This is a genomic window from Paenibacillus xerothermodurans (assembly GCF_002220865.2).
GTDB classification, from domain to species: Bacteria; Bacillota; Bacilli; order Paenibacillales; family NBRC-103111; genus Paenibacillus_S; species Paenibacillus_S xerothermodurans.
The window spans coordinates 1-105961 of record NZ_NHRJ02000011.1 but is presented as its reverse complement, the minus strand read 5'-3'; the positions used below and the strand labels follow the sequence as shown (position 1 = coordinate 105961).

General features: G+C 52.4%; 89 protein-coding genes, 1 pseudogene and 1 other annotated feature. Of the genes and pseudogenes, 8 read left to right on the top strand and 82 right to left on the bottom strand.

Annotated features, from left to right (window positions below; genetic code table 11):
- The 6 genes from CBW46_RS21525 to CBW46_RS15910 form a co-directional block, all read right to left on the bottom strand.
- A partial coding sequence (locus CBW46_RS21525) for a LysM peptidoglycan-binding domain-containing protein (protein WP_207802301.1) occupies positions 1–1556 on the bottom strand: 1556 nt, incomplete at its 3' end.
- Positions 1557–1943: 387 nt separating this feature from the next.
- Positions 1944–2825, bottom strand: a complete 882-nt coding sequence (pheA, locus tag CBW46_RS15930; RefSeq protein ID WP_089200988.1) for a prephenate dehydratase — start codon at positions 2823–2825, stop codon at positions 1944–1946.
- Positions 2822–3796, bottom strand: coding sequence for a homoserine kinase (gene thrB, locus CBW46_RS15925; RefSeq protein WP_089200987.1), 975 nt, complete (start codon positions 3794–3796; stop codon positions 2822–2824). The genes pheA and thrB overlap by 4 nt, the downstream gene beginning before the upstream one ends.
- A gap of 138 nt (positions 3797–3934) precedes the next feature.
- Positions 3935–4996: a threonine synthase gene (gene thrC / locus CBW46_RS15920; protein WP_089200986.1), complete on the bottom strand. Its 1062-nt coding sequence runs from the start codon at positions 4994–4996 to the stop codon at positions 3935–3937.
- A 7-nt stretch (positions 4997–5003) separates the two neighbouring features.
- Positions 5004–6290, bottom strand: a complete 1287-nt coding sequence (locus tag CBW46_RS15915; protein WP_089200985.1) for a homoserine dehydrogenase — start codon at positions 6288–6290, stop codon at positions 5004–5006.
- Positions 6291–6468: 178 nt separating this feature from the next.
- A complete protein-coding gene (locus CBW46_RS15910) occupies positions 6469–6942 on the bottom strand; it encodes an ACT domain-containing protein (RefSeq protein WP_243633345.1) in 474 nt (157 codons plus the stop codon).
- 247 nt (positions 6943–7189) lie between these two features.
- Between CBW46_RS15910 and CBW46_RS15905 the strand changes: the two genes are divergently transcribed.
- Positions 7190–7699 carry an NUDIX domain-containing protein gene (locus CBW46_RS15905; protein WP_089200983.1) on the top strand — a complete coding sequence of 170 codons (510 nt, stop codon included), beginning with the start codon at positions 7190–7192 and terminating at the stop codon, positions 7697–7699.
- 159 nt (positions 7700–7858) lie between these two features.
- Here the strand turns inward: CBW46_RS15905 and obgE are convergent, their stop codons facing one another.
- From obgE to CBW46_RS15785, 23 genes are all read right to left on the bottom strand, one after another.
- Positions 7859–9160, bottom strand: coding sequence for a GTPase ObgE (obgE, locus tag CBW46_RS15900; RefSeq protein WP_089200982.1), 1302 nt, complete (start codon positions 9158–9160; stop codon positions 7859–7861).
- Entirely contained in the window at positions 9151–9816 is a 666-nt protein-coding gene (locus tag CBW46_RS15895; RefSeq protein WP_165842346.1) for a Spo0B domain-containing protein, read from the bottom strand. Before CBW46_RS15895 ends, obgE begins: the two co-directional genes overlap by 10 nt.
- 133 nt (positions 9817–9949) lie before the next feature.
- The gene (rpmA, locus tag CBW46_RS15890; protein ID WP_089200980.1) at positions 9950–10261 is read right to left on the bottom strand and encodes a 50S ribosomal protein L27; all 312 of its coding nucleotides are present in this window, start codon (positions 10259–10261) and stop codon (positions 9950–9952) included.
- A gap of 14 nt (positions 10262–10275) precedes the next feature.
- On the bottom strand, positions 10276–10614 hold the full coding sequence (locus CBW46_RS15885) for a ribosomal-processing cysteine protease Prp (protein WP_089200979.1): 339 nt from the start codon (positions 10612–10614) through the stop codon (positions 10276–10278).
- An 8-nt stretch (positions 10615–10622) separates the two neighbouring features.
- Entirely contained in the window at positions 10623–10934 is a 312-nt protein-coding gene (gene rplU / locus CBW46_RS15880; RefSeq protein ID WP_089200978.1) for a 50S ribosomal protein L21, read from the bottom strand.
- A gap of 13 nt (positions 10935–10947) precedes the next feature.
- Positions 10948–11033 (bottom strand) — a sequence feature (ribosomal protein L21 leader region).
- Positions 11034–11085: 52 nt separating this feature from the next.
- Positions 11086–12327, bottom strand: coding sequence for an Rne/Rng family ribonuclease (locus CBW46_RS15875; RefSeq protein ID WP_089200977.1), 1242 nt, complete (start codon positions 12325–12327; stop codon positions 11086–11088).
- A 21-nt stretch (positions 12328–12348) separates the two neighbouring features.
- A complete protein-coding gene (locus CBW46_RS15870; RefSeq protein WP_243633344.1) occupies positions 12349–13233 on the bottom strand; it encodes a M50 family metallopeptidase in 885 nt (294 codons plus the stop codon).
- A complete protein-coding gene (locus CBW46_RS15865; RefSeq protein WP_089200975.1) occupies positions 13226–14119 on the bottom strand; it encodes a peptidoglycan DD-metalloendopeptidase family protein in 894 nt (297 codons plus the stop codon). Before CBW46_RS15865 ends, CBW46_RS15870 begins: the two co-directional genes overlap by 8 nt.
- A 359-nt stretch (positions 14120–14478) precedes the next feature.
- Positions 14479–15624, bottom strand: coding sequence for an FtsW/RodA/SpoVE family cell cycle protein (locus CBW46_RS15860; protein ID WP_089200974.1), 1146 nt, complete (start codon positions 15622–15624; stop codon positions 14479–14481).
- Between the two features lie 7 nt (positions 15625–15631).
- On the bottom strand, positions 15632–16426 hold the full coding sequence (minD, locus tag CBW46_RS15855; protein ID WP_089200973.1) for a septum site-determining protein MinD: 795 nt from the start codon (positions 16424–16426) through the stop codon (positions 15632–15634).
- 18 nt (positions 16427–16444) lie between these two features.
- Positions 16445–17095 carry a septum site-determining protein MinC gene (minC, locus tag CBW46_RS15850; protein ID WP_089200972.1) on the bottom strand — a complete coding sequence of 217 codons (651 nt, stop codon included), beginning with the start codon at positions 17093–17095 and terminating at the stop codon, positions 16445–16447.
- A 69-nt stretch (positions 17096–17164) separates the two neighbouring features.
- A complete protein-coding gene (mreD, locus tag CBW46_RS15845) occupies positions 17165–17692 on the bottom strand; it encodes a rod shape-determining protein MreD (protein WP_089200971.1) in 528 nt (175 codons plus the stop codon).
- A gap of 1 nt (position 17693) precedes the next feature.
- Positions 17694–18557, bottom strand: a complete 864-nt coding sequence (gene mreC / locus CBW46_RS15840) for a rod shape-determining protein MreC (protein ID WP_089200970.1) — start codon at positions 18555–18557, stop codon at positions 17694–17696.
- 33 nt (positions 18558–18590) lie between these two features.
- Complete coding sequence (locus CBW46_RS15835; protein WP_089200969.1) at positions 18591–19625, bottom strand: rod shape-determining protein; 1035 nt, start codon at positions 19623–19625, stop codon at positions 18591–18593.
- Positions 19626–19735: 110 nt separating this feature from the next.
- Positions 19736–20425 (bottom strand): RadC family protein, encoded by a 690-nt coding sequence (radC, locus tag CBW46_RS15830; RefSeq protein WP_089200968.1) that lies wholly within the window; start codon positions 20423–20425, stop codon positions 19736–19738.
- A gap of 57 nt (positions 20426–20482) precedes the next feature.
- Positions 20483–21088 (bottom strand): Maf family protein, encoded by a 606-nt coding sequence (locus CBW46_RS15825; RefSeq protein ID WP_089200967.1) that lies wholly within the window; start codon positions 21086–21088, stop codon positions 20483–20485.
- Positions 21089–21148: 60 nt separating this feature from the next.
- Positions 21149–21391 carry a DUF4321 domain-containing protein gene (locus tag CBW46_RS15820; protein WP_089200966.1) on the bottom strand — a complete coding sequence of 81 codons (243 nt, stop codon included), beginning with the start codon at positions 21389–21391 and terminating at the stop codon, positions 21149–21151.
- Positions 21392–21722: 331 nt separating this feature from the next.
- The gene (locus tag CBW46_RS15815) at positions 21723–23117 is read right to left on the bottom strand and encodes an SPOR domain-containing protein (protein ID WP_089200965.1); all 1395 of its coding nucleotides are present in this window, start codon (positions 23115–23117) and stop codon (positions 21723–21725) included.
- Between the two features lie 157 nt (positions 23118–23274).
- A complete protein-coding gene (gene murC, locus CBW46_RS15810; RefSeq protein WP_089200964.1) occupies positions 23275–24660 on the bottom strand; it encodes a UDP-N-acetylmuramate--L-alanine ligase in 1386 nt (461 codons plus the stop codon).
- 7 nt (positions 24661–24667) lie between these two features.
- A complete protein-coding gene (locus CBW46_RS15805) occupies positions 24668–26056 on the bottom strand; it encodes a bifunctional folylpolyglutamate synthase/dihydrofolate synthase (protein WP_424446567.1) in 1389 nt (462 codons plus the stop codon).
- Positions 26053–28710, bottom strand: coding sequence for a valine--tRNA ligase (locus tag CBW46_RS15800; RefSeq protein WP_089200962.1), 2658 nt, complete (start codon positions 28708–28710; stop codon positions 26053–26055). The genes CBW46_RS15805 and CBW46_RS15800 overlap by 4 nt, the downstream gene beginning before the upstream one ends.
- Before the next feature lie 646 nt (positions 28711–29356).
- The gene (locus tag CBW46_RS15795; protein ID WP_243633343.1) at positions 29357–31075 is read right to left on the bottom strand and encodes a LysM peptidoglycan-binding domain-containing protein; all 1719 of its coding nucleotides are present in this window, start codon (positions 31073–31075) and stop codon (positions 29357–29359) included.
- A gap of 100 nt (positions 31076–31175) precedes the next feature.
- On the bottom strand, positions 31176–32054 hold the full coding sequence (locus CBW46_RS15785) for an RluA family pseudouridine synthase (RefSeq protein ID WP_089200961.1): 879 nt from the start codon (positions 32052–32054) through the stop codon (positions 31176–31178).
- A gap of 343 nt (positions 32055–32397) precedes the next feature.
- On the opposite strand from CBW46_RS15785, the gene CBW46_RS15780 reads away from it, so the two are divergent.
- On the top strand, positions 32398–34002 hold the full coding sequence (locus CBW46_RS15780; protein WP_243633342.1) for a phosphodiester glycosidase family protein: 1605 nt from the start codon (positions 32398–32400) through the stop codon (positions 34000–34002).
- A 185-nt stretch (positions 34003–34187) separates the two neighbouring features.
- Here the strand turns inward: CBW46_RS15780 and hemL are convergent, their stop codons facing one another.
- From hemL to lonB, 15 genes are all read right to left on the bottom strand, one after another.
- Positions 34188–35489: a glutamate-1-semialdehyde 2,1-aminomutase gene (hemL, locus tag CBW46_RS15775; RefSeq protein ID WP_089200960.1), complete on the bottom strand. Its 1302-nt coding sequence runs from the start codon at positions 35487–35489 to the stop codon at positions 34188–34190.
- Positions 35490–35608: 119 nt separating this feature from the next.
- Entirely contained in the window at positions 35609–36541 is a 933-nt protein-coding gene (gene hemH, locus CBW46_RS15770) for a ferrochelatase (RefSeq protein WP_089200959.1), read from the bottom strand.
- Positions 36542–36547: 6 nt separating this feature from the next.
- Positions 36548–37606 carry a uroporphyrinogen decarboxylase gene (hemE, locus tag CBW46_RS15765; protein WP_089200958.1) on the bottom strand — a complete coding sequence of 353 codons (1059 nt, stop codon included), beginning with the start codon at positions 37604–37606 and terminating at the stop codon, positions 36548–36550.
- 196 nt (positions 37607–37802) lie between these two features.
- The gene (gene hemB, locus CBW46_RS15760; RefSeq protein ID WP_089200957.1) at positions 37803–38801 is read right to left on the bottom strand and encodes a porphobilinogen synthase; all 999 of its coding nucleotides are present in this window, start codon (positions 38799–38801) and stop codon (positions 37803–37805) included.
- A 20-nt stretch (positions 38802–38821) separates the two neighbouring features.
- Positions 38822–40378: a uroporphyrinogen-III C-methyltransferase gene (cobA, locus tag CBW46_RS15755; RefSeq protein WP_089200956.1), complete on the bottom strand. Its 1557-nt coding sequence runs from the start codon at positions 40376–40378 to the stop codon at positions 38822–38824.
- A gap of 5 nt (positions 40379–40383) precedes the next feature.
- Entirely contained in the window at positions 40384–41322 is a 939-nt protein-coding gene (gene hemC, locus CBW46_RS15750; protein WP_089200955.1) for a hydroxymethylbilane synthase, read from the bottom strand.
- Positions 41323–41358: 36 nt separating this feature from the next.
- Positions 41359–42087 (bottom strand): precorrin-2 dehydrogenase/sirohydrochlorin ferrochelatase family protein, encoded by a 729-nt coding sequence (locus CBW46_RS15745; RefSeq protein ID WP_089200954.1) that lies wholly within the window; start codon positions 42085–42087, stop codon positions 41359–41361.
- Between the two features lie 47 nt (positions 42088–42134).
- Positions 42135–42959 carry a cytochrome C assembly family protein gene (locus CBW46_RS15740; protein ID WP_089200953.1) on the bottom strand — a complete coding sequence of 275 codons (825 nt, stop codon included), beginning with the start codon at positions 42957–42959 and terminating at the stop codon, positions 42135–42137.
- Between the two features lie 21 nt (positions 42960–42980).
- Entirely contained in the window at positions 42981–44375 is a 1395-nt protein-coding gene (gene hemA / locus CBW46_RS15735) for a glutamyl-tRNA reductase (protein WP_089200952.1), read from the bottom strand.
- A 222-nt stretch (positions 44376–44597) separates the two neighbouring features.
- On the bottom strand, positions 44598–45122 hold the full coding sequence (locus tag CBW46_RS15730) for an S-adenosylmethionine decarboxylase (protein ID WP_089200951.1): 525 nt from the start codon (positions 45120–45122) through the stop codon (positions 44598–44600).
- A gap of 133 nt (positions 45123–45255) precedes the next feature.
- Entirely contained in the window at positions 45256–45657 is a 402-nt protein-coding gene (gene speD, locus CBW46_RS15725) for an adenosylmethionine decarboxylase (protein ID WP_089200950.1), read from the bottom strand.
- A gap of 344 nt (positions 45658–46001) precedes the next feature.
- The gene (locus CBW46_RS15720; protein WP_165842345.1) at positions 46002–46589 is read right to left on the bottom strand and encodes a non-ribosomal peptide synthetase module; all 588 of its coding nucleotides are present in this window, start codon (positions 46587–46589) and stop codon (positions 46002–46004) included.
- A gap of 423 nt (positions 46590–47012) precedes the next feature.
- Entirely contained in the window at positions 47013–47651 is a 639-nt protein-coding gene (gene yihA / locus CBW46_RS15715) for a ribosome biogenesis GTP-binding protein YihA/YsxC (protein WP_089200949.1), read from the bottom strand.
- Between the two features lie 41 nt (positions 47652–47692).
- Positions 47693–50026: an endopeptidase La gene (gene lon / locus CBW46_RS15710; protein ID WP_089200948.1), complete on the bottom strand. Its 2334-nt coding sequence runs from the start codon at positions 50024–50026 to the stop codon at positions 47693–47695.
- A 181-nt stretch (positions 50027–50207) separates the two neighbouring features.
- Positions 50208–51917, bottom strand: coding sequence for an ATP-dependent protease LonB (gene lonB / locus CBW46_RS15705; protein WP_089200947.1), 1710 nt, complete (start codon positions 51915–51917; stop codon positions 50208–50210).
- 154 nt (positions 51918–52071) lie between these two features.
- On the opposite strand from lonB, the gene CBW46_RS15700 reads away from it, so the two are divergent.
- Complete coding sequence (locus CBW46_RS15700) at positions 52072–52782, top strand: N-acetylmuramoyl-L-alanine amidase family protein (protein ID WP_165842344.1); 711 nt, start codon at positions 52072–52074, stop codon at positions 52780–52782.
- Between the two features lie 7 nt (positions 52783–52789).
- On the opposite strand, the gene CBW46_RS15695 is transcribed toward CBW46_RS15700, so the two are convergent.
- The 7 genes from CBW46_RS15695 to CBW46_RS15665 all read right to left on the bottom strand — a co-directional run bounded on the left by CBW46_RS15695 (position 52790) and on the right by CBW46_RS15665 (position 59949).
- Positions 52790–53563, bottom strand: coding sequence for a divergent polysaccharide deacetylase family protein (locus tag CBW46_RS15695; protein ID WP_243633341.1), 774 nt, complete (start codon positions 53561–53563; stop codon positions 52790–52792).
- Between the two features lie 117 nt (positions 53564–53680).
- Positions 53681–54802 carry a flavodoxin-dependent (E)-4-hydroxy-3-methylbut-2-enyl-diphosphate synthase gene (gene ispG / locus CBW46_RS15690; protein WP_089200992.1) on the bottom strand — a complete coding sequence of 374 codons (1122 nt, stop codon included), beginning with the start codon at positions 54800–54802 and terminating at the stop codon, positions 53681–53683.
- A 128-nt stretch (positions 54803–54930) separates the two neighbouring features.
- Entirely contained in the window at positions 54931–56199 is a 1269-nt protein-coding gene (clpX, locus tag CBW46_RS15685) for an ATP-dependent protease ATP-binding subunit ClpX (RefSeq protein ID WP_089200945.1), read from the bottom strand.
- Positions 56200–56211: 12 nt separating this feature from the next.
- Complete coding sequence (clpP, locus tag CBW46_RS15680) at positions 56212–56805, bottom strand: ATP-dependent Clp endopeptidase proteolytic subunit ClpP (RefSeq protein WP_089200991.1); 594 nt, start codon at positions 56803–56805, stop codon at positions 56212–56214.
- Positions 56806–57084: 279 nt separating this feature from the next.
- A complete protein-coding gene (gene tig / locus CBW46_RS15675; RefSeq protein ID WP_089200944.1) occupies positions 57085–58368 on the bottom strand; it encodes a trigger factor in 1284 nt (427 codons plus the stop codon).
- 142 nt (positions 58369–58510) lie between these two features.
- Positions 58511–59428 carry a hypothetical protein gene (locus CBW46_RS15670; RefSeq protein WP_089200943.1) on the bottom strand — a complete coding sequence of 306 codons (918 nt, stop codon included), beginning with the start codon at positions 59426–59428 and terminating at the stop codon, positions 58511–58513.
- 173 nt (positions 59429–59601) lie between these two features.
- A complete protein-coding gene (locus CBW46_RS15665; protein WP_089200942.1) occupies positions 59602–59949 on the bottom strand; it encodes a hypothetical protein in 348 nt (115 codons plus the stop codon).
- A 584-nt stretch (positions 59950–60533) separates the two neighbouring features.
- Here CBW46_RS15665 and asnB point away from each other — a divergent pair.
- Positions 60534–62378 (top strand): asparagine synthase (glutamine-hydrolyzing), encoded by a 1845-nt coding sequence (asnB, locus tag CBW46_RS15660; RefSeq protein WP_089200941.1) that lies wholly within the window; start codon positions 60534–60536, stop codon positions 62376–62378.
- Positions 62379–62438: 60 nt separating this feature from the next.
- Here the strand turns inward: asnB and CBW46_RS15655 are convergent, their stop codons facing one another.
- The 3 genes from CBW46_RS15655 to CBW46_RS15645 form a co-directional block, all read right to left on the bottom strand.
- Positions 62439–63068, bottom strand: coding sequence for an XTP/dITP diphosphatase (locus tag CBW46_RS15655; RefSeq protein WP_089200940.1), 630 nt, complete (start codon positions 63066–63068; stop codon positions 62439–62441).
- The gene (rph, locus tag CBW46_RS15650; protein WP_089200939.1) at positions 63049–63813 is read right to left on the bottom strand and encodes a ribonuclease PH; all 765 of its coding nucleotides are present in this window, start codon (positions 63811–63813) and stop codon (positions 63049–63051) included. Before rph ends, CBW46_RS15655 begins: the two co-directional genes overlap by 20 nt.
- Before the next feature lie 291 nt (positions 63814–64104).
- Positions 64105–65151 (bottom strand): GerMN domain-containing protein, encoded by a 1047-nt coding sequence (locus tag CBW46_RS15645; protein ID WP_089200938.1) that lies wholly within the window; start codon positions 65149–65151, stop codon positions 64105–64107.
- Between the two features lie 264 nt (positions 65152–65415).
- Between CBW46_RS15645 and CBW46_RS15640 the strand changes: the two genes are divergently transcribed.
- Positions 65416–66300 carry a sensor domain-containing protein gene (locus CBW46_RS15640; protein ID WP_089200937.1) on the top strand — a complete coding sequence of 295 codons (885 nt, stop codon included), beginning with the start codon at positions 65416–65418 and terminating at the stop codon, positions 66298–66300.
- Positions 66301–66362: 62 nt separating this feature from the next.
- A complete protein-coding gene (locus CBW46_RS15635; RefSeq protein WP_089200936.1) occupies positions 66363–66914 on the top strand; it encodes a phosphatidylglycerophosphatase A family protein in 552 nt (183 codons plus the stop codon).
- A gap of 271 nt (positions 66915–67185) precedes the next feature.
- On the opposite strand, the gene CBW46_RS15630 is transcribed toward CBW46_RS15635, so the two are convergent.
- On the bottom strand, positions 67186–68166 hold the full coding sequence (locus CBW46_RS15630) for an MBL fold metallo-hydrolase (protein ID WP_089200935.1): 981 nt from the start codon (positions 68164–68166) through the stop codon (positions 67186–67188).
- A 6-nt stretch (positions 68167–68172) separates the two neighbouring features.
- Positions 68173–68913: a class I SAM-dependent methyltransferase gene (locus CBW46_RS15625; RefSeq protein ID WP_089200934.1), complete on the bottom strand. Its 741-nt coding sequence runs from the start codon at positions 68911–68913 to the stop codon at positions 68173–68175.
- A 315-nt stretch (positions 68914–69228) separates the two neighbouring features.
- Here CBW46_RS15625 and CBW46_RS15620 point away from each other — a divergent pair, with 315 nt between their 5' ends.
- On the top strand, positions 69229–70461 hold the full coding sequence (locus CBW46_RS15620) for an ROK family protein (protein WP_243633340.1): 1233 nt from the start codon (positions 69229–69231) through the stop codon (positions 70459–70461).
- A gap of 106 nt (positions 70462–70567) precedes the next feature.
- On the opposite strand, the gene CBW46_RS15615 is transcribed toward CBW46_RS15620, so the two are convergent.
- The 25 genes and pseudogenes from CBW46_RS15615 to CBW46_RS15495 form a co-directional block, all read right to left on the bottom strand.
- On the bottom strand, positions 70568–71740 hold the full coding sequence (locus CBW46_RS15615) for a DNA sulfur modification protein DndB (RefSeq protein ID WP_089200933.1): 1173 nt from the start codon (positions 71738–71740) through the stop codon (positions 70568–70570).
- Positions 71740–72918, bottom strand: coding sequence for a DNA sulfur modification protein DndB (locus tag CBW46_RS15610; protein ID WP_089200932.1), 1179 nt, complete (start codon positions 72916–72918; stop codon positions 71740–71742). The genes CBW46_RS15615 and CBW46_RS15610 overlap by 1 nt, the downstream gene beginning before the upstream one ends.
- A gap of 235 nt (positions 72919–73153) precedes the next feature.
- Positions 73154–73366: a protein YhfH gene (yhfH, locus tag CBW46_RS15605; protein ID WP_089200931.1), complete on the bottom strand. Its 213-nt coding sequence runs from the start codon at positions 73364–73366 to the stop codon at positions 73154–73156.
- Positions 73367–73455: 89 nt separating this feature from the next.
- Positions 73456–74148 carry a TraX family protein gene (locus CBW46_RS15600; protein ID WP_089200930.1) on the bottom strand — a complete coding sequence of 231 codons (693 nt, stop codon included), beginning with the start codon at positions 74146–74148 and terminating at the stop codon, positions 73456–73458.
- Between the two features lie 20 nt (positions 74149–74168).
- Complete coding sequence (locus CBW46_RS15595) at positions 74169–74789, bottom strand: YitT family protein (RefSeq protein ID WP_165842343.1); 621 nt, start codon at positions 74787–74789, stop codon at positions 74169–74171.
- Positions 74790–74811: 22 nt separating this feature from the next.
- Positions 74812–75138, bottom strand: a complete 327-nt coding sequence (locus tag CBW46_RS15590) for an AzlD domain-containing protein (protein WP_089200928.1) — start codon at positions 75136–75138, stop codon at positions 74812–74814.
- On the bottom strand, positions 75129–75860 hold the full coding sequence (locus tag CBW46_RS15585) for an AzlC family ABC transporter permease (RefSeq protein WP_089200927.1): 732 nt from the start codon (positions 75858–75860) through the stop codon (positions 75129–75131). The genes CBW46_RS15590 and CBW46_RS15585 overlap by 10 nt, the downstream gene beginning before the upstream one ends.
- A gap of 494 nt (positions 75861–76354) precedes the next feature.
- The gene (locus tag CBW46_RS15580) at positions 76355–76579 is read right to left on the bottom strand and encodes a helix-turn-helix domain-containing protein (protein ID WP_089200926.1); all 225 of its coding nucleotides are present in this window, start codon (positions 76577–76579) and stop codon (positions 76355–76357) included.
- 365 nt (positions 76580–76944) lie between these two features.
- Positions 76945–77595 carry a YcnI family copper-binding membrane protein gene (locus CBW46_RS15575; protein ID WP_089200925.1) on the bottom strand — a complete coding sequence of 217 codons (651 nt, stop codon included), beginning with the start codon at positions 77593–77595 and terminating at the stop codon, positions 76945–76947.
- A gap of 86 nt (positions 77596–77681) precedes the next feature.
- Positions 77682–78359, bottom strand: coding sequence for a response regulator (locus CBW46_RS15570; protein ID WP_089200924.1), 678 nt, complete (start codon positions 78357–78359; stop codon positions 77682–77684).
- 4 nt (positions 78360–78363) lie between these two features.
- Positions 78364–79173, bottom strand: coding sequence for a sensor histidine kinase (locus CBW46_RS15565; RefSeq protein WP_089200923.1), 810 nt, complete (start codon positions 79171–79173; stop codon positions 78364–78366).
- A 285-nt stretch (positions 79174–79458) separates the two neighbouring features.
- On the bottom strand, positions 79459–85740 hold the full coding sequence (locus CBW46_RS15560; RefSeq protein ID WP_165842342.1) for a CARDB domain-containing protein: 6282 nt from the start codon (positions 85738–85740) through the stop codon (positions 79459–79461).
- Between the two features lie 96 nt (positions 85741–85836).
- Entirely contained in the window at positions 85837–87054 is a 1218-nt protein-coding gene (locus tag CBW46_RS15555) for an S-layer homology domain-containing protein (protein WP_089200921.1), read from the bottom strand.
- Positions 87055–87661: 607 nt separating this feature from the next.
- Positions 87662–89179 carry a glycosyltransferase family 2 protein gene (locus tag CBW46_RS15550; protein ID WP_133254002.1) on the bottom strand — a complete coding sequence of 506 codons (1518 nt, stop codon included), beginning with the start codon at positions 89177–89179 and terminating at the stop codon, positions 87662–87664.
- Between the two features lie 5 nt (positions 89180–89184).
- Complete coding sequence (locus CBW46_RS15545) at positions 89185–89958, bottom strand: glycosyltransferase (RefSeq protein ID WP_089200919.1); 774 nt, start codon at positions 89956–89958, stop codon at positions 89185–89187.
- Between the two features lie 211 nt (positions 89959–90169).
- Complete coding sequence (locus tag CBW46_RS15540) at positions 90170–90631, bottom strand: dTDP-4-dehydrorhamnose 3,5-epimerase family protein (RefSeq protein ID WP_089200918.1); 462 nt, start codon at positions 90629–90631, stop codon at positions 90170–90172.
- 34 nt (positions 90632–90665) lie between these two features.
- Positions 90666–91514: a dTDP-4-dehydrorhamnose reductase gene (gene rfbD, locus CBW46_RS15535; protein WP_089200917.1), complete on the bottom strand. Its 849-nt coding sequence runs from the start codon at positions 91512–91514 to the stop codon at positions 90666–90668.
- Between the two features lie 233 nt (positions 91515–91747).
- A pseudogene (rfbB, locus tag CBW46_RS15530) lies at positions 91748–92719 on the bottom strand (dTDP-glucose 4,6-dehydratase); the annotation flags it as partial.
- A complete protein-coding gene (locus CBW46_RS15525; protein ID WP_089200915.1) occupies positions 92716–93438 on the bottom strand; it encodes a sugar phosphate nucleotidyltransferase in 723 nt (240 codons plus the stop codon). The gene CBW46_RS15525 and the pseudogene rfbB, both read right to left, overlap by 4 nt.
- A gap of 192 nt (positions 93439–93630) precedes the next feature.
- Complete coding sequence (locus CBW46_RS15520; RefSeq protein ID WP_133254001.1) at positions 93631–94095, bottom strand: MarR family winged helix-turn-helix transcriptional regulator; 465 nt, start codon at positions 94093–94095, stop codon at positions 93631–93633.
- 186 nt (positions 94096–94281) lie between these two features.
- A complete protein-coding gene (locus CBW46_RS15515; RefSeq protein WP_089200989.1) occupies positions 94282–95880 on the bottom strand; it encodes an MDR family MFS transporter in 1599 nt (532 codons plus the stop codon).
- Positions 95881–96198: 318 nt separating this feature from the next.
- The gene (locus CBW46_RS15510; RefSeq protein ID WP_089200913.1) at positions 96199–97518 is read right to left on the bottom strand and encodes an efflux RND transporter periplasmic adaptor subunit; all 1320 of its coding nucleotides are present in this window, start codon (positions 97516–97518) and stop codon (positions 96199–96201) included.
- A gap of 14 nt (positions 97519–97532) precedes the next feature.
- Positions 97533–98189 (bottom strand): HlyD family secretion protein, encoded by a 657-nt coding sequence (locus CBW46_RS15505; RefSeq protein ID WP_089200912.1) that lies wholly within the window; start codon positions 98187–98189, stop codon positions 97533–97535.
- Positions 98186–98626: a MarR family winged helix-turn-helix transcriptional regulator gene (locus tag CBW46_RS15500; RefSeq protein WP_089200911.1), complete on the bottom strand. Its 441-nt coding sequence runs from the start codon at positions 98624–98626 to the stop codon at positions 98186–98188. The genes CBW46_RS15505 and CBW46_RS15500 overlap by 4 nt, the downstream gene beginning before the upstream one ends.
- Before the next feature lie 348 nt (positions 98627–98974).
- The gene (locus tag CBW46_RS15495) at positions 98975–104476 is read right to left on the bottom strand and encodes a WIAG-tail domain (protein ID WP_089200910.1); all 5502 of its coding nucleotides are present in this window, start codon (positions 104474–104476) and stop codon (positions 98975–98977) included.
- A gap of 355 nt (positions 104477–104831) precedes the next feature.
- On the opposite strand from CBW46_RS15495, the gene CBW46_RS15485 reads away from it, so the two are divergent.
- The gene (locus CBW46_RS15485; RefSeq protein WP_089200908.1) at positions 104832–105764 is read left to right on the top strand and encodes a manganese-dependent inorganic pyrophosphatase; all 933 of its coding nucleotides are present in this window, start codon (positions 104832–104834) and stop codon (positions 105762–105764) included.
- Between the two features lie 93 nt (positions 105765–105857).
- On the opposite strand, the gene CBW46_RS22345 is transcribed toward CBW46_RS15485, so the two are convergent.
- Entirely contained in the window at positions 105858–105950 is a 93-nt protein-coding gene (locus CBW46_RS22345) for an IS3 family transposase (protein ID WP_424446577.1), read from the bottom strand.
- Between the last annotated feature and the right edge of the window lie 11 nt (positions 105951–105961).

The window sequence follows — 105961 nt, the reverse complement described above, 5'->3', positions numbered from 1 at the left end:
TTCGGCGCCCCGACGTTCGCACCGAGCTGTTGATACTCCATTGGCGCTCCCATGTTCGGTGCTGCAAACGGCTCGTAACCTATCGGCACACCGACATTGGCCGCACCAAGCTGCTGGTTCTCCATGGACGCTCCTACGTTCGGCGCCCCAACGTTGGCTGCTCCGAACTGTTGGTATTCCATTGGCGGGGCCACATTTGGTGCTCCCACGTTAGCCACGCCGACCGGCCAGTGACCCATCGGTGCTCCCACGTTCGCTACTCCGAAAGGCTCGTAACCCATCGGGGTTCCCGCGTTTGCCGCGGCAAACGGCTGGTAGCTCATCGGCGGACCGGCATTTGCCAGCCCAAAAGGCTCGTAACCAATTGGCGCACCTACGTTTGCCGCTGCAAATGGCGCATAGCCCATCGGGGCAGCCATATCGAACATTCCATATGGTTGCAGCCCTTCGTCTATGTTCGGTGCTCCAAACAACTGGTAACCAGCCGGGCCACCCATGTTAGGCACTGTGAACGGCTGGTAGTTGGGGTGCGCGTCATGCAGTGCTGCGTATGGAGCATAATCCATTGCACCCATCTGCGAATAGTCTGCGAGCGCTGCACCGTGCCCCGGGATGCCGTCATAAGCTACCCCTGAGTGCTGAGACTCTTCTCCGATAGCTTGATCGTGTATCGGCGATTGCTGCGATTTTATTTTGACATTCTCGTGTTCTGTCTTTGACTTGTGAAACTGAACTTTAACGCCCTCATGTGCTACATTGGGTGGCGCCAAATGCACCGCACCTCCTTGATTTGCCGCGGGTTCCTCAGTGTTCACCGCTGCTCCGTCAACGGCGTCCTCTGCTGCCTCGTCGTTTGCCTCTTCAGCCTCTGCGGACTCCTCGGCTTCTTCTGTTTCCTCAGCCTCTTCAGCCTCTTCAGCCTCTTCAGCCTCTTCGGCCTCTTCCGCTTCTTCAGGTTCTTTGTTCTTCTCGGCTTCTTCTGTCTCCTTGACCTCCTCGGACTCCTCAGCCGCGTTGTCATCGGCCTCTGCCGCCTGTTCGGACTCCTCAGCCGCTTTGTCGTCTTCCTTTGCCGGCTGCTTGGATTCTTCTGCCGCTAGGACCGGTTCGGCGTTCTCTGATACCACGGCTGCTGCAGCTTCGACTGCGCCGTCGTCGGTCAGCGGTTCGGCGTTTGCTTGCAGGGCCTGCGCGTCGATGTAACCCTGCTGCTCATGCGGCGACTTCAGCTTAGGGATGTATACCGTTTCGCCTGTCATCAGCACATTGGGATTTTTTAACTGAGGATTGGCTTCGATCATTTGCTGCAGCGGCACGTTCCACGCTTTCCCCAGCTTCCATAGCGTATCACCTTGAGTGACAATGTGTTTGTAAGCATAATCGCTTGGGGGCTGCAGCTGTTTCGGCGCTTTGGGGATTTTGACTTTCACTCCGACATCAATCGCGTTGGGCTCGGTGATATGCGGGTTGCCAGCGATTAACGCGTCGAGATCGACTTGATACTTCTTGGCTATTAAATCTAGCGTATCGCCTTTCTTCACCATATGAATCTTCACGGCACTTACCTCCTTAAAGTTTTTCGGACCGACCTGTACTCGAATGTCAGCAAAAAAGTCGGTTGCATCTCCATGGATCGTACGCTTCGTGTGCATTGCAAGGGAACCGCCCGCAACGCGTGCAATCAGCGCGCCCGGACTGAGATTCCTCGTTACACATGCCGAAACAAAATGACACTACAGTCTATGCAGCTAGGTAGGCATTTGACCATGTTTTTGCAAAAAAATACATACAATCCCACGCCGCACTGGCGCAGCACATGAGTTGGGACGACAAAAAAAGCAGGAACAGAGCGGCCTAGCCGGCGCACGGTTTCCTGCTTTTAGTTAATCTATATCGTATATTCGTATTTATGAGCGATCCAATCATCGAATTACCGCAACTTATCACGGCTGACTCCACGCAGGTTGATACTCATACGCGGGATAACTCCCGAGCACGCGCACTTGACAGCCGATCGCTTCAATCTCTTGTAAGGCGGCAGGCAGTAATATCGAATCCATCGATGCTTGGATATCAATAAAAAAGTAATAAGTGCCTAATTTTTTCTTGGTGGGTCTCGATTCGATCTTGGATAAGTTGATGCGCCGCCAAGCGAACGCTGACAACAGCTGGTGCAGCGCTCCTGGATAATCCTCAGGCAAGGTAACCAGTATGGTAGTTTTGTCAGCACTCACTTCCCGGTTAGGCAATTGCATTGGCTCCCGGCCAACTAGCACAAACCTGGTGAAGTTGTTCTCATGGTCCTGCACGCCCTGGGCCCAAGTGTGCAGACCGTACATCGCTCCCGCGGACAACGGGGACAATGCAGCGACATCGGGTCGGCCGAGCTGTTTGACCAATCGTGCCGCTTCCCCGTTGCTGCCCACTTGCTCAAGCTCCACATGCGGTAGATAGTCATGTAGAAATTGTCTGCATTGCGTCAACGTGACGCTGTGAGATACCACTTTGGTCAAGCTCGCGCAGTCGACTGCAAGAGATCCCTCCGATTCCCGAATGCCATGCAAGCTAATGGAGATAGGATACACCCACTCGGCCTGAATCGGTAGTTCCATCTCATTTGCAAGCCAGTCCAAATGGAGTCTGACCGAGCCGTCGAATGTGTTTTCAATCGGAATAACTCCGTAGTCCGCTTCACCGTTCACCGTGGACATAAACACATCATCGATCATCTTGCAATTGAGATATTGAAATTGTGCCGTGCCGAGAAAATGATGCGCCGATTCCTCCGTAAAAGTGCCCGGCCCCAAAAGCGCTATTCGCTTCATGCACGGACCTCTCCTTTGATATTTTCGAATAGTGTACACTGTGGATCGAAATGTGTCATCAACTCTACCCCACTGCTCGACGGCTTAAGCCATAGCATTGTTGCCTCAATCTGCTCACGGCGCAGCGTCTCGCGCAGAAATCGCTCCAGCTCGGCCTTCCGGCCGCTGCCGCGTTCCACAAGCGCAAGCATGGTCGGGCCTGCGCCACTTAAGGCGACCCCGAGCGCGCCATGCTCCGTCGCCTCGTCGAGGATCGTGCTGAGCCCCGGCACGAGCGGAGCTCGGTAAGGCTGATGCAGCGCATCCTTCATCGCGCGCGGCAGCATGTCAAGCCGTCCCGTACAAAGGGCGGCTACCAGTACGGACGAATGCCCCACGTTGAAGACGGCATTCTCCAGGCTTTGCTCGCGCGGCAGGACATTCCGCGCCTTCTCCGTGGACAGCTGGAAGTGGGGGATCGCCACGAGCACTTCCAGCCTGTCGTCGGGCTCGACGCGGACATACTCCGCGCGATTACCGTCCCAGAAGGCGACGACCAGTCCGCCGAACAGTGATGCACCGACATTGTCGGGGTGCTGCTCAAGCGACGTCGCCATTTGAAACAGCGAGTCATCGGACAAAGGGCTGCCGATGAGAGCGTTCGCCGCGGCGAGTGCGCCAACGATCGCCGCCGCACTGCTGCCCAGCCCGCGCGTCAGCGGAATGTCGCTGTACATGGAGATTTCAAGCTCCGGCACTGCCACCCCGGCCTTGTCAAAGACCATCTGTGCGACTTCATATATGAGATTGGATTTATCAGTCGGAATCCCATCCATTTGTTCGCCGAACAAATGAATCTTCGTTGTATCGGTGACACCCATTTCAATCCACGCGTACAGGTTCAGCGCCATCCCGAGCGTGTCAAAACCAGGACCCAGATTGGCCGTACTTGCCGGCACTTTAACGCAAACTTTGTTAGTGCGAGTTTCCATCCCTCGTATGACTCCTTTAAGAGCAGCAAGCGCAGGATGACTCCCTGCGCTCCTTTGCTCCACTAAATATTTACTCCCGTCATAAGCCGAAAATGACCCCTTGCGTCTCGTCTTGCCACTACTGGGACATTTTTATCGTTAACCCTGCAGCCTCTGAATCGCATCCATAACGGCAGCTTCCGAATCCTTAACCACCATGGGCTCCGCCTTCACGCTTTTGATAGCGATGTTCGGATCCTTCAGACCGTGACCTGTGAGCACGCAGACGACAGTTTGTCCTTTTTCAAAATGGCCTTCCTTCTTCAGCTTCATCACACCCGCGATGGATGCCGCCGACGCAGGCTCTGCAAATATACCTTCGCGGGAAGCGATCGTCTTGTAAGCATGCAGGATTTGCTCATCGGTGACATAATTAATTTGCCCGCCGGAGTCCTGCGCGGCCGCAACGGCCCCTTTCCAAGTGGCGGGGTTACCGATCCGGATCGCTGTCGCCACCGTTTCCGGCTCGGCAATCGGTTCGCCACGCACGATCGCTGCGGAGCCTTCCGCCTCAAAACCGATCATTTTAGGCAGTGTCAAGGCTTTACCGGCCGCATGGTATTCCTTAAATCCTTTCCAGTACGCTGTAATGTTACCGGCATTGCCTACGGGAATCGCCAGATAATCCGGAGCTTTACCTAACTGGTCAACCACTTCGAACGCAGCGGTCTTCTGTCCTTCAATCCTAAATGGATTGACGGAGTTAACCAGCGTTATAGGGTGCTTCGCGGTAATCTCGCGCACAATTTCCAACGCGCGGTCGAAGTTGCCTTCAATCGCAATCACCTTCGCGCCGTAAATGATCGCCTGAGCGAGCTTGCCGAGCGCGATATTGTTGTTCGGTATCAATACGATACAGTTGAGTCCGCCCCGCGCAGCGTAGGCTGCTGCCGCTGCGGAAGTGTTGCCTGTCGAAGCGCACATAATCGTGCGGCTGCCTTCCTCCATCGCTTTCGCCACAGCCATAACCATGCCCCGGTCTTTGAAAGAACCCGTCGGATTCAGTCCTTCATACTTGAAATAAATATCCAGATCCAGTTCGTTGGACAGATTTTCCGCATGAATCAGCGGCGTGTTGCCCTCCTGCAGCGTCAGCATCGGCGTGTTCGCGTTCACAGGTAAATATTGTTTGTAAGTATGCAATAGACCCATATATCTCATAATAAGACTAAACCTCCACTCGGTATACGCTCTTAATCGCTTGGACAACGTCCATCGCTTCAAACTGCTGCAATACTTTGTTCATCGACGCCTGGTTGGCATCATGAGTGATAATGATAATTTCGGCACTTGGATTGGCGTCGTTGGGATGCTGCAGCAGCGATTCCAAGCTTACTTCGTGCTCTGCGAATACCTGCGTGATTTGCGCAAGCACTCCCGCTTTATCCTGCACATGCAGTAGGATGAAATGCTTCGCCCTGATTTGATCATCGGTCTTCAACTTCTTTTCCCGATATGGAGCGATGCCTCGCTGCCCGTTAATGCCGAGCGTCAAGTTGCGGACAACCGCGACCAAATCCGCGACGATTGAAGTCGCTGTGGGCATTTCACCCGCGCCGGGACCGTAAAACATCGTTTCACCCACCGCTTCACCATACACATACACCGCGTTGTAGACGCCGTTAACGGAAGCCAGCGGATGTGATTTTTTCACCATCGTGGGCTGCACGCTGATGCTGATCGCTTCATCATTACGCTCGGCAATTCCGAGCAGCTTGACTTCATAGCCCAACTGCTTCCCGTAGGCGATATCTGCCTTGGATACCTGGCTGATGCCGCGCACTTTAACATCGCTCAGTGCGACGTTAGCATGGAAACCGAGTGTGCCCAAAATAGTCATCTTACGGGCGGCGTCAAAGCCTTCCACGTCCGAAGTCGGATCGGACTCCGCATAGCCAAGCTGCTGGGCCTCTTTTAGCACGTCGGCGTAAGCGGCGCCCTCCTGGCTCATCTTGGACAGTATATAGTTTGTGGTGCCGTTTATAATGCCCATAATTTTGGTAATGCGGTCGGACGAGAAACCTTCCACCAACGTACGGATAATCGGAATGCCCCCGGCGACGCTCGCTTCATAGAAAACATCGCAGCCCTTTTCTGCCGCTCTCGACAAAATCTCCCTGCCATGCAGTGCCATCAAATCTTTGTTTGCGGTGACGACATGCTTACCGCGGTCCAACGCTTCAAGTATATATTGTTTGGCCGGCTCCACGCCGCCCATCACTTCAACGACGATGTCGATATCCGGGTTAGAGATGACGTCTTCCGGACTGTCCGTTAGCTTCTGAGCAGTAAGAGCAATATTTCTGGCCTTACTCTTATCCTGCACTAAAACTTTTGCAATTTCAATCTCCGCTCCTGTCTGGCTCACCAGGTCCTGCTGATGTCCCTCAATGATTCGAACCACCCCGGTACCAACTGTGCCAAGGCCCAGTAATCCCACTTTAATTGGCTTCATATGGTTTCCCCCTCCATGTGGTGCTTTCTATATTTTCACTTGTTCTCAGTCTCCCAGCGAGAGTCTGAGCCGCAAGCTTTCTCCCTGACTAACTGCACGGGCCTCGTCAAATCCAGCAATGCCCAACTGCTCCCGGTGCCTTCTCCATACTCCAGGAAGTAGAGCTGAGGTCCGTCCATTATCCCTGAGCAACCAAAGCTGCTCGGCTCACACCGTCCTGCTCACGTAAACGTTCCAGCAGAGCAGCAACACTATCGTCCATTCTGGAGGTTTCCACCGAGATCACAACGTTCGCTACACCCTGCAGCGGTATTGTTTGGTGGATTGTGAGCACGTTACCCTCGAGGCCCGCGATCATGGCGAGCACCCTGGATAGAATGCCCGAGCGGTGCTGCAAATCCATCGAGATCGTAACAATACGCTCCCGGTCCAGCTTGCTCAGCGAGAAAATACCTTCCTTGTATTTATAAAAAGCGCTGCGGCTCAAACCAACCTGCTCTACCGCATCAAAGATGGTTTTCACCTCGCCCCGGGCAAGCAGTTCCTTTGCCTGAACCGTTTTTAGCAGCGCTTCAGGCAATATATCTTCACGTACCAAGTAATAGTTTTCGTGCTCGTTGGGAATGAGTTCCGGTGATTTTTTCTCCAGCACGGCTTCAGTCCTTTCTACAAAGACGAATGTTTCTGCATAGTGGACATTATATCGGAAGCCAGGCGATTCGGCAATAGACATTTTTACGATGATGATTAAGAAGCGTCCCGCCGTGAAGCAGCAATAACCGCTGAGAAAGCATAACCGTAGCCAAGTACAACACTCCGTGCTAAAGTTAAACTGCTGGCCTGGTGCGAGCGATTCTCGTCAACCATGCACACTGGCACACCGAGGGGGAGAATGCACTGTGATCCGGACCCGTATGATCGCAACCGCCATGCTTTTTAACGGCAATGACATGTTGATGATGAAGAGATCGCCTAGACGGACGTTAAGTCCAGGCATGTGGGCAGCCGTGGGCGGGCACTTAGAGCCGCACGAACTAAATGATCCTCGCAGCGCCTGTCTGCGTGAAATATATGAAGAAACGGGATGGCGGGAGGAGGAGATCATTGACCTGAAGCTGCAGTACATATTAATCCGGTTAAATCAGCAGGAAATCCGGCAGCAGTTTGTATACACGGCTGCCGCGGCGCGCCGCGATGTCGTGCAAACCGCTGAGGGCGTGCTGCATTGGATACCCAAGACGGAAGTGTTCCAGCGACAAATCCCTTTTATTTTTCATTCTTTGCTGAAGCATTACTTCCAACATGGGCCTTCGTCGTGTGTTTGGGTTGGCACGGCTGGTTTCAGTGATGAATTGCACCTTCGGCCCGCAGTCCATTGGACGGCCCTGATCGATCCCGGTGTGCTGTAGCTCGTGCACCGCATAGATCAGATTCGCACCCTTCTCATCTGTAAGCACCGAAATGACAAAATCGCGCAGCGAGCATGGAGGTCAGAATGGCAGCATATGAAAAAACACCAGTCTCATCTCTCCGATGTGAGCTGGTGCTGTTTGTATTTGTTGTGCCGGTTATTCCTGTTCCACGAACTCGAATTCAAAATCTCCGATGCGAACCGGCTGACCGTCCTTCGCTCCACGTTCGCGAAGCGCTGCGTCTATTCCTTTTTTACGCAATATCCTCGCAAAGCGCGTAACCGATTCCTGCGTGCTGAAGTTGGTGCGTTTGATAAGTTTCTCGATGCTTGGGCTCTCCACCACAAACGTCTCATTTTCACGCCGGATGGTGAAGTCATCGTCATCCTCAGCTTCCAGCTTGTACACCTTGCGTTCGGCTACATCCGCTAATTCCTCGACTACAGGTGCATCAGGTATGGTGTCAAGCAAATCCATCACCTTGTACATCAGAGTCTGCACTCCATCCCGGGTAGCCGCAGAAACAGGTATTACCACAAGGGTCGGATTCACTTCCGCCAACCGCTGAGTGAAAGCCGCGATATTATCAACCGCTTCCGGCAGATCCATCTTATTCGCGACTACGATCTGCGGCCGCTCTTCCAGCTTAGCGTTGTACAGCTTCAATTCATCGTTAATTTTCACCCAATCGTCGAAGGGATCCCGACCTTCGGTGCCCGCCATATCCACCACATGCACGATAACCCGGGTACGTTCGATGTGACGCAAAAACTCATGTCCCAGTCCGACACCCTCATGTGCGCCCTCGATTAGTCCCGGCAAATCAGCCATCACGAAGCTGCGTCCGTCTCCTACGTCGACGACACCCAGGTTAGGTGTCAACGTGGTGAAATGATAAGCACCGATTTTCGGCTGTGCTGCGGAAACCACCGACAACAGCGTAGACTTGCCGACACTCGGAAAGCCGACCAAGCCGACATCGGCCATCACCTTCAACTCCAGCACAAGCCATCGCTCTACCCCTTCTTCGCCATTCTCCGCAATTTCAGGAGCGGGATTGTTGGGTGTCGCGAATCGGATATTACCCCGTCCGCCGCGTCCGCCTTTTGCCACCACCACTTGCTGTCCGTGCCGGGTCAAGTCCGCGAGTATCTCGTGGGTGTCATCGTCGATAACGACGGTGCCCGGTGGGACGCTAACGATCATATTATCCGCGTTCGCCCCATGTTGGCTCTTATTGCGGCCTTTTTCTCCACGCTGTGCCTTAAAATGCTTCTGGTAACGAAAGTCCATCAGTGTGCGCAAGCCTTCATCCACTCGGAAAATGACGTCGCCGCCTTTTCCTCCGTCACCGCCTGCCGGACCTCCCTCAGGCACATACTTCTCGCGGCGAAAGGCTACCAAACCGTCACCGCCGTCGCCGCCTTTTACATAAATTTTAGCTTTGTCTACAAACATGAATTCACCTCTTCACGGAAGTACGGGACCTCAACGTGCATAGCCGCATGCCCGCCCTCCAATCGCTCAATTCTCCATATCTCCGCTGATGTGTGCCTTTGTTTGACGTTCTCCAGTTCGGCCAATAACCGCTTCACCGCAATTTCCCCTGCATAGCGCACGTTCAGCTGTAAACAATCGGATTTCTGCGCGAGCTGCAGTGCCAGCTTCTGTTCACCGTCCGCGTAGAGCTGGGCGTTGCGCTTAAAGGCTTCGATCAAACCGATGCACATGCTGCTAAAGTCCGCCACATCCAAGGGCAGTTCATTTAGACGAATTTCCTCGCTCATGTCGACTTCGAAGAGCAGATCTTTCACCTCTGCTTGAACAGAGAGCAAGTAAACGATTAGCTCTGGAACGCCCAGTTTCGCAACGTTGCTCTCCCGTCGGACCTTTTCTTTTATTTTCTCCATCAGCGATTCCAATTTATCATATTTTTTTAATTTCACGTATCCAAACAAAACTTGGATGTCGTTCATCCAGTCATGCCGATAGTGATTGAACAAGCTGATTAGGCGGAGATTGGGATCCACTCCGGATTGTTCGTCAGCGGCACTGTGTCCTCGGTCATCTCGCTGTGCGGCTGGTTCTTCGCTATATAAGCGGTCTGTGCCCATAATCAACCTCTCCGTTCCGTCAAGTCCTGACTCCATCAGTATAACATTGTGCATCCATTATCGCTATTTGGGGCACCTGGTAGATGCAAAAAACCCCGGCGACACTAGTCGCCGGGGTTATCGTCGTTGACTATTAAACTTCTACTGTCGCAGCCACAGGAGCTGCGTCCACTGGGTAGACGCTAACTTTCTTGCGATCACGACCAAGACGCTCGAACTTCACAACGCCTTCGATCTTAGCGAACAGTGTATCATCGCAACCGATGCCTACGTTGTTGCCCGGATGAATTTTGGTACCGCGTTGACGAACCAAAATTCCGCCTGCCGTTACGATTTGTCCGTCCGCACGCTTCGCGCCCAGACGCTTACCAATACTGTCACGACCGTTCTTCGTGGAACCTACACCCTTCTTGGATGCGAACAACTGCAGATTCAATTGTAGCATGATGTCTACCTCCTTTATGATTTTTTTGTTTTGTTGTGTATTGCTATATATTCACCGTACGATTGTTCAATTGAGTGGAGCATGACGGTCATAGCGTTCAACAACAGTTGAACCTTCTCGTTCAATACTTGGTCCAGGTTATCGGGTATCCGAACATCAAGCATCCCATGCTTGGTGTCAACTTGCAATGTTATCCCCAATAGAGCCTCAACCGCATTAACGGTGCCGACAGTCACTGCTGAAACACCGGCGCAGACAATGTCCTTGCCAGGCTCGTCATACAATGCATGACCCTTTACCCGAAATGACTCTAGCGAGCCATCCGATGTGCGATTGATTGTTACTCGTATCATCCTACACCTTACGCCTGAATCTTGTCAATTACAACTTTTGTATAAGGTTGACGGTGGCCTTGCTTACGGCTGTAATTCTTCTTCGCTTTGTATTTATAAACGATGATCTTGCTACCTTTGCCGTGCTTCTCCACTTTTCCGGATACCACAGCGCCAGCCACTACTGGAGCGCCAAGCTTCAAACCGGACTCATTGGATACAGCCAATACTTTATCAAAAGTGACGGCATCGCCTTCACCAGCGTTCAGTTTCTCAATGTAAAGAACATCGCCTTCCTGAACCTTGTATTGTTTACCACCTGTTTCAATAATTGCGTACATTTCGTTGCACCTCCTCATGTCTCAGACTCGCCTTAGCCAGGTGACTCGCCCGTTCCGAGCGCGTACTTGTGAACCCGCTTCGTGCGGTTACAGCATGTTCACCAGCAACATACTTGAACATTCTAACACAGCCGCCACAGCATTGCAATGCCTATTTCAACCAAACCCAGCCGTTGCCGTCGCAGGCGCTGCATCGCGTGACATGAAGCTTTTGCTTGCCATCTTTGACCTTTTTGCGTGTAAGTTCCACGAGCCCAAGCTTCGTCCAGCCTACCACAACAGCCTTGGTTCGGTCTTTTTTTGTTTCTTCGACCAGCACCTCGAGCACTCGCTGTCGATTCGCTGCGAGCTCCATATCGATGAAATCAATCACGATCAGCCCCCCGATATCGCGGAGTCTTAGTAGTCTCGCGATATCTTTCGCCGCGGCGAGGTTGGTGTCGCAGGCGGTCTGTTCCAGATCGACGCTGCCGGTATATTTCCCGGTATTCACGTCAAATACGGTAAGCGCCTCGGTGTAATCTACGATAAGATAGCCTCCGTTATCCAACCAAACCTTGCGCTTAAAGCCGCTCTGAAGCTGTTCGTCCACATGATAGGACGCAAATAAAGAGCACCCTCTATTGTCAAAGAGCTTCACGCGCTCACTGAGCTTTGGCGCCGACAGCTGCACCATCGACAACAGTGTCGCGTAAGCTTCCTTCTCATCGACCCATAGCTGATCTACGTTGTCCTGAAAGCCGTCCCGGACCCAACGCGTGAGCAGCCCATAATCCGTGTACACCTTGCGCGGCAGCTTGCCTGGCTGATCAACCAACGAGCGCACGGCCGCCCAACGCTCGCGCAGTTCTTCCAAGTCGGCTGCGAGCAAGTCTTCGCTCACTCCCTCCGCAGCAGTGCGCGCTATGAAGCCTTCTCCTGGCAGCAGCCTGCGTTCGGCAACCTGTTTGAGTCTGCTGCGCTCCGACTCGTTTTCGATTTTTCTGGATACCCCCACGTAATCCGCATTCGGCATGTAAACACCCCAACGCCCCGGTATGGAATGATGGGTCGTCACACGCGCACCTTTGCTGCCCGAAGGCTCCTTGACAACTTGAACCAACAGAGTTTGTCCGGCCTGAATTAAATCCGTTATCGGTGGCTTATGTTTTGGTTGTTTGTCCATATGTGCAGGCAGTATGTCATCAATATATAGAAATGCGTTTTTATCGAGTCCGATATCCAAAAATGCCGCTTGCATCCCCTGGAGCACGGTCATTACGCGCCCGAGATACATGTTTCCCGCCAACTGCTCCGCTCCTCGCGCCTCGCTGTCGTACTCCACCAGCTTACCGTTTTCCAACACAGCCACTTCTATGCGCTGTTGTCCGCATTGCACCAGGATTTGCTTCATATTTTCCACCTCGGTCTCATTTTACATGAAAAGCTCGGAAATCGCACATCCCCGCCTGGATTCTGTGAAATAGGAAAGCAGCAAAGGTTTCTCAGGCAGTACGATGCGTATCATTCCGCGCTCATCCAATACATACACGAGATGGTACTTGTCCCGCACAAATAAACGGACGATGTCAGACACTTTCATCCGGCCGTTAACAATAATAGGCTGGGCCAAAGTGCCTTTATCAATAAGCGGGGCGACAGCGGTGTCACGATTGATCAGGAACCGCATGAAATGATATGTCAAGTTTTTGTGCGAGTACCAATTGGAATACAGTAAAAACAGACCGATGATCAGCAGATTCATCTGTATGCCGCCGCGCAGCACATGCAGAAGTGAAAGAATGATCAACAAGCAGCTGCATACCAAGCTCAATGCGGAGCTCAGCGCTATGGCACGGTAGTACGGCTGCCAGAGAGTGAGGCATGACTGCAAAATTTTTCCTCCGTCCAACGGCAGTATCGGCAGTAAATTGAACAACGCAATAAGCATATTGGCCTCTATAAAATAGGTGGCCCAGTCGTGGGAGATGACGCCCGCCCATTTGAGCACGTATGCCGCTAGTATCATCCAAACGTTCTGCAATGGTCCTGCGAGAGCCACGATAATTTCCTGTTTGACGGGCACGCTGCCCAGCTCATCCACCACGGCCACACCGCCGAAGGGCAGCAACTGCACCTCCTTCACACGCCAGCCGTAATTTTTAGCAGCCATTACATGACCGATTTCATGGACGAGCACGATCGCGAAAAGAGTAGCGGTTTCAATGAAATAGCCGGCTATAATTGAGAGCAGCATCACGATGGAAAAGAGCGGGTGAAAACGATAATATGTGCCGAACCACCGGTTCCAGTTAGTCAAAATTCACCACATCCGCGGGGTTGATAAATGTGTTATCTTTCGATACCGCGAAGTACACATAGCCCGTTTGTTGCGAGCTGTCTTGTGACACGGAGCCTAGGGTCTCCCCTCCTTTGATCCAATCGTTAACGCTGACGCGGCCTTTCTCAATCCAGCCGTACACCGATTGGACACCATCAGTGTGACGCACTATGACGGTAAATCCCGTATCCTCCTTGGCGCCGGCGTATACTACCAGTCCAGTATCCATGGCGCTCACCGTTGCGTCTGCTTTCGTCTCGACCGTCACTCCCAGCGTGCCCGGCTCGAACGGCGCGATTACCTTTCCTCTAACGGGGGCAAAATAATGCTTAGAATCCGCTGTAACCTTCTGCGCCTCCTGCTGATTAACCGGGTTCAGCGCTGGCAGCAGTGTGGGCGCACCTCCGAACTGTCGCTCATACCACGCGGCCACCGGGCGAAAATCAAACGACTCGTTCAGCGTTGCAGTCACGAATGCTTTACCTTTGTTAGCCAATGGATGATCAGATTGAAACATAGCCCATATCAAGGCAAATAGCACACAGCTGATAAACAGCTTGATGCGGATGCTACTTTTCGTCGGTATGAAGCTTTGCTCGTGATCCTGATCTTCATAATGTGTGGAATGCCGGGCCATCTCACGGTTCCATTTTAGTCGCCAGAGGTGCTCCGGGTCATTCCACGGTTCATCATCCGAACCATGTGAGGCCGGCTCCTGTGTTCGGGGTCGGGCGGGTGCGTCCGGGAGATTCGGACTATGGTTCTCTCTATTAGCAGGAGGCATGACATGCTCGCCATTACCGAATTGGCTCAGGTGGCGAATGCGCTCCATACGCCGTTGCCGCAACTTGTCTCTTTTTTCCACGGAAGGGCTCCTCCTCGAGCTCGGATCAACTTCATCACTATCCTATGAGCCTGTACATCCAAATATAACTTGCTCACACGGTAAAACGAGCGGCGGGCACGGCGTACCGGGGCCATGCTGCATCAGCGGAGAAGGCGCAATGTGATTTGAGCACAGTGGGAGGTTCATAACCGGATCGGTTTACATACGCAAAAAAGAGCCACATACAGTGACTCTTCATTTTCTTATTATCAGATGCAAAAAAAGCACCCTGCGAAAGGTGCCTTCCAGATGATCCGCCGGTTGGCGTGTGCGTGGTTTTTCACTTGTTCACTGGTGAGAGACCTCACTAAAAAATGCCTGGTTGAGAGATGCTGCTGTCAAAACGTCACTTGTTGTTCCTGGTGGACGCGAATACTCATGACCAAGCCGATACTCATCATGTTAATCAGCAATGAAGTACCGCCGTAGCTAATGAATGGCAGCGTGATACCAGTCAGTGGCATAATTCCGATAAGCATTCCGACATTCTCGAAGACCTGAAACACAAACATGGATACAATGCCGACAATGATGTACGAGCCTGCTTTATCATGACATTGAATTGAGATCAGAATCATCCTGTAGATCAGTACAAAATAGAGCAGCAGCAGGATGGATGATCCAACGAAGCCGAACTCTTCCGCTAGTACCACGAACACCGAGTCTGAGTACGCATATGGGATAAAGCTGCGATGCACTGACGTCCCTTTTAAATATTTTTCTCCGGTAAGACCGCCGGAACCGATAGCCTTAATGGAGTTTTCCACCTGATACCGTTGGTTCTTGTCGGCACTTTCGGGATCAATGAACGTGTCGATCCTTGCCACCCAGTGTGCTTTCTCCCGGTCGGAAAAATATTTTTCAATCGGTTCATGATAATGCGTAAACACATACAGAATCACAGCCAGACCGGCTATGGCTATCAATAGTCCAATCAGAAAATGCGTGTACTTCATATTGCCGATCCACAGCATGCCAATGAGAATGACGATAAAAATAATGGCGTTTCCCAAATCAGGCTGGATGAGCACCATGACAAACGGGACTAGCACGATGGTTCCAACCGGCAGCACATCCGTGGTGAACAGAAGCGGCTCCCCCTGCCGTTTCGCCAGAAAAGCCGCGACCACGATAATAAGTATCAGCTTCATTAATTCCGCTGGCTGAAACTGCAGCCCTCCGGGCAGCTGGAACCAACTTTTCGCCCCATTGATGTCCATGCCGAACAGATATACCGTGACCAGAAGTACCAAACCCGTGATATAGAAATAAGGTGCAATTTTGACCAGCGCGCGGTAATCGAGAAATGTCACACCGAGAAACGCGAGAATAGCAATCAGATAAATCAGGATAGTCTTGTTTAAATCAAACTGGATGTTCATGTCGCCCAAGGTCGCGCTGTACACCAACAGCGTGCTGATTACCATAAAGAGCAACAATATCGCAACGATGAGAAAATCGATTTTTTTAAATTTGTGCAGCAAAGCCGAATCATCCTATCCCGATAAACTTCTTCAATTTGCGAAGCATGCCCGGTTTTTCCTCCATCGGCATTAGCGGCACAGTGTCTCCCAGCATTCGCCGGGCTATGTTGCGGTACGCAATCGCAGCACGAGAGTTGGGATTCATCACGGTCGGTTCGCCCATGTTAGCCGCCTTAATAACGTATTCGTCGTCCGGCACAATGCCAAGAAGGTCGATGGCGAGCACGGAACAGATTTCATCGATATCAAGCATCTCCCCATGTTTAACCATATTTGCACGAATCCGATTGATGATAAGCTTCGGCGATTCAATCCGGGCGCCCTCCAGCAGCCCGATAATACGGTCAGCGTCCCGCACGGCAGCGTTCTCTGGAGTCGTGACGACGATAGCCTTGTCGGCGCCGGCGATGGCGTTTTTGAAGCCCTGCTCGATCCCTGCGGGACAGTCGATAATAACGAAATCGAATTCCTTTTTTAAATCAAGCACAATCTGCCGAATGGCGTCTGGAGACACCGCGTCCTTGTCCTTGGTCTGCGCGGCAGGGAGCATATACAGCTCGTCAAACCGTTTATCTTTGACCAGCGCCTGAGGCAGACGGCAGCGACCTTCGGCCACATCTATCAAATCGTATATGATGCGATTTTCCAGCCCCATCACGACATCCAGATTGCGAAGCCCGATATCGGTGTCGACCATGCAAACCTTTTTCCCCTGTAACGCAAGAGCCGTGCCGATATTGGCTGAAGTGGTCGTTTTCCCCACGCCGCCTTTTCCCGAAGTAATAACTATGGCTTCTCCCATGTTTTCAACTCCTCCGCATTACTGCTGTAAATCAAGTTTGTGCATGTGATGTATCTTGTCGATTTCCATCCTGCCGTCCTTAATGTAAGCAAACTCCATAAATGCCTCATTGATTCCCCACTCATCGGGAGGACGGCTGATGATGGTTGCGATGCGCAGCTGCGTCGGCCTGAAGTGTGATGCGGCAACGATGGCTTTCTCGTCGCCGTCCGCCCCGGCATGTGCCATACCGCGCAGAGAGCCCAAAATATAAATACTGCCCGAGCTGATGATCTGGCCGCCAGGGTTAACATCGCCAAGGAACATGATATTGCCTTCCTTGACCAAGGTCTGGCCTGACCGGACCATGCCTTTCACCAGCTTAATGTCGGCCATATCCGATGCGAGAGCCGAAGGAACTACCGTTTGCGACTCTATCGATTGAATCAGCAGGTTCCCCTTTTGCCCTATGATGTCCCGGATCATATCCTTTTGCTCGTCCGTCGCAATTCGGGACCCGAGTTTGACGTACACGTGAATAATCGGACCGGTGAGTATTTTCTGGTGAGTTCTCTCCAGCTTGTGCTTTAGTTCATGAATAACCTGCGCAAACTCGCAGGTGTCATCCAACAGGAAGACAAGTCCGTCTTTAACCCCTTTGATTGTAACATGATGCCTTACCGCCGCCATAGACGTTTAACCCCCCAGTCTATACATTTCGGCTTTTTCCCGATCAACTCCTGCTTTCCGCTTGAAAATTTAATTGTCTAACGTCGGCCGACTGCTTTGCAGACTTTCAAACAATTTGCGTACCGGAACATACACGAGCAGAGCGAATAAAAGATTTATCAGCATGCTGGGAAGCATTTGGTGGAAGAAGGACCATTGGAGGCTCAGATGTTTGACTTGGAATAACCGGTAAAGTCCGTAAATAATAAAATCAAAAAATAAATTTCCGAATGCAATGACCATCATGCTGACCGCAATATTGGAATAAAGCCGGCGGTGCGTCAGTCCTGCCAAATAACCAGCCAACCCCATAGCGAAGGATATCGGTCCAAGCATTGGAGAATAATAAAGTACATCCTGTAAAAGTCCAAAAACCAACCCATAGATCAAAGCAACATGTCGGTTAACGTACAAGCCTATGTACAACACGATAACCAGAACAACATGCGGTGCCACATACACTTTGGATTGCCACACCCCGGGTATGATCCACTGAAATATAGTGCCCTCAAGTATGAATAGTCCTGTCAGTATCAACCACAGCCAATTGCGCCTCACGTTATCCCCCCTGGTCCGGAGTGATCACGACAAAGACCTCGCGTAGATGATCAAACGGCGCGAACGGTTCAACCACCGCTTCCAGTGAAATACCGAAATTGCCCGGCCCTACCGAGACCACCTTGCCCACTTCGATGCCCTTAGGGAAAACCTGACCGAGACCGGAGGTCATGACAATGTCTCCCGGCTGCATTGTATCGTTGGGATAAATCTTCGTCATGATCAGCTTTTCAGTTGGCAAGTCATAACGCTCAAGGATGCCAAAGGACTCGTTCTCTTTACCCTTGATGGTAACTGAGATGGCCTTGGATTCGTTGGAGGTGTCATCCACGCCTTTCAGCAGCTGCACAATGGAATAAAAAGGGGTCACCTGAGTAACGCGTCCGACCAGACCCTCAACGGACATAACGGCCATGTTGGGCTTAACCCCGTCCTTCTCCCCCAAGTTTATACGGATGGTGTTATTCAACATGTCAGGATTGACGGCAACAACCTGTGCAATCCGAAAGGTGTAATTATTCGCCTGCTTCTGCCGCTCTGTGAAACCGAGAGCTTCCTGCAGCCGTATGTTTTCCTGTTCGAGATCGTTCAGCCTTGTAGTATCCCTGGCGTACTTGGTCAAGGTCTGTTTGAGTACCTTATTTTCTTCGAAGATCGTTCTCAATTGTCCGATGTCCTCAAAGAAACCCGCTATGTAGCCAGCGGGCTTATAAAATAATCCTTGTGTCCATGATACTGTGTCTGTGATGAAGCGTTCAGGCCACGACATTCGTTCCCTGTTCCCGAGCGTCAAACCCATAAGAGCGATAAAACAAATGAAGCCAAGCAGCAAAATGAGCAGCCTTTTATTCCCGAATAGTTTCAAAAGCAACCACCTTCTAATCTCTGCCGCAAGAATCTAGCGTCTGGATTTACTCGTAGGTCCGGATTTCGTTTTGAATAAATGAATGTTTTCTAGAGCCCGGCCGGTGCCGATAGCAACACAATCCAGTGCATTCTCCGCTACGATAACGGGCATGCCCGTCTCTCTCATCAGCAGTTTGTCTAGGTTACGCAGCAGGCCGCCGCCGCCCGTCAGCACAATCCCACGGTCCATTATATCTGCGGACAGCTCCGGAGGGCATTTTTCCAGAGTAACCTTCACTGCATCTACGATACTGTTGACAGTGTCTGTCAATGCCTCTGTGATTTCTTCAGAAGTGATAGACATCGTCTTCGGCAGGCCCGTTACCAGATCGCGGCCGCGAATCTCGAATCGTATTGCCGGATCCATAAGCAGCGCTGATCCGATTTCCATTTTGATGTGTTCTGCAGTACGCTCACCAATCATCAGGTTATATGTACGCTTGATGTATTGGGAGATCGCTTCATCCATTTCATCTCCCGCCACACGAATCGAACGGCTGGTTACAATGCCGCCCAACGATATCACAGCGACCTCGGTGGTGCCTCCGCCGATATCGACGACCATGCTGCCTGTCGGCTCCCAAACCGGCAAATCCGCACCAATGGCGGCCGCGAACGGCTCTTCTATGGTGAAGGCGTCACGGGCTCCCGCCTGCCGGGTAGCATCCTCGACAGCGCGCTTCTCCACTGCGGTGATGCCGGACGGTACGCAGACCATCACATTGGGATGACGTTGGAATAGCATACGTTGTTTCTGTGCTTGTCGAATAAAATATTTGATCATCGTCGAAGTCGTGTCGAAATCTGCGATCACACCGTCTTTCATTGGACGTATCGCGCGTATGTTGCCAGGAGTACGGCCGATCATTTTCTTAGCTGCGTCTCCCACGGCTTCAATGGATTTGGTGTCTGTGCGCAGCGCTACAACGGAAGGCTCCCGCACCACGATACCTTTACCTTTAACATAAACTAATGTGTTCGCTGTGCCCAGGTCAATCCCCAAGTCTTTTGTTAAACCACCGAACATGGATGGTACTCCCTTCCTGATGGAGGCTCCTGTCAAACAAACGTCATGCCTTGTACCCGGTACCTCGAAACATGTCGAATTTTGAACCAGCTTCCTTAGTTTCTATTATATTACATCAAGCCTTGCTCCTTCAAACTTACAAATGTCTGATCTCCGATAACGATGTGGTCGAGCACATCGATACCCACTATATCGCCTGCTGACACAAGCCTTTGCGTGATTTGGACATCTTCGGAGCTTGGGGTCGGATCACCGCTGGGATGATTATGTACACAAATAATTGAGGCGCTGCTACGTTTGATCGCTGCCCTGAATACTTCGCGGGGGTGAACAATCGAGGCGTTCAAGCTGCCCATAGAGAGCGTTTCTTGGCCGATCACGTGATTTTTGGTATTTAAAAATAAACATACGAAATGCTCTTTCTGCAGATAACGCAGCTCTTCCATCATCAAATCGGCTGCATCCTTCGGACTTCGTATGGTGACCGTTTCTTGCATCGCCGTGCGTGCCAGGCGGCGTCCCAATTCTATACCGGCTTGAATTTGAAGGCCTTTGGCCTGTCCGATGCCTCTGATCTCGGTCAACTGCTGCAAGCTCATGTCGACAAGACTGCGGAGTCCTCCCGAATGCCCCAGCATGCGCTGTGCGAGATGGACCGCCGATTCCTGATACGTGCCGGTACGCAGCAAAATAGCCAGCAGTTCCGCGTTGCTTAATGCTTGAGCCCCATACTGCATCATGCGTTCTCTAGGTCGGTCTTCGTTTGGGACATCGCGCAATGTCGGATTGTGCGATTCCATCCATTCCCCTCTTTCATTCAAAATGTGTGTGAGTTCACATTATAGCATGATACTGGCTCAAAGAACAGACATTCCAAGACGTTCTAGCAAGTCGCTCAAGAGTGCCATCGGCAGCCCCACAACCGTGAAATAGTCGCCTTCAATGCGCTCCACCATCGTCGCTCCGATCCCTTGAATCGCGTAGGATCCCGCTTTATCCATGGGCTCCCCTGTCTCCACATAGCGCTCGATCTGCCTGTCCGTCAAAGGCTTCATAAACACACTGGTAGCACGGTGGTCCACCAGATGGGTGCCGGACGACAGATCGATGCACGCGACACCGGTGAACACTTGGTGAGCCCGGCCTTGCAAGGCGTACAGCATTGACACAGCGTCTGCCTTATGCTTCGGCTTACCCAGCACCTGCCCATCCAGCGCGACGATGGTGTCGGATCCGATCACTATCGCTTCCCGCGGCTGCACACTTCTATACATTTCGCATACGGCCGACGCTTTTCGACTTGACAGCTGTTCCACTATTTCCCATGGTTCGAGCCCGGTAGCCGTATCTTCATTGACATCGCTGACACGTATTTCAAAGGGAAGCTGCAGTGTTCGAATTAGCTCCTGCCTGCGTGGGGAGGAGGAGGCCAAAACAAGCTTTTTTTCAACATTCATAGACATACATTGACTCCTTGTCACGGTATAAGTATAAGATCTGTCACGCGTACGCTGCTGTGTACGTTACAATTTGCGATACGCCCAAAATGCTGCGACTAGTCCAATAATACTGATTAAGTTAAGGTTTAAGTGGAAATCCAAATCATACTTGATCACGAGCAGATCCGCCTTTGGCTGCCACACAAGCGGTACGGATTTCGTCAAGAACGCCAAAGCGGGAACCGAAGCCAATGATTGACCGGCCAACGAGCCGGCTGCCAATCCTATGATGAGCAATAATACCAAAGTAAATGTATTCTTTTTCACGCCGCTGCTTTCCTCTTTCAATAATATGTATGATAGCTATAACAGCCAAGAGTTGATGAGCAAGGTTAATTATATCATATATTTGTCGAAATCTGCCTGGTAGATATGAGTCAAATCTGGCACCGTCCACTGCTTGAGATGGGTTGCAGCGATGGGGCAGCCGCCGCTTGCATATCACCTGCAAAAAACACCGAATCGGCAGCATGATGCTGAACCGTTCGGCGTTGCGTGCGATGCATTCCCGGGGCTAATCGGCGGCTGCGGTGTTGCGTGCGATGCATTCCCGGGGCTAATCGGCGTTTGCGGCGTTGCGTGCGATGCATGCACGGGGCTAATCGGCGGCTACGGCGTTGCGCAGCTCTTTTTGCGCCAACACGTACTGCATGAGTGCACCCTGTGTTTGCCACATATATGAGGTCGCGGGTGTTTTGCGATATTCGTCCAACGAACGCAGCGCGGTGCTCATCGCGCTCCCCATCTTTTGCACAGCGGCGCGCGCGTCCTCTGCCAAGCCTTCATTCGCGGCCGCCGTCAAGTCGAGCCACGATTGGTGTGCCGTTTTCGCAGTCTGCAGTGTGCTGGCGTTGATCGCGCTGGCTTTTTCTTCGTTCAGATGAGTGAGTGTAAGCGGGGCAATCAATTGTAACAGCTTGTCGCCCTCTGCGAGATAAGACGGTAATGCTTCAGATGGCTTGCCGCTCCATTTTATTTTGCTTAGCGCAGGGAGTTCCACGTTTTTGATAATGACATCCACCTGATTTTGTTCAAACTGCTTGGCTAATCCGGCTGCATCATCCCGGCTCATTGCAATGCCTGAGTAAACCGGATATTTGTCCCCCGTATCCTTCACTGCGGGAACACCCTTCTGCTTCAGATCTGCTAACGCGCTGTCCGCGGCTTGGGAGGTGCTGAACACGCCGCTTTGCAAAAAGGAATACGTCTTGCCCGGCACTGTCACTGCCGTTACCTCAGCGGCGGAGGATGCTTTGGCCGGGGCCATAGCAGACACCGCTGCAGAGTTCGCTCCAGGAGCCGCGGTGGAATTCGTCTGACCGCCCTGTGCAGTGGCAGCAGCAGTGCCGCTTCCGCCGGACACCGCGGCCGGTTGAGTCTGCGCGTGCTGCTGAGTATTGCCGGCATTAGGGTCGTTTTCATCGGTAAACATCGAAAGGACGAAAAAACCGAAAGCGACCCCGGTCACCACCGCGCCGGCGACGGAAGCAGCGACTTTCAGCCATGAACCAGAGGGCGGACGTGACATATACACGGTTTCCTCCGGCTCGTACCAATGGGGATCGGGTGCATTCCCGCGGATTTCTTTCCGGTCAATCGTATCCATATAATTTTTTCTCTCTAGATACCCAGTTTCCGCATCAAATGCAGTAGAGGAAGACTCACGTATCAACTTTTCTACTCGCTGCGTTTCGATGTCGAAGGAGCTTTGCCAGCCACCGAAATCATGCGTGTATTGGTTTAATGTCTGGCCGTCGATGAGCGTATCGGATACTTTTGCCGCCGCGGCTTGGGGAATGTCCGGCAGCGCTTCTTCTTGCACTGTGGTGAGCGTCTCTGGCGTGGGATTGCCGGCGCTTTCTATGACTTGGTATTCCTCGCTCCGCAGCGGGATTACATTATGGTGAGGTGTGGAAGATGTCTCTTTTATTTCACGCTTGGCATTGTGGTTGCGGCCGTGGTCGAATCGGAAGGTCATCTTTGCTTTGTTCATTTCTACTTTTCTCCCCTTTTGTCCAATTTCATATTACTAGACTATGAGAGTGAAAAATGAAATAGAACAAGTGCAGCACGAAAAAACACCCCAAAACAACATCGGACCTGCGCGATGGATTTTGGGGTGCTATGTCGCTCTCAGTGCTTTTTCTCACTTACTTGGTATCTGCACGATGAATTAATTCACGGGCCAACCCGTCCGCCGCCTTCCATATGTCGCCGGCGCCCATGGTCAACACCAAATCACCGCTTTTCACATGGTCGAGCAAAAAGGATTGAACTTCCTCTTTGCTCGGCATATAGCTAACATTCGTATTGCTATTTTGGCGTATCAATTCAACTAATCTCGCAGAGCTGATACCCTCGATTTGCTTCTCCCCCGCTGGGGAATAGATGTCGGTGATAATCACCTGATCCGCTTCGGAAAAAGCACGGCTGAACTGCTCAAACAAAAAGTAGGTTCGCGTGTAACGCTGCGGTTGGAATACCGCAGTGATCTTCTTTCCTGTCGCCTTAGCGGCGCTTATCGTCGCTTCAATCTCCGTCGGATGATGCGCGTAATCGTCGATGACCAGAATGTCATCCACCTCACCGAGCACTTGAAAGCGCCGTTTGGCACCACGGAAATCAGTGATCGCGCGTGCCACCTGCTCGAACGTAAGCCCCGCCTCCATACATGCGATCAGCGTCGCTAGCGCATTGTATACGTTATGTTTCCCCGGCACCGACAGCTGGATCGTCCCAAGAATGGCACCGCGACGTTCCACGTCAAAACGCACCTTCCGGTCGCCCAGTTTAACACTGCGGGCTATAAAATCGGCATCGGTTTCTATGCCGTAAGTAATCACTTCGCTCTGAATCTGCGGCAGCATTTGACGTAAGTGCGTATCGTCCTTGCAGATTACCGCTTTGCCGTCCGCTCTAACCTGGCTTAAAAATTGAGCGTATGCCTTCTTCAAGTTCTCAAAATCACCATTGTAATTTTCCAGATGATCCGCTTCAATGTTGTTCACCAGCGCAACGAGCGGGTGATATTGCAGAAAGGAACCATCGCTTTCATCGGCTTCAGCCACAACCCAATCACCTTTGCCGGCTTTTGCATTGCTGCCGACATTCATGATTTCTCCGCCAATAATAAACGTTGGATCCTGACCACACACTTCCAGGACGAGAGCGATCATGGATGACGTAGTGGTTTTACCGTGCGCGCCTGCGACAGCGATCCCCTTTTTTGCGTTCATCAAACGCGCCAGCATTTGTGAACGGTGCAGAATCGGAATCTGCATTTCCTCAGCAGCGACCATCTCCACATTATCCTTAGACAACGCGGTTGAGTAAACCACCACATCGGCGCCTTTTACATGATCCGCTTCGTGCCCAATATATACTTTAGCCCCTTTGGCAGCAAGCTTCTCCGTGAGCTCCTGCCCAGCCAGGTCGGACCCCGAAACTTCATATCCCATTTCAAGCATAACTTTGGCGATAGCACTCATACCATACCCGCCGATGCCGATAAAATGGATGTGCTCAGATGTATTCACGCCGCTCTCACCAGCCTTTTTCAGAATCGGTTTGATGTAGAATCCAGGATCTTACATCCCCTATCAAATATAATGTGCCGGAAACGACAGCCAGGTCGTCCTGTGCCGTTTTCTTTCTTACCAGCTCAACAGCTGCTTTCCAGCTAGGTTCTACGATGATTTCCACTTCAGAACGGCCCATCTCTCGTAAGAGCATTCCGGCTAAATCGGCGAGGCTAGCAGCGTCTTCTTTCTTATGCCAATCCGGCTCCGTAAGAATAAGGGTATCCACCAATGGTAGTATATGCCGCAAATAACCGGAATGATTCTTTGTCGAGAGCATTCCCATCACAAAATGTAATTTTTGGTACCGGTAAGTTTCCCGCAGAGCCTGGGCTAAGGCGGCTCCGCCTTCGGGATTATGCGCTCCATCGATCAAAATGCGCGGTTCCCGTGAGATCATTTCCAACCGTCCAGCCCATTGGGTAGCTTTCATTGCCTCAAACAGCACATCGTCTTCGACGATCAGCGCGTAATATTGCCGTAGAAGCTCTATAGCCATCAACGCAACCGCGGCATTTTGAAGCTGATGCTCGCCGTTCATCGATACTGCCACTCCCGTAATTGCCCGGAACGGGCCTGTAAAGTCAATCACCTGGTGATTCTCACCCGATGAGATGCGCTTGTAATGGAACTGCCTGTCCAATAGATACAATGTGCTCTGTTTGGACTTGGCCGTCTGTTGTACTACCTCTATTACGCCGGGCTGAGCTACCGCCGACACCACCGGGACACCCGGCTTGATGATAGCCGCTTTTTCGGCCGCCACCTTCTCCAGGGTGTCTCCGAGTACCTCCATATGATCATGACCGACGTTCGTAATAATCGTTAGAATAGGACTTACAATGTTGGTGGAATCCAGCCTGCCGCCGAGCCCCGTTTCCCACACGACGAAATCCGGGTAGACCACATGAGCGAAATACTCGATTGCCAACGCCGTCGATACCTCGAACATCGTCGGCTGACCCAACTCTGATGCGGCAATTTCGTCCACCAACGGCTTGAGGCGATTGACCACACGCAGAAGATCGTCTTCCGCGATATTCTCACCGTTGAATCGGATGCGGTCGGTATATTTCTCAATATACGGTGACGTGAACGTGCCGACGTCATACCCGCTTTGCTTGAGAACCTGGGTCAGATATGCGCAAACAGAGCCTTTGCCGTTTGTGCCGGCAACATGAATGAATTTGAGACGGCGCTCCGGATGGTCCAGCATTTCCATGAGCTTTTCCATGCGTTTCAGCCCAGGTCTAATGCCAAATTTGGCTAAATTAACGATCCAGTGCACGGCTTGAGCCGCAGTGGAAAATGCCGGTGCGGCGCTAGAAATATTTGCTTCGGCCATTGAACTCATCCTTTCAACTCTGCCAGACGCGCAATCACTTTATCCCGTTTATCCGCATAATCGGCGAGTTTGACTTTCTCTTCCTCAATGACCCTGGCTGGCGCCTTTGCGACAAACCCTTCATTGCGCAGCTTCTTCTCAATCCGTTCGACTTCGCCATGCAGTGTCTGCAGTTCCTTTTCCAGCCGGTTTAATTCCTGCGTGATATCAATCAAGCCCGCCAGCGGCAAATAGAGCTCCGCACCGGTGACGATGCCGGTCATTGCTTTGTCCGGGGTTTCCACGTTCAAGCCCACAGCAAGCACAGATGTGTTGCAAAAGCGCTGAATATACTCTTCGTTGCGATTCAGGATTGTGAGGGTGTCATCGCCGGACGGTTTGATGAGAAGTTCAATTTTTTTGCTCATTGGCACGTTGACCTCTGCCCGTATGTTACGCACAGTGCGGATGATGTCCATCAACAATTCCATCTCTCGCACGGCGTCTGCTGCTTCCCAGCGAGCTTCATGGACAGGCCACGCCGCCAATGTGATGGTCTCTCCTTCATGCGGCAGATGCTGCCATATTTCCTCGGAAATAAATGGCATAAATGGATGAATCAAGCGCTGGGTGCGATCCAGCACATAGGCGAGCACTGACTTAGTGGTCTTCTTCGCCTGCTCATCGTCACCGTATAACGACAGCTTGCTAAATTCGATATACCAGTCACACAGATCATCCCAGATAAAGTTATACAGCAGCCGTCCTGTCTCGCCGAACTCATAAGCGTCCATCAACCGGGTGACGTCACGCACAGTCTCATTCAAACGGTGCAGTATCCAACGGTCGGCTGTTTTCAACGGACCGCTCAAGTCGATATCTTCCACTGTAAAGTCGCCCAGGTTCATCAAGGCGAAGCGGGAAGCGTTCCATATTTTGTTGGCAAAATTACGTGCCTGCTCTACCTTCTCCCAGCGGAAGCGCAGATCTTGTCCGGGCGTCGAGCTCGTGGAAAGCATAAAACGCATCGCATCCGCTCCGTACTTCTCGATGACTTCGAGCGGATCCACGCCATTGCCGAGCGATTTGGACATCTTGCGCCCTTCAGCGTCACGTACCAGCCCGTGGATAAGTACATCTTTGAACGGAATCTCACCGGTAAATTCCAGGGCGGTGAAGATCATCCGCGCCACCCAAAAATAAATGATGTCATAGCCCGTCACGAGCAGACTGGTAGGATAGAACCGCTTCATATCGTCTGTGTTCTCAGGCCAACCCAATGTGGAAAAAGGCCACAATCCTGAACTGAACCAGGTATCCAGTACGTCCTCATCCTGTGTGAGATTCGTGCTGCCGCACTTGCTGCATTGCTCGACTTCCTCGCGGGCTACATGCACCTCACCGCACTCCTGGCAGTGCCACGCAGGTATCCGGTGACCCCACCATAACTGACGCGATATACACCAGTCACGCACGTTCTCGATCCAGTGCAGATAAATTTTCTCAAACCGGTCCGGAATAAACTGTGTTCCGTTGCCGGATTTTTGCGCTTCAATCGCACGCTCGGCTAGCGGCTTCATGCGGACGAACCATTGAGTAGACAAATAAGGCTCAATTACCGCGCCACTGCGCTCGCTGTGGCCTACTTGATGCACATGGTCTTCAATTTTCTGCAGCACGCCGAGCTCTTTCATGTCGGCCACGATCTGTTTGCGGCAGTCGAAGCGATCCAATCCGTTGTATTTGCCGGCATTCGCATTCATCGTGCCCGTTTCATCCATCACCAGAATCTGCGGCAGATCATGGCGTTGACCTACCTCAAAGTCGTTCGGATCGTGAGCAGGGGTGATCTTCACGGCCCCGCTTCCGAATTCTTTCTCAACGTATTCGTCAGCGACGATCGGAATTTCCCGGCCGATGATCGGCAGCACCAGGGTCTTACCGATCAGATGCTTATAGCGATCATCGTCCGGATGCACTGCAACCGCCGTGTCGCCCAGCATCGTCTCTGGACGTGTAGTGGCAACTACGATGTGTTCGCTGCTATCTTTAACGGGATATTTCAAATGGTACAGATGTCCCTGCACCTCTTTGTATTCAACTTCAATATCAGACAGTGCCGTGCGGGCAGCAGGATCCCAGTTAATGATATAATTGCCCCGATAGATGAGCCCCTTCTCATACAGCTTCACGAACACTTCACGGACTGCCTTGGACAACCCTTCATCCAAAGTAAAACGTTCACGCGAGTAATCTAGCGACAAGCCCATTTTCGCCCATTGCGAATGGATGGATTCCAGATAACGATCCTTCCATTCCCATACTTTTTCGACAAACTTCTCACGACCCAAGGTATGACGGCTTATGCCTTCTTCCCGCAGCCTTTGTTCAACTCTCGTTTGCGTCGCGATTCCGGCGTGGTCTGAGCCCGGCAGCCAAAGCGTGTCGTACCCTTGCATCCTTTTTGTGCGGATCATTATATCTTGGAGGGTACAGTCTAGCGCGTGGCCGATGTGAAGCATGCCTGTAACATTCGGCGGCGGTATGACTATGGTGTACGCTTCAGCATCAGCGCGCTGTCCGGCCGAGAAATATTCGCCCTTCAGCCAATAATCGTACCACTTACGCTCTGCTTCCTTCGGGTCGTAGGTGGTGGGCATTTGCGTCGTTTTTGCTTCTTCCATTATACGTTCCTCCATTTATCGTTGCTTTTAGTGTAATCGCGACTGAAATTTCATCGCGGGTTATCGCAAAGCTGAGCGCGGGTCTCACCACTGCATTAACACAGACTTTTGCTCCGCTTACATCTTCTTCCAAATATCGTATAAACAACAAAAATCCTTCCGCCTCAAAGGACGAAAGGATAGACTTCCGTGGTACCACCTTTATTCCGCACCGGCTCGTCACATCCAACCTGATACGGCTGGTGCTAAGATGACGTGAAACGAGAGCCCTGCGGCACTTCGACAGATAACGGCTGTGGCCGGCAATGTCTAGATGCCTCAACGCATCCGCCATACTCCGTTGAAAAGCGGGGTGGCGGCTTTGTTCCAGGCATGTGAACATTGCAACTCCAGGGCGACTTCGGCGAGTTACATCCAACAGAACCTCTCAGCGCTGCAGTTCCGCTCTCTTGTGGGTTGGCTGCCTACTATTCCCTCTCCAAGTTATTCAACCTTTTCATTATTCCTATGATAAACAACATTAACCCTAGAGTCAATACGGATTACGCCCATGAGCGTGTTATGTCCTATTATTACCAAAACGCACCCTAATCAAACCCGCTGCCAGGCTGATTTAGGGTGCCAAGTATGAGCATTAATCGAAGTGTCACTGTGGGATGTACACAATTTGGCCCGCGATCACGTCGTTGTCCCCGAGCCGGTTCAACAGTGCGATTTCGCGTGGATTGAGATCATATCGCTTCGCGATTGATTCCAGGGTCTCTTCCTTTTGTACGATGCACAGCCTGATGCGGCGGAACTCGTTCTGCTCTTTGTTCGAACTGAGCAGCAGCTTTTTCCATTCCAGCTTTTCGCCCTTTCCAGGCGGTTGAGCATCGGCAGGCGCTTGCGCCTCAGGCTCTTTTGCCTCTGTGTGGACGCTGTGCTGGCTCTGCAGCAGAGAGGTAAATCCGGCGGAACCAACAGCCGAGTCGTTTTCCGGCTGCTTGCCGGCAAAAGCAATTTTCAGATCTTTCTTGTGGTCCGGCTGGATGGTGGCGGGTTCCGAGGTCTCCGCGTTCACCGGCACCGCTGCAGTGTCGGCAAATGCCTCGGCCTGTGGATTCGCCGGCTCCGGCTCGACTATGTCCGCATTGGCCTGCTGAACGTCAGTCGTCTGATCTTCACTGTCGGTCGACTGGGTAGCAAAGCTCCCCTGGGCCGGCTCTTCCGGTCGATCATTGTCCGGCCTGTCGACACTCTGCACGGCACCACTGGGGGTATCCTCTGCCTCCTCAGCGTGGACACTTTTCTTTTGATCGCTCACGGTTTTCTCTGACCGTATATCGCCGGCCTCTGCCTGCTCACGTCGTAACTGTGCAGATGCAACGTCATGTTGGGCAGCAGGAAGTTGTTCTGGCACCGACGCACTGGCTGCCAAGCGGGTGTCGGGTATGGAACTGGCCGGCAGAGACTCCGGCTCCTCCGCTTTCGGTGCAGCTGTCGGCGCAGAAGCGATTTCGGATGCGGCTGGATTGGACGCGGTGTCAGGCTCGGCTTCCGCTGCTGTGGATACAACTGTTGTATCCGATGCGGATGGTATTGGCACGGACCAAGTCTGGACGGCCGATACTTTGGCATCAGATGCTGTTTCCTGAACTGTCGGTGCCGATAGGGACTCGGGTTCGGGCTCCGATCTAGGCACAGATGTTACTTCTGACTGAGATGGTTGCAATGTGTGCTGCTCCTGTGTCACAGTCTTCTGCGCAGCAGTCTCTGTCGGTGGGGCAGGCACCGGTTTCACGTTTGCCAATTCAGCCTTCGCCAGCGTCTGCTCCGCTTGTCCAAAGCTGACATTGGCGCTCGGATCGTCGTTCGCGTTGTGCATTTGTGCTGCAGTCAGGGGTGCCTCGCTGTCAGCAGCGTCAGGGGTTCGCCGGTTAGCGTGTGCCGGCTGCGGCGCTTCATGCACAAACACAACCTCGTCTTCCATCTCAGCCCATTGCTCAGAGGCGCCGAAGTTGACTACCTCCAGTCCGTGCAGAGACAACACACCCGTTATGTTCAAACTGCGCGCAGATAACAAGTCAACATCAAAATTTTCGATTTCCACCGCGATGTCTTCAACCCGATGTACCCTGTTCATGGGGAGCGTTATTTCAACCGGAATGAGATGCTCCAATGTCCGGTGCATTATATCCTGCTCGTCTAGGTATGTGCCTGTTAATAGCAGATTGCCTCTCAGCAAAGCCTGCTCGCCCTGCGGTAACACTTGGATATGCGGCATGAGCTCCAATTCTTCCAGCTCCTTAATGCCAGCGACTCCGTCTGACAAATGCACTCGTTCATAAATATCAAAACGTAATCCACCTTGCTGCTCCGCCAATGTCATGTCCTCCCTCCACAAACTATGCTAAAAAACCGAATCAGTCGGATGATCAGTTTCGCCGTCTATAATTTATATGGTTTGTGGGGAAGCAGCATGACTATATTTTTTGCAGCGCTGTATACAACTGCAACATATCTGCCGGCCAAGGCGCACCAACCTCTTCCCGGCGTCCGGTCAACGGATGAGCAAACGACAGCTTTTCACCGTGCAGTGCTTGCCTTGTGAACCGATCGAGTGCTCCTCCATACAAGGCATCGCCCACGATTGGATGGCCTATATGGCTCAGATGGACGCGGATTTGGTGTGTCCTTCCCGTCTCCAGCCGCAGCCGCATCAGTGCGGCATCCTTAAGGTGCTCCACCACTTCGTAGTGTGTCACGGCATGTTCCCCGCTCTGCGAAGCCCGGCGCCGTGATGCATGATGACGGTCTCTTCCGATCGGCGCATCGATGATACCCGACTGTACAGCCGGATGGCCCTCTACCAGAGCCACATACGTACGTTCTATACTTTTGCTCCGCATCGCCTCATCCAGCACAAGCTGTGACCATTCGTGCTTTGCATAGAGCACAGGTCCGGTCGTATTCTCATCGAGCCGATGAATGTGGCGCACTTTGCAGTGCTGGCCTGTAACTGCATAGTATGAAGCCACCGCATCCGCCAACGTGCTCTTCCCGCACCGGTCTTGTTGACCGTCCCCGTGCACCTTCATCGACGCCGGCTTGTTTGCAACGAGGCAAAAATCATCCTCAAAAAGCACTTCTAGCGGATACCAGTCCGTCATATCTTGTAGGGATTCATTTGGGAACAGACGGAGCCTGGCACGTGTACCTTTCATCGCTAGACCGCCGGAATTCTTCAACTTCGACAAATAACCGTCGGAGATATGAATGTATTTCTTCAATTCTTGCGCCGACTCCAATGTTTCAGGCAGTACGAGCTCCAGCCATTCACCTTTTTTTTGCCACGACAGCATCTATTTCCGCTCCTTTTTGTAATAGCACAGACCATATCACACTATGCCGGCCAGACACAGGACAAAAGGCAAACATAACCACCGCCATTTCCAATGTAGTACCATACAACGTGTATCGATTCACAACGTCTTACTCCACTTCTAGTCGACCGGGCCGCTGCAAAAGACGCGCGTTAAGTTTCTTCATTTTAACAAAAACCGCATTGGACCTCAAAAAAGCTGAATTTATAGCACTTTCCAATGCTTGCTAATCTATTAAACCAATAGATTCTATGGTAAAATAAACAAGATTTGGCTGAAATATCCGCTGCAGTTGACACTAAAAGCCCAGGAGTGAAATATATTGAGCACTGCTTTACAATTATTCAATACAGCCAGTCAACACCTTCGGTACTGGAGCTGGCTAAAACGGTCATTATTGCTCGCAGCTGTTCTTGGCTTCATGGCCTCCAGCTTCTTGTTCATGACGCCGCCGGGCACGGACATTCGTCTTTGGCTGGCCCACTCTGTGATTATCACTCAGCACCGCGAATGGGCATGGATTTTTGTAGGAGCTGCACAGCGCGATGAATTGGTGCGCAAAATGCATTTAGAAGTGGAAGAAAACGCACAAGAAAAACAAGACATGGGACTTATCACACACAAGCAGCACGAGCGCGAGCGCTCAATTGACGAGCTCATTAAGGTAGAGGATATTTCCGGCAAGCTGTGGAAAGGCAAAAAGATGTATGTCTTCGATCCGACGTCGATCCGCGTCATGACGCCATCGAAGCCCGGTGAGGGCGAGAGAATCACCTCCATGGTCAAACGCACGGGCGCTGTTGCCGGTGTAAACGGAGGCGGCTTCGGTGACCCGGAAGGACTCGGAAACGGTTTCGCGGCGCTGGGTGCGATCATCTCGGGTGGAGAAATCATCTTCACTGACCAGGACGGCAGCATTAAGCAACACATTGTAGGCTTCACCAAGGACGGCACTTTGGTTATAGGGAAGTATGATATGTTCGAACTGAGAGACATGGGCATCTCCGAAGCCGCTTCCTTTTATCCTCGTGTAATCGCTAATGGGAAACCGCTGCCGATCACCGACCCGAGCCGCGCTCCACGCACCGCGGTGGGACAAAAGGCCGATGGAACTGTCATCTTCATCATCATCGACGGACGGCAAGCGCATAGCGTTGGCGCGACACTCAAAGAAGTACAGACCCTCTTTCTGCAAGAGGGCGCTGTGAATGCAGGCTTTTTGGACGGAGGCGCCTCTTCAGAAATGGTCGTTGGCGGTGAACTGATTACAAAGCCTTCCAGCCGCTATGGCGAGCGCCGCCTGCCTTCAGCTTTCCTTGTGTACGATCGCCCAGAAGAAGTGAGAGCTCTTCGGGTATGGGACGGAATAGACAAAATTGATGCCGGTGGCGCGCATGACCATCCTGAGTTTTTGCAGGAGCAAGCTGAAAAGAAGACGAAGCAAAAAAACAATCCGACGACACCAGGCAAGCGGGAAACAACCGCGCCCGATGGGCCGGCTGTGCCTTCCACCGGCAGCTCCGCAACGAAGCCGGCGGTGACGAATAAGTCATCTGCTGAAACTAACAAGAAGGAATCGACCGCACCTAAGACAGTGCCGACAGATGCAAGCGAAGAGAAATCGTCTACCGATGCAGCCACCCAGGCACCCAGCGGCAGCAAAACGGTGCCGGCCAAGCCTGACGGTGATGACACAACGCAAAACAACGACATGAAAGCGAACACCAAACCGAACGCACCTCTGCCCGGCGCGCCGTCTACCAGCAGCGCCAACATACAAGATGGCGGCTCTCCAACGAGCGGCGGCAGCACCGTGCAAATGCGGGACACCTCCACGCCTGCCGCGCCAAAGCAAGCCGCGCCGCTAACGCCTGGCACACCAGCTGCGCCTACTGTGCCCGCAGCACCTGGGAGTGTCGGAAACTAACCAACTTTTGTACGGCAGCCAATCCCACCAGCTAGTGCCGAGAAACGGGGAACGGACGTTGCCTGAACCTCACCGCATTCATCCGCGCAGCCAGCGGCAATGGAGAAGCCAGGATTGTTTGCGATCATTCCAATGGTGCGAACGACAAAACGCCTCTCCGCAATGGGAGGGGCGTCTGGTTACATTTATAGTTGCTTTAGTGCTTGATGATGCGCATCAATCGTTGATTCGATGTCTTCGTCAGTATGGGCAGTTGACACGAACATGCCTTCAAATTGCGATGGCGCCACGCTTACGCCTGCATCAAGCATGGCTGCAAAATAACGGTTGAACCGCTGCAGATCAGCTGTTTTGGCGGTATCATAATTGACCACCCGCTGATCCGTGAAGAACGGACAAATCATCGAACCAACTCTGTTAATCGTTGAGGCTACACCCAACTCGCGTGCATTGGCCTCGAAGCCCTCTTGTAACCGGGCGGATTTCCGCTCCAGCTCCTCGTACACGCCCGGCATACCCAACAGCCGCAAAGTAGTGTAGCCGGCCGCCATAGCCAGCGGATTGCCGGACAATGTTCCGGCTTGATAAATCGGACCGCTTGGCGCAATCATTTCCATGATCTCCCGTTTGCCACCGTATGCGCCGACCGGTAGACCGCCACCAATGATTTTACCGAGACAGGTGAGGTCCGGCGTAATTCCATATAACCCCTGCGCACTATGCAAACCAACTCGGAAGCCTGTCATCACTTCATCGAAAATGAGCAAGCTGCCGTAACGGCTCGTCAGATCGCGCAATCCTTGCAAAAAGCCCGGTTGAGGCGGAACTACGCCCATATTGCCGGCCACCGGCTCCACAATGACTGCGGCGATTTCTTCACCGAACCGCTCGAAAGCCAGCCCGATTGACTCTAAATCGTTATAAGGTACCGTAATGGTATTAGCAGCAACACCTTCAGGAACACCTGGGCTGTCAGGAAGCCCTAACGTTGCAACACCCGAGCCGGCTTTAATCAGAAGCGAGTCGGCATGACCATGGTAACAACCTTCGAATTTTACAATCTTTGAGCGTTTCGTATAGCCCCTGGCCAACCTCAAAGCGCTCATCGTCGCCTCCGTGCCTGAGTTGACCATGCGAACCATCTCGATAGATGGCACTCGATCAATGACGAGACGAGCCATTTCGGTCTCAAGCTCAGTTGGCGCCCCGAAGCTCGTCCCCAGCTCAGCAGTCTCCTTAAGCTGCTCTATAATTTCTGGATGGGAGTGCCCTACAATGAGCGGCCCCCAGGAGCCAACGTAATCGATAAACTCATTACCATCGATATCGTATACCTTGGAGCCGACGGCCTTCTCTATGAATAACGGCGTTAATCCGACCGACTTAAACGCGCGTACCGGACTGTTAACACCTCCGGGAATAAGCTGCTTTGCCTCTTGAAACGCTTGCGCAGAGCGCGCATCCTTCCGTGTTCCTCTTTTTGTCATCTGAATCCCCCCTTGTACTTCCGTTGCGAATTGCGGCCTGCTCACCGCTTGCCGTGATTCAATCATCGGCGCACTTTATTGCAGTCTACTAAGCAGGCTTAGTTATTTGCCGAATCACATCATTTGCCGTCAACCAAAGCATATACCTCGTCACTCAATGTTGCCATATACAATGGATCCGTATTGAGAGAAGGCGTACGCTCCAGATGAATCCCAAGCTCACGTGCCGTTTTTTTCGCCTCGATATCAAGGTCATACAACACTTCAAGATGATCTGATACGAAACCGATCGGACACACTAACACATTTTTCACATGCTCTTCTTTGCTCACCGTGCGCAGCAAGTCCAAAATGTCCGGGCCTAACCACGGCGTCCCTGTTTGTCCTGCACTTTGCCAACCAAACTGCCAGTTAGTGACTCCGGTTTGCCCTGCAATTGCTCGTGACGTTTCCATAAGCTGGTCCGGATACGGATCACCCATCTCCCGTATTTTTTCCGGCAGACTGTGGGCTGTGAACAGCACTCGAATTTCATCTTTCGGCGTGTCGCCAAACCTGGCGAGTGTGTCGGTTACCCGCTCGGACAACGCCTGTATCAAACGTGGATGCAAATGATAGCTTGTGACAAACTTGATAGGCAAGCCAAGCTCAGCCGCTTTCGCCTCTGCCCGTTTAATATAGCCGCCGATGCTCATTACTGAATAATGAGGTGCCAATACAATGCCTACGGCCTCTTTAACGCCATCCTTTACCATCTGTTCCACGCCATCCTCGATAAAAGGAGCTGCGTGCTTCAACCCCTGATAACAGGAGAAAGCCAGCTCCGGATGGTCCGCGTTTAAGCGGTCCTCTAACGCTTTTACCTGCTTGTCGGTATTTTCTTTCAGAGGAAAGACACCGCCCACGATCGCCTCGTAACGATCTGTCAGATCTTTTAGCTGTTCAGCTGTAGGTGGATTTCCCCGCCGGATATGGGTATAGTAGGCCTCTACTTGCTCTAAGCTTTCCGGACTTCCGTAGGACATCACCAAGACGCCAATTCTGCGCTTCATGTTGTATCACCCTTTCTGACTCGTTTTAGCTAGCGCAACTCTGGAATAGGAATGAATGAATTCCGTCAGCTCGCGCAGTTTTTCAAGAGAAGCCTCGGGAAATAGTCCATGTCCCAAATTGAATATATAGCCGGGCTGTTGGATGCCCTCGTCGATAATAGATTTGGCCTGCTCCTGGATTACCTGCATGGGTGCGGTTAGCACATAGGGATCGAGATTGCCCTGAACTGCGTAGTTCGGACCTACCCTTCTGCGGCCTTCTGCGATGGACACACGCCAGTCGAGCCCTATCACGTCCGCATCAATGTCACCTAAGAGCGGCAGCAATTCTCCGGAACTCACGCCCGGAAAGTATATTTTAGGCTGCTCCAGAGCCTTAAGTTCAGCGAAAATGCGCTTCACGGTCGGCAGCACATACCGCTTAAAATCATTCGGCGACAAAGCGCCTACCCAGCTGTCAAACAATTGCACCGCTTTTGCCCCGGCCGCAATATGAGCTTTCAAATAGGTAATCACCATGTCGCCGAGCTTATCCATCAGTTTGAACCAGATGCCTGGTTCGCTGTACATTAGCGTTTTGGTACGGATGTAGCTTTTACTTGGTTTTCCTTCAATCAAGTAGCTCGCTATGGTGAATGGAGCGCCGGCGAACGTAATTAACGGAACCTTGAGCTCGCCTGAGAGGATTTCGATTGTTTTGATAATGTGTGACAGGTCCTTGTCTACCTGAATCGGGCGCAGTGTCTCAACGTCCGCAGCAGATTGGATAGGATTGTGGATCACGGGCCCTATGTTTTTGACAATATCAAAATCAATACCGATAGAAGCGACCGGGTTCATAATATCCGAGTATAAAATAGCCGCATCCACGCCCAGCTTCTTCACCGGCATCATCGTGACTTCCGCTGCGAGCTCAGGCTGCTGACAAATTTCAAGCAGACTGTATTTCTCCTTAATTTTACGATAATCCGGATCGTAACGCCCCGCCTGCCGCATATACCAAACAGGCAGCGCGTCGACGGGCTCCCGCTTGCACGCTTTAATAAACGTATCGTTATAATTCATCCGTATTCCTCATTTCCGTAAACTTCCTCTTGTCTAATCATATTATGCCCTATTTGGGAACCGCTAACAACCGGAACCCCCTATAGATTCCGACAAAAGTATGACAAGAACCGGGTCCGCAGATATAGCAAAACCTAGCACAATGCGCGCTAGGTCAGAGTCTCTAGAAAGTGCCTAAATGGAGCTGACAGAGGCTTCAACGCTCCTCGCGCAGCCATGCGGCTACGTCCTTGGCGAAATAAGTGATTATCAGGTCTGCGCCTGCGCGCTTAAAACCTATCATAGTTTCCATGACGATCGCGCGCTCATCGATCCAGCCCTTCATCGCCGCAGCCTTGACCATAGAATACTCGGCACTCACATTGTAAGCCACCAGCGGTAAATCAAACTGATCGCGCAGGGTGCGGATCATGTCCATGTATGCTAAAGCAGGCTTTACCATCAAGAAATCCGCGCCTTCGGCCACATCGGATTCCGCTTCGCGCAACGCCTCACGAGCGTTGGCCGGGTCCATCTGGTACGTTTTACGGTCGCCGTACTGCGGGGCGGAATGCGCTGCATCGCGGAACGGACCGTAGTAGGCGGAAGCATATTTCACCGAATAGGACATGATAGGCACCTGCTCGAAGCCAGCCTCATCCAGACCGTGCCGGATCGCGTCGACAAAGCCGTCCATCATGTTGGAAGGTGCAATGATATCCGCGCCCGCCTCAGCTTGGGATACTGCCGTTTGCACAAGCAGCTCCAAGGAGGCATCGTTGATCACTTCCGCGCGCTGCGTTTTCTCATCGAGGTGAACCACGCCGCAATGGCCGTGGTCTGTAAACTGGCAAAGGCAGGTGTCAGCTATGACCAGCAGATCCGGATAGAGCTCCTTCACGCGGCGGGTAGCCTGTTGAACGATGCCGTTCGGGTCATAAGCCGAGCTGCCATGGGCATCCTTACGCTCAGGCACGCCGAACAACAGCACGGCTTGAATACCTAGAGCGACGACTTCGTGAATTTCTTCGTCCAAGCGGTCCATTGACCAATGGTACACGCCGGGCATAGAAGGGATCTCTTCCTTGATATTCGTGCCGTGGGTAACGAAAATAGGATAGATTAGATCATTTACCGTGATATTTGTCTCTCTCACCAAGCTGCGCAGTGCGTTGGAACCGCGCAATCTCCGATTGCGAACGATTGGAAAACTCATACGACTCCCCTCCATGTTGGTTATATATTGTAAAAGCGATCATTGCTGTGCTTGATATATAAGCTTTTTACCAGTGCATTCACGGTGGCCTCATCCGGCATGAAATCGACGGACAATCCCGCGTCTGTTGCAGTTCGAGCCGTCATAGGCCCAATGCATGCAATCTGACAAGGTTTGAGAAGGTCTAAAGCATCATCTGCCCCAAGCTCTGTCAGAGCGCGCAGCAGATTGGTTACTGTGGATGAGCTGGTAAAAGTAATAATATGAATGGCTCTTTGCCGCAGCAGCTCGATTACATCCGCTCCCCCGCTTGTCTCCAAAACCGTCTCATACACATCCACTTCCGTGACTTCCAGCCCCATCTGCCGAAGCTTGGCAGGCAAATATTCCTTGGCTATATCCGCGGTTGGCAGCAGTGCCCGCTGCCCCGGCTTTAGTTCTGCCTGAATCGCAGCCAGCAGCTCATCGCCTTGAAATTTCGCAGGCAGTGCTTCTGCAAATATACCATACCGTTCAAGGGCTTCTGAAGTTTTCGGGCCAACCGCCGCCACGCGGGCGCCGGCAAGACCACGCACATCGATCCGGTGGTGGCGAAGCTGGTGAAAGAAATGCTCCACGCCATTCACACTCGTGAATAGTACCCAGTTATAATCTGCTAGATGGCGGAGTGCGGCAGCCAATGCCTCTTTGGCGTCTGGCTTGGATGGAGGCTGTATCCGAATGACCGGAAACTCTACAGCTTCGCCGCCCAAGTCCTCGATTTGGTTCACAAGTTCACTTGCCTGACTACGGGCACGCGTAACGAGAATACGTCGGCCGAACAGTGGCTTTTTCTCGAACCAAGCAAGCTTTTCACGCAGCCGTACGACATCGCCTACGATGATCACCGCAGGAGACTGGAAGTTGGCTGCTTTCACTTTTGCCACAATGTTGATGAGAGTGCCCGTGAGAGTCTCCTGCTCCATCCATGTACCCCAACGGATTAGAGCCACCGGTGTGGTTGGCAGCTTGCCGCCGTCGATCAACCTATTGCAGATGAATTCCAAGTTGGCTACGCCCATTAGAAAAATGAGTGTTCCCGACGCCTGCGACAAGTTCTCCCAGTTCACATTGCTATACGTCTTATTCTGATATTCATGCCCCGTGACGATGGAGAATGAGGAGGTAAAGTCCCGATGTGTGACAGGAATGCCCGCGTAAGCCGGCACTGCGATGGCAGAAGTAATACCCGGCACAATTTCGAACCGGATGCCATGTTCCGCCAAAAGCTCCGCTTCCTCACCCACGCGTCCGAATACGCTCGGGTCGCCCCCTTTTAACCGGGTGACGGTTTTTCCTTGTAAAGCTAAATCAACAAGCAGTTGGTTAATTTCCTCCTGCTTAAGCATATGTTTATCCGGCAGCTTGCCGACAAAAATTTTCTCCGCGCCCGGCTTCATATGTTTTAGAAGCCGCGGACTTGCCAAACGATCGTATACGACCACATCGGCCCGTTCGACAGCCTGAAGCCCACGAATTGTAATCAGCTTCGGATCGCCTGGCCCGGCCCCTACGAGATATACGACGCCTTTGTCCACAATCCTCAACCCCTCACCTTGGCCAGAATGTCCGCGGCGCCCTGCGCAATCAGTACGTCCGCTAACTCCTGGCCGAGCTTGATCGGATCAGTTCCGATCATCGTTTCCTTGAGCATGCGCTCGCCGTCCGGCGAGCCAACCATGCCCGTCAACGTGATCGTGGCGTTCGCGCCTTTGCCGGCTATTGTGGCGTAGGCTCCGATCGGCACCTGGCAGCCGCCGTTGAGTCTGCCAAGGAAGCTGCGCTCCGCCGCGACAGCCAAGGTCGTCGGCGCGTCGCTGTAGTGCTTGAGCAGCTCAAGCACGAAATCATCGCCGCCCCTGCATTCGACGCAGAGCGCACCCTGCCCTACGGCAGGAAGGCAGACCTCGGGCGGCAAATAAGCGCTGATGCGATCCTCCCAGCCAATCCGCCGCAGACCGGCGGCGGCCAGCAGTATCGCATCGAAGCCTTCGGATTCGAGCTTCTTCAGCCTCGAATCAATATTTCCTCGCATCGACTCAATCCGCAGGTCGGGGCGGTGGTGCTGCAGCTGGCATGAACGCCGCAAGCTGCTCGTGCCCACCTTCGCCCCGGGAGGCAGCTCGTCGATGCCGGCGGCACCGCGCGTGATGAGGCAATCCCGCGGATCTTCACGCAGCGGCACCGCACCGATAACAAGCCCTTCCGGCAGTTCCCAGGGCATGTCCTTCATGCTGTGTACGGCCAGATCAATCTCTCCATCGAGCAATGCCTGCTCGATCTCCTTCACGAATAAGCCTTTGCCGCCTACCTTGGACAAAGTAACGTCCAAAATGCGGTCTCCTTTGGTCACAATTTTTCTCAGTTCGAATTCGCATGCAATGCCATGCTTCCGACACAGCTCGCGCAAGTGATCAACCACTTGGCCTGTCTGTGTGAGCGCTAGCGCACTCTGTCTCGTTCCCACTACAATCTTACGCATGCCATCCTCCCTTTCCCCGGTGTATGTAAATTGCTCTCATGTCTCACCGTTTTCGTCTGCCATTTCTCTTAGCCAAACTCCCAGCCGCTCTATTCCGCTTACAGTGGGATCAACCTTTATCCGCTCTATCATCTGTCCCTTGATGAAGCTATCCAACCGTCCTGACCGAATCCAATCAAGCAGCTGCCACTCCAGCATCGCTTTGAACATTTGCTGGCGATAAGCGGCCTCGCGCACGCTCGATTGTATCTGTACACGGAGCTCTTGCAGCAGATCCAGATACTCCTCATATTCAGCGCCGAACGTGCGCTCCAATTCCTCCCGCACCCGCTTGGCAACGAGAGGGCTGGCACCACCCGTCGAAACGGCAATGACCAGCTTGCCCCTGCGCACCACGGCAGGTACGATAAAACCACTATGCAGCGGATCATCGGCCACACTAACCAGCTTACCCATCCCCTGCGCTTCCAAACGGACCGCCGAATTCACCGGCGCTTGATCAGTTGCGGCAAAAACCAGCAGGGCATTCTCCAATTGCGTCATGCCAGGCTCATAACTCTGGCGAACTAGCGAGACCAGCCCGTCACGGCTCCATTGCTCCAGCCGTGGCGTCCACGCCCGGCTGATCACGGTCACCGCCGCACCTGCATCTATCAATGCCTCCGCTTTACGCTCGGCCACGAGACCGCCGCCGATAATGACACACGGCTGTCCCGCCAAATCGAGCATCAGCGGATAGTAGTTTTTGTGTGTCCGTTCTATCAATTCCGCCCCTCCTCTAACATACTAGCTGCGAAAATTCACAGAACAGATCAGGACCATTGATGGAACGTAGAGTAAAAATTGGCGAACACCACATTCAATGCCATGATGAAAAATGCGGCCAGATTCCACATCGCCAATTTATTTCCCGGTGTATGCAACACGAGCCGTTGAAACAAATAGAAGATATAAACTAAAAGGACGAACCAAGAGTTAATCACTTTAGGATCGAAGAATAACGCCATATCTCCCTCCAGCGCGATCCACACAATCCCCAATGAGATTCCAAGGAGCAACAGCGGTGCTCCCAGAATGACCGAAACATATGCATAGTGATCCGTTTTATCCAAGCTGGGCAGCCGCTGCATCAGCTTCGACCACTTTTTCTCCTTCAGCTGGCGGTGCAAAAACAAGTACATCCCTGAAAAAACAGCTGCAACGGCAAACGCCGTGTATCCTGCGATTGACAGGCTTACATGTATAAACAATAATTCATCATTAATCTTCCATGAAGCGAGCGTCGGCGATACATTAGGATTGCTGAAAAAATTCAGCGCCAACACAGCAAATCCTATAACATTCACAAGAAACACAAACAGTTCAATCCGAAAAAACCGGTTTACGATCAGAGACACCGTTACGAGTAACCATGATAACATAAATAGTGTCTCAAACAGTGAATAGGCCGCCGTGCGGTTGTGCACCACCAGGTTGTAGATTAAATAAGCGGTTTGCAAAACCCATACAAAAGAAAGTAACCCTGCGCCCATCCGTTTTGCACTTCGATTCGGTCCGATAAAGTCCGAGAAGTAAAACAGGAGGCTCAGGGCGTATATATATAGTATAACATCATACAGCCAGCTTTTCGTAACCATTGACCAAGGCACCTCTTCCGATTACGATTTGGCCAAGGCATCGGCAGGATTCAATGTAACGTTTGTGATCAAATCTTCCTTCCAACGAACCTCAGTACTGCCTGCTTCCATCTGCCGCGCGGCTTGCTCCGCACGCTCCTGCTCCGCCAATTGCTCCTCAAGCGCAAATATTTTGGTGAAATACTCCAAAGCCTGATCGCCATGCTGCTCGGCTGCCATTTCTTTGATCCGGTTCACCGGGTCACGAAGCATCTGATTCACAATGCTTTTAGTTAGCTTGCGAATCACCTTCAGCTCACGCTCATCCAAATCCGGCAGCTTCTTCATCAAGCTGTCCATAGTTTCTGCATGAATAGCGTTAGCCTTCTTCTGTAAGGCTTGAATCACGGGACTGACACCCAAAGTCTTCGTCCATTGCTCGAACGCCTGTATCTCTGCGGAGATCATTTCTTCAATCAGTGCGGCTGCTTTACGCCGTTCCTGCAAATGATTGTCAACGATCGTCTGCAGATTATCGATATCATACAAAAACACGTTCGGCAGCTCGCCGATAGCCGGATCCAAATCACGCGGCACCGCAATATCGATCATGAACAAAGGTCTGGACCGTCGTTTTTGCAGTGCATCGGCGACCTGCTCACGCGATAGGACCAAGCCTGCGGAACCGGTGGAGCTGATGACAATGTCGACTTCCTCCAGGTAATCCAGCAGCTTGTCCATGGCACAGGCCACCCCGTGAAACTTTCCGGCCAGCTCCTGTGCACGGCTGAGCGTTCTGTTCACCACGATAACTTTATCCGCTCCGTTGGAGTACAAATGCTTAACCGTCAACTCACTCATCTTGCCCGCGCCTATGATCATCACTTTTTTATGATCATAGCTTCCGAAAATTCGTTTACCAAGCTCTACAGCAGCGTAACTGACGGATACGGGATTCCCCCCGATACCGGTCTCCGTGTGAGCCCGTTTTGCCATGGTTACCGCCTGCTTGAACAGCGTGTTCAGAATAACACCGGTTGTTTTAGTCTGCTGGGCTAACTCCAATGCATCCTTGACCTGGCCCAGAATCTGCGTTTCGCCAATGACCATGGAATCGAGTCCGCTCGCTACATGGAAAAGGTGATCGATAGCTCTCTCATTCTCATAAATATATAAATGCTTGCTAAACTGCTCCCGCGGTACGCCAAACCAATTCTCGATATACCCGCGCAGATAGTTGTCGCAGAGATTTTCACGATCCACCACTACATACAATTCCGTGCGGTTGCAGGTGCCTACTATGACACATTCCATTACGCTCTTTGTCTCTTTCAGTTTAATCAAAGCTTGTGTCAAATCCTGCTCCGCAAATGTAAACTTTTCACGGATTGCAACCGGGGCCGTGCGATAATTCAAGCCCGCTACAACAATATGCATAGATAATCACCTGCCCCCCGCAACATTTCTCGAATTATTATAGCATACAATTACAAGCTGACCGACAAACTTTTTGTATAAACTGTGAATGCGCAGCTGAGCAAAAAGCTGGCTGTCCAGGAAATACCTAGACACTTGTTTATTCTAAACCGCAGGCCGCTACATTATACTGTGACACGCGCGCGCGCCTGAGTAACCGCTGCTTTTGCCATACCGCTTACCTTATTGCAAAAGCTTTTTGCGGAGCAGATCCGCTACCGCTTTATCCGTCTTTGCGAGCTTCTCATTCTGTGAGGCCACGATTTGATTTCGCGGGGACATGAGCTTACGGTACGCTTCATACAGCTCAGCATAGTGGTGCCGAACCTCCGCCAGTGTCTGTGCTTCCTCTGCTTTTAGCGGCCTCTGTCCGCCAATCTGCAGTCGCACAACATACTGCATCAGCTGTGACAGACCCCGCAGCGGTGCCACCTCTTCTTCACCATATGCGAGAACCAGGTGTTCATGTGTGAAATTAGCCGTGTAAATCGCCTGCCGCAGCGCATCCAAGCGGCCAGTGTCCTGCGCTTTGTCCATGTCGTGCAAAAAACTGCCCAGCATCTCCATTTGAAACAGAGAAACCTGATACAACAGCTTTCCCGCGTCCTCCTTATGGGACGGCTGATTGAGCATGCCGTAAATCTGATACGCCGGCCAGCCAAGCAGAAAGAGAATAAGTATATAAGTGAAAAATTTAGCCTTTTTCATTGTCTGTTGTGCGCCCCCGTTCCTACCCGACAATGACATCCAAGCTCCACTTCAATAGTCTATGGGGACGCAAGATAACAAATAACCACGGATAGCTCCGTGGTTATCATTCTTTATCCAAAGATACTTTAATTTATTTCGTGAACTGTACTTGTTTAATTTCCGGTGTCTCCACAACAAGTTCACCCATGCCGCGGACAAGCTTCTTCGCGTGCGTCGTCTCAGGTTTCAGCACGGAAACCATATAGTCGATAGCCAACTGCGGATCAACTGTTTCACCGCAAGTGTAACAATCTAATGCAGCGAAACCTTTCTCAGGATAAGTATGAATGGAGAGATGACTTTCCGACAATAATACGAGAACTGTTGCACCTTGTGGTTCAAATTGTTTGGATTGCACCGACATTACGGTGGCCCCACATGCTTCAGCAGCTTCTACCATTTGGGCTTGTAACCATTCTGCATTGTTGAGAAGATCAAAGTCGACCCCCCAAGTATCTACAGCAACGTGTCTTCCGAAAGTTGAGTATTCCATCCTTCGGTTCCCCCTTCCTAGGAATAAAATGTTTGAAAAATTTCATCCGCTAGGACCTACGTCATTCACTTCCCGAGGGAATAATCTCTCGCAACATTCAATGTCCTGAGTGAATCCTGGTTCCTATTTTGTTTTCAACGAGAATAAAAATAACATCTATTGCCCAGAAATGCAATACTTTTTTGAAAAGTTTGCTGTTTAATCTCACCGCAGTTCACACAATGTCTAAGATATGCCAATGAAGTGAATCGGTGCAATCGACGATGCGGAACAAAAAAAAGCAAAAACAAATCTTCCGTCCCTCATTGGAGGCCGGAAGACTGCACGTAAGTCTGATTATATTGTCAAGCTTCGAGTACGAACAGGTGATGTGTAAGCTCTGCCAGACGGCGATCGATGTGTTCGCGCACGGCGGTCTCATCAATAGCATTTCGCAGGTCAAGCATGCTGTTAATTTGAAACTTCACTCGGCTAATTTCTTGTTCCACTTCATCCTTGCGGAATAACTGTTCAAGTTCGCCCATTGTATCCTTATATGCATAGATGATTTTCTGTTGGCTGTTCCTAAGTTCCATAATTTTCACGACAGTGCCCCGCTCGTATTCATACACCATTGTGTAAGTCTCATAATGGCGGTGGACGATGGCACTGCCCTTGAACGCAGCAACGGCTTTTCGCATCAGGTTAACCAAATTTCTGTTCGTTATCCGGCATGTTCCCCGGCAGACATAGGCGCCAGACTGGCGTTCAAACGAGAGAACAATCTCTTGGCCTGCATCATCGAGTAAAACTACTTCTTGGTTTCCGTTTTCCAATATTCTGACCCTCATTGAAGCCTGATGGTCGACAAACATCTGAATAAACATGGCCATCTCGGCTTCCGTCAGCTGTAGGCAGGTTTTGACATATTCAGTCGCTAACCTAATTGCCATAAAAATCCCTCGATTCTTTAATTTCGGACCTTGAAGCCTTAACACTATATTAATTCGCTCTATACATTATACTACATAAATATTTAATAGTCCTGCCGTCTTTTCATTGAATTCCGTTGAATTTCTGAAAAATCTGCTTTTTCTCAGCGGGATTTCAAATTATCATTTGAATCCCTCTGATTACCTTGCGAAGTTCTGCGCTTCCCTGCCTAACGTAAAAACATCGCACAGGCTTTTGCACCCAGACTGTACGGCTAAGAGAACCTTATGAGCTGCAGACGCAAACTCCCGCTCTTACAGTGGAATTACCTTTTTTGACTGCTTTCGAATCAGGGTGCTGTGTTTTTGTGTCGATGCCGTTCCGCCACCAACACAAAAAGCCATATGGCAAGAGCCATACAGCTTTATTTAATGTTGCCCGCGTTAACTCGGTGCAGACGATGCATCTTCTTTCTCGGCATCATCCGGTCCGCCGTCCGGTAGGATTTGGCGTTCGACCAATTGCCACAGCTCGTCCTTGCCCACGCCTAACTCGGATGAAAAAAGCACAAGCGGTTCATGCTTCTCCATGCCTAATGTTTCACGGACGATTTTCACGTGCTTCTGCCACTGGCCCTTCGTGATTTTGTCAGCCTTCGTTGTGACAACACACGTCGGGATATCATGATGCTTCAACCAATCATACATCGCTTGGTCGTCTTTGGTCGGAGGATGCCGCAGGTCAATAATGAGAAGCACCAGCTTTAAGTATTCGCGAGTTGTCAGGTACTCTTCGATAAACTTGCCCCACACCTCTCGTTTTGCTTTTGATACCTGGGCGTATCCATAGCCCGGCAAATCAACGAAATATAAGTCCGAATTAATTTTATAATAATTTAGTTGTTGGGTTTTTCCCGGCTTAGAACTGGTTCTCGCCAGATTTTTCCGCTGTATCATGCGATTGATCAGCGAGGATTTCCCCACATTGGAACGCCCTGCCAGAGCAATTTCCGGCAAGGCGTCTTGAGGGTACTGACTCGGACCAACCGCGCTGATGATAAATTCAGCCTGATTGACCTTCATTGTAGCTTCAACTCTCTCTGTATGGGAGGTGTTATATCAATTTAAACTTCTACCGGCTCGACGAAGGCATGCTGCAGCACTTCATCCATATGCGTGACCGGTATAAAGGTGAGGTCTGTGCGCACCGTGTCCGGTATGTCCTCAAGGTCTTTGACGTTGTCATGCGGGATAATCACCTTGCGTATGCCTGCCCGATGTGCGGCCAAGCTTTTCTCTTTCAAGCCACCGATCGGAAGCACGCGGCCGCGCAGTGTAATCTCGCCAGTCATAGCAACCTCGCGGGACACCGGCATGTTCGTCAGTGCCGATATTAACGCGGTCGCCATCGTGATCCCTGCGGATGGTCCATCCTTCGGAATGGCACCTTCAGGTATATGAATGTGAACATCCACCTTCTCATGGAAATCGGCTGCAATGCCCAGCTGCTCCACTCGGGAACGCGTATAACTGAAGGCGGCTTGCGCCGATTCCTTCATCACGTCGCCCAGTTTGCCTGTCAGAGTGAGCTTTCCGTTGCCCGGCATTACCGTGACTTCTATCACTAGCGTATCTCCGCCCACTTCTGTCCACGCCAGCCCCGTCACGGCTCCGACCTGATCAAACTCTTCCGCCATGCCGTAACGGAACTTCGCTGGTCCGAGGAAATCCTTCACATTTTCTTCGCGGACATGCACGATGTTGGTTTCCCCCGATACAATCCGCTTCGCAGCCTTACGGCAGACGGCTGACACCTGTTGTTCCAAATTACGCACGCCTGCTTCCCGGGTATATTCCCGTACGATCCGCATCAGCGCAGCCTCTTCAATCACCAGCTGGCCGTCCTCGAGCCCATGCTCCTTTTGCTGCCTAGGCAGCAGGTAGTTTCGCGCGATGTGGAGTTTCTCGATCTCCGTGTAACCCGGTATATATAGTACTTCCATCCGGTCCAACAGCGGGCGGGGAATATTATGAATCGCGTTGGCCGTAGTAATGAACATCACATGGGACAGGTCAAAGGGTACCTCGATATAGTGATCGCTGAACGTGTTGTTTTGCTCAGGGTCGAGCACTTCCAGCAGCGCGGATGCCGGATCGCCCCGAAAGTCCATCGCCATCTTATCGATTTCATCGAGCAGCATTACCGGATTGGTCGTGCCGGCATTCTTCATCCCTTGGATAATTCGTCCCGGCATAGCTCCTACGTACGTGCGGCGGTGTCCCCGGATCTCAGCTTCGTCACGCACGCCGCCGAGGGAAATGCGAATGAATTGCCGTCCCAGAGAACGGGCGATAGAACGGGCGATAGATGTTTTACCGACGCCCGGAGGCCCTGCCAGACAGAGAATCGGTCCTTTCATCTTTTTGACCAGCTGCTGCACAGCCAGGTATTCCAGTACACGCTCTTTCGGCTTCTCCAAGCCGTAGTGGTCTTCTTCCAGAATAGCCTCGGCACGTGTGATATCCAAATCGTCATCGGTGTAATTGGACCAAGGCAGACCGAGCAGCCAATCTATATAATTGCGAATTACGCCGCCCTCGGCAGAGGTTGCCGGCATTTTCTCCAACCGGTCGATCTCTTTTTCAATCTTTTCCTTTACCTTGTCAGGCACGTCCGAATTAGCCAGCTGCGAACGCAGCTCTTCGACTTCTCCGGCCCGGCCTTCTTTGTCCCCCAGCTCTTTCTGAATCGCCTTCATTTGCTCGCGAAGGTAGTACTCCTTCTGGGTTTTTTCCATTTGCTTCTTCACACGCTGACTGATTTTACGTTCGAGCTCCAGCACTTCCCGCTCATTATTTAAAATGGAGAGCAGCTTTTCCAACCGCGCCTTTACGTCTACGGTTTCCAAAATCTCCTGTTTATCGTTTATCTTAAGGGATAAATGGCTGCAAATGACGTCGGCCAATCGACCTGGCTCGTCGATATCTGAAACTGCCGCTAACGTCTCCGGAGTGACCTTTTTGGACAAACTAATGTAATGCTCAAACTGGTTGAGCACGGTGCGCATTAACGCATCTATCTCAGGGTCTGTAGTCTCCTGCTCGGGCAGCTCTTTCGCCTGGACTTCATAATATTCTTCATTGTTCAAAAATTCTGTGATTTCCGCACGTACGACACCCTCTACGAGCACACGGATCGTTCCGTTTGGCAGCTTTAGCATTTGCCTCACCTTGGCAATGGTTCCTATGCGATATATATCTTCCGTGGTCGGCTCTTCAATATTCACTTCGGATTGCGAGCATAGCAGTATCATGCTGTCCTCTACCATGGACTTCTCCAGTGCTTTCACCGACTTCTCTCTGCCTACGTCCAAATGCAGCACCATACTCGGGTAAACGAGGAGTCCGCGCAGTGGAAGTAACGGCAACCGGCGCGTCTTCATTTTGATCGGTCCCATCCTGGAGCACCTCCTAGCTGGCTTAGCAAAGTGTTTCTTTGCACAGCGTCAGCTGATTTTCGCAAAACATTATTTAAATGATAATTTACATTTTAACAAAATTAATTTCAAAACACCAATCGGTGCCGCGCGTGCGCGCCCGGGAAAACAGCCATGCACGATCAGCACCTGTGTTTCTTAATTAGGCATCCAAGCTGTCGGCGTGGAGCACAGTGACCGTGGCTGTAGGCACCGACTCCGGCTGTGCGGCAGAGATTTCCGGCAGCTCCGACAGTTGAACGCCGAGAGCATGAAACAAAACCTCTTCGACCGATTCCACAGCGATCACTTCGACATCACTCAATCCGCTGAAGATCTCCTGCCAGTTTTCCTTAGGTATGATGATCTTGGTCGCTCCCGCCTGAACCGCCGCCTCAACTTTGGCAACGACGCCGCCGACCGGCTTGACTTTGCCGTGAATACCTATTTCCCCGGTCATCGCTATATGGTTGTCAACAGGGATTTGCTTGATCGCCGAAGCAATCGCGACAGCCATTGATACACCTGCTGACGGACCGTCAATTGGGGTACCGCCGGGAAAATTGATATGCAGGTCATAATTGTAAGGATTCATGCCCAACCGCCGAAGCACGGTCAGCACATTCTCGACAGAGCCCCGTGCCATGCTTTTGCGGCGAATGGTCCGGGCGCCCCCGCCCATCTCTTCCTCATCCACCACGCCGGTGATGTTGAACTTTCCCGTATTCGGCTGCAACACGGGAATTGCTGTCACTTCGATTTCAAGCAGTGTGCCCAGATTCGGACCGTACACAGCCAAGCCGTTAACAAAACCAATTTCCGGTTTCGTGCCAATTTTACGCTCAGGTCTCGGTGGAATTTGCGAGCTGTTCACAACCCACTCAACATCCGATACTGCCAGTTCTCTTCGGCCGTCGGTTAGCGCCATGCCCGCGGCGAGTTGGATGATGTTAACCGCCTCGCGTCCGTTTGTTGCATGTTTTTTGACGACCTCGAGAGCCGCAGGATTGTCGGGAAAATCTATCTTTTTCATCGCGTTCCGGGCAATTTGTTCGATCTCGTCCGGCAGAAGCGGCCGGAAAAAGATTTCCATGCAGCGCGACCGGATGGCCGGCGGCAATTCTGAGGGATTTCGCGTAGTGGCACCGACTAAGCGAAAGTCAGCCGGCAGGCCATTTTGGAAAATGTCGTGAATATAACTGGGGATATTCGTGTCCTCCGAGTTATAATATGCACTTTCCAGAAATACCTTACGATCTTCCAACACCTTCAATAATTTATTCATTTGGTGAGGATGCAATTCACCGATCTCATCTATGAACAAGATACCACCGTGTGCTTTTGTGACGGCCCCTGGTTTGGGCTGCGGAATTCCTGCAACGCCCATTGCCCCCGCTCCCTGATATATCGGATCGTGCACGGAACCAATTAACGGATCGGCGATGCCGCGCTCATCGAAGCGGGCTGTGGTGGCGTCTATTTCCGTGAATTTAGCGTCATGCTTGAACGGGGAATCGGCGTGCTTCTTCGCTTCTTCCAATACAACCCGCGCCGCCGCGGTTTTACCGACCCCAGGGGGGCCATATATGATGACATGCTGCGGGTTGGAGCCGCACAGCGCTGCTTTTAATGCACGTAAGCCTTCTTTTTGTCCAACGATGTCTGTTATGGCGCTAGGCCTTGTCTTCTCGGCAAGAGGCTTGTTCAAACTGATGGAGCGAAGCTTGCGCAGCTTCTCCATTTCCTTTTTCGACTCTTTATCCACGGCCGTCCGATTGGATTGCTGATTTCGCAGCAAGTTCCAAAAATACAAACCGATTACGATAGCGAAAAACAACTGAATCACCATCAAAATCACGCTTATATTGTTCATGATAAACCTCCTGAGCGTTTTGTTCCTGTAAGGATACTTGGTAGTATTCCCCTCGCGAGATAGGGTTAATCGCAGCTGAGAAAGTTTTCAACGAGGAATGAGATTATTGGGCGGGAGTACCCTATCGGTAAACACTTATCTGAGGAGGTGCAACATGCGGCGAGTTCTGATCGTGTATTCTGTTATAGTGCTCAGTGTCATATTCCCGCTCACAACCGCTGTTACGAACTATTCGGAACGCGCGGTTTCTGGAGGGACAGCAGCCGTCAGAAGTCCCTTTTTCAGCAATGTGGATGTGTTAATTGACGTAGGCCACGGCGGTGTCGATTGTGGTACGCGCTACGGTGAGCTGTATGAGAAAGACATTAACCTGAAAATGTCGAAGCTCACCTACACTCTAATGCGTGAGAAGGGACTCCGAGTGCTGTGCAACAGGATAAATGATTATGCGCTCAGTGGAGAGAACTCGTGGCTTCGCAGCCACTCCCGCCACAGAAAAGATTTGGCTCAGCGCAGTCATCTAGCGAATGATCTAGGTCCCAAAGCCGTCATTAGCATCCATGTGAACTGGGCCAAACATTCGCGCGCGCGCGGGCCTATCATTCTGCATCAAAAAAACCAGCAAAGCCGACGGTTGGCCGAATGTTTGCAAGCCTCGTTAAATAAGCTGTACGGTACGTCCAACAAGGCTAAGCTGGGCAAATCCTATCATATGCTGAGGCACGTTCGACCTCCCTCTGTGATCATTGAGATGGGTTTTATCACCAATCCTGCCGACCGCGAGCAAATGACACAGCCGGAAAAACAACGGGAGTTGGCTGAAGCTATCGTCGCGGGGGTGCAAGCCTACCTGGGGCAAGCCTGACCCCTCCCTACTTGGCCAATTCCGATACCGGGGTAAATCGCGCTGCTTGCTGCAAATCCGGAATCAACTGTCGGAGTACGGCGGCAGTGTTTTTCCCCGGAGGGCCGACGTGACCTATGACCACCGTCTCATCATGTTTGGAGAGATGTTTTTTTACCTTAGCCGCTTGCTTTGCGATATGCCTCCGAGAATAGATTGAGTCCATGAAAATGTGGTTTTCCGCGGTTCTTACACCTAGTTCTTTCGCTACGGACTCGACCACACTTTTCGCCGTTGTTCGACTGTCCAAATAAACAAGGTTCTTCTCTTTGCAGACCTGCAGAATCACGCGCATTACCCGTTCGTCCGCAGTCACTTTGGAGCCCATATGGTTGTTCATGCCTACCGCGTAAGGCACGTCCTCGACAGCCGCCATAACCCGACGGCGGATTTCCTCGTCCGACAGATCCGTGGTTATTGCTCCCGGCCCAAGCCAGCTTTTCTTACCCCTGACGGGTTCCATCGGCATATGCACTAGCACTTCATGGCCAAGCCGGTGGGCCCACTCCGCATCACGGCGCGTTGTTGGCAAAAACGGCATAACTGCGGCCGTGAAAGGGGCGGGGAGCTCCATCATCTCCTTGCTGCCAAGCATGTCATTGCCAAAATCATCGATGACGATCGTGACACTTTTGCGAGGCGCAACGTCCGGCTCCGCCGCGGCCGGTATAACCCACAGGCTCACTAGAGCTGCGCTTGCCACAGCCAATATTACCAGCCGTTGTCGTTTGAAGTGCCTCACTTCACCATTCCTCCTTTTTTGTTGTTATTTGTTTCCCGCGGCTATGATATACATGAGCAAATAAAAAAGAGCAGCGTTTCCCCGCAATCGAGAAACCTGCTCTTAGTTAACTGCTATTTATTTGGTTACGGCTGCTGCAGCATGCTGCTTTCTGCCGGGAATTTCTCCCGTACGCTCGTAGTGTTCTACTATAACATCAATTTCCTTCTTCAGCTCGGACAACAGTGCGGCCTCCGGCACTTTGCGGATCATCTCTCCGTACCTAAACAGCATACCTTCCCCGCGAGCGCCCGCTATGCCGATGTCGGCCTCCCTCGCTTCGCCAGGCCCATTCACGGCGCAGCCTAACACAGATACCTTAATCGGCACTTTGATCTTCGAGATATACTCTTCCACCTCGTTGGCGATGGAGAACAAATCGATGTCTAACCGGCCGCAAGTTGGGCATGACACCAATGTTGCAGCATTGCTGATGAGGCCGAATGTTTTCAGCAGCTCACGGGCAACTTTGATTTCTTCCACCGGATCGGCACTTAAGGAAATGCGCAGCGTGGAGCCAATGCCCATATTCAGCAGAGCACCGATGCCGGCTGCGCTTTTCACCGTGCCGGAAAACAAGGTGCCGGCTTCCGTGATACCAAGGTGTAACGGGTAGTGAAACGCCTCCGCTGCCTTAGTATAGGCAGCAATCGCCATCGGAACGTCGGACGCCTTCAGAGAAACGATGATGTCCGTAAAATCCAGCTCTTCCAAAATGTTGATGTGGTACAAGGCACTCTCGACCATCGCATCGGCCGTCGGGTAACCGTACTTTTCCAGCAAATGATTTTCTAGGGAACCAGCGTTCACGCCTATGCGAATGGGAATGCCGCGTTCCTTACACGCATTGACCACGGCCTCGACCTTTTCGCGGCGTCCGATGTTGCCCGGGTTGATGCGCACTTTGTCGATGCCGTTCTCTATGGCTTGTAGCGCCAACCGATGATCAAAATGAATGTCCGCAACGAGAGGGATTTTGATCTGCCGTTTAATGTCTTTTATAGCTTCCGCCGCTTCTTTGTTATTCACGGTTACGCGGACAAGTTGACAGCCCGCCTCTTCAAGACGGTGGATTTCCGCGACGGTTGCCTTCACGTCGGCAGTTTTGGTGGTGCACATGCTCTGCATGATCACTTCGTTGCTGCCGCCGATAGTTAAATCGCCGACTCTGACCGGTCTGGTTTCCGTTCTGTGAAACATAATTTCCTTCTCTCCCATGATACCAAACATCCTCCGCTCCGTCATAAAGCAAACGGTGCCTTTATAACGGATTGGAGGTTGCTATGGTTTGATGTGAGAGCGCTGAAGTCAGGTCATGCCCGACTTACTTAGGCACTCTCTTCTTTTTTCTTCACAGATTTCTCTTTGTTGGACGATGTGATTTCGGGCGATACTTTCGCTTGTACCGCATCCTGGGTCACCACACAGCTGGCGTTCTCCGTAGTGGAAGGAGCTTCATACATGACATCCAGCATGATGCTTTCGATGATGGCTCTGAGGCCGCGCGCACCGGTGTTACGCTTAATGGCTTCGCGAGCGATTTCCTCCAGCGCTTCCGTGTGGAAGTCGAGTGTCACGTTGTCCATCTCCAGCAGCTTTTGGTACTGCTTGACGAGAGCGTTTTTCGGCTCTGTCAGGATGCGCACCAATGCCGGCTCATCCAAAGGCTCCAAGGTTGAAATGACAGGTAGACGGCCTACAAACTCAGGAATCAGTCCGAATCTGAGCAGATCCTCAGGCAGCACCATCGACAGGTACTCGCCCGGCTTCAAATCGGCTTTGAAACCGTCGGTACCGAAACCGATGACTTTTTTACCGATTCTACGCTTGATGATTTGTTCCAAACCATCGAACGCACCGCCACAGATGAATAGGATGTTCGTTGTATCAATCTGGATAAATTCTTGATGCGGGTGCTTGCGTCCGCCTTGCGGAGGCACGGAGGCAACAGTTCCTTCCAGAATTTTCAGCAACGCCTGCTGCACGCCTTCACCCGACACATCGCGGGTAATCGAAGGATTCTCTGATTTGCGCGCCACTTTATCGATCTCGTCGATGTAAATGATGCCTCGTTCGGCTTTCTCCACATCATAATCAGCCGCCTGAATCAGCTTCAGCAAAATATTTTCAACGTCCTCGCCCACGTAGCCCGCTTCCGTTAAAGAAGTAGCATCCGCGATCGCGAAAGGAACATTTAAAATTTTAGCCAATGTTTGTGCCAGCAGCGTTTTACCGCTTCCGGTTGGACCTAGCAGGACAATGTTACTCTTCTGCAGCTCCACATCTTCGATTTTGCTCTGTTGGCTGTTAATACGTTTGTAATGGTTGTATACGGCAACCGACAAAGACTTCTTCGCTTGTTCCTGACCGATGACATACTGATCCAGGATCGTACGGATTTCTTTCGGCTTCGGCACGTCCTTGAGATCAAGCTCTTCTTCGTGGCCCAGCTCTTCCTCCACGATTTCCGTACAAAGCTCTATGCATTCATCACAAATGTACACTCCGGGTCCGGCAACCAGCTTACGCACTTGCTCTTGCGATTTGCCGCAGAAGGAACATTTGAGTTGACCTTTTTCATCGTTAAATTTAAACATGGGATCACTCCTTTATCCATTCAATTCATTACGAGTGATAACCGCATCAATAAGCCCGTATTCTTTGGCTTCTTCCGCACTCATAAAGTTGTCGCGGTCCGTGTCACGCTCGATTTTGTCAAGCGGCTGACCAGTACGGTCCACGTAGATTTGATTCAGCTTCTGTTTTGTCTTGGCAATCCAGTCAGCATGGATTTTGATATCCGACGCTTGCCCTCTGACACCGCCGAGCGGCTGATGGATCATTACCTCGCTGTTCGGCAGTGCATACCGTTTGCCCTTGGCTCCTGCAGTCAACAGCAAAGAACCCATGCTTGCCGCCATACCCACACAGATGGTGGATACGTCAGGCTTAATAAACTGCATTGTATCGTATATACCCAATCCGGCAGTCACTGAACCGCCTGGGGAATTGATGTATAGATGAATGTCCTTCTCTGGATCCTGCGCGGACAAAAACAGGAGCTGCGCAATAACGAGGTTGGCAACGTCATCGTCAATGCCAGTGCCGATGAAAATAATTCTGTCCTTCAACAGGCGGGAATAAATGTCGTATGAGCGCTCCCCGCGGCCTTCCTGCTCAACAACCATAGGTATCAGACCCATTGTTCCAACCCCTTTGCTATAAAATTGTACTACAAATTCCATTGTATCATTTTTCACGTCTAAAGTCATTTTCATCCGTGCATATCATCACCTCTTAAGGAGGTCATCGCCAGAAATCCGCGGCGAGCGGTGGAGCCACCACGCCCCTGTGCCGGCTGTCCCCGCAGAAAAAGTGCACTGTGGATGTAAGTTATGTACTTTGATCAAACATTATGTGTGGCATTGCTGTTTTTAACTATAGAGAAGGGCACGTATACGAACACGTGCCCTTGCACTATATTACTTGCTCTTCTCAAGCAAGAAGTCGACCGTTTTCTTAATCACAAGATCATGCTTCAAATCTTCCAAATTACCATTTGCGCTTAGAATTGCGCGAAGCTCTTCAGCAGGGCGCTGGAATTGCTTGGACATGTTCTCCAACTCGGCCGCCACTTCTTCTTCGGAAGCTTCGATCTCCTCAGCTTTTGCGATAGCTTCAAGAACAAGATTGTTGCGAACGCGTTTTTCGGCATCGCCGCGCATTTGTTCTTTGAGCGCATCATCGCTCTGACCGGTGAATTGGTAGTACATCTCAAGGTTCATGCCCTGAGCTCGCAAGCGATTCTCAAATTCGCTTACCATTTGAGTTGTTTCATTGTTGATCATCACGTCAGGGATTTCAACTGTGGCCGCCGCAGCCGCCTTTTCCACAACTTCTGTCTCTCTGTTGCGCTGAAGCTCGGCGTCTTTGCGCTGCTGCAGGTTTTTCTGCAAGTCGCTTTTAAACTCTTCCAACGTATCGAATTCACTCACGTCTTTCGCAAATTCATCGTCCAAAGCAGGCAGGTTCTTGCGCTTAATCTCGTGGAGTTTAACTTTGAACAGGGCTTCCTTGCCTTTCAATTCTTCGGAATGATAGTCTTCAGGGAAAGTAACATTAACATCCTTCTCTTCGCCCTTGTTCAATCCTACCAATTGCTCTTCGAAGCCGGGAATGAAGCTGCCGGAACCGAGCTCGATGGAATACTTTTCAGCTTTACCGCCCTCGAAAGCTTCGCCGTTCACGAATCCTTCGAAATCGATGGAAACGACATCGCCCTTCTCAGCTGCACCTTCCTCAACAGGAACCAGCTCTGCGTGGCGCTGTTGCAGTCTTTCGAGCTCCGCGTTGATTTCTTCTTCCGTCACCGCAGCGTCCTTGGCTTCCAGCTTGAGGCCTTTGTACTTGCCAAGCTCAACTTCAGGCTTAACCACAACCTTAGCCTTGAACTTAAGAGCCTCTCCCTTTGCGAACTGCTCAACGTCAACCTCAGGACGATCTACAGGGAAGATACCGGTTTCTTGCACAGCATCGCCATATGCCTCCGGTACCACAATGTCGAGTGCGTCTTGGTAAAGGCTTTCCACGCCGAATTTAGATTCAAAAATGGAACGCGGCACTTTCCCTTTGCGGAAGCCCGGTACGTTAACTTTTTGGACGACCTTTTTGAATGCTTTGTCCAACGCTTCGGCTACTTTCTCAGCTTCCACTTCAACTTCAAGAACGCCAACGTTCTTCTCTATTTTTTCCCAGCTTGCTTTCATTTTATGCTTTCCCCTCCAAAAATTATCCATCACTTTTTTCACGACCGACGATGTGCCAGGCACAGTTTGTCCCATATCGCCATTATAACCATTCTATTATAACATAACCTATTACGTTTTCAAGTAAAGCTGCGGGAATTATTCACCGTCTCGGGCTGGGTGAAAATGTCGCAGCGACGAAGGATTGCATCACCCGGTAGGCCTGTTCCCATTGAAACATCAAGTCATTCGTGATCCCGTACCGATCTAATATTTCGTCCTTGTTGCCATCCTCGAACACCTTCTCTAGGAGGACAAAATGAAAAGCCGCCGCCCATACGTCCACACACTCACGTTCCTGGCGCAAAATTTGACGATACTGCGCGGTTCCATACAAATAAGCCAAAAACTCGTTCCAAGTCTCTTGAGCGAAATATGCTAATGCCGGCTGGTCCATTTGGCTGATATCTTGCACTCGTTCGATGATTTCGCTGATCGGGGCAGGAAAATCTTCAAAGCTGGATGGCGTCTCCTCCACATCGACAACAATGGTTTCCCCATTCTTGGTCAGCTCCAGCTGCCCCGTCATTCCACGCAGCTTCAAGGTTTGCAGCACTTTATATTGAATCAGAGGATGCCGTTCATCGGCTGTCACCCATTCGGTGAGTCTCTGATTTATTCCCGGATGTTCTAAAAAGGCGAGCTGATCCAGCGCCAACAGCAGGTTGTCGACGCTCTGCGGATATTGCTGCAGCGAGTCCAACAGCCGCTCCGCATAGCCGCTGTTATCCCGTTCTTTGTCAGCCATGCGCTGACGCAGCAGCTCGGCCTCGCTCAGTTCCTCATCCTCGAGTTCAGCCATTGGCAGCGTTTCTTCAGGAAACATCGTCTTCAACCACTGAAGCAGCGCGCGCCATTCTTCATGAATGCGTTCATCCTGATTATGGCAGGTGAGCAGAAAATCAAGCATTCGTATCGCTTCCCTATAGCGTTCCGTTTCCAGCATCCGCGTCAATTCAAATTGATAGTACTCGACGGTCTTAGGAAAAAGAATGACATTCTCGTTGATCTTGTCGGACAAAAAGAGACCTCCTCCCCGTGACTTGTTCTTCGACAGCAGTGTACCCGATTCCAACTTCGAAAGCAAAAATGCGGACTGTCCCTGCCGTCATAAACATTCCGCGAATGCCAACGAACAGGCATAAAAAAAGAGCGGAGGGACAATCCCCCCGCTGCTGCCAAGAAAGCTGCCGTTTAGTTAGTGATTTTCATCGCAGCTTGCAGTAATTTAGCTTTAATATTAGGATCTTGATCGATGAATGCATACATTTTGTCGACGGCTTCTTTGTTCTGCAGATAATCTTTTTCGCTCTGAATGGCTTCATGCGACCACTGCAGCAGGGCTTTCTCCGCAGCACCCAAATCATTCAGCGCATTATGTAGGTCGGTGGCTTCAATAAGCTCTTCAATTTTTTCCTGGGTCACCGTTCCAAGCAGTTTAACGGTCGCCAACTTATTTTGAAAAGCCCCATTCGCTCTCTCGAAGCGCTCTTTCGCTTCTTTGTATTGAGCTTGTTGCTTGGCTAGTTTTTGTTTCTTCATACGTGTAACCACCTCTTCATCTAATTGGTTCGGCAGAGTTCACAGCGTCCCGGCATGCATCGTGGCAAATCACAGGGTGTGAGGCAGGAGTACCTGCAAAAACCGGAGCGCGAATCGCGGACAAATAGTCAACACATGTCGATTTCTGCACTATCGGCGCCACATAATAGAATAACACAGGACAGAAGAACTTTCACTGCTTAGAACCAAGCCGCCCCTGTAATACAACATGTCCAACAAAGGGTTTACATTTTTGACAGAACCTGACTCAGTCCGACATTCTTGTCTACCGAATCAATCAGCGGCTGCGCAGACGGACAGAGTGCTTCATAGCTCTATTTCTCTCGTCTATCATCCTTGCACTGATTATCGTAGGAGGCACGGCTTTGTTCTATTCAACCAGAGCCGGCGGCTTTTGCGAACCATATCGGATAGTGTAAACGGTAATTTAGATTTTGTCTATCATTTCCTCACCTCGGACAGACATTTTCCGATTTTTTACAGCATAGTCATTATCATCACGCTGTCGCTGTCGAAACGTTCGTTGGTTACCGAGAAGACACCTCAGGAAAGGATGAAAAGCTATGTGCGGGATAACCGGATGGATTGATTGGAATAGAGATCTCACCATGTATCCGTCCATTCTGGAACAAATGACGGATACGCTCACGGCTCGCGGGCCGGACGCCTCCGGCACGTGGGTTACCCCCCATTGCGCTCTGGGCCACCGGCGCCTGAGCGTGATGGACCCTGCGAACGGGACCCAGCCTATGGTACGCCAGTATGGCGAAAATACGTTTACTATCGTATACAACGGAGAATTGTACAATGCTCCCGAGCTGAAACAAGAGCTGCAGCTGCGCGGCCATTCCTTTTCCACCACGTGCGACACGGAAGTGCTGCTCATCTCATTCATCGAATGGGGGCGCGCTTGCGTCGACAGACTGAACGGCATCTTTGCCTTCGCGGTCTGGACGTCACTGGACCAATCCCTGTTTCTCGTGCGGGACCGGCTAGGCGTGAAGCCATTATTTTACTCCTATTTGAGCGGTCAGCTGCTGTTCGGCTCCGAGCCGAAGGCAATCATGGCCCACCCTGAGTTCCATGTAGAAATCAGCGAAGAAGGATTGGCTGAAATATTCGCCGTGGGCCCCGCCCGGACGCCAGGACATGGTGTGTACAAAAATATGTCAGAACTGAAGCCGGGCCATTGCATGATCGTCGATCACAACGGCATCAGCATTAAGCCATACTGGAAGCTCTCAAGCAAGCCGCATGAGGATGATGTCGATACCACTGCGGAGAGGATTCACGAATTGCTGAAGGACACGGTGGAACGCCAGCTTGCTTCCGACGTGCCCATCTGCACGCTGTTATCCGGCGGCCTCGACTCAAGCGCATTGACGACATTTGCAGCCAACTATTACAAGGAGCGTCAGCTGGGCACGATCCACACTTACTCCATTGATTATGTCGACAATGCTAAGCATTTCAAAGCAAACGCCTTTCAGCCAAACTCGGACGCCCCCTGGATTAAGCGCATGACAGAATTTCTCGGAAGCGAACATCACTTCCTGGAGTTTGACACCCCCGAGCTGGTCGAGGCGCTGAAAACCGTTGTGTATGCGCGGGATTTGCCGGGGATGGCAGACGTGGACGGATCGCTGTATTTATTTTGCCGGGAAATCAAAAAACACGCGACAGTGGCGATTTCCGGCGAAGCGGCAGACGAAATTTTCGGCGGATACCCATGGTTTCACCGCGAGGACGCGTTGAATGCCGGGACCTTTCCCTGGTCGCTCGCGACCGCAGAGCGCGTGAACTTGTTGGCTCCCGACTTCGTAGATTGGGTGAAGCCTGAGCAATACGTGAAGGACCGCTACCGCCAAGCGTTATCGGAGGTGCCTCGCCTGTCCGGCGAAAACCAGGTGCAAAACCGCATGAGAGAGATGTCCTACCTGAACATAACACGTTTCATGCCAACGCTATTGGACCGCAAGGACCGGATGAGCATGGCGGTCGGACTGGAGGTACGCGTTCCATTTTGTGATCATCGGCTCGTTGAATACGTGTGGAACATCCCATGGGAGATCAAAACGTCGGGCGACAGGGAGAAGGGAATTCTGCGCCGCGCGCTGCGAGGCGTACTGCCGGAGGATGTATTAACACGCAAGAAAAGCCCTTATCCGAAGACACATAACCCGAGTTATCTAAATGCAGTTCGCTCATGGGTGCTTGACATACTGAACGATCCGGGCTCACCCATCCTGCCATTCATCGATGCCAGAAAGATACGTACCCTGGCCGAAGGCGACGCAAATGAGTTCAATCTGCCGTGGTTCGGGCAATTGATGACAGGGCCGCAGCTCTTTGCGTATTTGGCGCAAGTCGACACCTGGCTGCGGCATTATAAGGTGTCGGTGCACTGATGTACATGCCAAAAAAGACGGGATTTCCGCATCCCACGCGGATCCCGTCTTGGCTGTTAACTACTGTAGAGCTTCCCAGAGGCGCCGGATGGCATGGCCTCGGTGGCTTACTTTGTTCTTTTGCTCGATGCTAAGCTCCGCCATGGTTTTACCGTAAGCAGGGAGATAAAACAACGGGTCATAGCCAAACCCGTACTCGCCGCGGCCCTGCGGAAGAATGGCACCCTCACAATAATCTTCCACCTCGGCTACCGGCTCGCCATCCGCATTCACCAGGCAGATGGCGCAGACAAAACGCGCGGGGCTCAGGATCTCCGGCCCGCCCGCCTCGCTTTGACCGACGGCAGGCAGCTGCTTCAGCCGGTCCAGCAGCTTGCGGTTGTTTTGCTCGTCAGTGGCATGTGCGCCAGCGTAGCGCGCTGAATATACCCCCGGCTCGCCGCCCAATCTATCCACGGTAAGTCCGGAGTCATCGGCGATAACCGGGAGACGCAGATGCAGTGCGATGGTGCGGGCTTTGATAAGTGCGTTAGCCGCAAATGTCTCCCCATCCTCAATGATTTCCGGTAAATCATCAAAATCACGTAAGCTTTTTACCGCAATGCCCTTCTCCTGGAACAGAGGCGCGAACTCCTTGACCTTGCCTGCGTTGCTCGTGGCGATAACGATCTCATTCCCTATTTCCCGCACTCGAACCGCTCCTTATCCGTGCTGAGATGTCCGGCCCTAACACTGCCTCCTGCTGCCTGATCATCGATTGGATACCGCTTTCCGCCAGCTCCAGCAGTTCATCCAGCTCTCGGCGGGAAAAAGGCGCATCTTCTCCTGTGCCCTGTACTTCGACAAACTTGCCCGTGCCGGTCATAACTACATTCATATCCACCTTGGCCCTGGAATCCTCTTCATAGTTCAAATCCAGGCATGCCGTGTCACCCACGACACCGACGCTTACCGAGCCTAGAAAATCGTTGATCGGATACTTGGGCAGCTTCTTATCCTTGCACAGTTTATCAATGGCAAACGCCATGGCGACAAAGGCGCCTGTGATTGAAGTAGTCCTGGTTCCTCCATCAGCCTGAATCACGTCGCAATCAAGCGTGATGGAACGCTCGCCGAGCGCCTGGAGGTTCACTACCGAGCGCAGGGCACGCCCAATCAACCGCTGAATCTCCATAGTTCTGCCGCCCAGCTTGCCCTTAGCCGCCTCCCGCTGGTTGCGAACCTGAGTAGCCCGCGGCAGCATGGAATATTCCGCGGTCACCCAGCCTTTGCCTTGCCCCTTCATAAACGGCGGCACCCGTTCTTCAACGCTCGCCGTGCATATTACTTTTGTATCCCCCACTTCAATTAGCACCGAACCTTCCGCATGCTTAATGTAGTGAGCGGTTATTAAAACAGGACGTGTTTGATTACTTTCTCTCCCATCATTTCTCATACCGTTATGTATCCTCCTTAAGCATTTACAGCCTTTCCCATTGTAACAGAGTGCCCAGGCAAGTTCCAACAGAACGAACGGAGCGCAGCCCCCGAAAGCATCGAGAAAGTGCCCAATTGGCTCGCGAAGATTGTTGCAGGCGGGGTGGACGCCATCGCTCCTCCAGAGGATACGTGCCACCTTTATTTTCGCTATACCATTATATCAGGCACTTTCTCGACAAGTCAGGGGGCATGCGCCCCCTGATTCAATTTCGCTATTCCTGGTTAAGAGAAATAGGATACTATATTGCTATAGCTTCACCGAATTGACGGTGGAGGGCCGGCTTACCGGCTGGCTGTAGTTGACATCGCCGCTTGAGCTCACTTTGGCATTGCCGCCCACGGTGATTTGCACCTTGGTGGCCAGGCCGGCGTTTTCGGTCAAAGATAATACGACGGCGTTAAGCGCTTCGGCCGGAGCTTTTTTGTCGGCTCCCAGTATGCCCTCCGAGAAATCCACAGTGATTAGATCGTTCGCCTTCTTCAACTCTTTCAGTTCCGCACCTGGCGTCATCACACCGGCCAGGCCTGTCGTTTGATCCGGTCCGGCGATGAGCTGCTCAACCACTGCCTGAGCGACGTTGTCCGTACGTTTGATCATTCTGGTCACCGGCACATAATATTTGTAATTGTCTGTGTTTTGTCCCAAGAAATACAAGGTCACCGGTGTGGATTGACCATATTCAACGTCTTCGGGCTTCTCAAGATTAATGCCCATCGCACGGGTGAGCGGTTCATCCAGCGGCGTGGCACCCTGCGGCATTTCCTTGAGCGGTGTGCCCTCAACGCGAAGCTCCACTTTCTCGACGGCTGGAAAGCCTGTCATCGTCCACGTGATTGCTTCCAATATTTTACGTTCATCCTGCACATTATAATCGGTGAATGACTTGGAAAAATCCACAACAGCGAGTTTCTGATCCTTTTTGATGTCGATCCCTTTGACCGTTGTACCTTTAGGAATGATAGCGGTAAAGCCCGACGGCAGCTTGCCCGCAGACGGTCCGTCCTCGACCATCACTTCCAACGCTTTTTTGGCGACCTCGACGGAAGTGTCCACCATTACCCCGACAGGTGCGACAAAGCCATTGGCATCCGTTGCATATACAGTGACCGAGGACGCAACCTGCGCAACGGAGCCGCTTACGGCTTGCGCCGGCCCGGCGTCGGATTCCGCACCAGTCGGAGGAGGATCAATGGATTGGGTATGTTCCTTCGTTTCCGGTATGGAGCAGCCTGACGCCAGCAGTACAACGATGCCGGTGACTGCTGCGAATCGCGTCCACTTATGAGATTTCATTGAATAGTTCCTCCTTGATAATCGGGATTGTTTGTCCTTGTCTCTTATTCCCACTATACGAGCAGGAGACAAGTTTTATGCCAGTGATTTCTGTGAAAACCAAAACTTTGATACATATTGTATTGTAATGGGCGGCTGCTGTTTTTATAATAAAATGTGATTGCCGGGCCTCATGTTCCGCAGGGAACCATTTGCGCACAAACACACTGCAATAGTTGAAATATTAGACGAACTTTATTTCCATACTCCATAGAGGTGATCCGCTTGCATGTCGGACTGATTGGCCAAGATATGTTCTTCTCGCAGTTGATCGAACAAAGCAACGACCTAATTCAGGGATTAACACTGGACGGGATGGTGACATACAGCTCACCGTCGTTTTCAAAATTATTGGGAATTCCGGCAGCCTCCATGCTAGGCTCTCCAGGCGCAAGCTGGATTCATCGGGCGGACGCTCCCGCGTTCTATCGCGCTTTTGCCCAGCTGACACGGGATCTGTCACCGTTCGTGCTGGAATACCGATACGTCCGGCACGACGGTACCGAACTGTGGGTGCAGGGCAAGGCCAGCGTAATCTACGCAGGTGACGCTCCGGTGAGCGTGGGATTGATTGCCAGAGATATAAGCGGGATCAAGCGCGAACACGACAATTTGACGCGGATGGCTTACTACGATGCACTGACAGGCCTGCCGAACCGCCGGCTGTTCCACGACCGCTACAAACAGGCGATGATAGCTGCCAAGCGGCATAGCCGCCAGCTCGCTGTTCTGTATCTGGATCTGGATGACTTCAAATTAATTAATGACCGGTATGGGCATAGCGCGGGTGACGAGGTGCTTAGAATTTTGGCCTCCCGACTGACCAAATGTGTAAGGGCGTCCGATATGGTATGCAGACTAGGCGGAGACGAGTTCATCATTGTACTGCCGCAGCTCAAGCAAGCGGATGATGTGCATGTGCTTACCCGGCGGATTGCGGGCGCGCTGAACGACCCGTTATGTATTGCGCAGCAGCAAATTTCCGTGACATGCAGTATAGGTGCGGCGATATATCCTAGGGACGCCACCGACGGCATGGATCTGATCGACTTCGCGGATCACGCAATGTATCAAGCGAAAACACATGGTAAAAACTATATGCAGATCTAGCCTCTGAGAAGGATAGCCAAATTCGCCGGCGCTCGGCTGCACGCTACAGGAGGAACTTACATTTGCTGTATAACCTGAATTCACAGGCCGTGGCGGATGCATCGCTAGCATGGCTGTCACGTCGCGGCGTCGACTTGAAAGATATCGCTGAGCTGACTCATATGCTGCAAAAGGACTATTATCCGGATCTGTCCTTGGAGGAATGTTTGGAAAGCGTAGGAAAGGTCGTGGGAAAACGCGAGGTGCAAAATGCGATCTTGACCGGGATTCAGTTGGATATTTTGGCGGAACAAGGGAAGCTCATCTCACCCCTGCAGGAAATGCTGGAGAACGACGAGCCGCTATACGGGTGCGATGAGATACTTGCATTGTCCATCGTCAATGTATACGGCAGCATCGGGTTTACCAATTTCGGGTACATTGACAAGATCAAGCCGGGCATTCTTAAAATGCTTAACGATAAGCACGGAGAGCGTAAACATACATTCCTCGATGACATCGTCGGAGCGATCTCGGCCTCGGCCAGCAGCCGCCTCGCCCACCGCAAGCAGGAGGAAAAAGAAGCGAAAGCCCGTGCCGGCGTCGGGTCAGCTCTTCCGCTGGGTAATGCGTGAGACCAGGCGTACAATAGAATAAACTGACACGGAACGGCCCGACCATGTGAGTGATGGTCGGGCCGTTGTGGCTTGCGCGTAAACTACGCGAGCTGATCTGATCTTTTCGGGTTAAATATGATCCATGATACGCTGATACACATTAACCAATGCAAACTTGTTTGTCACTCACACCGGCATCATACACCACGTTGGGCATACCGCACACCACACAGGGACCCGGCAACTGCAATCTCTTAATTCCGTGCTTTTCTGCCACCGGAAAACCTGTTCAGCCAATCGACCGGTAGCGAGTGAGCCCGGCGTGGTCGATCTGTTCTACCAGCGCGGCTTCCCGTAAGAATATGAGGTGGGCCAGCGTTTCCGACAGCGCGAATCGCAGCTGATGCAGTGTCAGCCTGTCACCAAATGCCTGCAGGCACACCTCGTAGCCGGTGAGCGGCTCTGCGGACACCATGCTGCGCATCGTTTGCAAGCGTGTCTCATGATGGCGGATCAGATCACTCGCCCTTTTGCCGAAATCTGCGAACGGCTCCCGGTGTCCTGGATAAGCCATGTCCACCTCATAGCGGCTTATTTCATCCAAGCTGCACAGGAAGCTGGCGAGCGGATTCTCGTCAATTCCCGGCAAATAGCTCACGTTGGGTGAAATCTGTGGAATGACATGATCGCCGCACAGCATATCTTTCGTGTCACGGCGGTAAAAGCATACGTGCCCCGATGCGTGGCCGGGCGTATGAAGTGTCTCATAGTGATGATCCCCTAGCGGAAGCGATTCACCCAGCGCGATAAACGACACGTCCGGCTCAGGTGTCACCATCGGCACGAATTCGTCCATATGATCCTTCATTCGCTCAAGCTGGTCGGACGGCAGTCCGTGGCTTCGAAACAGCTGCAGAAGCGTCTCGGTCATCGGCTGATCATCAGCCCAGAGGAGGCGTGTTTGCTCATAGCCTATTTTTGACATTAGCACAGGCGCTTGCGAGCGCCGTTGGAATAACCCCGCCAGCCCGTAATGGTCCGGGTGGTGATGGGTAAGCACGATCTGTTCGATGTCCTGAAAGCCGATCCGCAACTCGCCGAGGACCCGCTCCCACAGCTGTACGGCGGCGTCGGTATGCAGCCCCGGATCAACGATGGTCCAGCCATCGCTGCCCCTTATCAAGTAGCTGTTGACCCAACGCAGCGGAAACGGCAGAGGTACTTTGATTTGGTAGATATCATCGTTATGTAAAATGTGCAAAGGATTCACGCGCTGTCACTGTCCTTTCCGGTGTCCGACGAAAATCATCCGCTTCGAGTCCTCATGATCATACGCGGACGCATCATAATTTCCAAACACATGCGCTGCTGCAAGTCCGGCCCGGTCCAGCATGCCCATAAAGTCTGCCAGATCATAAAGCTTCACCTGTTCCATATAAGTGCGTTCCGGTTTCCCCGGTTCACTGACCACGATTGTCTTGCGCACGAAACCGTCTATGATTTGACGGGACTCCTCAATACTCACGTCCCCGTCCTGCCGCCTGGAAAAAGGGACCAGATGTGTGCGAACATAGCCAGGATTGAGGTAATCGATAATAAACTGCCCCTGTTCCGGTGAAAGCAGCCTGTGGATTTCATGCAGCACTCTTTCGTTTTCGATATCCGCCTCAAAATAACCGAAAGATGTGAATAAGTTAACCACCGCATCATACGTTTGTGATAGCGGGACCTCCCTCATGTCCCCATGGATCCAGCGGACGTTACCATCTGTGTCGAGTCGTCTGGCCTGATGCAAAAGTACCTCGGATAAATCCACTCCTGTGACACGGTAGCCGAAATCGGCTAAAGCCATCGAATGTCGGCCCATGCCGCAGCATAAATCCAGCACCTGCGCCCCCGGCTCAAGCTGCAGCCAATCAATCATTCGCTTGACCTCATTGTAGGCCCCTTCCAAATCCCGGTGCTTGTATACTAACAAATAATCATTGCCAAAGCTTTTTTTGTACCAGTCCGACATGGTTGATTCTCCTCTCTCACGTGCCGCCGTCGGGATTGTGCGTCCTGCGACGGGACGACAAATCGTATATCGCATGCCTTGATACAAATAGTATCAATGGCACTTAAGTCTTTCTTTGATTGTGTTTACCGGTGCTCGGCAACCTTATCTTAACAAATTTTCGCGTAGGCGTCATAATGTATTCGTGCAGCTGCAGTGTGTCAGCGAATAGAGGGTGCGGTGAATTAGTTGAGTCGGCGGCCTCTGTGGTGAACCGCAGGGTAACTGGTGTATAATGCGGCTAGTGTGTTTTCAAGCTGAACCGCGGAGTATCACATGATTAAGTATTGGGGGATCGCGATGCATCACCATTTGATCCGAGAGATCGGAGGCCGCAAGCACAAAGAGATTTATGAGCTAATCCGTCGGCATGGCACCGTATCGAAAATCGATTTACTAGAGCAGAGCGGAATGACCGGGAGCACGTTAACGCGCACGCTCGAGGAGCTCACCGCGCAGAATTGGCTGTTGGAGGCCGGATACGGTGAGTCCACCGGGGGCCGCCGTCCCATTCTGTATCAGACGAATCCTAAAGCGGGCTATGTATTTGGGCTTGACATTTCTCGCCTGCACACCAAGCTTATTCTGTGCGATTTGCACCTGAATCGGCTGGACGCGGCGAATTGGTTGATGGATGAGAGTTTAACACCCGGGCGCCTGCTTCCGGAGATAGCGCAAACGGCACAGACCATGTTGAAGTCGCATGGGATTCCGTCTGACGCGGTACTCGGAATGGGCATCGGGGCAGTCGGTCCGTTGGATCGCGTGTCAGGTACGATCCTTGAGCCGCTGCACTTCCCCGCAGCCGGGTGGCGGAATGTTGAGGTAACCGGATATTTCAGCGAACGGCTCGGCTTCCCGGTGCTGCTAGACAATGGCGCCAATACGGCGCTTATCGGAGAATCGTGGTCCGACAGGAACAGGGACTATCGGCATTTGCTGTATGTACATGTAGGCGTAGGCATCCGCTCTTCAATGATGTCCAACGGCAAAGTAGTGTATGGCGCGGTCGACATGGAGGGCTCTAACGGCCAGATGATTATCCAGACCGATGGGCCACGCCTCGGTGATCACGGAAATTACGGATGTCTGGAGACGTTCGCATCCATTCATGCCATCGAACAGCAGGCACAGGCCAGACTGAAGCAGGGAAGATCGAGCTTGCTGCTCACCCTAGAGGACCATCCCGAGAAAATCAATTTCAGTCATCTGGTACAAGCATTGCGGCAAAACGACCCTCTGACGGTGGAAATTTTCACGCAGGCGGCAACGTTCTTTGGCATCGGGCTATCCAATTTACTAAATATTCTGCACCCCGAGAAGGTAATCTTAGGCGGTCCGCTGATCAGCAGCCATCCCAGCTTGTTCCAAACGGCGACACGCGTAGCTATTCGCAATACATACCACTATCCAACATACCAGGTTGTGTTCAGCCAGGGTCATCTGGGCGAAGAAGCGCTGGTTACCGGAGCAGCGATAATGGTGATCGATCAGTTGACGGAAGTGTGAGGCCAATCCATGTGAGAAAGCTCTGAGCCCACCCACACTGCAAAGAACCTTCCTTGCGCTCAGCCGAGCGGCGGGAAGGCTCTTTGTTTGCTTGTTCAGTGCTGGCTTAAGCGCTCGAGGCAGCGTCTCCCGCAGGTTCACCGTTCATCTCCCGGAACAGTTGGACCAATTTGCCGTGCTTGCGCAGCGATTTTTCATGTATCAAATTCAGTTTGCCATTGTCCAACACGCCGAACCGCTCGATTAACACGGAATTTTCATGTGACCAGTCGAAGCCTTCGAAGATGGCGAGGCAAGAGGTCCAATCCTTGGTATAACCGCCATTTTGGTATAGGTGACCGTGGGCATACAAAGCAATGCTCTCCTGCATCGCTCTGCTCGCCGAACTGAACTGCGGAAGTCCCGGCTGTTCGGGCATAAGCGGCAGCAGCGTGCTGTAAAACTGATGTAAAATTTCTACATATGTAGATGGGTCCTGCCGAATTTTACGGGCTAATTCGTAGGATGGCTGCATTTTACCGGTGAACAGCATCGTGGCCGTCGAATACAACCAGCTGAAGCACGAGAAGTTCTTGTTATACGACGTTAGATTCGCGCGACGTTCCACTCCTGCGCCTTTCAAGAACATGTTGTGGTCCACTACCTGCTGTATGACAAGGTTGAGCGGATCAATGCTGTCGAACGAGTGACCCAGCTCTTTGCTCACCAGCAGTACCTTCGAGTTGATATCGCCGAACAGCTGTTTCTCTTCCTCTTCGCTCAAGCCAATATAAATTTGGACCGCGAGCTCGCTCTCCATCAATTCCAGCCGGCGTCGCTCAATCTGCTCGACCAGCCCTTGCATTTGCTCAAGCTCCTGCTTGATTTGCTCATCACCCGGCGCCCTGCGCTGTTTGAGAACTAATGCCGCGACTTTTCTTTCATGGCTTCTTACCTCTTTTAACAGCTGTTCATTCACGTACCCCAGCGCTAAAATACGGTGCTGTCCATCCAGCACGCTGAGCTTGGAGCCCGGACGAAGGAACAAGCCCTTCTCCGCTTTCGTCAACAAGCTAACTTCACGCAGCGACAAGGTGACCGGCCCGAAGAACACGCGGTCGAGTTCGCGCTCCTGCAAATAGTTGGCTATTTTTCGCCGTTGGCCATTGCTCAGTTTACGCTGTACCATCGGATCAATCGACGTGTAGTTCAGCAGATCCTGCACCTGCACGGCGACTGTAGCTAACCCGAATTTTTCGCAAAACGGGTGAATTGTCATATTGAGGCACAAACCGTCCATCAACCAACATCCTCCTTCGAGCTATCATCCGCCACATACGCGGGCTCCGTCAGGTCATCATCCCTAATCAGAAACATATGGTGCTCCTGGTAAAATTCACTGATATGCTGGTATGCCTTCATAATGCGCGAACGTCTGGGCAGACGATCCTTCTCGTCTCCGGCAAAGATAGCGTTCCAGTCAATGTGCGGCAGTATTTTCATCGAGTACTCCAACGCGTAACGGTTGAAGCCGCCTGACTTCGTGACTTCCCCATGGAAAAACATCGCCAGCGCGATTTGCATATTTTCTGTCCAGCACAGCTCGCCCTTTGCAGGTTCGGGCAAATGACGCAGCAGAGCGTCAAAGTACATGGCTGCCAGCTTGTGATGCTCATCTACGGCAGCCTTCTCAAAATAATACCCGTTATTGCGCGCAGAAGACTTCAACCGTCCTTCGAACAAGCCCACAAGTATTTCCACCAACAGATGGTAGGAAAACAGAAACTCGGGACCTTTTCCCCGTTCGGTGAACATGTCCACGGGGATGTTTTTCATCACGGGCTCGCTCTGCGCCAGCTGTGTTGCGAGAACGTGGTAAAACCGTCGCTGCTCCCGGAGCACGGCGAGATTGCCGCCGATTTTGCGAGGAAGCTTGTTAATATCCGAGAATAGCTGGCGCTCCTGCCGGGCATTGATGTCCAGATAAATCATGGTCGACATTGGGAACGCGTACAGCTTACTCAGTTTGGCTGCGAGCTCTTCCATCCGGTCATATTCACGGCGGTCCTTCGCACGCGCCATGTTGCTCTGCAGCGTCTCCATCAACCGGCGAAACGCTGCCAAACGATGCTGCCCGTCCACCACGTACAGCTTTTCGATGGCCTGCAGACGGTAAACTTTGTGCTCGTCATCGTATTCCCCCGCTCCTCTGGCCGACAGGATCAATCCCGGAAAATAAATCCCCTGCATGTGATCCAGATAAAGCATAATGTAATCCATCAGCTTAGATAAGTTTTGAGGCACGATAGAACGTTGCACTTCCAAGTCTACCTCGTAAATCGAAAACAGCTTACTCATCGGCAGCGTTGTGGACAGCGTTTTGTGTCCGAAGGTCGTGGACGCCGCTCCCGGAATTTCGATGTAAGAAGAAGCTTTCTGCACCGCCAGCAGTTCTGACAAAGACGTCACTGAATCCATCCTCTATTTCCTCCTTTAGTAAAAGGCTAGCGCTATTAGGCAATGTTGCTTGTTTGGCATTACTAGGTTCATATAAATCCAGTATAGACCGAATTCATTCGAATCATTCAGCAGGCGGACGGATAATTCCGATTTTTCCAGGGCGCGATAGACGCAACGCAGCTGCGATGCTACTCACAAAAAAGAAAACCCCCGCCGTGCTCCTGGTCGGAAACACAGCCGAGGTTTAATCCAGCTAGTTGGTATAATCATCAATAATTCTGCAGCCTTGCATGAAACGGACTACCTTACCGGGCGGTTGTAACGGCGATAGAGGATAGAAGGTGCTGCCTTCGCATTCGTCGCAAGTGCTTTTGTGGCATTCGGACTGTTCCTCCAGTATCACGCCGCATTGACTGCATCGTTTGGACGCGTTCAATTCAAAGGGATTCATCGGTTCAACGGCCATTGACCACACTCCTTTGACAACTTATGCTTCCATTATATAATATAATTATTACTTTATGTTAACGCTTTCAGCACATATTTATGATTTCTTTACACCCATTTTATGATAGCCAATACCAGGAGATGAGCGGGGTAAAACGACAGCCAAAGCCAGCGCGGGACGGCAAATGGAATAATGCGTTGTTTTGCGTGCCCCGTGGTCAGCCAAACAGTAGATAACACGCTTAGAAATTGATACGACACCCCGATGCCGTAGCGCAACGTGTAAAGGCCGTTCAGCACCAAATGAACCGCCACTGCCCAATGCGCCGCGGCATACCGGTACATGAAGATCAGGGCGAGCGCGTAATTGCCGTAATCCGTAGGGACAGCCTCTAACAGCCAGATCGCCACACCGAGCACCGTCCAACGCCCAATGGACGAACTTAGACGATCAAACCAGTACAACGTCAGCACACACACAAAGAAAGTGCCAATTACATTGATTCTGTTCGCGTCCAGCGCAAGAGAGAACGGCACTTGTGAAATTAGAGCAAGCAGCCCCAGGCGAAGCATGTATTTTTTGACATTAGAGGTGTACAGATAGCCTTGGACGATGCCAAATGCGTACAATGGAAACGCAAGCCTGCCGATCATGCGCAGGATGATGTGCTCAGGAAAAAAGACCGCCCCGACATGATCAATCAGCATCGTCACCATTGCTGTGATTTGCAGGAGCTCCCGCTGCATGCCGAGGGGGCTGGTTTTCGCGAGCGCCCTGCCCGCGTTAGCCTTGTTCTCCATGCTGTTACCCCACTTTCGTTCTACACTTCGTTTAATGAAACCGATTTTTCCCTACAAAATACGCGCTCCATGCCGGTGCTCACCAGATACACGCCGATGCAGCTCGCAGTCGTTAGGATTAACGAAAACAACGTTTCCCTGCCGCCGATCACAAACAAACTCAAAGGATACACTGAAGCATCGATGACAAAGATCGATTTGCTCAATGAGAAGCCGTATTTCTGATGCACCATTTTACCCAGCATGGAGCCGCCGCCTAAGCTTGCATTCAATCTCGCCAGTATTCCAAGCGCGATACCCATCCAAAACCCGCCGACAATACTACCTACCCATATATTTTGAATTCCGTACGGCACCACGTAATTTTGCAGCACACCGACCGTTACCGACAGTACCACCATGCTGATCACCGAGTTATAGAACAAATGACGGTAGAAGACAAATGCGAGCACGAACAAGGGCACATTGAACAAAAAGAGAGTCAATCCGATGTTCGTATGAAAAACGTAGTATGCCATTTGGCTAAGCCCGGTGATGCCGCCATTCATAATATGATTCGGCACGGCAAAGAACAGATTGCCAAGGGCGAAAAAAACGATCGCGCAAAACAGATATGTGTAGCGCAGCCATGCCGTCTGCAATAGGATCACCTCACCCTTCACTCTACCACATCATGCGGAGTATCAACATACAAACGATTCCGATCACCACTGTGATCAGAAGACTGCGTGTCCAAATGGCTGCCGCAAATGTCAGTATTCCGCCTAATAATTCTATATTGTTGGAAAAAAGCGATGTCCTGCCGTCATGCGTAAACAGCTCCTGTCCGACCAATGCCGCCATAATGGCGATAGGCACGTGGTTTAACCACTGCATTGCCCACGCAGGCAGCTGGAAACGGCTAAGCACCGCCAGCGGCACAATTCTCGGGATGAACGTAACGGCTGCCGCTCCGACTATTAACAGAAAAATGTGCCATCTTATCTCCATTTCCCAATTACCATCCCGATCGTTGAAGCTAAAATTGTCGCCGCAATAATGCTGACGCTGCCGAATGACATCATGTTCATCACGACCACGATAACCACCGCACTCAGCGCCACCACAATGTCCACAGCGATTTTCCCGCGGCTAGCCATCTGCAGCACCAGAAGGCCGATAAACATGGCCGGCAGCGCGAAGTCCAGACCGAACTTCTCCGGATTCGTGATCCATTGTCCCAAGTAAGCCCCGGCGATATTCGCAGCGATCCAGTTTAAGTACGCCGTCACGTTCAAGCCATGCATCCACCGTTCGCTCAGGTACTGCCTACCCGCCGTATTGTTGGATGCCACCCCGAAGGTCTCATCGGTGAGTAAGCTGCCGATTAAAATATTTTTAATTGGTGACAGATGGCGAAAATAGGGCGAGAGCGCCGCGCTGAGCAAAATATGCCGCAGATTAACAAAAAAGATAGTAAAAATAATACCGGTTACCGAGGCGCTGGCACCAATCATCCCGGCAAAAATGAATTGAGCGGACCCGGCATAAAGGAGCACCGACAGCAGGGCAATCTCAGCGATGGATAAACCTGCGGTCTTCTCTACCACCCCCGCAGCGAAGCCGATGCTCAAATACCCCAACAGAGTGGGCACACAATCTTTCACTCCTTGTAAGAATGTCTCATTGTGCGATTGGCGGTGCGATTGGGGAGCGGTCACGTTGGTTTGCATTGTATACTCCCTCCGTTCAATCTTAGCATGCAAATAATAGTATACAATATTTTTCCCGTGCGTCTATCTGCACATGACAAAGAGCCCTGCGGTGGCAAGGCAAGGGCAATGCCTTATGGTGCATGAGGGGTGTGCGCGCCTCGCCGGCCGGCTTGGTCCTCGGTATAGACGCAGGGATAGTCATCAGGCGGGATCTGCGGTGGCGGCCAGAGCCCTGACCATGCAGGCACCCGCCGTTTTTCACTGTCATTCTGTGCTGCGTGCTGCGGAAGAACGACCCTCCGGTCAATCCTGTGGTTTGATTTTTGCTATTGCGCACCATAAGAGATCAATAGCAAAATCGGAAGGCACAACGAGAGCAAAGAACAAACCGTAGATTGGCAGCGCACGCATACCGGGCAGGCCAAAGCTCCGTGCAAAAGCAAAGAACCCTCTTGTTCACGCATACAATAAATGTAAGCGTCAATAAGAAGGCAGGATGTGATAAGTAAGGATCAAATTTGTAATTCCCCAAGCTTGATCAGCTCAACAACTGCCTGTGAACGACCTTTCACATTCAATTTTTGCATAACATTGGAAATATGGTTCCGCACCGTTTTCTCGCTGATGAACAGCTGCTGTGCGATATCTTTGGTAGTTTTGTCCTGCACCAACAGTTCGAAAACTTCGCGTTCACGATTGGTTAGTAAAAATTTGCTTTTTTGGTCGCTTCCCTTCAAGTGTCACCCCTCCTTGCCCGGGTTTTTGTATCATTACAAGGTGTAGGGATACAGTCAAAGTTAGTTTATGAAGGGCTGCTAACAATGGTGCGGTAGCGCCGAAAAATGGGCAATGGCAGGGATTCCGAGGCATGTGGGTTGGCTTCGCTAGCTGTCCGCCAAAGCGCTGTCCGAACCGGCCCCGTCGTATGAGAAATGGAGCATGTTCATCTTGCTAGCATTGCCAAATGCAGAAGATGCTAGAACATAGAAAAAACCATCCGACACTGTGCAGAAGTGTTCGGATGGCTATCGGTGATACTAATGCTGTGGAGCGGTATGGCCGCCCGTCAGTCGGGCATCACGCATAAGCGCGAGAAATCTTATCAGCGGCTCAACTTACGCTTCGACAGAGAAATGATGACAGACACCAGCGCCAACACCACTGCTGCGATGGATAAGAACAATGGTGTTGAATCGCCGCCCCCCGCTTCTGCAGATTGAGGGTGCGCAGAAGCAGCCTGGGCAGGCGCACTGCTATGGCCATGACTGTCTAGCGCCGTTCCAGCGGGCTTTGGAGTTACTTTGGTAACGGAAGCTGGCTTATCGGAGCCTTCAGCTCCAACCCACTCTACTGTGCTGCCGTCCTTGTAGGTCTGATAGGCTTTCCATTTGATTTCTGCCGCTGTGTCTGCAACTTTACCCTGCATGTAAAATTCACCAAACTCCGTAGCCGACAGGCCCTCACCTGTAGCAGTCCAAACTACGCCTGTGATTTTACCCGCATCATCCTTCGTCAACTCATATGTCCAACCCGGCTTCGGCTCGAATCTGGAAATGGAAACAGCCTCCACAGGGAATCTCACTTCAACTTTGACCGTTGGAATTTCCTTTTCCGTTGGCACGCGCACCGCGAACTTCTCGTATGAGCCTTGTACCGCCTCCTTTGGCAGTACGGTCACATGCGCGCTTACAGTCGTTGCACCGACAAACGTAAGCAGCAGGCAAAAGCAGACAAGATAAGCAATCCTTTTCATGTTATGTTTCTGTCCCTTCCAATGTCGTTAGATTACGTTATTTACTCTACAACAAACAGCCGATAGAGAGATATGACCCCTTCGGGCTATTTTTGCTTAGATATTTGACCATACTGTGTCAACCCATGGCGTACGGCATACGCAGTCAATTGCACCCGGTTGTCCAAGGACAGCTTTGAAAGCATATGCTTGATATGATTTTTTACGGTATTTTCTGTGATGGATAGCAGATCGGCGATTTCCCGGTTACTCCGGCCGGTAGCTACATAGGTCAAAATCTCTGCTTCCCGCGCAGAGAGCGCACTCGGCTTCGGAACCGCGGTATTGTCGTCTTGCGCTCGGCTTGATCGGAAGAGATGGAACAAACGGTCCGCCATACCTCGTGAAATGTCGCTATTGTCATCGAGCAATCCTCTGAGGTATTCCATCCATTCATCCGGATCCATGTTTTTGAGCAAATATCCCTGGGCGCCATATTGAATCGCGGTGAACAGATCAGCTACATCATCGGACACAGTGAGGATGACAATCCGCGTGTGAGGGCTGTGCTGCTTTATTCTCCGCACGGCCTCCAGACCGGTCATGATAGGCATCTGAATATCCATCAAAACGAGATCAGGTAAAAGCTCTTTGCACAAACGATCCGCCTCTTCTCCATTCTCCGCTTCACCGATAATTTCAAAGCCGGATTCATCCTGCAGCAGCGCTCGAACGGCCCTGCGTGCAAGAGGATGGTCGTCCACTATAAGCACCCGGTAATACATATCGCTACCTCCTTGCTTCGATGTTAGACACAAGCACCTCCGTGCCTCCTTGGTCATGGGTGCGGATTGTGAGCTCGGCGCGCAGCTCCTCCGCGTGCTTGCGCATGAGCGCCACACCATAGCGGTTCTCTCTCCCCCATGCTGTCTCGGCTATACCGGCACCATTATCACGAATCACCAGCCGCCAAACCTTGCCTTCGCCGGCCCCGCTGAATTCAATCGTGGCATGATCCGCCTGAGAGTGCTTGCGAATATTAGTAAACGCCTCGCGAATGATGGCAAACAATCGGACCTCAGTCGACGGCGGTACACCATCTTGCGGCATCTCAATGCTCTGCTCCACGGCAATCCCTGTAATCCGGCTCCACTGCTCCAGCCAGGCATGCAGCCGTGCGGCGAAAGTAGCTCCATCCTCGGGCGCCGTACGCAGGTTAAATATAGCCTGCCGTAGCTGCTCATCAATCTCCGACACGGCCGCACGTGCTTCCTGCAATTGACCCTTTTTTAGCTGCACGTTGAGAAAAAACAGGATCTGCGCAATATTGTCATGCAGCTCCTGCGCTAACCGCTCCCTCTCCTCATACACGGCGCGGCGGGATTGTTCGGCGGCAAGACTTCTGTTTATCCGTTCTATCCTGCGGAACATCCACGCAGCAAAAATATAAGATAACAGCAATGTCAGCAGTGTGATGTAGACGTTGCCGGCCTCCATCGACAGATGCTCCAATAGGAAGTCATGGCGGATAAATTCAAAGCCCCCGATGAGAAGCGGGGGAAGCAGGATGGTCAGCAGCTTGAGTTTACCAAGTGACATCGGCACATCATCTCACTTCAATATGGTATAAGATCCGGATTGTTTGAGATCCGGTTAGCAATTGCCTTCTATTATACACTGATAGAGACCCCGGGCGCATGAGCACTGCTAGGGTCCAACCCTGCTTTGTGTACACTGAGCGAGATCCGGGCACTGCCGGGGTCTAACCACGCTTGCGTACACTGAGCGAGACCCCGGTTGATGGGCACTGCCGGGTCCAACCATGCTTGCGTACACCGACAGAGACCCCGGGTGCATGGGCACTGCCGGGGTCCAACGTGCTGGTTACTCCTTCCTCACACTGCTTGTAAATTCCGTCCATGGATTTTGTACAGAGATCACAGTATCGGCCGTCTCAGTGTGGCCGCTTGCCCATACCGCGGTAAATCGGAAAATGTAACTAGCGTCAGGCAGTTTCTCGAAGTCATCTCTGAATATCTGTCCTGACCAATCCTTGTTGTTCCCGGAACCTAGTGGAATCTTTATACCTGTATCTATCATCGCCGCCTGTACTCTCCCCGCTGGTTCATTGGTGATAGCTTCAACCACGAAAGCCTCCCCCGACCAAAACATGTCCGCCGAGCGCGGCCGGTCAGGGTCGCCTGTGAGATCCAGATTGTAGGCCTGTCTGTTCAGTTCCCACTGCTCAGTGTGCCGGACAAATCCCTGTACTTGTAAGTCCCCCACCTGGACGATTTTGGTCACTGTATCCGCTGCCCCATGAACGTCACTCACAGTTAACGTCACAGTATAATCGCCGGGATGGAAATCCGTGGCCGATGATGGAATCAGAGCGTCGTACGCAGTCTGATCCGATTGATAATCCGGACCGTGAATCTGCCAGTGAGATGTGAAGCTATCTCCGTCGGGATCGCTGGACCGGTTGAGCAGGATAACAGTATCGCCTTCAAAAGCAGGATTCGGCGACCAAGTGAAATCCGCCCTGGGCGGTTGGTTGATCAACATCCATGTCTGCGGCGACCAGTTGGATGCAGCGCCGTGCTCATCCCACACGATTACCCTCACCCTCAACTTTTGTCCGGTAGGCAAGTCAGCCGGTACCGCCCAGCTGCCGCTTGTGGTAGTCGTTCCCTGCCACAGTCTGCCACTGTCCACAATGGTTACGCTGTTCGCTTCATTAGTAATCTGGATCTGAAAATAATCAAATCTTGCGCTCGGATCGGGATCAGTTTGGCTCCAAGTCAAGGTCGGCCGCAATGTGTTCACAACATTGGGTTCCGCTTGCGTACCGTACGGGAACGTCATGTATGCCGACGGTGGTGTGTTCGTCGCCATCCAGCCAACATTACTCCACGGTGACCAGGATTCTCCGTCAGTACTCCGTACCTGTACCTGATATTTCCGACCCATGGTCAGCGGATGGTCCATCGTCCATGCCCAGGTTGTGTTGGGCGTATCCATGAGCATGTTCGTCAGGCATTCCGTACAGCCTCCCCATTCATCTTTGATGTTCAGGTCAAACGTAGAAAAGATCGTGCCTCGATCAACATCGTTCTGATTCCAAGTAATCGTTGGCTGCAAGCTCACCGGACTTGGGTTGCCATGCGTGCCGCCGGGGAAGGTTAGATGAACCGTCGGCGGCGTGTTCGGCGGCGGCACACTGCTAATGACTACGGTCTGCTCATACCAGTCACTCCATGCGTTGTATTCATCGGCGACCGCCATGGCCACGGTGTATGTGCCTGCTTCGGTCGGCCGCACGAGCTTTGCATCCACGCGATTGCCGGTTGGAGTGATGTAGTAAAACTTCTTCCGCATGATACCGTGTGTGCTCTCATACCCTCCCATGCAGCTGCCTGTGTTATGGCAACGGTCCGGATCATAGCTATGATCGGTCCATGTCACGACACTGTTGCCGTCGAGTCCCAGTGCGAAATTGGCAATGGGTATGCGGTGGACGATAAGGTGCTGACTATACAAGTCCGAATATTCGGAGTACGCCCCAAATGTGTTATCACCTGCAGCTATGCGATGCTCGGGATGAGGATCATCGGGCACGCGGTAATCAATTTTGAAAACACCCACCCGGTCGAACTGAGGATACGTTGATACCACGGTCTGGTTCTCTAGAGCAGATGGCCCCGCACTGGCGATCGATTTGCCATCCCCGGCGTCCAAAAATTTATAGCCATCGACGAGGTGATAGGTCCACTGCGCGCGGTTGTCTATTTTAGGATCGCCTTCGGCATCACGGTAGTCTGTGGTATAGATCACATCCGTGTCGACGATCGCCACGCCGGGAGTGAGATAACTTGCATCCGCACTATTGGACTGGTAGTTCATGCCCTTAAATTCCGTGTTGTCGGCCACCGAGTATGGGCCCATTGTTCCTTGAGTGAAGGTGCCGTCATGAACATCAATCACTAGCGCCCCTTCTTCATAAATGCGGATGCGGTCTGCCACCAACCTAATTTTATAGCCATACCATTTCTCAGCTTGAATTCTGCGGTTGACCTGAGCGATCACCGTTTTGCGTCCACCCATGATCTTCACCAGCTGAAGATAGTTCTTGTTAGCCTCCACTCTGTACATATTCTTGTGATCCTGAATTCGGAAGCCCATCCCTGCATGAAAATTCGAATATTTGAGTTCCTGGAACTGCATATTCCACGCCACTGTGCCGTTGGTGATGTTGTGTGACCAAGGATTCACCAGCTGGCCGAAGGTGATCGCTTCATTGGAATGCACGGTTTGACTCGTGCTGGGTATATAGGAATACAGCGGGGCCCAATATCTGTAACTTCCACCTACAGGTGTTTGACCTGTTGCCCCTACGTACTTAGTGTCATTCAAAAATTTGATTTCATGCGGCACGGGAAGTGCATTGGTACCGTCTGTTAGCTCAATGTGTGACCCTTGGTCATACAAGTGATACTGTAGGAAATATGGATCAGCTGGATTACGCTTCACTGCATAACCGTTCTGATACGAGTGTGCTTTGTCTTCCAAGAAAACCTGGTAGTCGGCTGGCCTGTTCGTCATTGTACTGCCTGTGGCCAGATCCTGGTACACATCGGTACTGCCATACCCATCGTGGTTCGAATACCGCGCGTATTTTGCGTCCGCTGAAACACCGGCCAATTTGATTTCACCTGACGCCGCGGCAACAATTGGTCTTAGGACCGTCGGCATGCCGGTATTCGCGTCCCAGCGCACCAACGTGCTGCTACCGTTCAGGTTCATGATGTTATAATAATTGCCTTTCGCATCGATCGGCACATATGGTTGGTCTGAGTCTAACCATCCACTCATCGGACCCAGCAGCTCATCGTAACCACTTGGATAATCCTTCATCGGCAGTCCAGCGTAACTGCAAGAGTCTGGGCACTGCGTGTTCTTGGGCAGCGCGGGTAAATGGCTGTACGTCTCGATCTTGTATGGGTAGAGCTCATTCGGATGGAACGATTTAATCGTTCGTGTCGTCATGTTAATTTCTTTGTAATCAGAATTAAACTTTAACCGTGAAAAGCGGTTCGGTCTGTCACCGTTACCGTACTGCATCTTTGTGCCTGTCTGAGTCCAGCTGCCCATCGTGGTCGAGTACTTGATTTCGTAGTTGCCGCTGGCTATGTTCGTGGTGACCCGGTTGACTAAATCGCTTATCTTAAGTCGATACCATTTTTCTCGGTAAACAATGTAATTGCCCAACGGATTTGGCCCGTACGTCTCATAAAATAGGATCTCGTCAAGTTCCGGTCTAACTGAGAAAGTCGCCACGTTGAAGCCCAAATAGATAGGCTCATGGTTCATTCCTACTAAAAACATCTTGCGAATATCTCCGCTGTGCACACTCGAAGTAATAAACTCACCGTTTCCCAGCTCATGTTCAACGACAGCCGACTGCGTGGGCATAGGTATTTCCTGCTTGTTCAAGTTGAAATTCGCTGCACCGATCGGCAATGAAAACTTACTTATTGTATTCCAGTCGGCTCCCCGCCGAGCGCTAATCAGCCGCCCATCGGCCGTTGCGGACCAACTGTTTAGCATCCACGGCGTGTCCAAGGAAGAATTGGTCCAATGCATGAAATCGTTTGGATGAAACGGGCTCACATTGACCGGCATCGGCTCCGTCGCCGCACCTGTGACGGTAAACGAAACTTCCGGCGCCTCGTTGATCACATGAACCATGTAATCCTGGTATGCGTCTTTGCCACCTCCGCCGTCGATAACGGCTTCTTTCGCGTATACTCGGAAACAATAATTGCCAACACGATCAGGTTGGAAGGTGAAATAGTTGTTATCCGTGGAAATCAGCGATTCTAGCGCATTGCAGCCGCCGTTATTGTAACGATCATAGCCAAAGGTTACCTTATATTGTTCGATCCGGTCTCCATCGGGGCTGTATGATGCGTTTTTAAATTGCCGTGCTATTCGCGTCATGGTGCTAAGATATTCAAACTCGATCTTAGGCGGCATGTCAGGAATTACCGTTATGGTATGACGATCAGGGCTAATGGATTTTAGACCCGTGTTGTCATAAACGTGCAGTTCCACAACCTGCGTCCCTGCGGTTGAAAACACCTGATTGGGACCGGAATAGTTAGTCCATTCATCGCGGCTGTGGTGGATAGTTCGACCAGGAATATTACTGTAACTATCATTCGAGTGTAGGGCTGGTATCAGCTTTCTGCCTTCTTTCACAATCGTTGGACCTTTAATGACCGGGATCGGTTCTTTTCCTTCGACTTTCAGCGTGGCGCACGCGGCGCCTGAGCCCGCACCCTGCGTATCCCTGGCCGTAACGCATACTTGATGCAGCCCCGTGACATTCGCCACAATGCCGCCGTATCGTTCCCGGTCCAGTGGTATGTCCCAGTCATACGTTGCAGGTAAGCTGCTGGTCCAAGCGTCTTTCGTGAAGTCCCAGGTACGCTGAATGGGATCGCCATTGGGATCAGATTCATCGGTGACTTTGATCGCCACAACATCCCCTTCGACAACGGTGCTCACCGGCTCAGTACCGCGAAACCACTTGATTTCAATTTGCGGTGGAAGATTGTTGGGGTCGGCCACGAGCTGAAGGTTTTTCGGCCCTACGACCACATAGTGCCCGCAGTCAGTGTTGATGGTCATGTACACTTGGACCGTGCCTAACCCTATGCCGGCCGCGTAGCCGCGCACGTTGGGGTCATAGGAAAAAACATCTGAGTTTGTTTTTTGTGTTAGTGGAGGCGCATTATAAGTGTTTTCGCCTTGTTTATATGAGAACGCATGCCACACATAGGAACAGCCGGTAACTTCGATGCCTTCCGGTTGCGCAAAGACACCACTGCCCCAGTCAACTGTGGTTTTACTTAGTGTGAAGTCACCCTCAATGGTTATGTCTTTCGGCGGCGGCGCTGGAGCTTCGGGCGGTCCGCAGGAGTTGACGGCTTCAAAGGTAACGATCTTGCCGTTACTAGTGTTACTTTCGTCTTCTTCCTCGATTTCGCTCTCACTATCCACAATCACGGAGAACGATTTGGTCTTGGCCGATGAAAAGGTGTAGTTAAAAGTCCTGTTTTTGACTTCATTAGCACCTATGCCTGATGGAAAACGATGTGTCGCCACTTCGGTGCCTTCCGTCATAACCGTCACGTTGAACGCGGCACTTGTGCTTGGCCCCTGGTTGGTGATTTGGTAATTGAATGTGGTTGAGGAGCCAGCTTCGATACAAGGCTGTGGAGTACTAAGATTGGTGGCAGTTAAGTCAGGTTTAGCTTCCGGCGGCAGTGTGATCGCTACCACTTTCATTTTTGGGTATTTGTAAATGTTGCCGACGACGTTCATCTTCCACTTATTATACCAGCGTAAGACTCTGCCATTTGCATCATCGCTCGGCACCAAATCTGGCGAGGTATCATATACCGCCGTGAATGTGAAGCGATAATCCTGTGTCTCTTTATCGATGAAGTCAGTGTGAAGGTCTTTGATATTAGCTTGAGTCAGTCTACCAACCTGTACGAACGTAAAGTCATCATCAAAGTTTAAGTTATCTACGTCTGAGATGCTGACTGGTTCGCCGCTACCGACTACAGTGAGTGTCGAGATATGTAAGTTTCCCGTGCGGTACGCAGGCCCTTCATTGCAAGGTATTCTGGCTGTGGCAGTTATGTCGGTCGGACTTGTTGCGGCAATGCATCCGTTCGGCATTTGAGAGCTGTTGGGTGGCTGCTCAAATTCGCCTGGCCGGGTGCTCACATGGTAACGTGTTGCGGTCGTTTCGCCATACGGGATAAAATCATACATCCAAACCTTTTTGTTTGGATCACGAAACCATTCAAAGTATCCGGCATCAATCTCTATGGGCGAAGTCGTTTTCACCTCTATGGTCCCAGTATGATTTAGCGGAGCAGCTGCCTTATATTTATTACCGCCAATGTTAGCCATCTCTGCAATGACGTTGTCTTGCATATCTCGCAACTCTACTCGAACAATAGGATTGGCCGTGTTAACCTCAACGTCCTTTAAAATAATGCTGCTTTTGTTTGATGCAAACTCACGTCCTGCATTCCAGTCGAACAGAACGTCCGCTGATTCTAACTCTGCATTTCTGATAAATTCCACATTGGTTGATGCTCTCGCGCTATCTGTGAAAGGAAGGAAACAGGTAAACAAGAATGAGAACATGATTAGGCAGTACAGTGACTTTCTCACCCGTAGTTACCCCCCCATGAGGCCGTGGTCGACTTGCGAGACGTAAATATCTGTAGAGCCGTGTTCACCTAATTCCTGCGCAGCAGCCCTTCTAACAACGAACCCGGCGCCATTCACTCCGCCGCTCCCTTTCGGCACTAGCTGCCCCGTTACAATTCGCACATCGTGATGGCCAGCACCCAATTTAACGGCGCCCCACAGTAGGCCTTGTCGCGCACTGTCATAAGGGGCATAGGATGTGACGTTCAGCAAGTGCCCATTGCCATCGATGTTATCTATAATTCCATCAAAAGGAAGCACTGTTAAATGTGAAAACCGGAACGGATCGGCATCTTTTGCCAGATCAACAACAAAGTGATTAAAACTCAAAAATGCATATGCATTCGCTGGAACGTCTTTGGTGTAGTGGTATGTTTTGTTAAGTTGCTTATCCCACGTCATATCTTCCGGTATCAACTTCCGATTAGGATCCTCTGGGTCCCCCATATCCACAATGATGTATTTTTCTACCTCGGAGTAGCCGTTCGGGCCATCATAACGGAGTTTGTCTAACTGAAATGGCATATTGTGATCCTTGCCCCATCCAAAATACTCCGGAGCCATCGTGTACACATTGGTCTTATGCCAAGCGATTTCGGCGCTCGATATGGCATACTTAGCATACTGATCGCTCGGAAGTTTTTCGCCAGCCTTCAACGCTAACACACGCTCTATCACTTTCACTGCCTGAGCACGTGTCGTCGGTTGATCCTCACCTAATGTTCCCTGGTTATCCATGCCGGTGATTATGCCTTTGGAGGTGGCCAAATACATCCATTTGTTCTCCTCCGTAGTTTTTTCACCAGTCGAACGAACGGCTATCCTAGCCATCTCCAGCCGGGTGATTGGCTGATCCAAGTTATCAAATTGACCCTTATCGGACAAATCATTCGCTTCAGCGGCTGACAGGTAGCTTTGATACCACTCATGCCCTTGTTCCGCCGTTGTTTCAAAGCCCATGGCGTGCACGGCTAGTTTGATAAACTCTGCCCGGGTGATCAGTGCATCTGGACGAAATGTTCCATCGGCGTAACCATCGACATAGCCTGCTCCGACAGCTTTTTCAATCGAGACTCCGCCCCAGTGTCCGGTTACATCTGTAAAACTCTTGGCTGCATCCACGGTCGCGTTCACGCTGAGCATACTCACGGCTAACATAAAAACTAAGACTACTATTTTGATCATTTAAACAGTGCTCCTTTCGCTGGGTTGGAGCGCGCAGCTCGCACCCGCACAGAATAAAAAGCACCCCACACATCAGGAAAAAATCCCTCTGCATGGCGGTGCTTCCGTCCCGTGCTCAATGTATTAAGGTTCCAAAAATTTCCTCATATGAAAAATTATACTCGAACTTTGTCGGTTCTAGCAAGCACTAATTTTATTCGTGAGAGAAATGATCCAACGTAGCAACCAAGTGACGCCATTGTAACCCAGCTATTCTTAAGATACGAGAGCTCATGCCGCATGGCAGTCAGCAACCGGGGAGGACGGATACCTGTGCTGTTCAAGCGACCGCCTTCCAACAACATCCACCACCGCAGCCAAATCGCCCCCTACTACTGCGAAGGATGACGCTGGAATGCTTCAATCACACCGCCGCCCACACTGCATCCACCACTGCGGCCAAATCGCCCCTTACTGCTGCGAAGGATGACGCTGGAGTGCTTCCCTCAAACCGCCTTCCGCACTGCATCCACCACCACAGCCAATATCCCCCTACTACTATGCAAGATGATTGCTGGCGTGTTCCAATCGAACCGACTGCAATCATCTCCGCAGCCGAAATCGCCCCCTACTGCGTCGAAGAATCATGCTGGCGTGCTTCAACAGCTTCGCCTTCGACATAGGAGCGGTTGCGCAGCACGTCTTCGAAAGAGAGCCTGGCACCGCTCATGCCGGCGATTAACGCAAGCGCTTCTATATGATCACCGATGATCATGTCTGCTACAAGATTGCGGGTGCCGGTGTTGTGTTTGCGGCGCTTGTTCTTTTTGATCACATCCACACTGCCGGCCACGTCAACACGTAAACCATGATGCACGGCAAGCGCCTGAGCCTTCGGCGGAACCATCAGACTGGCGATGCCAAGCGTCTCGATTGCTCGTCTAGACAGCGCATGCGGTACGGCGGTCATCGAATTTGCCTGAAGATCGGACCGCCCCAAAGCCGTGTTAAGAAACTGCTTCATGCGCGTAACCTCGTCTCGTCTGGAAAACACGCGCAAGTACGGGCTTATATCATTCAAGGCTACATCCAAACCGTTCTCAATGCCGCCGATAAAGGGAACCATTTCCTCGGCCGGCAGCACCATGTCCCCGTCCAAGTACAGCAGAATGTCGGATTGCGCCAACTTAGCTCCCAGTGCCCTGCCGACGTCGTGCCCAAGCTGCTGCGGATAGGATACCACCACCGCGTCTGAATGCTTCCTGGCGCTGTCGAAGCTGCCGTCGGTCGAGCCATTTACAAGCACAAAAACTTCATTCAAAGGCAGCCGCTCCAGCTGCTGCAAAAGCCGGCCTATCGTCGCTTCCTCGTTCATCACCGACACAATAGCCGCCACCGAACGAGCGGTCGGCAGCATTAACCAATCCGGCGATCGCTGGCGTCGACTGCGAAAATAACCGTTAACGTAACCTTTTGCTGCATCGACGAAAGAAGCCCAGCCTGCGTCTGGCTCTCCCAACTCGCCCCACGCCTGAAGCCAATGTCGGTTGAGTGCCTTTTGCCGGCACGACTCGTGTTCCAACGAAAAGCGACGTGCATCCCTGCAGCCTAAGCGAAATCCCGCTTCAAACGCGGCAGAGGCATTGCGTGGCGGCGAGATGTCTTGGCTGTGGTGACGTGCGGCTCGGCTTTTGCCGCTGCTGCTCGGCCGCTTGCGCTTAGGCTGTTGGTGTCTGCGCTTCCCGCCGCCTTTACCTACGGGAGCGCTCCCTGCAGTGAGACTGCTGCATCGCAGGACGCGCCGCTCTATTTTACCGTGCCGATCAGAGCCAGTCTTGCCATGCCGACGCGGACGCACCCCAGGTTTTGTGGCAGTCGCATGTAACGTTGCACTTGTATCACTGTGTGATTGATCATGCGCCTCTTTGTCCTGCACGCTGCCTCTGTTCCGGCTTTGGATGTGCACACGAACACGCAGATCTGGAATGATGTGCGGCACCGAGCGGCCGTGTGACACCTCCTGTGACGCATTCAGGTGTATCCAATTTTTGCCGGCATCCCTCCCTCTAAACCGGCCATCCGAGGCTGAAGCAGCGGCCGGCCTAAGTTGACGCCTAGCGCGAACAGCTTCACCATTTAGCCCCACAATCGTCACCTCACCATGCTGCGGTTTCTGGCTAAATCAGTGCGCATTCCGCGTTTGTCGGTAGCCTGAATAAACCAGTGTAAGGCCTCCAAATGATCGCCCAATATTACATCCCGCAGCGGATCATCCTTCCCCCTGCGCCGCAGGGGATTCATTAACCCGACGGGGACCAGATGTACAGCCTCGACGCGCAGCCCCCGCTGCACGGCCATCGCATGCGCCTTCGGTGGAACGGCTAAGCTTTCCGCTCCTATCTCCGTCAGTGCCCGACGGCTTATAGCGTGCGGCACAGTCGTCATCGACGCCCCCTTCAAGTCGGAACGGCCAAGTACCGTATTCAACGCATGCTTAGCCATCACGACCGGGTGCACGTTGTGCTTACGAACCGGTCCGTTATATTTGTTCAAAGCAATATCAACGCCAGCTTCTACAGCTTGAATATATGGCTGCAATTGTGCCGCCGGTATGATGATATCCCCATCGATAAACAACAAAATGTCTCCGTGCGCCTCACGGGCGCCCACGCTCCTGCCGACGTCGTGCCCGAGCGGTTCATCGAATGATACAACGTGTGCTCCGCCTGACTGCGCGATAGCTGCAGAACCATCTGTTGAACCATTCACAATGGTGATGAGTTCAATATCACTCTGTAACTTTTTTGCTTCATTTAGTACAGCGGGCAGTGTGCTGCTTTCATTCATGACGGGGATGATCACGGACACTTTGGAGCAAATCCTCGCGCTCTTGCCCGCCCGTCCGCGTTTACGCGTTGGATGCATTCCTTACATCAACTCCCATCACTGTATGGTTGCTTTATTGTATGTACAAACGTCACAAGGGCAAGGGCAGCCGCGTACAAGGCTGAGAAAAGGGCATAACGACGCCCAAGGCTTAACCTGCCGCGACTCTCCCCTGCCTTCGCAACTACAGTAACCGCAAGTTGACGCCCCGCCAGGTGCACGGCGTAGCAGGCGTGTGCCACCTGCGCCTTCAGCGGAATTTGGTCGACCAATCGAAGCCGATATCCGGATCGTCATATGCCAGCCGGTACTCATCAGGCTGGGCGGGATTGTATGCCATGTTGGTGAAATAGACGATGGTCGCGGCGCGCGAGCCGAGCACCCTGTAACCATGCGCTACTCCTCTTGGGATAAACAACAAATACGGACTATCCTCGCCCATGTAGTTGACTTGCGTCTGACGGTATGACTCGGAATCAGGCCGCATATCATGCAGCACCACCTGAGCGTGCCCGCTTGGAAAAAACCAAATGTCATCCTGCAGCCGATGATAATGAAATGCCTTGATCACACCCGGGAATGACATAGACAGTGATGCCTGACCGAAGCTGCCATACATCTCATCGTCGTCGCGCAGCAGCTCCATAAAGAAGCCGCGATCATCGCAATGTTTTACGAGCTGTTTCTTCATCACTCCAACAATGCTTCCCATTGGCCAAATCCTCCCTGCGTTGATGTTGCTGACACTAGTAACGCAAATCTTCCAACAAAAAACTGCGAAGTGACTCCTGCCATGTGTTTAACCGGGTGAATCCGTTATTGCGAATCGCTTCGTCGTCTAAATCGGATCTCACGGGTCTCACTGCCGGCAACGGGAAACCATCCGCACCAACCGGAACCAATTTAACCGTGTTGAGCCCTGCAATGTTCAATATCTCCTGGGCGAATTCATAGCGCGAGCAGCAGCCACGGTTCGACACATGAAAAACCCCATACTGATTTCTGCCCAAAGCCTCCCGGATAAAGCCTGCCAGCTCGCTTGCATACGTCGGTGAACCAAATTGGTCATTCACCATCTGAAGCTCACTTCTCTGTTTTGCCAGCGCAAGTACCTTGGTAACGAAATTACTGCCGGAGGCTCCATACAGCCAAGAAGTGCGGGCAATGTAAAAGCGTTCGCAGATCATTTGCACAAACTTCTCCCCAAGCAGCTTGGATTGTCCGTAAATGTTGACGGGATTGGTGCGGTCTCGTTCGACATAAGCGCACCCCTTGGTTCCGTCGAATACGTAATCTGTGCTCACATACACCATTAATGCGCGCGCATTTTTGGCCGCAAGAGCCACATTGCGCGTGCCGAACGCATTGACCGCAAAGGCTTGCTCGATGTGCTGTTCGGCCAGGTCCACCTGGGTGAAGGCCGCCGCGTGCACGATCACATCAGGACTGCTCTCACGTACCGCGCGCATGACTTCCTCTTCATCCACGACATCCAACTCCGCACGTGTCTTCACAATCAGCTGATGTTCCGGCGCTAACGCACGGACTAACTCCCGACCCAGTTGGCCACCCGCGCCCGTGATCAGAATCTTCATGGGGTATCGCCTCCGTTCATCATGATCGGTCTGTTTGACACGGCTGGACGAGTGAGTATATCATCCGCGGTGGCCATGGCCGGCGCCGAAGCGGTGTGCGCGCTGCCAGGCTGCTGCCGCTGCCCCGTTGCCGGCGCATGTTGGACATCAACAACCGCGGAAGTGTTGTGCGGCATATTTGGCGCTCCAGACGCGGTCCCCGTAGCAGGCCTCCCAAGCTGCGGCTGAGTAACCAGCGATTTGTTCCACCACGCTCGATGGCTGACGTACCACTCCACAGTACGCCGGATGCCCTCAGCGAGCTGATAGCTCGGTTGCCATCCAAGCTCCCGCTCTATTTTCCTTGCGTCGATCGCGTACCGCAGATCATGCCCCGGCCGATCAGCGACAAATTGTATCACGGTTTCGGGCTTACCGAGCTCTGCCAAGATTCGCCGAACCATCTGTAGATTCGTCTGTTCGTTGCCGCCTCCTATATTGTAGACCTCGCCCGGTACCCCTCTCTCTATTACGGCTTCTATCGCCGAGCAGTGGTCCTCCACATGCAGCCAGTCACGCACATTCAATCCGTTGCCGTACACCGGCACCGGCTCATCCTGCAGAGCGCGTGTGATGACGGCCGGAATCAACTTCTCGGGATATTGGTAAGGCCCGTAGTTGTTTGAGCAGCGTGTAATGATGACAGGCAAGCCAAACGTTTCATAGTAGGCGCGCGCCACTAGATCGGAGCCCGCTTTGCTCGCCGAGTATGGACTGTTCGGTGCGAGCGGGGTCGATTCGGTAAACTTGCCTTCCTGTCCCAATGTCCCGTATACTTCGTCGGTCGAAATATGGACGAACCGCATTACCCCGTGAACCCGCGCCTGATCGAGCAAACATTGCGTACCCAATACGTTCGTACGGACAAAAATGCCCGGGTCCCCAATGCTGCGGTCTACGTGCGATTCTGCGGCGAAGTTCACGACGGTATGGATCAACTCTTGTGTAAACAATTGCTTCAGCTGCTGTTGATCCGTAATATCCCCGCGAACAAAATGGTAATTAGCGCTGTCTGGTAAGCCGGCAGCATTGTCTGTGTTGCCTGCATATGTCAAAGCGTCAAGATTGATCACCCGGTCCTGCGGACGCCTTTCCAGCCAATAACGGACAAAATTACTGCCGATGAAACCCATCCCTCCGGTCACAAGCAACGTCCTGCCGCTCATTCCTCTTCACGCTCCCAAAGCCTGGCGCCAGCTTCCCGCAACGCCTGGTGCGTCCCGGCATCTATCCACCAGCCGTGCAGAACGCTGTAAGTTAAAAGCCCCCACCGGGCATATTCGTTGTTGACATCCGTGATCTCGAGCTCCCCTCGTGCGGACGGTTGCAGCCTTCGAATAATTTCAAAAACACTGTTGTCGTACATGTAGATGCCAGTGACAGCGTAACTGGAAGGCGGTGTTATCGGTTTCTCTATGATCCGCACAATCCTTTCCCTTTCCAGCATTGGCACTCCATAACGTCCGACATTCTCCGCCCGTTTTAAAAACACATGAGCTCCGCTTCCTTCTCGTGCGAAGGCATGCGCTTCCTCTCTCAGAGAGTCCTCGAACAAATTGTCTCCAAGTATCACCAGCAGTTTTTCATCCGGACGGACGAAGTCCTCTGCCAGTCCAAGCGCCTGAGCAATTCCGCCCGCTTCCTCTTGAATTTTATAACTAACGTCTAGCCCCCATTGCCGGCCGCTCCCGATGTATTCCATGTATAAGCCCGCCGAGTGCCTACCCGTCACAAGCATTACTTCGTTGATGTCAGCCTCGGCAACTTTGTTTATCGCATAATGGATCATCGGGTACCGCCCCACTGGCAGTAGATGTTTGTTAAGCATGTTCGTCAAAGGACGAAGTCGCGTCCCTGTACCGCCAGCCAATATAACGCCTTTCATCCGATTGCCCCTTCCCCTGAAATTCGGTGCTGAGCAAATACCATGCTGCCATCATATGCAACGGTGGACTGACGCTAGTGGACGAAACTCCCTACACATAAAATTTGGCAGCTGCCCGAAGGCGTATGCTGCGCCCGGCGCATAAAAAAACACGATACCCGTGAAGGTATCGTGTATAGTGAGAGCTGGACTTTATTCTACAGTTTTTGCGTTTGCCAATATGTGTTGAAAAATGCGATTGAACTGCCGGAGATCGCTGTCGGGAAGCCCGGCCAACCATTCGCCGACGATCTTGTTCTCGCGCTCCGTGATGTCACGCAGCGTGCTCTGTCCGCGCTCAGTGATGGCTAAACAAACCACCCGGCGGTCTTCTGCTGAGCGCTGTCGCGTAACGCAATCCTGTGCAATGAGCTTGTCACTGAGCAAAGTCACGGCGCTCATAGATAAGGACAAGGTATCTGCCAAATCCGTGATTTTGATGGATCCTTGTGCATGAAGCACTTCACGCGCGCACACCTGCGATGCGGAAAAACGCTTGTCCGTGTATCTGCAGTAAGTACTCATTTTGCGCAAAACACTGCGAAACAGCTGCTTTGATTCAAGCTCAGGCTGCTCGATTTCCGATCCCCACTTTCTCTGCGTTGTTCCCCGCCTCATGTCGACCCGTGCAAATATTGTGCCATGACCAACCAGCGTACAAAAGCGCCACCGCTGTGCTAGCGCACGCTCGCCCGGCAGCACCGTTGCAAGTCTAGCGAACGTGATGCGGCGGCCGCTCTCGCTGTCACCCGTGTGTTAATCATCAAGCAAGTTGTTTGAGCGCGCAGCTTTCAGTTCCCGTAGTTATGCTTCCACAGGCTTGGCAGTGTGCATATCCTGTGCGGGTGGCGTGGACGGTGGCGTGGGCGGTCGCGTGCTCGACGCCGTCGGCTGTTGTGCCGGCTGGTTGGCGTCCTTTTTTTTCTCTCTTAATAAGAAGATTAGAGGGATGCACAGGAAAGCAGGAATGGCGGAAACATAAAACGTATCCGCGATGGAGCGAACCATGGCTTCCTTTTGTATTAGCCCGCCAACAAACGCTGCTGCCGTACCGCTCGCAGTGGCTGCATCTATGCCGCCTTGATACAACGCCCCGGACAATGCAGCCATGAGCTGATTCGCGCTCTCCGAGCCTGCAGGCACATTCTCTGAAATACGGACGGCGTGCAGGGAGTGCCGACTACTCATAATGGTAGTCAACACGGCGATTCCCATCGAAGCCATAACTTGGCGGAACACGTTGGAAAGCGGTGACGCATCCTTAATCTGCTCTTTTGCAATATCGGCCATGCCTACTGTAGAGATCGGCATCATACACAGACCGATACCGACCCCTCTTATCGTGAGCACGGCGTTAATCCATAGGTGAGGGGTGTCCGCAGTCAAAGCATGCAGCTCGTACGTCGTGACGCCGAGCACAGCAAGGCCGACGATGGCCAATGGAACGATCCCCGTTTTCGCCACCAATTTTCCGCTAATCGGCATCATCAACGCCATCGCCACGGACTGGGGCAGCAGTAATATACCCGCGTCCAAAGCAGACATCGACTGTACGTTCTGCAAATAAATCGGCATCAGGAACGTTCCGCCCATCATGGACATCATAACCAGTCCTGAAATAAGAACACTCGCTGAGAATTTGATATCTTTGAATACAAACAGATTTAGCAAGGGAGGCTTGGTGGTCGTCAGCTCAGTCCAAAGCAGGAGCGCCAAACTCACTGCCGATACAAAGAACAATGTAACAATGTACAACGATGACCAGCCTTCGGTTTGCCCATTACTCAAAGCCAACAGCAGTGTACCGAAAAAGGTCACCGAAAAAACAGCGCCGGCTACATCGAACTGCAATCCTTTGTGCTTGGCACTCTCCTTCAACAGCGTTATGCATGCCAAAGCCGCTATAATACCGATTGGCACGTTCAAAAGAAACAGGGTTCGCCAGCTGTAGTACTGGATAAGATAACCACCAAGCGTCGGCCCTAGGGTGGGCGCAACCATTGCGGCTACGCCCCAGATACCCATAGCTAAGCCTATCTGGTGTCGCGGAACGATTGTATATATAACAGTCATGCCTACAGGCATGATGAAACCTCCGGTTAAGCCTTGAAAAATCCGAAATGCGATCAAGCTGGAATCGTTCCATGCCAAACCGCACAGCAGCGAGCCGATGGTGAATCCGATAACGGACAGCACCAACACCTGCTTGGTCCCAAAACGTGCGGAAAGAAATCCGCTGGCCGGTATTACGACCGCTGAAGCGAGCATGAATCCGGTGACGACCCATTGAATAGTCGTTGTGGGTACGCCGAAGACGGTCGAGAGTTTAGGCAGCGCTACATTCACGAGACTGCTGCTTAGCACTGAGACAAACGTGCCTAGGATGATGGCAACCAGCGGCAGCCAAAATCCGCCGTCGCTGTTCGAGGCCTCGGTACCGGCAGAGGCCGATGCCCCAGCGGGCGCCGACCCGCCTGTGGGCGTTCCGCCGGCGGCGGCCCCGCCGCTTCCGGTGGCTGACCCAGCGGGCGCTAACCCGCGCGTCGAGTCCGCGCCAGACGTGGGCGACGACCCGCCTGTAGGCGTTGCGCCGGCGGTGGCGCCCTCGCTTCCGGTGGCTGATCCAGCGGGCGCTAACCCGCTCGTCGAGTCCGCGCCAGACGTGCGCGCCGACCCGCCACCTTTTTTATTTTGTGAATCCACTGTCACCGCAGCCGCCCCCTATTCCACTTTCACTTTACTGCCGTCCGTTAAAGCGTCGGTAGGGTTAACAATCACTAGCTGGCCTGGTTTCAGCGCGGTATTTTCCGCTACATGTACCCAATCCTCATTCTTCTCCTCAAAAGCAATCTCCACCGCTTTTGCCGCGTCCTGTTCAATCGTGAAGATGAAGGACTTATTCTCTTTATTTACCAGTGCCTGTTTCGGAATTTCCAATCGGCTGCCCGGAGCATCCAGCAGATGCACCTCCGCCGTCATGCCCGCTAGCAGTTGGCCCTCCGGATTAGCCACTTTCACCTTGACCGGAAATGTGCTGCTGTTCGGGTTGGACACAGGACTGACGAAGTCGACTTTGCCCGCGAACTCTTTCTCCGGCAAATTGCTGACCTTCACGTTGACGTCCGTACCGGTTTTCATACTTCCAATCACCGCATCTGGCACGCTCAGCTCCACTTGCACCTGGTCGATCTTGACCAGATGAAGTAAGAGCACACCAGGCTGAGCCATTTCGCCGGGCTGAATACTCCGCTTAACAATGACGCCGTCCATCGGTGCAACGATCGTCGCATTATTCAGCGCACTGTTAGCCAGCTCCAGGCCTGCGCCCAACCGGTCCACCTCCGCCTGCAATGCTTCCAGCGTATTGCCGGTCGCTCCGCTGCGCGCCAAATCCAGCTTTGACTGAGCGGCCGAAACCTGTGCTTCCGCGGCCTGCTGCTGCGCTAGTGCTTGCTGGCAAGCGGACTGCGCCTTTTGGAATTCGAAGGTGCCTTTATCGAGATCTTCTTTTGTGATTGTATTATCGCTGTCATACATGTTGCGGAGACGATTGTAATTTTTCTCCGCCAAATTAAAGGCCGACTGGGCTGTACCCACCGCAGCTTTCACTTGTTCGCTGGCAGCTTGAGCGCTTTTCACGGCGCTTTCCAGCCCTTGGATCTCTTGACTTCTTGCGCCGGCTTCGGTGTCGGCAAGTTTCGCCTGTGCAGCGGTTAAGCCGGATTCCGCTTGCTTTACCTGTTGAGACAAGTCGTCAGTCTCCAGTTGAACCAGCACATCTCCCTTTTTCACCACAGAGCCTTCGTTGACCTCAACGGCAGCGACCTTGCCAGCAGATTTCGATACGATTTTCACTTCCTGGTCGGGAATGATCTTGCCAGTGAGCCCGGATCCAGCCGTTTCGCCGAGCTTGATCGCCTTCACCGACAGCACCTGCGCCGCAGTGGCTTGGGATGTGCCCGTATCCCCGCAGCCGGCCAACATGACCACTGCACACAAGGACAGTAGAGCCGTTGTCCACGTTAATTGTTTTTTTCTCATGAGTGTATGTACGCCTAACCTTTCACATGTATTTTGATCACAGCGCTCATCCCCGGCGACAGACCCAGGCCTTGCTGATCATCGATTGATATTTTGATCGGCATGCGCTGCGTTATTTTGGTGAAATTACCGCTCGTGTTCGTTGCGGGCAACAAAGAGAATGTCGACGCAGTCGCCTCCCCGATCTCGATCACCTTACCCGACAAAGTGCTGCCGGCGAATGTATCGACCGTGAACTCTACCGTTTGTCCAACCTGTACCCGGTGGATGTCGACTTCCTCTATGTTAGCCGTAACATACAGTTCTTTTTTATTCACGACCATAGCTATCGTTTGTCCCGGTGAAACCACTTCGCCGGCTTTTGCCATCGTCTTGATCACCGTGCCGCTGATTGGCGAACGCAATGCAGCCTGATCCAAGTTACTTGTCGGAAGATTGGTGCTGTCCTGTTGCCCTACCACCTGATCCGTCAGCACGGTATCACCCTCAGATACCTGCAGCGAGGTCAGCTTACCTGCAATGCGGGGCATGACCCGGTAGATATCACCGGCAACTCTGGCATCCTCGGATTTCACAAAATAATGCGACTGATACCAGAACGAAAATCCTCCCCCGACGGCAGCCAATACGGCGACAGCCAAGATTAAGAACAGGACTGGTTTCCTTTTCATGATTTCTCCTCAACCTTCTTCTGTAAATAGGTAGTTAACAGCTCCAACGAACGAATTATGTTGTCGAGCTCGTGCTCAGGAAGATCCGCCAACAGATTTTCATAGAAGCTTTCCTGAAATAAATGCAGTTTTTCTTTGACGGCCTCAACCTTAGCTGCGTTCTTTTGAATCCATACGATGCGCCGGTCCGATTCATCCCGGATTCTTTCCAACCATCCGTCCCGCTCCAAACGATCGATAATGCCTGAGACGGTGCTGTAAGACAGCTGTGTGTTCTCAGAAATTTGACCTATCGTCTTGCGTTCAAAATACACCTGCCGCAGCGTGGTGATTTGCGCCGGTGTGAGACCGAGCTCTTTCAGATCCTTGTGCATCGTACTTGTAAAAATCTTGGTTAAGTTACGAATGGACGATCCGATTCTCATTCCGCGACTCATGCTTGTTGCCCCCTCATTATTTCGTCAGCGAAATTTTTAACCACAACAAATAGCACACCGATAACGGTGCGACAAGAAAGTCCTGGCATCATTCCCTCCACAAGTCAGTGAGCGCAGACTTTGCGTTCGGTAAGCACGTAAACCGGCGCACGTCCCTTCGAACGCACGCCGCAATCCGTTGACCGAAAATTATTTCGTATAAGAAATATTTCTACCCGAAAATATTATCATAACTATAATATTTTGCATAGTCATTATTTTCTGATATTGGTAAAAAATGCAGCAACTGTTCCGACACGCAATCATCCCGCCACCAAGATTGATGAACGGGATGATCCACTCCGCGCATTAGGCTGGCATTCCGATGGCAATCCAATTGACGATACCGGCCATATCCCCGCAATATCTGCTGCGCACGATGAAAAGTGTCGCCGAATGCGGTGTTTTCTCTCGCACGACCGCGTAGCTGGCCTCTTGATTGGTCGTCGCCACAAGCACATACCCCGCGTCGGCGAAAGGCCGGTCAAATTGTACTTGCACGAATACGCCCTCGTCTTCCACCCGCAGAACGAATTCAACGAGCCCGAACTGCTGAATTGCGGCCGTAGCTTGCACCGCCTGCACCGGTTGGAATGACAAGTGCTGCGGGGAAACTGCACCTGGCGCGATGTGTTCTTCTTGGATCACACCTGCTTCCAGCAAGTCGGCCTCCGGGGTTTCGGTTTCCACGGCCGATTGTGCGAATGCGATGTTCTCGGCAACCGCCCACTCATCCTGATCAAAATCGCGGCCCTCGTAATCTGTCGCGGGTTCGGCAGTCGATGTCTCAGGCTGCTCAAGCTTCGCCAGCAGCTGCTCCTGCAGCCCGTGTTCCAGATGCATCAGTGAAATACTGCCAGGCAGCAAGTGATAACCGGATATGGATTCCTGTTTGATGTGCAGCCCATTGATCGCATCGCTTCTTATATGGGCGCCGTGCACGGCTCCTGCTGCCAGCTGCTCGCTGCCGACCGCGCCAGCCACCAAGTGACTTGCGTCTATGGCTCCCTCAGCCAGCTTCTCTCCGGTCACCGCCCGATCCGCCAGCTGTGACGAACCGATCGCCTTTGCCGCAACATGCTCTCCGGTTACCGCCCCTGCTGCAAGGTGCCTGCTGTTCACCGCGCCCATCGCCAGATGTTCGGCAGCCACTGTGCCAAGCGCCAGGTGCTCGCCGCTTACCGAGTCCTGCGCCAACTGCTCGCTCCCAACTGCACCCGGCGCCAGCTGGATGGAATCCACCGCACCTCTTGCCAGCTTCGCCCGCGTGACGGACTCATCCGCCAGCTGCTTGCTGCCCACCGAGCCGGCAGCCAAATGAGCCGATTCGACCGCACCCCAGCCGAGCTTCGCTCCCGTTACCGCCTGATCCGCCAGCTGCTCCTCGCCGACCGCTTCCGTCGCGATATGCTCGGTGAGCACTGCGCCCATCGCCAGCTGCCTGCTGCCAATCGCACCGTCCGCCACGTGCTCCGGCTCGACCGCGCCCAAGGCCAGCTTCGCGCTTCTTACTGCCTCATCCGCCAGCTGCGCTTCGCCAATCGCCGCCATCGCTATATGCTCGCCGCGCACCGCACCCCACGCAAGCTGCTCACCGCCGATAGCTCCTGTCGCCACATGCGCTGTGTCTATCGCACCGAGCGCGAGCTTTGCTGCCGTCACTGCCTCATCCGCCAGCTGAGCCTCTCCCACGGCCGCAGCCGCGATATGCTGGCCGCCAACGGCACCGGGCGCGAGCTGCTCGCTGCCCACCGCACCTGTCGCGAGGTGCGCCGATTCCACCGCGCCCTGCGCCAGCTTCGCTCCCGTAACTGCGCCATCCGCCAACTGGGACTCACCCACCGCTGCAGCTGAGATATGCTCGCCGCCGATCGCGTCCGACGCCAGGTGCGCCGATTCCACCACACGCTGTGCCAGCTTCGTGCCCGTCACCGCGCCATCCGCCAGATGGCTCTCGCCAACCGCTGCAGCTGAGATGTGCTCGCCGCTCACTGCATCGGCTGCCAGCTGCTGCCGTCCCACCGCGCCTGCTGCCAGGTGCGCTGTTTCCACCGCGCCCGCTGCCAACTTCGCTGCGGTCACCGTCTCGTCCGCGAGCTGCGCTGTGCCGATGGCTGCCCGTGCCACATGCACGGCGTATACCGCTGCGGGCGCTAGCTGCTCACTGTGCACGGCTCCCGCCGCCAGGTGCGCTGACTCCACCGCGCCCAGTGCCAGCTTAGCCGCCGTCACCGACCGCTCCGCAAGCTGCTCCGTGCCGATCGCCGCTTCCGCGACATGCTCGCCGCGCACCGAGCAGAGCGCCAACTGCTCGCCTCCTACCGCACCCGCTGCCAGGTGCGATGACGACACTGCGCCTGCCGCAATCTTCGCGCCGTTCACTGCCGCATCAACGAGCTGCTCCGAACCGATCGCGGCTTCCGCGACATGCTTACCGGCCACTGCGCCTAGCGCCAGCTGCTCGCTGCCAACCGCACCCGCCGCCAGGTGTGCCGGCTCTACTGAGCCTTTCGCCAGCTTTGCCGCCGTGACCGCCTCATCGGCCAGCTGCTTGCTGCCGACAGAGCCCCGCGCGAGATGCACCGACTCCACCACGCTCCAGGCCAGCTTCGCGCCCGTCACCGCTTGGTCCGCGAGCTGCGCCGTTTCCACCGCACCTGAGACCAGCTTAGCAGCCGTGACCGACCGCTCAGCCAAATGGCTTTCGTCGATCGCTCCAGCTGCAATGTGCTCCGCTCTTACAGCGCCCGCAGCCAGATGCAGGTCGGCGACCGCGCCGGCCGCCAGATGCTCCGCGGACACTGCGCCCGCCGCCAGCTTTTCGCCCGTCACCGCTTGGGCGGCCAAATGCTCCGTGCCAATGGCTTCCGCTGCCACGTGCACGCCATGCACAGCGTCCGGCTGCAAATGCGCGGGACCCACCATGCCCGCCGCAATATGCTCCGACGCGACCGCGCCGGCTGCCAGCTTCGCTCCCGTTACCGCGTGGTCCGCTAAATGCTGCGTGCCGACAGCCTCCGCCACAATGTGCGCTGCGCTCACAGCCCCCGCCGCCAAATGCTCGCCGCACACGGAACCCGCTGCCAGATGCTGCGATGCAACCGCGGCTGCGCCGATCTTCGCTCCCGTCACCGCGTCATCCGCCAGCTGCTGCTCGCCGACAGCCCCCGCCACAATGTGCGCTGCGCTCACAGCGCCCTCCGCCAGATGTTCACCGCACACGGCGCCCGCAGCCAGATGCTCTGACGCCACCGCGCCTGCCCCGATCTTCGCTCCCGTCACCGCCTGATTCGCCAACTGTGCCTCGCCGATGGCCTCCATAGCCACGTGCTCCACGTTGACTGCGCGCCAGGCCAGCTTGGCGCCCGTGACGGCTCGCTCCGCCAGATGCGCCGTGCTGATGACCTCCGACGCGATGTGATCGGTGCTTACCGCGCCGGCGGCCAGCTGCTCGCTGCCAACCGAGCCTGCCGCCAGATGCGCCGCTTGTACCGCACCTCTCGCCAGCTTGGCGCCCGTCACGGACCAGTCGGCCATCTGCGCCTCACCGATCGCGTGTGGCGCAATGTGCTGCGCGCCAACCGCACCGGCCGCCACCTGTTCGCTGCCGACAGCTCCCGGCGCCAGGTGGGTGGATTCTACTGCACCTTTCGCCAGCTTTCCCCCTGTCACAGAGGACTCCGCCAGCTGCGTATCCGTTACCGCCGACGGCGCGATATGGTCGGAGTCGACCGCGCCCGCCGCCAGATGGATCGAGTCCACCGCGCCTCGTGCCAGCTTACCTGCGGTCACCGCGTGATCTGCCAACTGCCCTCCAGTGATCGCCTGCGGCGCAATATGCTCGCTGCTTACCGCACCTAATGCCAGCTTCGCCTTAGTGACCGCCTGATCCGCCAGCTGAGCGGTATCGATCGATTCCGCCGCAATGTGGTCGCTCCTAATCGCGCCAATAGCGAGCTGTTCACCACCTACCGCGCCATCGGCGAGTTGGGCCGATTTCACCGCTCCAGCCGCTAAATGTTCCGTCGTAATTGCCCCCAGAGCGATTTTCTCCTCGGTGACCGCACCCTCCTGCAATTTCTCACGGGTCACAGCTTCCGACGCCAAATGATGCGCCTTTACTACAGCTTTGCCCATGTGAGGCGACTGTACTGCGCCCGCCGCAATATGCTCGCCAAGCACAGCTTCGCGCATGAGCTTATCTGACGTCACGCTCGACTGCGCCAGCTTCGCAGTGGTGACCGACAAATTCGTCAGCTTATCTGTCGACACCGTCTCGCTGGCGAGCTTCGCCGTCGTCACGCTATGATTCGCCAACTGGCCCGACGAAATCGCGCCTTCTTGAATGTGCTGCTGCTGCACCGCACCGTACGCCAGTTTATCCGCCGTAACCACCCGGTCCTGGAGCTTGGAGCTGACGATCGATTGATCCTGCAGATTCTCTTTGCCCACGGATAGCGGGCCGAGATGTCCGGACTGCACCGCCTTGTCACTCAGATGTGCACTTCCTACAGCCGCATTAGACAGGTGCTCTCCCGTGACCGCCTTGTGGGCAATCTTCGAGGAAGTAACCGCTTGATCGACGATCTTCGAGGAGTAGATTGAACCATCGACCAGCTGTTCGTGACCTACACTGCCCGGTGCAAGCTTGCCCGTCGTGATGGCAAAGTCCGCTATATGCCGGGCCTCCACACTGCGTGGTTTGATATGCTTTTTGTCAATGACACCCTCCTGCAAATGCACCGCGGTCACGGATTGACCCGCAAGCTTTTCAGCAGTGACGGCCCCATCCTTCAAATGCACATTATGCACCGCATCTTCCGCCAGATGGTCCTCAGCTATTTGTTTCGGCCCGATATTTTCACTGCGGATAATGCCGGTAGCCAGATGCTCATGTTGAATGATCCGAGCTTGAAAATGTTCCGGTCCGATGCTCCACGGAGCCAGTTTATCCGCAGTCACCGCCTGGCTCGCCAGCTTCTGTTCGGTCACTTCACCGTCCGCAATCTTGCTCCCGGTCACAGAGTGATCGCGCAGCTTTTCAGTGGTGACCGCCAGATCCGCCAGTTTTGCCGTGTTGATAATATAATTCGCCAGGTTGCTCGCTTGAATCGTACCACTTTTTATTTTCTCCGCAGTCACGGATTGGTTCTGAATCAATTCGCCCGTGATCGCTTCCTCCGCGAAATGCTTACGTTGAATTGAACCTTCGGCAATTTTCATTGAATCGATCGTCTTATCCGCCAGTTTTTCGGAGGTAATGCTGTTATCTTGCAGCTTTTCTCCGCTGATCGCCCGTTCCTGAATTTTGTCTCCCGTAATAGCAAAGGAGGCTATATGTTCCTCAGTCACGACGCGTAGTCCAAGCTTCTGTGCAGTAACGCTGCGGTTCGCCAGCTTTGCCGTAGTCACTACATAGTCGCCCAATTGATCCTCACCGATCGAGCCTTGCTTTAATTTGCTGCCTTCTATGGCGTGACGTGCAATTTTTTCGCTGGTGACCGACTCGTCGGCAAGATCGTCCGTGTAAATCACAGCTCCCTCTCCTGCGGACGTTTTGCGCTCCCTCAGCACCGGCTGGACGGATAGTTCACGGGATGCCGGAACAGCCTTATCCGCTGCAACTTCCTCTTCTTTTTCCGGCGATTCGACTCTGCTGATTAATACGTCCGCGTCTTTTTTGCTGGGACGGACGACCTGGTCCCTCGTTTGGATCTCATCCAGCCATTTTAATTCATCGATATATGCTGAACTGCGTCTCCCTCTCACAGAGTTGGGTTTGCTGCCGGCGCGATTGTTTTGTTTCCTCATTCTGCTTACCTCCCGTAACGGTTTATCCAACGTCCTTTAAAAACCTTTGGAAACCACAAGTAGTCATATGTAACATATGCATTCACCCAGAAGGAAGTTAATGCAAGCCCGGAAAATAGGCGCCAACCCAACCCGCTTGCGCGGCATGCGGATCAGCGTACGTACGGCATTCAACCGGACTTTCAAGAATTGGCGGCTTTGCATCTCTAACGGGATTCTCGCGGGCACACACAAGGGGTGGCCGATCATGCGCCAGCATTGGAACCACCGCAATTTCAGGTTATAATCTAGATAGGAAACAGCAATGTATGGTATACTTTTGTCGCCAAAAAAAACTAATTAGGGAGCACTCATTATGGACAAAACACTGATCTTCGGGCATAAGAATCCGGATACGGATACGATTTGCTCCGCCATTGCGTACGCTGAATTAAAAACGAAGCTGGGAGCTAATGTGGAGCCTGTCCGCTTGGGCAGCATCAGCGGGGAAACTCAATTTGTTTTGGATTATTTCAAGGTGAAACAGCCGCGTGTGATTGAGGCCGCTGCCGGTGAAGTGAAAGACGTCATCTTGGTTGACCATAACGAACGTCAGCAAAGCGTAAGCGACATCGATCAAGTGCGAGTGACGGAAGTCATCGATCACCATCGTATTGCTAATTTTGAAACAAGCCACCCGTTATATTACCGGGCTGAGCCAGTTGGCTGCACCGCGACCATTCTAAATAAATTGTACAAAGAAAACGGCGTGGCGATTGAAAAAGATATCGCAGGATTGATGGTTTCCGCTATTATTTCGGATACGCTTCTTCTGAAATCACCTACCTGCACGGAGCAGGACGTGGCTGCAGCCGGCGAATTGGCTGAGATTGCAGGCGTCAATCTGGAAACATACGGTTTGGAGATGCTCAAAGCGGGCGCGGATCTCAGCGATAAGACCATTGAGCAGCTTATTTCCCTGGATGCGAAAGAATTCCAGATGGGAGGCGCTAAAGTAGAAATCGCACAGGTCAATGCAGTGGATGTGAATGACGTTCTCAGCCGGCAGGCCGAATTGGAAGCAGCATTGAACAGCGCTATTGACAAAAAAGGGCTGGATTTGTTCCTGTTTGTCGTGACGGATATTTTGAATAACGATTCCATCGGCTTAGCATTGGGCCGTGCGGCTGACGCAGTGGAGCAGGCATATAATGTCAAGCTGTCCGACAACAAAGCCGTTCTGAAGGGTGTTGTATCGCGTAAATCGCAGATCGTACCTGTGTTGACCGATATCTTCAGCAAACGATAAACCGCACTTATAGCATAAACTTATACTAAAAAAGCAGGCTTCCGTGTGTGAACTGCACCCCGTCAAGTAGACAGTACAAATAATTAAAATTGGTTAGGCGGCCTTGGTCCTGAATTCCATTGGACTAAGGCCGTTTAATTTTGCTTGTAATCGTTCGTTATTGTAAAAGTGGATGTAGGCGTCAATGTCCCTCTTTA

What these genes read in the sequence shown, in the direction of transcription:
- minC (WP_089200972.1), bottom strand. Translation starts at nt 17,095, where the DNA reads ATGGCGGCGGTAAGGCATCATGTTACAATCAAAGGGGTTAAAGACGGA.
- radC (WP_089200968.1), bottom strand. Translation starts at nt 20,425, where the DNA reads ATGGAATCGCACAATCCGACATTGCGCGATGTCCCAAACGAAGACCGA.
- lonB (WP_089200947.1), bottom strand. Translation starts at nt 51,917, where the DNA reads ATGAACAATATAAGCGTGATTTTGATGGTGATTCAGTTGTTTTTCGCT.
- CBW46_RS15720 (WP_165842345.1), bottom strand. Translation starts at nt 46,589, where the DNA reads ATGGCAATTAGGTTAGCGACTGAATATGTCAAAACCTGCCTACAGCTG.
- thrB (WP_089200987.1), bottom strand. Translation starts at nt 3,796, where the DNA reads ATGGAAACTCGCACTAACAAAGTTTGCGTTAAAGTGCCGGCAAGTACG.
- CBW46_RS15500 (WP_089200911.1), bottom strand. Translation starts at nt 98,626, where the DNA reads ATGAGTCGCGGAATGAGAATCGGATCGTCCATTCGTAACTTAACCAAG.
- CBW46_RS15590 (WP_089200928.1), bottom strand. Translation starts at nt 75,138, where the DNA reads ATGGAGATAAGATGGCACATTTTTCTGTTAATAGTCGGAGCGGCAGCC.
- yihA (WP_089200949.1), bottom strand. Translation starts at nt 47,651, where the DNA reads ATGAAGGTCAATCAGGCTGAATTTATCATCAGCGCGGTTGGTCCGAGT.
- clpP (WP_089200991.1), bottom strand. Translation starts at nt 56,805, where the DNA reads ATGGGTCTGATACCTATGGTTGTTGAGCAGGAAGGCCGCGGGGAGCGC.
- CBW46_RS15615 (WP_089200933.1), bottom strand. Translation starts at nt 71,740, where the DNA reads ATGGACGGTTTGTGCCTCAATATGACAATTCACCCGTTTTGCGAAAAA.
- CBW46_RS15545 (WP_089200919.1), bottom strand. Translation starts at nt 89,958, where the DNA reads ATGCATCCAACGCGTAAACGCGGACGGGCGGGCAAGAGCGCGAGGATT.
- CBW46_RS15565 (WP_089200923.1), bottom strand. Translation starts at nt 79,173, where the DNA reads ATGTCACTTGGTAAACTCAAGCTGCTGACCATCCTGCTTCCCCCGCTT.
- ispG (WP_089200992.1), bottom strand. Translation starts at nt 54,802, where the DNA reads ATGTTTCACAGAACGGAAACCAGACCGGTCAGAGTCGGCGATTTAACT.
- CBW46_RS15915 (WP_089200985.1), bottom strand. Translation starts at nt 6,290, where the DNA reads ATGAAGCCAATTAAAGTGGGATTACTGGGCCTTGGCACAGTTGGTACC.
- CBW46_RS15495 (WP_089200910.1), bottom strand. Translation starts at nt 104,476, where the DNA reads ATGAGGAAACAAAACAATCGCGCCGGCAGCAAACCCAACTCTGTGAGA.
- CBW46_RS15555 (WP_089200921.1), bottom strand. Translation starts at nt 87,054, where the DNA reads ATGATCAAAATAGTAGTCTTAGTTTTTATGTTAGCCGTGAGTATGCTC.
- CBW46_RS15510 (WP_089200913.1), bottom strand. Translation starts at nt 97,518, where the DNA reads ATGAGAAAAAAACAATTAACGTGGACAACGGCTCTACTGTCCTTGTGT.
- clpX (WP_089200945.1), bottom strand. Translation starts at nt 56,199, where the DNA reads ATGTTTAAATTTAACGATGAAAAAGGTCAACTCAAATGTTCCTTCTGC.
- CBW46_RS15805 (WP_424446567.1), bottom strand. Translation starts at nt 26,056, where the DNA reads ATGAGTTCAATGGCCGAAGCAAATATTTCTAGCGCCGCACCGGCATTT.
- yhfH (WP_089200931.1), bottom strand. Translation starts at nt 73,366, where the DNA reads ATGGCCGTTGAACCGATGAATCCCTTTGAATTGAACGCGTCCAAACGA.
- CBW46_RS15540 (WP_089200918.1), bottom strand. Translation starts at nt 90,631, where the DNA reads ATGGGAAGCATTGTTGGAGTGATGAAGAAACAGCTCGTAAAACATTGC.
- CBW46_RS15570 (WP_089200924.1), bottom strand. Translation starts at nt 78,359, where the DNA reads ATGTATTACCGGGTGCTTATAGTGGACGACCATCCTCTTGCACGCAGG.
- CBW46_RS15610 (WP_089200932.1), bottom strand. Translation starts at nt 72,918, where the DNA reads ATGGATTCAGTGACGTCTTTGTCAGAACTGCTGGCGGTGCAGAAAGCT.
- CBW46_RS15835 (WP_089200969.1), bottom strand. Translation starts at nt 19,625, where the DNA reads ATGTTCGGTGGTTTAACAAAAGACTTGGGGATTGACCTGGGCACAGCG.
- CBW46_RS15895 (WP_165842346.1), bottom strand. Translation starts at nt 9,816, where the DNA reads ATGGGCACAGACCGCTTATATAGCGAAGAACCAGCCGCACAGCGAGAT.
- CBW46_RS15505 (WP_089200912.1), bottom strand. Translation starts at nt 98,189, where the DNA reads ATGAAAAGGAAACCAGTCCTGTTCTTAATCTTGGCTGTCGCCGTATTG.
- lon (WP_089200948.1), bottom strand. Translation starts at nt 50,026, where the DNA reads ATGGGACCGATCAAAATGAAGACGCGCCGGTTGCCGTTACTTCCACTG.
- rplU (WP_089200978.1), bottom strand. Translation starts at nt 10,934, where the DNA reads ATGTACGCAATTATTGAAACAGGTGGTAAACAATACAAGGTTCAGGAA.
- hemH (WP_089200959.1), bottom strand. Translation starts at nt 36,541, where the DNA reads ATGAAGCGCAGAATTGGCGTCTTGGTGATGTCCTACGGAAGTCCGGAA.
- obgE (WP_089200982.1), bottom strand. Translation starts at nt 9,160, where the DNA reads ATGTTTGTAGACAAAGCTAAAATTTATGTAAAAGGCGGCGACGGCGGT.
- CBW46_RS15525 (WP_089200915.1), bottom strand. Translation starts at nt 93,438, where the DNA reads ATGAAAGGCGTTATATTGGCTGGCGGTACAGGGACGCGACTTCGTCCT.
- CBW46_RS15520 (WP_133254001.1), bottom strand. Translation starts at nt 94,095, where the DNA reads ATGAGGCGGGGAACAACGCAGAGAAAGTGGGGATCGGAAATCGAGCAG.
- CBW46_RS15825 (WP_089200967.1), bottom strand. Translation starts at nt 21,088, where the DNA reads ATGTCTATGAATGTTGAAAAAAAGCTTGTTTTGGCCTCCTCCTCCCCA.
- CBW46_RS15785 (WP_089200961.1), bottom strand. Translation starts at nt 32,054, where the DNA reads ATGCTGTCGTGGCAAAAAAAAGGTGAATGGCTGGAGCTCGTACTGCCT.
- CBW46_RS15665 (WP_089200942.1), bottom strand. Translation starts at nt 59,949, where the DNA reads ATGAAGAAACAAAAACTAGCCAAGCAACAAGCTCAATACAAAGAAGCG.
- CBW46_RS15815 (WP_089200965.1), bottom strand. Translation starts at nt 23,117, where the DNA reads ATGAACAAAGCAAAGATGACCTTCCGATTCGACCACGGCCGCAACCAC.
- CBW46_RS15585 (WP_089200927.1), bottom strand. Translation starts at nt 75,860, where the DNA reads ATGCAAACCAACGTGACCGCTCCCCAATCGCACCGCCAATCGCACAAT.
- CBW46_RS15645 (WP_089200938.1), bottom strand. Translation starts at nt 65,151, where the DNA reads ATGAAATCTCATAAGTGGACGCGATTCGCAGCAGTCACCGGCATCGTT.
- CBW46_RS15620 (WP_243633340.1), top strand. Translation starts at nt 69,229, where the DNA reads ATGATTAAGTATTGGGGGATCGCGATGCATCACCATTTGATCCGAGAG.
- CBW46_RS15485 (WP_089200908.1), top strand. Translation starts at nt 104,832, where the DNA reads ATGGACAAAACACTGATCTTCGGGCATAAGAATCCGGATACGGATACG.
- CBW46_RS15600 (WP_089200930.1), bottom strand. Translation starts at nt 74,148, where the DNA reads ATGGAGAACAAGGCTAACGCGGGCAGGGCGCTCGCGAAAACCAGCCCC.
- hemA (WP_089200952.1), bottom strand. Translation starts at nt 44,375, where the DNA reads ATGCATATTGTTGTAGCGGGCTTGAATTATCGCACGGCCCCGGTTGCA.
- CBW46_RS15800 (WP_089200962.1), bottom strand. Translation starts at nt 28,710, where the DNA reads ATGGAAGAAGCAAAAACGACGCAAATGCCCACCACCTACGACCCGAAG.
- asnB (WP_089200941.1), top strand. Translation starts at nt 60,534, where the DNA reads ATGTGCGGGATAACCGGATGGATTGATTGGAATAGAGATCTCACCATG.
- minD (WP_089200973.1), bottom strand. Translation starts at nt 16,426, where the DNA reads ATGGGAGAAGCCATAGTTATTACTTCGGGAAAAGGCGGCGTGGGGAAA.
- CBW46_RS15575 (WP_089200925.1), bottom strand. Translation starts at nt 77,595, where the DNA reads ATGAAAAGGATTGCTTATCTTGTCTGCTTTTGCCTGCTGCTTACGTTT.
- thrC (WP_089200986.1), bottom strand. Translation starts at nt 4,996, where the DNA reads ATGAGATATATGGGTCTATTGCATACTTACAAACAATATTTACCTGTG.
- hemC (WP_089200955.1), bottom strand. Translation starts at nt 41,322, where the DNA reads ATGCGTAAGATTGTAGTGGGAACGAGACAGAGTGCGCTAGCGCTCACA.
- CBW46_RS15730 (WP_089200951.1), bottom strand. Translation starts at nt 45,122, where the DNA reads ATGAAAAAGGCTAAATTTTTCACTTATATACTTATTCTCTTTCTGCTT.
- CBW46_RS15700 (WP_165842344.1), top strand. Translation starts at nt 52,072, where the DNA reads ATGCGGCGAGTTCTGATCGTGTATTCTGTTATAGTGCTCAGTGTCATA.
- pheA (WP_089200988.1), bottom strand. Translation starts at nt 2,825, where the DNA reads ATGAAGCGAATAGCGCTTTTGGGGCCGGGCACTTTTACGGAGGAATCG.
- hemE (WP_089200958.1), bottom strand. Translation starts at nt 37,606, where the DNA reads ATGAATTATAACGATACGTTTATTAAAGCGTGCAAGCGGGAGCCCGTC.
- rph (WP_089200939.1), bottom strand. Translation starts at nt 63,813, where the DNA reads ATGAGAAATGATGGGAGAGAAAGTAATCAAACACGTCCTGTTTTAATA.
- speD (WP_089200950.1), bottom strand. Translation starts at nt 45,657, where the DNA reads ATGGAATACTCAACTTTCGGAAGACACGTTGCTGTAGATACTTGGGGG.
- rfbD (WP_089200917.1), bottom strand. Translation starts at nt 91,514, where the DNA reads ATGAAGATTCTGATCACGGGCGCGGGTGGCCAACTGGGTCGGGAGTTA.
- rpmA (WP_089200980.1), bottom strand. Translation starts at nt 10,261, where the DNA reads ATGCTACAATTGAATCTGCAGTTGTTCGCATCCAAGAAGGGTGTAGGT.
- CBW46_RS15740 (WP_089200953.1), bottom strand. Translation starts at nt 42,959, where the DNA reads ATGGTTACGAAAAGCTGGCTGTATGATGTTATACTATATATATACGCC.
- CBW46_RS15885 (WP_089200979.1), bottom strand. Translation starts at nt 10,614, where the DNA reads ATGATACGAGTAACAATCAATCGCACATCGGATGGCTCGCTAGAGTCA.
- CBW46_RS15875 (WP_089200977.1), bottom strand. Translation starts at nt 12,327, where the DNA reads ATGAAGCAAATCCTGGTGCAATGCGGACAACAGCGCATAGAAGTGGCT.
- hemL (WP_089200960.1), bottom strand. Translation starts at nt 35,489, where the DNA reads ATGACAAAAAGAGGAACACGGAAGGATGCGCGCTCTGCGCAAGCGTTT.
- tig (WP_089200944.1), bottom strand. Translation starts at nt 58,368, where the DNA reads ATGAAAGCAAGCTGGGAAAAAATAGAGAAGAACGTTGGCGTTCTTGAA.
- hemB (WP_089200957.1), bottom strand. Translation starts at nt 38,801, where the DNA reads ATGAGTTTTCCAATCGTTCGCAATCGGAGATTGCGCGGTTCCAACGCA.
- CBW46_RS15625 (WP_089200934.1), bottom strand. Translation starts at nt 68,913, where the DNA reads ATGTCGGACTGGTACAAAAAAAGCTTTGGCAATGATTATTTGTTAGTA.